Here is a 115,343-nt window from a genome sequence, read left to right on the forward strand (position 1 = left end):
GGCGATGGGTGCGAATTGCTTGGGCAGGCTGCTGCCCGATCGGACGCCGGTTCCGGCGGCGACGATCAGGGCGATGGTTGGACCGGTCTGCATGGCGCCCGCCTAGCGCAAGCCGTGCCGGCCCGCCAGCCTTGCCCTTGGGTGGCGGATGCGGTAAGGCATTGCCCAATTTTCAGGCACAATCCATGACCCTAGCTCCCATCCGCATCGGCGATGTCGTGATCGATACGCCGGTGATCCTCGCGCCGATGACCGGTGTCACAGACCTGCCATTCCGCAAGATGGTGCGGCGGCACGGATCGGGGCTGAACGTCACCGAGATGATCGCCAGCCAGGCCGCGATCCGCGAGACGCGCCAGTCCATCCAGAAAGCGATGTGGGACCCGGCCGAGGAGCCGGTGTCGATGCAACTCGTCGGCTGTACCCCCATCGAGATGGGGGAAGCTGCCAAGCTTGCCGAGGACAAGGGCGCGGCGATCATCGACATCAACATGGGCTGCCCGGTACGCAAGGTAACGAACGGCGATGCCGGTTCGGCACTGATGCGCGACCTGCCGCTCGCTGCCGACCTGATCGCGGCGGTGGTGAAGGCAGTCGACGTGCCGGTTACCGTGAAGATGCGGATGGGCTGGGACCATAGCAGCCTCAACGCCCCGGAACTGGCGCATATCGCCCAGGATCTGGGCGCGCAGATGGTGACGGTCCATGGCCGTACGCGCAATCAGATGTATCGCGACCATGCCGACTGGGCCTTCGTCCGCCGGGTGAAGGATGCGGTGAAGGTGCCGGTGATCGTCAACGGCGACATCTGTTCGGTCGACGATGCGCGCACCGCGCTCGACCAGTCTGGCGCGGACGGGGTGATGATCGGGCGCGGCGCCTATGGCCGGCCGTGGTTGCTGGCGCAGGTCATGGCCGCGCTTTCGGGCGGCACGGCTCCGACCGATCCGTCGGTCGAGGAACAATATCACCTGATCGTCGAGCATTATCACATGATGCTCGACCATTATGGCGAGGAAACCGGCATCAACATGATGCGCAAGCATATCGGTTGGTACACGAAGGGGCTGCACGGCTCGGCCGAGTTCCGAAACAAGGTGAACCAGCAGCCCGATTCCCGTACGGTGCTGGGCATGCTCGCCGATTTCTATGCGCCGTGGTGCACGCGCACGGCGGCGTGAGCGCGGTCGAGGGGCTGCCCTCGTTCGCCGAACTGTTCGCCGGCCTGCCGGTGGCGGCGCTGGTGCTGGACGATGCGGGGTGCATCGCCCACGCCAATGGCGCGGCGGAATTGCTGCTCAACCAGTCCGACCGGGCGATGCGTGGGCTGTCGCTCGAACAGGTCGTCTCGGTCCCGCCGGGCTATGGCGATCCGCGCGACGGGCGGGCGTTCGCCAGCTATGACTGCGAATTGCAGCTGCGGCGCGGCGGGCGGTTGCGCGTCGATTTCCACGACAGTCCGGCGGCGCACGGATCGGCATGGCGCGTCGTCATGCTCTACGGTATCCGCGATGCCCATAGCGCGTCGCGCGCGGCCGGCGCCCGTGCCGCGATCGGTGCCGCCGCGATGCTGGGGCATGAGATCAAGAACCCGCTGTCGGGCATTCGCGGCGCGGCGCAGCTGTTGGCGAGCGAGGTCGACGACCGCAGCGTCCTGACCGACCTTATCATCGCCGAGGTCGACCGGATCGCCGCGCTGATCGACCGGATGCAGGATTTCACCGATGACCGGCCGCGTGCGCTGCAGGCGCAGAATATCTACCCCGTTCTTGCCCATGCGGTGCAGCTGGCGTCCGCCGGCTTTGCCCGCGGGATCGTGATCGAGGAACGCTTCGACCCCTCGCTGCCGCCGGTGCGGATCGATCGCGATGCGTTCGTCCAGGTCATGGTCAACCTCCTGAAGAACGCTGCCGAGGCGCTCGAACAGGTCGAGCAGCCCCGCATCATTCTCGGTACCGCCTTTCGCCACGGCATGTCGCACGGCGTCGGCAACGGCGAACGGCGCGCGGTGCCGATCGAGCTGACCGTGACCGACAATGGCCCCGGCGCACCGGCCGACATCGCCGGCCACCTGTTCGAACCGTTCGTGTCGGGCAAGCGCGAGGGGCGCGGCTTTGGCCTGCCGATGGTCGAGAAGCTGGTGGGGGAGATGAATGGCTTCGTCCGCTACAGCCGCGAAGGATATCCGCCGATGACCGTGTTCCGCCTCCACCTGCCGCGCGCATGACCGGTTCGTCGCGCATCCTGCTGGTCGACGACGACGCGGCGATCCGCACCGTCGTGGCACAAGCGCTGCGCCGCGAGGGGCATGTGGTGCAGAGCGTCGGCACGCTGGGACAGCTACATGCCGAACTGCGCGCGGGGTTGCCGGACGTGCTGGTGACCGACGTCGTGCTGCCCGACGGTGACGGACTGGAGATGGCGGCGAAGCTCAATGCCGAATTCCCCGACCTGCCGATCATCGTGCTGTCGGCGCGCAACACGCTGACCACCGCCGTCCGCGCGACCGAAGCCGGGGCGTTCGACTATCTGCCCAAGCCGTTCGACCTCGATACGCTGGCGCTGGCCGTGCGCGGGGCGCTCGCGCGGCGCACGCGCGGGGCGGAGGAACAACCGGTCGAGGCGATCGATTCGTCGTTGCCGCTGATCGGTCGGTCGCCGGCGATGCAAGACGTGTACCGCGTCATCGCACGGGTGGTGGCGACCGACCTGACCGTGCTGGTCACGGGCGAATCAGGCACGGGCAAGGAACTGGTCGCCCGCGCGATCCACGACCTCGGCCGCCGCCGCCGCGCGCCGTTCATCGCGCTCAACATGGCCGCGATCCCGCGCGAGCTGATCGAGGCGGAGCTGTTCGGCCATGAACGCGGTGCCTTCACCGGCGCGGCGCAACGATCGGCCGGCAAGTTCGAACAGGCAGCGGGCGGCACGCTGTTCCTCGACGAGATCGGCGACATGCCGATGGAGGCGCAGACCCGGCTGCTGCGCGTGCTGCAATCGGGCGAGTTTACGAGCGTCGGCGGCGCGCGCGTCATCCGCGCCGACGTCCGCATCGTCGCCGCGACCAACAAGACACTGGCCGCGCAGGTCCAGTCCGGCCAGTTCCGCGAGGATCTGTTCTACCGGCTGAACGTCGTGCCGATTGCCCTGCCGCCCTTGCGCGAGCGGCGACAGGACGTGGCGCTGCTCGCCCGCCACTTTCTCGACCAGGCGGCACGCGACGGCCTGCCGCGCAAGACGCTGACCGCCGATGCGCAGGCGTTGCTGGAAGCGCATGACTGGCCCGGCAACGTCCGCGAGCTGGAAAACCTGATGCGCCGTGTCGCCGTCCTCGGCCGCGATACCGCGATCGAGGCGAGCGAGCTGCGCGGAACGCTGGGGGAGGCCGGCCCGCGACCGGCGGCACAGCCGGACGCCGATCTTGACGACGCGGTGCGCACATGGCTGCGCCGCATCGCACGCGAAGAGCCGGCGACGCTGGAAAACGGCACGCTGTACGATAGGCTGATTTCCGATGTCGAACGCCCGCTGATCGAAGCGATGCTCGATCGCCACGCTAACAACCAGCTGCGTGCTGCAAAAGCGATGGGGCTGAACCGCAATACCCTGCGCAAGCGGCTCGACGAACTGGGGATTGACCCTGCCGTGCGGGCCTATCATGCGGAGAAGGAACGCTAATCCGTCCCGGTTGCGATAATGTTGCGATTTGACGTGCTTTAGCGTGCGAATGTTGTAAAACGGCAACTATGGTTGCAGCGTTAACGGAACCGAGGCGCGCCACATCGATCCCGGCGCGGTGGTTCCCGGCGATCGAGGTCGCCGTATTGGCGGCGGTAATCGCCGTCGGTGTCGGCAGCTATCTGCTGTTCGATGGATCGCAAAGCGCACGGGGTCGGCTGCCGAGCCCGTCGCTGATGGCGCTGGTGCTGATCGCCAACCTCATCCCGGCAATGGCGCTGTTGGTGCTGGTCGGGCGGCGGATCGCGATGCGGCGTGCCGCGCGGTCGCAGATCGGCGGCACGGGCACGCTCCACGTCCGCCTGGTCGCGCTGTTCTCGATCCTCGCCAGCGTGCCGATGCTGCTGGTCACGATCGTCGCGTCGTTCCTGTTCCAATATGGCGTCGAATTCTGGTCCTCGCAGCGTGCGCGCGGCATCTTCGAAAACGCGCAGGTGCTGGCGCAGTCCTCCTATAACGAATTTCTCGACGCGGTGGACGGGCAGAATGTCGCGGTCGCCTCCGACATTCGCCGGATGCTGCTCAACAATCGCTATTCGATCGACAGCGACGAATTCCGTCTGCTGTACCAGAACAGCATCGTGTTCCGGTCGCTGAGCGATTCGGTGGTATTCGAGATACCGTCGGACGGTCGTCCGCGTTCGCTGGCGTCGGCCTCCATTTACGAAGGCCCGCTGCGCTGGAGCATCGATCCCAAATCGATCGCGGCATTACGCTCAGGCAAAACCAGTTATGTCAGTGTGCGCAACCGGCAGGTCCAGTCGGTGACCCGTGTCATCGACACGCCCTATTACGTCTACTCGGCGCGCGACCTCGACCTTGCCGATTATGCCGAACGCCTCACGCGCACACGTGCGATCCTGTCGGACTATGACGCGCTGCTCGTCCGGTCGCGCAGCGTCCAGCTCCAGCTGAACATCGCACTGTTCATCGTCTCGCTCATCATCGTCGGGCTGGCGGTATTCGTGGCACTGGCCGTTGCCGACCGTCTCGTCCGCCCGGTGGGCGCGCTGGTCGGTGCGGCCCGCCGCGTTGCCAGCGGCGATCTGTCCGCGCGTGTGCCCGAACCCAATGGCACGCGGCAGAAGGATGAAATCGGCACGCTCGCCAGCGCGTTCAACAGCATGACCGAGCGCTTGCAGGAACAGACCAGCGAACTCGTCGCCGCCAACGCCCAGATCGATAGCCGCCGCGCGCTGATCGAGGCGGTGATGTCGGGGGTCAGCGCGGGCGTCGTGTCGGTCGGGCGGGACCGCACGATCCAGCTCGCCAACAGCTCGGCAACCGCGCTGCTCAAGGCTGGCAGCACCCCGCTGGTCGGTCGCCCGCTCGCCGATGTCGCTCCTGAACTGGGCGACCTGCTGGGCGGCGAAACGCAGGACGCGATTATCCAGCTGGCCGCAGGCGGCGAGGCGAAGACGCTGGCCGTCCGCATCACCCGCGACGATGGCCAGCACATCCTGACCTTCGACGATATCACCCAGCAGCTGCTCGACCAGCGCCGCGCCGCGTGGTCCGACGTTGCTCGCCGCATCGCGCACGAGATCAAGAACCCGCTGACCCCGATCCAGCTGGCCGCCGAACGGCTCCAGCGCCGCTATGGCACCAAGCTGGTCGAGGATGACGGCACCTTTGCGCGGCTGACCGAAACGATCGTCCGGCAGGTCGGCGACTTGCGCCGCATGGTCGATGAATTCTCGTCGTTCGCGCGGATGCCCAAGCCCGTGTTCCGGCACGAATCGCTCGCCGAACTCGCGCGACAGAGCCTGTTCCTGCACGAAGTCGCGCACCCGGATATCGACTTTGCGCTGGATTCCGCCGGTGCCGCACCGCTCGTCTGTGACCGCCGCCAGCTGGGCCAGGCGCTGACCAACATCGTCAAGAACGCCACCGAAGCGGTTGCCGCCCGTCCCGAAGGCGCCCCGCGCGGCCGGATCGAGATGGACGTCCGCTACGACGCGCAGGGCCGGATGCATATCGACACCAGCGACAACGGCATCGGCCTGCCGGTCGAGCGCGACCGCATCGCCGAACCCTATATGACGACGCGCAAGGGCGGCACCGGCCTTGGCCTCGCCATCGTTCGCAAGATCGTCGAGGAACATTTCGGAACCATATCGTTCGCCGACCGTCCCGGAGGAGGGACGATCGTATCGATCATCTTCGACCCCGCGATCCTGGCCGCACTGGCCGGGACCGGCACGGCCGAAGAGGACGATCTACAGGAGGTTACAACGCGCCACCCCATGCTTACCCGGACCGGAACGCCCGCATGAAGCTCGACATTCTCGTCGTCGACGATGAAACTGACATCCGCGAACTCGTGGCCGGTGTGCTGGAGGACGAAGGGTATGAAACGCGCGGTGCGGCCGACAGCGACGCCGCGCTGGAAGCGGTGGCGACGCGCCGGCCGTCGCTGGTGCTGCTCGACGTCTGGTTGCAGGGATCGCGGCTCGACGGGCTGGAGTTGCTCGATGAGCTGAAGGCACGCGATCCGTCGCTGCCGGTGCTCGTAATTTCTGGTCACGGCAATATCGACACCGCCGTCGCCGCGATCCGGCGGGGTGCGGTCGATTTCATCGAAAAGCCGTTCGAGGCGGAACGGCTGCTGTTCCTGGTCCAGCGCGCAACCGAAACCGAACGCCTTCGCCGCGAAGTCGCTTCGTTGCGGGCCTCGGCCGGTCGCGAGGATGACCTGACCGGCAGCTCGACCGCGATCAACAGCGTCCGCGCGACACTGAAGCGCGTGGCCGGCACCGGCAGCCGCGTCCTCATCACCGGTGGGGCCGGGGTCGGCAAGGAAGTCGCCGCCCGGCTGCTCCATGGCTGGAGCCAGCGTGCTCAGGCACCGTTCGTCATCGTCAGTGCCGCGCGGATGACGCCCGAACGAGTGGACGAAGAGCTGTTCGGCGTGGAGGAGGGCGGGAACCTCGTCCGTCCCGGCCTGCTCGAACAGGCGCACGGCGGCACGCTGTTCCTCGACGAGATCGCCGATATGCCGATCGCAACCCAGGCCCGCATCCTGCGAGTGTTGACCGATCAGAGCTTCACCCGCGTCGGTGGTACGCGGGTGGTGAAGGTCGACGTCCGCGTCGTCTCGGCAACCGCTCGCGACCTCCAGCAAGAGATTATCGACGGCAATTTCCGTGAGGACCTTTATTATCGGCTGAACGTCGTCCCGGTGCAGATTCCGTCGCTAGCCGAACGGCGCGAGGATATCCCGCCGCTAGTCGAACATTTCGTCGCGCATTATGCCAACGAACGCCGGGTCCAAACGCCCGAGGTCGCGCCCGATGCGATGATCGCGCTGCAAAGCTATGAATGGCCGGGCAATGTCCGCCAGCTGCGCAACGTCGTCGAGCGCACCGTCATCTTGGCACCAGGTAACCGCATCGCGCGGATCGACATCGACCTGTTGCCGCCCGAAGTGTTGGGATCGGCGGGCGATGGGGCAGGGGGCGCGACCGCCAGTGCGATCATGGGGTCGCCGCTGCGCGAGGCACGCGAATCGTTCGAACGCGAATATCTGCGCGTCCAAATTCGGCGCTTTTCGGGCAATATCTCGCGTACGGCGACGTTCATCGGCATGGAACGCTCCGCGCTGCACCGCAAACTCAAGCTGCTCGGCATCACCGAAACCCGCGGCGACGAATAGCGCGCGGGGACCATTGCGGCGGCGCGGGGTCGGGCCTAAATTGGCGGCTCCGCGCCACAGGGGCGCGGCAACCGGGTGACGGTTAAAGACACTCAGCGGGAAATTCCCGCCAAGAACAAGGGCAAGTCATGGCCGAACGGCAGGGGTCGCTTCAGGACCTGTTTCTCAACTCGCTGCGCCGGTCGAAGACCCCGGTGACGATGTTTCTGGTCAAGGGCGTAAAGCTCCAGGGCATCGTGACGTGGTTCGACAATTTTTCGGTGTTGCTGCGCCGCGACGGACAGTCGCAGCTGATCTACAAGCATGCGATCTCGACCATCATGCCGGCGGGCCCGACCGACCTGTCGTCGGTGATCGAAGCTGCGTCGGAAAATACGTCGAAGCACGCGCCGTTGCAGGAAATCTTCCTGAACGCCGTGCGCAAGGCGCAGGAAAACGTCACCATGTTCCTGGTGAACGGCGTCATGCTGCAGGGCCAAATCGCGGCGTTCGACCTGTTCTGCATGCTGTTGCAGCGCGAGGGCATGTCGCAGCTGGTCTATAAGCACGCTGTGTCGACCATTCAGCCGGCGAACCCGCTGAATTTGGCCGAGGAACAGGCGTCGGGGGCGGACGAAGCTTGAGCACCGGTTTCGACCGCGACGCGCAGGAATTTACGCGCGGCGCTGCCGCCATCGTCGTCCTGCCCGATATGGGCGGATCGGCGCGTGACGCCGACGCCCGCTTGGAGGAGACTGCCGGGCTGGCGCTGGCGATTGGTGTCGACGTGCGCCACCGCGTGCCGTTCCGGGTACGCGCGCCCAAGCCGGCGACGCTGATCGGCAGCGGGCAGGTGGATCAACTGACACAGATGGTCCGCGATGAAGATTTGCAACTGGCGGTGTTCGATGCGGCGCTGACTCCGGTACAGCAGCGCAACCTGGAAACGGCGCTCGGGTGCAAGGTCATCGATCGAACCGGGCTGATCCTGGAAATCTTCGGTGAACGCGCCCGTACTGCCGAGGGGCGGTTGCAGGTGGAGCTGGCCCACCTTGATTATCAGGCCGGGCGGCTCGTGCGCAGCTGGACCCACCTGGAGCGCCAGCGCGGCGGCTTCGGCTTCCTCGGTGGTCCGGGTGAAACCCAGATCGAGGCGGATCGCCGCTTGATCCGCGATCGCATGGCGCGGTTGCGGCGCGAACTGGACGGCGTATCGCGCACCCGCACGCTGCACCGCGACCGTCGCCAGCGCGCGCCTTGGCCGGTCGTTGCGCTGGTCGGCTATACCAATGCCGGCAAATCGACGCTGTTCAACCGCCTGACCGGGGCGGAGGTGATGGCCGAAAATCTGCTGTTCGCCACGCTCGACCCCACGCTGCGGCAAGTTTCGCTGCCGGGTATCGACAAGGCGATCCTGTCCGACACGGTGGGGTTCGTCTCCGACCTGCCGACCCAGTTGGTCGCGGCGTTCAAGGCGACGTTGGAAGAGGTGGTGTCGGCCGACCTGCTGATCCACGTCCGCGACGTGGCCCATCCCGATACCGCGGCGCAAGCGTCGGACGTGGAAGCGGTGCTGAAGGAAATCGGCGTCGACGATACGACACCCCGGATCGAGGCGTGGAACAAGCTCGATCTGCTCAGCGAAGACGATCGGATCGAGATGCTGGGGGAGGCGGCGCACCGCGAGGATATCGTCGCCTTGTCCGCGTTGACGGGGGAGGGCGTCGATCGGCTGATCCGCACCGTCGGCGATCGCCTGACTGAGGGGCATCGCCGCTATCGCATTGCGCTTGCACCCGAGGATGGTGCCAGTGCGGCGTGGCTCCACGCGCATGGGGAGGTCACCGATCACTGGATCGACGATGACCATGCCGTGTATGACGTCCGCATGGCGCCCGCCGATTACGACCGGTTCCTGACACGCTAACCGGGCATTCCGCCGGGTGAGGGGACGCGTTCGCGATGTCTCGATTCATCCGCTGGAAAGGGCAGGAGTCCGCCAGAGTCCGGAAACGGCCGCCTGGAGTCGTTTGGATACTTCCCGATGCTAGCTATCGGCGGGTGCCCAAGCGACTCCATGGGCAGCTTTCGGGCATTTTTCGAAAAACGTCAGGGAAGGGGGCTCTTTTTCGCGCGAGCCCAGGCGGATTCCTGTTCGGTCAGCGACCGTTCCGCGAAGTTTGCATCTTCGGATTCCATGGCGGCGAACCGGCGTTCGAATTTCGCGTTGGCGTCCCGCAACGCCGCTTCAGCATCGATGCCCAGATGCCGCGCCCAGTTGACGACGGAAAACAACAGGTCGCCGACCTCCTCGTGCCGCTCGGCATCGCTCGCCGCCTCGACCTCGCGCAGTTCTTCGTCGATCTTGGCCCGCGGCCCCGTTGCGTCCGGCCAATCGAACCCGACGCGCGCCGCCCGCTTCTGCAATTTCTCCGCCCGGGCCAGTGCCGGCATCCCCAGCGCGACCCCGGCCAGCGCACCCGTCTGCCCCGGTTTGCGGCTGCGCTCGGTCGCCTTGACCTGCTCCCACAGATGATGGCCACCGACCACCGCGTCACCAAAGATATGCGGGTGGCGCCGTTCCATCTTGTCGCTGATCGCGTCGACGACGTCGCGCAGGTCGAACAGTCCGGCTTCTTCGGCGATCCGGCTATGGAACACCACCTGTAGCAACAGGTCGCCCAGTTCGTCCTTCAGGTCGGCCATGTCACCGCGGGCGATGGCGTCGGCTACCTCATAGGCTTCCTCGATCGTGTAGGGCGCGATCGTCGCAAAGGTCTGGACCCGATCCCATTCGCAGCCATGCTCCGGATCGCGCAACCGCGCCATGATCGCAACGATCCGACCGACGGTGTCGTTGGAGGGCGGCGCAACCGCGTCCGGCCGATCCGTCACAGGTTCGTTGGCAAGATCGCCAGTTTCCCCCCGAACAACGCCCATCGTTCAAACTCCGATAATAAACATTATGTAAAATCAACGTGGCTTTGGAGCGTCGAGGATCAGCGTCCCACCTTCCACACGCCAGCTTCCGAGCCGCGACAGGAAGTTCATGCCGACCACATCCATCTCCCCGAATGCAGGTGAAATCACCACCTGCAGATCGCGTGTCTCCAGCGATCCGATCTGTACCGTGTCGATCCGGCCGCGTGCTGCCTCGATCGTGCCGTTAGCCGTGGTCAGCAACACCGGCGGAACGCGCCGCGGCGTGACGCTGATCGCCTTGGCCGTCGCTTCGGATATTGCGGTCGACGTGGCGCCGCTGTCGATGAGCATCCGCCGTTCGACGCCGTTCAACCGCGCCACCGCCCAGAAATGCCCGTCGACCGACTGGCGGATGCGTACCGTGTCGCCCTCGACGCTCTGCTCGGCCAGGCCCAGCCGTTCTCCCAATGTTCCCATTGCATCGGAAATTCGGTTTCGGTTGATGAAGCCGACGTACAACACACCGACGATGACCGCCCAACCGATCAGCGCCCGTACCACGCTGCCGGCTGATGGACGCCTGGCGATGAGCGACGATAGCGGCAGGACCAGCATCAGCAGCCCGAGCAGCACATAGATCGCCCGGTCGTCGGTCACAAATGCAGTTCCAGCCCGTCATATCCCGGTTCGACGCCGGTCGGCAGGCTGTCGCGCAGCGTGGCATAGTCCATCGAGTGATCCATGTGGATCAGGACGGTTCGACCCGCCCGACAGTTCCGCGCGAACGCGATCGCTTCGTCGAGCGACGGATGGGTCGGATGCGGCGCGACGCGCAGTGCGTCGACAACCAGAATGTCGACGTCGCGGTAGAGGTCGAGCATAGCCGGCGTCACCGCGCTGAAATCGGTTGCGTAGCCGATCGAGCCGCGATCGGTATCGAACCGCAATCCAGCGGACTCGATCGATCCATGCGGCTGATCGTTGCAGCGGATCGTGATCGCGCCGAGTGTCATCTCGTCGGGCAACAGGTTGCCGGAAACGGTCGCGCGATACCCTGCTCGCCCGGCAAAGACATAATCGAAGCGTGATTGCAGGCTCGTAAGCGTCGCACTCCGCGCAAATCCTGCGACCGGCGTCCGGGCATTATGGAACAGCTGGCGCAAATCGTCGATGCCGTGGCAATGGTCGGCATGGTCGTGGGTCCACAATACGGCATCGACCGTTGCCACATCGGCCGCCAGCAATTGTTCGCGCATGTCGGGACCGGTATCGATCAGGATGCGGGTGCCGTCACATTCGATCAGCGCAGAGACGCGCGTCCGCCGATTGCGGGGCTCGGTCGGATCGCACGCTCCCCAATCATTCCCGATCCGCGGCACACCGGAAGACGTACCCGAGCCGAGGATGCGGATTTTCATGCCAGCGTCTTGCTGAACAGGCGATGGAAATTCTCGCGCGTGGCATCGGCCAACGCCTCGGGGGCCTCGCCACGCAACTGCGCCAGGAAGCGGCAGGTGTCGGCGACGAACGCGGGTTCGCCCGGCTTGCCGCGATGTGGAACGGGCGCAAGGAACGGCGCATCGGTTTCGATCAATAGCCGATCCAGCGGCAGGTCGCGCGCCACCGCCTGCAGATCCTGCGCGCTCTTGAAGGTCACGATTCCCGAAATCGAGATATAGAAACCCAGATCCAGTGCGATCCGCGCCAGCGCCGCCGAGCCGGTGAAGCAGTGCAGGACGCCAGGAAAGGCCCCCTTCCCCAGTTCGTCACGCAGGATCGCGGCGGTATCGTCCTCCGCGTCGCGGGTATGGACCACGATCGGCAAGCCGGTGTCGCGACACGCGGCAAGGTGCGCCCGGAAACTGCGCTGCTGGGCGCCGCGGTCGCTATGGTCGTAATAGTAATCGAGGCCACTTTCGCCGATGCCGACCACGCGCGGGTGCGCGGCGGCGGCGATCAGGCGGGCGGTGTCGACATGCGGATGGTCGTCCGCTTCGTGCGGATGGATGCCGACCGTGGCCCACACATCGGCCTCGCGCTCGGCGGTGCCGACCACCGCATCCCACTCGCTTTCGCGGGTCGAGATGTTGAGCATCGCGACGACCCCGGTCGACCGCGCGCGCGCCAGGATGTCGGGCGACGCCTCGGCAACGCCCTTGTAGTTCAGGTGACAGTGACTGTCGGCCAGCTTCATGCCGGTTCGACCTCGGCAATGGCCAGGCGCGGGAAGATCGGCGTGGGCGGCGCGATGCGGAAGCCCGCTGCACGCTGTCCGGCATACCAGCCATGATCGCCAAGCGCATCATGCCCCCGCCCCGACTGCCCCAGTTGCGCCAGCAGCGTAGCCGCAGAAGCCGGAACGACCGGTTCGATGGCGATGGCAAGGTCGCGGATCGCGCGGACCAGCGTGCCGAGCACCGCGTGCATCCGGTCGGGATCGGTTTTGCGCAACGCCCAGGGCGCCTGCACGTCGATATACTGGTTGCAGGCAAACACGCCGCGCATCCACGCCTCCAGCGCCTGTCCCAGCGCAAGGTCGGCAAAGGCCGTGCGATAGCCTTCGATCGCTTCGCCCACCGCGGTCAGGAGCGCCGCGTCCGCCGGATCGCTGCGGCCGTCATCGGGCAGCGCCCCGTCGAGGTTCTTTGCGATGAACGACAACGTGCGCTGTGCAAGATTGCCGAAGCTGTTGGCCAGATCGCTGTTGGCGCGGGTGACGATCGCTTCGTCCGAAAACGTCCCGTCCTGCCCGAAGCTGATGTCGCGCAGCAGGAAATAGCGCAGCGCATCGACGCCATAGAGTTCGGCGAGCTTGATCGGGTCGACCACATTGCCGGTCGACTTCGACATCTTTTCCCCGCGATTGAGCAGGAAGCCATGGCCGAACACCTTCTGCGGCAGCGGCAGCTTGGCCGACATCAGGAAGGCGGGCCAGTAGACGGCGTGGAACCGGACGATATCCTTGCCGATCAGGTGCAGCGCCGCCGGCCAATAGTGGTTGGGGGCATCGGGGTACCCTGCCCCGGTCAGATAGTTGGTCAGTGCATCGACCCAGACATACATGACGTGACCGGGGCTGTCGGGCACCGGCACGCCCCAGTCGAAGCTGGTGCGCGACACCGACAGGTCGGTCAGCCCGCCCTCGACGAAGCGCAGCACTTCGTTGCGACGGCTTTCAGGCTGGATGAAGTCCGGGTGGGCGGCGTAGAAATCGAGCAGCGGCTGCTGATATTTCGACAGGCGGAAGAACCACGTCTCTTCGGCGGTCCATTCGACCGGCGTGCCCTGCGGCGAAAGACGCACCCCGCCCTCGCCTTCGGTCAGTTCCTTTTCCTCGTAAAACGCTTCGTCGCGAACCGAATACCAGCCTTCATAGCGGTCAAGATACAGGTCGCCGGCATCGCGCATCGCGGTCCAGATCGCCTGCGACGCGGCATAATGCTGCGGTTCGACCGTGCGGATGAAGCGATCGCACGAAATGTTGAGAATGCCGGCCATGTCGCGGAAATATCCGGACATTTCGTCAGCCAGATCGCGCACCTCGACACCCCGGTCGCGTGCGGTCTTGACCATTTTCAGGCCGTGTTCGTCGGTGCCGGTCTGAAAGAACACGTCGCGCCCGGCCTGCCGCTGGAAACGGGCAATGGCGTCGGCGGCGATCATTTCATAGGCATGGCCGATATGCGGCCGACCGTTGGGGTAATGGATCGCGGTGGTGATGTAGAATGGATCGGACATGGCCCGAGCCTCTAGGCGATCCCGCGCGCGGGCGCCAGTCGCGCGACAAGGCCCGCCATCTCGAATACGGTCGTTTCCGCGACCAGTGACAGGGCCGGCGCCATCGCCGCCAATGCCCGCGCCTTATCATAGGCATCCAGCGCATCGCGCAACGGCGACCCGGTGCGCGTCCGCGCCGCCGCCGCGATCAGCGCCGGTGCTCGGTCGAGGAATACGGCATAACGCGGTTGCGCGGTCTTGCCCGCCAGCGCCTTGGCCAAGCGCGACCGGATGCGGTTGTCGGCATCGCCCGTCTCGGCGATCGTCGCCAGATCGCGGTCGAGCGCGGCGACCGACAGACCGGCATAGGCCAGCGCCCGACCCGGCGATCCATCCGCCGCCGCGACCAGCGCGTCGATCTCCGCGCCGTCGATCTCCGGCGAGGTATTGCGCAGCACCTGCGCGACTTCGCCGTCGCGAAGCGGATCGAAGCGCAGCTGCCGACAGCGCGAGCGGATGGTCGGCAGCAACCGGCCGGGCGAATGGCTGACCAGCAGGAAGATCGTACCGACCGGCGGTTCTTCCAGATTTTTCAGCAGGGCATTGGCACCGGGCCGCTCCAGATCGTCGATCGCATCGATCACCACGACGCGGCGCGATGACAGCGCCGGTTTCGTCGCGAACATCGGCTGCAACGTGCGGACCTGATCGATCTTGATGCTGCGGGCGATGTCCTGGTCGGGCTTGTCCGGGTCCTTGGGCAGGCGCACCAGCGCGCGATAATCGGGATGGGCGCCCGCCGCCATCAACTGCGTGACGCGGTGGTCGTCCGTAATTTCGCCGCGCATCCGGCTGCGCCCGTCGAGCGCTGTCGCCAGCAGGCGCAGCGCCATTTCCCGTGCAAAGCCGCCCTTGCCGACCCCCTCCGGTCCGGTCAGCAGCCATGCGTGATGCAGCGCGGTACTCTCGGCCGCCGCAACAAAGGCTTCCCGCGCGGCGTCGTTGCCGATCAGGGTCACGGCAGCAGGTCGGCGATCGCGTCGATCAGCCGCGCCGTGACGTCCTCGACCGCACCTGCTGCGTCGATCCGGCGTACGCGATCGGGTTCGGCTGCCGCAATCCGCGCGAAGGTCGCGCCGACCGAGCGATGGAAAGCATCGTCGCGCGCCGCGAAGCGATCCGCCGCCGCGCCGTCACGTGCCTGCGCCCGCGCATCACCCTCGCCATCGGGCAGGGTCAGCAGCAGCGTCCGGTCGGGCAAAAGCCCACGCGATCCAAACCCATGCAGCGCAAGGATCGCGGCGTCATCGATCCCCTGTGCCCCCTGATAGGCGCGGGTGCTGTCGAGGAAGCGATCGCAGATCACCCAGCTGCCGGCATCGACCATCGGCCGGATCAGCTTTTCGACATGATCCGCGCGCGCAGCGGCAAAGAGCAACGCTTCGGCATGCGCACTCCAGCGGCGGACGTCACCCTGCATCAGCAGGGCACGGATCGCCTCCGCGCCCTCACTTCCGCCCGGCTCGCGCGTAAGCACCGCATGGATGCCACGCGCTTCGAGCGCCGCGACGAGGGCGCGGGCCTGGGTCGATTTGCCGACCCCTTCCCCGCCCTCCAGCGTCAGGAACCGGCCCGCGCTCAAGCGAACAGCGAGGTCAGGCTTGCCCAGACGCGACCGAAGAAACCGGCCTCTGCCACGTCCTTTTCCGCGACCAGCGGCATACGCTGTTCACCGGTGTCGGGCGAAGCGATCACCAGGTCGGCGATGTGCTGACCCTTGGCGATCGGCGCCTTGATCGGGCCGGTATAGACGACCTTTGCCGTGATCGGGCTGTTGGTGCCCGCCGGCATGGTCACGGTCAGCGCGCGCGGCGCAACCAGCCCGACCGTCGCCGAATCACCCAGTTGCACCTCAGCGGTCTCGACACGCTTGCCGGCCGCCACGATCGGGCGGGCACGCCATGCGCCGAAGCCCCAGTTCATGAACTTTACCGACTCGGCGATCCGCTGGTTCGCGCTGGTCAGCCCGGCGACGACCATCACCAAGCGGCGACCATCCTGTTCGGCCGAACCGGTGAAGCCATAGCCGGCCTCCTCGGTATGGCCGGTCTTCAGGCCGTCGGCCCCGCGCACGCGGCCGAGCAGCGGATCGCGGTTCGCCTGGGTGATCGCAGCCCCTTCGCCCAGCGTCTTGCCCCAGGTGAAATCGGTCTTCGAATAGAATTTCTTGTATAGCTGCGGATGGTTCTGGATCGTCGCGGTGGCGAGCTTCGCCAGGTCGCGTGCGGTCACATAGGTGCGACCCTCGTCCGGCCAACCGTTCGACGTGCCGAAATGGCTGTTGCTGAGGCCCAGTTCCTTGGCCCGCTGGTTCATCAGGTTGGTGAACGCTTCCTCGGAACCGGCAATCTTTTCGGCCAGCACGACGCAGGCGTCGTTTCCGGACAGAACGATAATGCCGTACAGCAGGTTCTCGACGCTGACATTCTCGTTCACCGACAGGAACATCGTCGAACCCGCCTGGGGCCCGTGCCACTTCTTCCACGTTTCCGGCGCGACGGTCGCGGTGTCGCTGAGCTTCAGCTCGCCCTTCTTGATCAGGTCGAACGCGACATAGGCGGTCATCATCTTCGCCATCGACGCCGGCGGCATCCGGCGGTCGGCATCCTTTGCGTACAGCGTCGCACCCGACGACAGGTCGGTCATGAACGCGACTGGTGCCGGCGTATCGAACGGCGGCGCGGCGGCGATGCCGGGGGTGGCAATGGCGATGGCGGCGATGCTCGAAAAGGCGATTTTACGCATGGGGCACGAGTTTCCGTTCAGTCCTGGGCGATGGTTCGAGCGTCGCCGAACCCGCGACGGGCGATCGACGCACGGGCGGTTTCGGCAGCGGCTCGGGTGGCGAATGGGCCTGCCTGCACCCGGTACAACCTGCCCGCCGAACGCACAACGCCGTCGACCGATTTTGCGAGCGTGGCGGCGCGGGCGGCGTCGGACAGGGTGGCGACCTGTACGAACCAGCGGCCGCTGGCGACGACAGGCGCGGGTTTTTTGGGGCGCTGCGGCTGTCGTGCTGGTGGGCTTGGGACGGGATTCGGGGCCGGTGCCGCGATCGGGGCGGGTGCCGGAGCCACCTGCGGAACCGGTGCTGGCTGGGGCAGTCTGCGACGCAGCGCGGCGAGGAGCGGTGCCGGTGTATCGAGGCGGTTGACCGCCGTGCCGCTCCGCACCGCCGCCTGTTCCGCCGGCGACGGCACCGCCGGGCGGATGCGGACGTTCGCCGTCGCGCCTGTGCCCAGACCCAGCGCACGGGCGGTGCCTGCCGACAGGCGGCCGATCGCATCCCCTGTCGACCCGTTATCCGCCTCGACCAGCGCGATGACCGTGCGCCCGCTGTTCAGGTCGGTGACCTCTGCAAAGCTCCCGGCGGACAGGCCCCGATGCACTATGGTCAGCTTCGCCGCGTCGCCGCCGATCGACACCGGCCCGACGTCGTCCAGCCGCTGCTCGTGGATGACCGGCGGCGGTGTCTCCGCCCCGGCCTGCCCCAAGCTCGCCAGCAACGACACGGCCGCACCGACGCTCATCGGGCGATGGCATCGGCCAGCAGGCCAACCGACAGCGCATAATAGTTCGAACAGTTATAATCGAGGATCACCCGATAATTGCCGGTCAGCAGATAGGCGGTTTCCCCCGGCCCATCCGGTTCGATCAGCGTCGCCTGGATCGTCGGGTCGACCTGCCGCCCGTCGTTCGGCACCACGCCCTGCGCCTGCCATTCGGCGAGCGTCCGCCACTGGCTATGCCGTTCGAACACGCGCGGGCAGCGCGGCGACAGCGACTTGGGCGTCAGGATCGACCGGTCGAACCCGGCCGGCACGCGCACCGCAAAGCCCCAGGGCTGACCCGGCCGCCAGCCGGCATCGACGAAATAATTGGCGATCGATGCCAGCGTATCCTCCGGATTGGACCAGATGTTGGCGATCCCGTCGCCGTCACCATCGCGCGCCACCCGCAGATAGATCGACGGCAGGAATTGCGGATAGCCGAATGCGCCGGCCCAGCTTCCCTTCAACCGGTCGCGCGGGACGCCGCGGTCGATCATCTTCAGCGTCGCGATGAACTCCGGCTCGAACAGCGACCGCCGCCGCCCTTCATAGGCCAGCGTCGCCAGGCTACGCGGCAGATCGAAATCGCCGGTATAGCTGCCGTAGTTGGTTTCATGGCCCCAGATCGCGACCATGATCTCTTCGGGCACACCGGTCTGCCGCTCGATCGATGCCAATTTCGGGCGCTGCGCGGCATAGGCGGCACGACCCCGGCTGATCCGCGCCGCATCGACATGGCGGATGCGATAGGGGGCGAAGCGTGATACGGTGGTGGTGTTCGACGATCCCGGCTGTTGCTGGTCGAGCTCGACGACGCGCGGATTGTAGGTCAGCGTCGGCAGCACGGCATCCAGCGTCGATTGCTGCACACCCTGCGCCCGTGCGCGCACCGCGACCTCGCGCAAATAGGCCTGAAACCCCTCCGCATCCTGCGCCGACGCCGAAGCCCCCGCCATCAGGCTGAGCATGACCGCCAACCCCGCCTTCGCCAAACGCATACACCGGCCTCCCGCTACCCGGCGGTATTGGCACAGCGTGCCAGCCGGATGAACCCCCCGCGCGACAAAGGCTTGCACAAAGCCGCTCACCCGCTCTAGGCGCAGCCGCAGCAAAGGAAGAGTGTCCGAGTGGTTTAAGGAACCGGTCTTGAAAACCGGCGAGCGGGCAACCGTTCCGTGGGTTCGAATCCCACCTCTTCCGCCAGAGCTGCTTTTGCCGACGTTCTCGGTCGCTCGCCTGCTTCCTCCTATGTTACGAAAATATCTGGCCTATTACTGCGCCTGCATTGCCCAGTGCGCGCGACGGTTCGTCGAAATGCGCCTGATAATAGCGGCAAATAGCCATGAAACAGGTGGTGTTTTGCGGCTCGAAGCGGTTCGGGAAAAGGCCAGCAGGTCAGGCAAGACCTTTAACGATCACATACGCGATGGACTGCCTGACGAAGTAATCGGTTGACCGGCAGTTAGCGCAATTCGGAGAACGTCGGCGAAGCTTTCGGCGTGTAGTTTGGCCATGATATGCGCCCGATGCGCCTCGACGGTACGTGCAGAAATTCCAAGTGACCGGGCGATCGCCTTGTTTGCCAATCCATCCACCAGCGCGACAAGGACTTGGCGCTCCCGCTCGCTGAGGCTGTCGAGCAGTTGTGTCGCGCGCCGTGCATCGTTTGTTCTGTCGAACTTTCGGAATGCCGACTCGACTGCTTCTATCAGGCGAGCGCCATAGAAAGGCTTTTCGACGAAATCGACCGCGCCGTTTTGCATCGCCTCCACCGCGATCCGCACGTCGCCGTGACCGGTCAAGAAGATGACGGGCCAATCGAACGATTCGTCCACGAGACGACGCTGCATCTCCAGCCCGTCCATCTCCGGCATCCGAATGTCCAGCATCAGGCAACCTGGTGCCGCATTCATCCTGGTGGCCAGGAATGTCGCACCGGATGGGTAGGACACGACATCGATGTCGTAGGTCGACAGGAGGAGGGCCACCGATTGACGGACAGCCTCGTCGTCGTCGATCAGATGGATCGTGCGTTGCTTCGTCACGATTTGCCTACCGGTGGGGCCGTGGGCAAGGTGAAGTGGAAGGCGCTGCCCGCTATCGCACCAGGCTCTGCCCAAATGCGACCGCCATGCGCCTCCACGATCGTGCGGGATATGGACAGGCCAAGTCCAAGGCCATCGGGCTTGGTGGTTTCGAAGGCTTCGAACAGACGCGGTATCTGATCGGATCGCAGGCCCGACCCGGTGTCGATGACCGAAATTCGGATCATCTCCCCGTCCAGCCGGGTAGCAATGGTCAAGTCGGTGATCGCCGCCCCGCCCATCGCATCGACGGCATTTCGGATCAAATTGACCAGAACCTGCTGCACCTGCACCCGATCGGCGAAGATTTGATCGGCAGCGGGGTCGAACCTATAAAATGTGCGAACACCGCATTCGCGCGTACCGGTCAGTGCGAGGCGGCTGGCATCCTCGATCAAGGGCACCAGTGGTTCGACATGCCGTTCGTTTTCGCCACGCGCGACGAACGTGCGCAGCCGGCGGACGATATCCCCTGCCCGCACCGCTTCCCGGCCGGCGGCATCCATCGCCTCCCCCACCCGCGCGCCATCGCGGGCCTGTTCAGGAATGAGGCGATATGCCGCGGCGAGATAGGCTGCGATGGCCGTGAGCGGCTGGTTCAGTTCATGGGCCAGCGTGGATGCCATGGTGCCCATCGCGCTCAGCCGCGATACATGGATCAGTTCGTCCTGCAATTCACGGACGCGGAGTTCTGCCCGCTGCTTGTCGGACAGGTCGCGGATAAACCCAGTAAAAATCCGCCCGTTTCCGCTTTTCGCCTCACCGACAGACAGCTCCATGGGAAATTCGCTGCCGTCCTTGCGCCGTGCGACGACGATGCGACCATTGCCGATAACCCGTTGCTGGCCGGTCCTGAGATAGCGGGAGATATAGGCGTCGTGTCGCGCACGGTGATCCAGCGGCATCAGGATATTGACGTTGCTGCCAACGACCTCACGCTCACAATAACCGAACAGCCGCTCCGCCGCGGCGCTGAACGATTGGATCCGGCCGCGGGCGTCGATGACGACCATGGCGTCGGGTACGGTAGCGAGGACCGAACGCATATGCGCCTCGCTTTCCGCGAGCTTGCGTTCGGCCGCCTTACGGTCGCTGATGTCGAAGATGCTGTAGCCAAAGCCTTTCGGTCGACGATCCACACCGGGGATTGGCGTGATGGTCACATCGGCATCGAACATTCCGTGATCGATCCGCCGGCAGCACGTTTCAAACCGAACCGTCGCGAACTGCATTGCGCGCTCATCATGCTGGCGCGGCTGCCCCGCGTCGCCGCGCAGCAGGGTCGCAATATCGCGACCTACAAGGTCTTGCGGATCGTATCTGAACAGGCGCTCCGCACCATTGTTGGAGAACAATATCTTGCCATCCAGGTCGGTCAGCAGCACCGCTCGATCCGCGACATTGGCCGCAAACAACGCCAAAGCCTCGCGTGTGTCGGGATCGGCCGACAACATGCCCATGGGAGGTTTGGCGGGGGCGAACATCGCCGTCGGCTGGGCAAGGAACGCCATCAACCCTGCATCCTGCAAAGAAGATCATGCGGAACCCGCAGCGCGACGTCGTGATTGCGCGACACCATCGATACCCCGCCTCTCCCCTGCAAACCGGTCGTGTTTGCCACGATCCCTCCTCCGCATAACAATCGATATCATCTCCGTGATGCCGTCGCTATTCGTATAATCCCGACGACGTTAGTCAAAAGGACCTTCGATCCGATTAACGGTCATTGCGCGCTGGTCCGGACCAGGCGGTAGGGCGGATTTCCCTCTGCTTCGACCATCAGCGTAGCGGTCCACCGCTCGCCGGCCTGCAGTCGCACGCGGGAGATGATCTGGCGTTCGCCATACAGCGTCGCCGAACCGGCGTGACGGGTGTAGGATTGACCCTCGACGACCAGCGAATAGCGGACCCGCTTCAGTTCGGGCGCGCTGCCCGCGACGATCAGCGTGGTCGTTGGCCCATCGCCGATGACGTCCAGAACCAAGGGGCGTGTCGTGATGTGCATCCCGTCCTTCTCCTCCCCAACAGGGCCTATGCAGATCAGTCCGATCAGCAGCGCGAAGAGACCGTTCATGGTCGCCCCCCGTCCGGTTCGCCATCGCCTGGGGTCGGTGCCGGCGGCGGAGCGGGTGGCGCGGTGTGTCCGTCGAACAGGCGTTCCGCGCCGGGCGAGGTCGCCAGGAACCGCGCCAGCGCTTCGGGGCCGATTTCCTTCGCGACAAGTTCCGGCGTCGGTTGTTGCCCCCGCTGTCGCAGCGACTGCCATGTCCGCAGCACTTCTGCCTGCAGGGCGCGGTCGGGATCGATCGGCGCTGCTTCCAGCTCGGCTTCGGGCGCGGCTTCGTTCGGGCCGATTTCGAGCAGCGGCGGCAATTGGCTGACCGCTGTCGACCTGCGCTCGACCCCGATCGCGCCCACCCGTGTATCGGCGGTGGGCCGCGCAATCTGCACCATGCCGGTTCGTTCGCTGCCACCTTGCCGCTCACCGATCTGCCCGGCGGCTTCCGTCTGCCGCTGTGCCGCGCGGTGGACCGCCTGCGCACAGGCGGTTGCCGCGATCGCGGAGGACAGCAGCACCATCGGCATGATCCTGGCCCGCGCGTTCATTGGGTCTGCGTCACGCTGATCTGCGCGCCGCCCATCTGATCGATCGCGATACCCAGCAGATTGCCGATCTGCGTTACGATCGCGTCGTTGCCGACGCCTCGTTGCGATATGCTCGCCTGGTTCGCGTCGCCGATCTGGGTCAGGCTGACGCTGCTGGCGCTGCCATCCTGCCACAGCAGCGCGACATTGGCTGCGCCCTGCTGCTGTATGGTCGCATTATGCCCGATCCCGTCGGCCATCTGGTGCAGGGTCGCTTCGTTGCTGCTGCCCTGCATCGTCACCAGCGCGGTATTGCCGTCGGACACCGCACCGCCCTGGTCGACCGTCAGCCGGTTGTCGACGCCGTTCAGCCGGGCATCGAGCGACGCCAAATCGCGTTGCCGCGCAATCAACCGCTGTTCAGCACCGTCCATCGCGATGTCGATCGTGCCAGCGGCTTCGGCCTGATCGACGCGGGCTTCGTTGCTCGTGCCGCCCTGTCGGATGGTCGTGGCCGATTGCGCGCCAGCCGTCGCGGGCAGCAACAGGATGGCGATCAAGCCGAGGCAGAGGTGGTTCCGCATGTCATTGCTCCCAAACAGAGAAACCCGGCCCGGACGACAGGGGGATGGCATTCCGGGCCGGGCCCCGCTCACTGCACCACGGTCGCCAGGTTCGACGATCCGCTTTGCAGGACGGTGGACATGTCGTTGTTCGACGTCTGGGTCACGAAGGCGGCGTTGCCGGTGCCGCTCTGGTTGACGCTCGACGCGTTGCCCGAACCCGACTGGATCACCAGCGCATATTGGCCGGTGCCGGCCTGGGTGACGTCGGAATCATTGTCGTCGCCATATTGGGCAACGCCGGCATAGCTGTGCGATCCGGTCTGCAGGATCGACGAGTCATTGTCGTCGCCGCTCTGGACGTTGACCGCGACATGGTTGTCGCCGTCCTGATCGATCGACGACATGCCATCGTCGCCGCTCTGATAGATCGCTGCCGAATAATTCTCGGTCGGCGGGCTGTCTTCGCGCTGGATGATATTGGCCGTGTTGCGATTGCCGGTCTGCAAGGCAAGGGCGTCGCTATCCTCGCCACGCTGCTCGATCGTCGCGTCGTTGTTGTTGCCCGACAACTGCCAAACATAGGCGACCGAACGGTTGCCATAGTTGCGGACCAGCGCGTCGCCGTTGTTGCCGCTCTGCAGCACTTCGGCATAGCCCGAATTGGCGCGCTGATAGACTTCCGAGTTGTTGTTGTTGCCCGCCTGGCTGACATAGGCTGCCGAATCGATCGGCCGGACGCCGCCCGGAGCGGTCTGATTGACCAGCGACGTGTTGCCATCGCCCGACTGACGCACGGTGGCCAACACGTCGGTGCCGGCCTGGATCACGTCCGACATATTGCCGTCGCCCGACTGTGCCACGTCGGCGACGTCGGTCGTGCCGCTCTGCAGAACGGTCGAACCGTTCTGCACGCCGGACTGTGCAACGATGGCGGTATCGGTATCGCCCAGCTGCGCAACCGTGCTGTCATTCTGCCGGCCGGGCTGGGTCACGGTCGCGCTGTGGTTGCCGGCGCCCGCCTGTGTGATGCTGCTCGCATTGCCCCAGCTCGAATCGCTGAGCGCGGCGGTAGCATCCCCCTGCGCCACGTTGGCGTCGTTGTTGCTGCTCGTCTGGTCGATGGTCGAGCTGTTCTCGTCATCGACCTGGGTGACATAGGCAGTGTTCGCGTTGCCGAGCTGGTTGATGGTCGACGCGTTCGGATTGTAGCTGAGCGTCGTGATCTGCGTCACGCCAGCCACATTGTCGCTGCCGGACTGGGTGATCGTTGAGTCGCTGGCGGGCGGGATCGATCCGGTGGAGAAGTTCGAACCGTCGTCGCGTTGCGTCACTCCGGCGGTGTTGCGCGCACCCGACTGATTGACGACGGACGCGGCACCGGCACCCGATCCCAGCTGATCGACATTCGCGGTATTGCTGACGTTGGTCTGCGTCACACTGCTGGTCGACTGCGCAAACGCACCCGACGAGATGGTGAGAGCAAGCGCCGAAGCGGCGCCGAGCAGGATGGTTTTCACGTCTTCTCTCCCGTTTTTGCGGGCGTCGATGATCGCCGCCCTGTTCTGTGCCGGATGAATGAACCATCACGCCTCCGGCATGGCGCGACCGACGGGACATCGCGGGGAAACAGGCGTGGCGAACCGCATGACGGGGCTTGCAGCCAAAGGGGCAAGCGCGCATGGTGTCCGGGTGAGCCTGGTCTCACGCCAGCTCGGTTCCCGTAACCGAACTGATCCGGACCCGCCGGTGTCGAGACGCCAATCCTTAGCGCCGACGGGTCCGTCGATTTCTTTCGTATCCTGGCCGATAAGCTACATATCCTTGGCCGTCCTCGCCGCCGGCTCGGCGTTGCCACTGGGATGGAAAGGTGCCGGCGGCGAAGATCGTTGTGGCGGTAATGTCATCGGGCGGGGTACCGCGTTGGCGGCGAGGCGTGCCGCCGCCGTGCGCTGCGCGACAAGCTGCGTGCTGGTGCAGGAGCCGTCGACCGGCACGCCCCTCGGCCCGGTAGGCAGCACGACCTTATCCGCCGGGATATTGTCGCGTCCGGCATAATAGCGGCGCAGCACCCCCTGGGCATAATCGGGCGTCGTGTTCAGGCACCACAGGTTCATCGTGGCGCCCTCGACGATCAGGCCGTAGACCGCCGTCTCGATCGCCGATTGCAGCGCCAGTGCATCGGGCTCGTTATAAGCGATCCCCGCCTCCAGCTCGAGCAGGTCCTTGAATGCGACATAGCGAAAGGCATTGGCGTTGATGCCGACCGACGCGATCGATTTGCGCACACTGATATTGGTCAGCACCTCGCCCGTCCGCACGCTGATCGCACGCAGATAGATGGTGACGGTATCTTCGCGGTACTGCGTACTGCCGCCGATGCCGAGGAACCGCGCGCCGGAGCCGCCCGACTTGGTGTTGCTGTCATAGCCGATGATCCCACCCTCCAGCAGCACGCCCGCGAACAGCAGGGGCGGCAACGCCTGGGGATTGACCTTCTTCTCACCCAGATAGGCCGCGCGCATTTCGCGGATCACCGCCCGTTCGCGCAGCAGGTTGTCGAGCTTCTCGCGCTCGATCACCGTAAACCAGCTGTTGTTGCCGGCCTCCTGCAGTGCTTTGATGAGGATCGAGGTCGATCCCTGCGTCACGGCGCGCGACAGCGTCTGGACATTATCGCTCGTCTTGAACTGTCCGGTCTGGTCGACGAAGTTGTAGACCGCGACCGACACCCGCTCGCCCGCCGGGGGGAGGAGACCCAGCTGCTTCGTCGCCGGTGTCGGCCGGGTCGCCTGGGCCGGCTCCCACACCGCCTGGTTGTGCACGGCGCAACCGCCGGTCGACCAGGCCAGCGCCGCCAGCGCCAGACCCCGCATCCCGTTGCCCCGGCGCATCAGAAACCACCATCGGTCAGCAACGGCACGACAATCTCGGTCACACTGCCGTCCGACAGGTTGGTGATCGTGAGCGTCACCGAGTCGAGCCCTCGGACGAACGAAATCTCCTGGTCGCCGAATTTGATGAGGCCGCTATCTTTCGCGTTCTCGCCAAATATCAGATTCGTGATCTGCGTGGAGAGCGAGGACAGCAGCCGACTTTGCAGCGTCCGGACGAACTGGTCCGCCGGACTATTTTTGGAATCAGTTGCCGGGTCTTTGTACTTGTTTTGCGCGGATGCGATACCGAGCAAGTGGGCGGAGTTGAACGGACTTCCCCCAAAGGACGGATTGATCGGCGTGTAAACGATGTCCGAAGCGAGCGCCGGCGCAATTGCAAAAAAACTGCACGCAAAGGATATCGAGATTTTCAGCCTAGTCATACAGCCTCCCCTCGCTGAAACCTTCGTACATCAACGAAAATTTCACCAATCGATCTAATTTTTATGGGCAGGATCTCCTGCGGATCTTGATCGTTATTTACCCATAATTAACGATTCGTCATATGCGTAGGATTACGTAGCAGCTGATTGGTGTCTCACCTTGGCACGGGATGCGAGGCTCAGGATTCACTGATTGATCCAGAAGATGACGGTGGCATCGAAGACGATGGCGGACATTATGGTGCGGGGGCACCGGTCATGGCTGGTGCGGATGCGTCGCCGGTCCTTGAGGCATCCGAACATGGTGTCGATCCTGTGGCGACGCCGGTAAAGGGCGGCGGCAAGGGGAATCGGCACCTTGCGGCACTTGCTTGACGGCATGCAGGGGCGGTGTCGCGCTCGGCGAGCAGTACTAAAGCGGGCGGCATCGCCTCGACTATGAAGGCTGCCCCCATGTAGTCTTTGACCCGTCCGTCCCCGGAGCGACATGACGTGGGGGCGTCCAAGATTTTCGCAGATGGCGTGCAGCCAGGAGTTCAGGGCGCCCCCGGGTGCGTCCGATACATCGGGGAAGACGCCAGTCCAGAGCAGGCTGGCTGCCGTAGGGTGCGCCTTCAGATGCGTGTCCCGGTAGGCCGCGCTCTCACCAAGTTGACCCAGAAGCCAACGCCTAGTGACCGTTGTCCGCTTCCCAGCTTCCGCCATTCGTTCATCGCGCCGAATGCTGGGTATATGCTTGGGATCGCGTCATAAGCGTCGACGGAAGGGGGCCGGTATCCGCCCGTCCGAACACCGACCATCTATTCTGGTGAACAGACAACATACTCTGCGGCCTAAAACGGGTAGTTTTTCGCAGCTGGCCTTATTCGGTACCCGTGATTGCCAGCAACGCAAAGCTGGCGAGCCAGTGTTCGCCCATATAGTCTCCGGCCACTTGATCGAGCGCGACGGCAAGGTGATCGTCGGCAGCAGTCGCCAGCACCTGACCCGCCGCGCCGCCCACCGCCGGCGCGATGGCCCGCATCGCCCAGGCGCGACTGAGGTTCAGCCCGTCGAGATGCGCGATCCGCCCGTCGCTGCGGTCGCTTACCCACGCAGGGGTCAGCAGTGAGGACGGCTCGCCGTCGGATAGCCGGGGAAGGAAATCCGCGAACCAGGCAGCGAAGGCGTCCGCGGGTAGCAGGCGTTGCATCGCCATCGCCTCCATCAGCACCGGCGACAGGAAATCTTCGCCGCCCGGCTCCCACGCCTGTGCGCCGCGATCGGCGCCGAACCAGTGCTCCGCCCGTTCCGCCATACCCTGCCGCAAGGCGGCGTCGCCGATGACCCGTGCGTACCGCTCGGCCAGCACCAGTGCGAAGGCGGTGTTGGCATGGGTGCCGGCCCGCACCGGATAGGTCATTAGCGGCAGATGCGACCGCCATCGATCCGCAAAGGCGTTGGCCAGCGGGCGCAGCGTCGCCCCGTGCGGGCTCTTCGCGACGACCAGCTCGCTGTGCAGCATCAGCAGCCATGCCCAGCCATAGGGCCGTTCGAACCCCCGCGACGTCGGCTGGTCGAGATAGGCGCATTCCGCCGCCACCTTGTCCACGGTAAAGGCATCGGCGAACAGCGCGTCTATCGCCGCGACCTCCGCCAGATCGGGGTATAACCGCTGAATACGCGTGAGCAGCCAATAGCCATGCACGCAACTGTGCCAGTCGAAGCTGCCAAAGAAGATCGGATGCACCCGGCGGGGCAGATACGCATCGTCATCGCCGTTCATCACATGATCCGCCTTGTGCGGATATTCGCGGGTCACATGGCCGAGCGCAATCCGGGCAAGCGCTGCTGCGTCATTGGGGGTCATGGAACCAGTCCTCCAGGAAAAGCACACAAGGTGAGCACCGCGATGTTGAATGCCAGCAGGATGAGCGCGGTCGGCCACTGCACGCGGATGACGCCGAACCGGTCGCGCAGTTCGAGTACGGCGGCCGGCACCATGTTGAAGTTGGCCGCCATCGGCGTCATCAGCGTACCACAGAACCCCGACAACATGCCGAGCGCCGCGACGATCGCCGGATCACCGCCAAACTGCCGGATGACGATCGGCAGGCCGATCCCCGCGGTCATGATCGGAAAGGCGGCAAAGGCATTGCCCATCACCATCGTGAACAGCGCCATGCCGACACAGTAGGCGATGGTGGCGACGAGCGGCGTGTCGAGCGCGATGATGCTCACAACACCGTCCGCCACCACCCTGCCCACGCCGGCCAGCGCGAAGACGCCGCCTAGCGCGGCCAGCATCTGCGGCAGCACCATCGCCCATCCGATCGCATCGACCAGCCGCCGCGCCTCTGCCACCGGCGCGGAACGCGGCGGTCGGGTGAGGTATATGGCGAGCAGCAGCGCGACGACCGCACCGGCGGTCAGCGCGACCAGCGTCACCTGCTTCGGGTCGATCGCGGCAAACCCTGCGATGCGTCCGTCGCCGATCGACAGCGTCCCGGCCAGCGTCACCGCCGGTATTGCCAACGCCGGCACGAACAGCCAGTTGCCGAGGCGCGATCCCTGCCCGGCCTGTGCTGCCGCATCGCTGCCGGCGGGCGGCAAAGGGCGCAGTCCCCGGGTTGCCAGCCCGACCATGACGAGAACGAGGCAACCGTTCAGCAGGTCCGGCAACCATGGCCCGCCCCCGAGCAGGACGGCGAATAAACCCCAGAAGCCGGTGTTGCGCCACCGCGTCGGCTCGGTTCGATCGAGCGCATGATGGGCCGCGACCGCCGCCGGGAGGGTCGCCGCGGCGATGCCGAGGGCGTCCAGCCCAATCATGCGCGGCGCTTCAGGCGGCGGTCGAGCAACAGCAGCCGCACACCATGGACGAAGAACGCGGCGATCGTGGTCGGGATCGCCCAGACCGCCACGTCGAGCGGCGCGACCGTCACCCCGTCCTGTTCGAGGATCGCGCGGATCAGCAGGATCGATCCGATTGCGATGAACACGTCCTCGCCGAAGAACACGCCGATATTGTCGACGGCGGCGGCGTGCGCGCGAATGTGATCGCGCGTGTCGGGATCGAGCGGACGATGCTCGTCGCGCTCCTCCGCCCCCTCGGCCATCGGTGCGACGATCGGGCGCACCATCTGCACGTGACCGCCAAGGGAGATCAGGCCCAGCGCGGCCGTGATCTGGCGCAGCGCGAGATAGCCGAGCAGCACCCGCCCCGTCGTCGCCCGCCGCAACCCCTGGACGATCACACGCGCCCTGCCCCGCAGCCCGGCCCGTTCAAGCAACCCGATCGTCGGCAGCGCGAGGAACGGGATCGCAAGGAAACGCGCGTCGACGAACGCCTTGCCGATCATCGCGACGACCTCGACCGGACCATGGCCCGCTGCCGCCGCACTGGCCAACGCGGCGACGGTGACGACGAGCAGCGGGTTCACGCCCAGCGCGAAGCCGATGATGATGATCGCGATCCCCGACAGGACCAGCATGCCCTCTCCTCCTACAAGGTCGCGGCGGCGCGGGCCGCCTGGTTATACTGGCCCGACAGGCGGCGCAGCAGGTCCGCGGCTTCGGACAGATGCGGGTCGGCAGGTCCGTCGGCGACGACGGCGCTGGCAAGCACCCGCTCCCGAATGTCGCGATACCGCGCGCAGAACTCGCGCCCGGCATCGGTCGCAGCCACGAGTTTTTCTTTGCCCGCGCGGTGGGTCGCGACCAGTCCGCCGCGCGCCAGCTTGCGGATGGCGTAGGTGACGAGGTGCGTATCCTCTATATCGAGGACGAGGGTAATATCCGCGATCCGCTTCGCCCGGTCGCGATGGCGAACGGTGTGCAGGATTAGCACTTCCAGCGGCGACAGCGCATGTCCCGCCGCTGCCGCACAGCGCGTGATCCACCGCTGATAGGCCGCCGCGGCGAGCGTCAGGCTGAATTCCAGCTCTGACAGCGCCGGTGCCGATCCATCGGCCAGATGCGCCGATGATACGATGGCGCGCTTATCCCCTGCCATGTCGACGTCCCCCTGTTGTCGGCGGAGGGTTGCGCCAGTGCGTAAATCTGTCAATCCAGTACGATCATTCGTTGATAATTTATCGACGATTCGTCGTTCAGGAGCGGTGCACGTGGCAGGATGGTCTTTCTGGATCGATCGGGGCGGCACCTTTACCGATGTCGTCGCCCGCGCGCCTGACGGATCGCTGCAAACCGCCAAGCTGTTGAGCGAGAACCCCGAACGCTATGCCGATGCGGCGATTGCGGGCATCCGCATGATTCTGGAGCTTGGCGACGACGCGCCGCTGCCGGTGGAGCGCATCGACGCGGTGAAGATGGGGACGACCGTCGCGACGAATGCCCTGCTGGAGCGCAAGGGCGCGCGTACGCTGCTGGTAGTCGATCGCGGTTTTGCCGACCTGCTGGTGATCGGTGACCAGACCCGGCCACGGTTGTTCGACCTGGCCATTCATCGCCCCGCGCCGCTGTACGACGATGTTATCGAGATCGGCGGACGGGTCGATCGCGACGGTGTGGTGGTGACGCCGCTCGACGAAGCCGAAACACGCGCCGTGCTTGCCGCCAAGCGTGCGGAAGGCTTCGAGGCGGTGGCGATCGTGCTTACCCATGGCTGGGCGCATTCGGCGATCGAGGCGCGGGTTGCCGACCTCGCCCGCCAGGCGGGCTTTGCGCAGGTGTCGGTGAGCCACGCGGTCAGCCCGCTGATCGGGCTGGTGGCACGCGGGCGGACGACGGTGGTCGATGCCTATCTGTCGCCGGTGCTGCGGCGCTATGTCGACCTGGTTGCAGGCGCGCTCGGCCCGGTCCCGCTGCAATTCATGCAGTCGAGCGGCGGACTGGCCGATGCGCAGGCGTTTCAGGGCAAGGATGCGATCCTGTCCGGTCCCGCCGGTGGCGTCGTGGCGGCGGCCCGGACCGCCGAGGCCGCCGGGTTCGACCGGGTGATCGGGTTCGACATGGGCGGCACCTCCACCGACGTTGTGCTGTATGCCGGTCGGTTCGAACGGCAGCTCGACGCCGAGGTCGCCGGGGTCGAGATGCGCGTGCCGATGATGGCGATCGAAACGATCGCCGCCGGCGGCGGCTCGATCCTCCACTATGACGGGGCGCGGTTCCGCGTCGGCCCCGACAGCGCGGGTGCCTGCCCTGGCCCTGCCTGCTACCGGCGGGGCGGGCCGCTGACCGTGACCGACGCCAACATATTGGTCGGCAAGGTTCAGCCTGCCTATTTTCCCGCCGTGTTCGGGCCAAACGGCGACGCACCGCTCGATAGCGAGGCGGCGCGGCTCGGCTTTGCCGCGCTGGCCGCCACGATCGGCGTGGAAGATCCGCGCAGCGTCGCGGAGGGATTTTTGGAGGTTGCGGTCGCGCAGATGGCCGCCGCGATCAAGCGCGTTGCGCTGGAACGCGGTGAGGACGTCACCACATTCGCGCTGCAATGTTTCGGCGGTGCGGGCGGGCAACATGCCTGTCGCGTCGCCGAGGTCCTTGGGATGCGCACGGTCCTGATCCATCCCTTTGCCGGCGTGCTGTCGGCCTATGGCATGGGGCTGGCCGACAAGGTCGCGATCCGCCAGCGTTCGGTCGAGCTTCCGCTGGGCGCGCCGCTGGATGATCTTGTCGCCATGCTTGGCGCGGAGGCGGAGCAGGAAGTCGGCCCGGGGGCCCGGCAGGTGGCGACCGTGTACCTGCGCTATGCCGGCACCGATACTGCGCTGGCCGTCGACCGGGCCGAGGTCGATGCGATGCGCACGGCGTTCGAAGCTGCCCATCGCGCCCGGTTCGGCTTTATCAGCCCGGATCGCGCCATCGTCATCGAAAGCGTGGTGGTCGAGGCGGTCGTCGCGGGCGAACTGGTTACGCCCCCGCCCCTGCCCCCGCGGGACGGCGGACTGTCCGCGCCGCTCGATCATGTCACCGTCTGGACCGCTGGGGCCGAGCATCGCACGCCGGTACATGACCGCGCCAGCCTGCGTCCCGGTGACCGGATTATCGGCCCGGCACTGATCCGGGAAGCGATCGCGACGACGATGGTCGAGCCGGGCTGGACGGTCACGGTGGGCGATGGCGGCGAACTGCTGATGCGGCACCACGGCGCGGCGGCGCAGGAGGCGATCGACCCTGTCGCCGTCGATCCGGTCCAGCTCGAACTGTTCAACACCCGCTTCATGGGGATCGCCGAACGGATGGGCGTCGTGCTGCGCAATACGGCGAGCAGCGTGAACATGAAGGAGCGGCTCGATTTCTCCTGCGCGCTGTTCGACGCGGAGGGGCGGTTGATCGCCAATGCGCCGCATGTCCCGGTGCATCTGGGCGCGATGGGCGAGAGCGTGCGCACCATCCTTGCCAGCCGCGGCGCGACGCTGAAGCCCGGCGACGTCGTCGCGCTTAACAACCCGTTCAACGGCGGCACCCATCTGCCCGACGTAACCGTCATCGCCCCGGTGTTCGACGAAACCGGCCGCGACATCCGCTTCTTCGTCGCCAATCGCGGCCACCATGCCGATATCGGCGGTCTGACCCCCGGATCGACCCCGCCCAATTCGCGTAGGCTGGAAGAGGAAGGCGTGGTGATCGACGACTTCCTGCTGGTCGATGCCGGCGTTTTGCAGGAAGAGGCGTTCCGCGCCCTGCTGTCGCAGGCCCGCTACCCGGCCCGCAGCCCCGACACGAACCTCGCCGATATCAAGGCGCAGCTCGCGGCCAATGCGACCGGCATTGCCGAACTGACCGCGCTGGTCGCCGCCAGCGGCTGGCCGGTGGTGCGGGCCTATATGGGGCATGTCATGACCCATGCCGAGCAAAGCATCCGCCGCGTCCTCACCCGGCTTTCGGACGGGGCGTTCGATTATGTCATGGACGACGGCACGCCGCTCCGGGTCCGCGTTACGATCGACCGCGGGGCGCGTGCCGCAACGATCGATTTCACCGGAACCGGCGCGGCGAGCACCGGCAACTTCAACGCGCCGCCCGCCGTCACCCGCGCGGTCGTCCTCTACGCCTTTCGCTGTCTGGTGGGCGAAGACCTGCCGCTCAACGAAGGCTGTCTCCTGCCCCTGACCATCGTCATCGAGGACGGTTCCTTCCTATCGCCTCCGCCCGGGAGTGCGGTGGTGGCGGGCAATACCGAAGTGAGCCAGGCCGTGTGCAACGCGCTCCTGGGAGCATTGGGAGCATCGGCGGCAACGCAGGGAACGATGAACAACTTCCTGTTCGGCAACGACCGGTACCAATATTACGAGACGATCTGCGGCGGCACGGGCGCCGGCCCCGACTTCGCAGGCACGTCCGCCGTGCACAGCCACATGACCAATACGCGGATCACCGACCCCGAGATTCTCGAGCATCGCTATCCCGTGCGGCTCGACCGGTTTGCGATCCGTCGCGGTTCGGGCGGGGGCGGCGCTCGACCGGGTGGTGACGGCGTGATCCGCGCGATCACCGCGCTGGAGCCGATGACGGCCACCATCGTCGCCTCCCGCCGTACGATCGCCCCGTTCGGCTTGGCCGGCGGGGCCGACGGCGCGGTCGGCACGCAACGTGTCGAGCGACGGGATGGCAGCATCCGGCACCTGACGGGGGTGGAGCAGGTCGAACTCGCGCCTGGTGATTGCTTCGTCATCGAAACGCCGGGCGGCGGCGGCTACGGCGTGCCCTGAGGGCCGTGCATATCGGTCGGGGCCGGGGTCAGTTGTGGACCGATTCGACCAGCGCTTCGACGGCCGCTGCGGTGGTCGTCGTCACGTTGAAACGCATTCGCGATTCCACCGCCTTCGATTCGCGAAAATGCGATCCCGGCGCAGTCAGATAGCCCTTGGCCAGCATCCGTTCCGCCACAGCGGTGACGTTGACGCCGCTGCCAAGGTCGACCCACAGGAACATGCCGCCAACCGCCATCGCCGGCTGAAAGGGTGTGGATGAAAACAACTGCCGGACGACGGCGGCCTCTTCGGCGAGGCGGAGGCGGATGCGGTCGCAGCGGCGGCGAAACAGGCCTTCGTGCAGGAAGCTGTAGAGGACCCGTTCCTGGATCAGCATGTTGCCCATGCCCTGCAGCGGGCGGTACAGGCGCAGCATCGGCATGTAGCGCTCGCTCGCCACGATATAGCCGGTGCCAAGCTCCGGCGCGAGAATGTGTGACGAACCACCGACATGGATCACCCGGTCGACCTGATCCAGCACGATCAGCGGCACGGTCGGCGGACCAGCGGTCGACGGTTTCAGATCGGCATAGCTCGCATCGTCGACCAGGGTGATGTCGAACTCCGCCGCAAGTTCGATCAGCTTGCGGGCCTTGGACAGCGACAAGCTGCCGCCGGTCGGGTTGTGCAGCAGCGACATGAGGAGGAACATCCGGGGCCGATACCGTTCGCACAACAGGCGCAGCACATCGAGGTCCGGGCCATCGGGTTCACGCGGAACCCGCAATATCGCCGCGCCTTGCGCCAGCAGGGCCGAGACATGGGCAAAGGACGCCGGGTCTTCGACCACGACGAAATCCCCGTGCCGCACGAACGACCGGATGATTAGGCTCAGCCCCGCGACGCAGCCAGGCACAGTCATGATCATGCTGACCGTCGTATCGACGCCCTCGATCTGCAGCTTTTTCTGCAGCTCCTCCCGCAGCGGTAGATACCCCGACGGGTCACCATAGCTTCCGAGACGCTGGCGGCTGCCTGCCACCCGTTTCAGGACCCGGCCGATTTCCTCGACCGAAGAATCGTCGTGTCGCAGGACGCCGCTGCCCGGGCAACGATCCGGCGGCAGGCCGGGATGGATCAGCTGGAACGGTGCCAGATCGACCTGCGGCGGTGCGATGGGGTCGGCCCGCGACGGGGCCGGCGCGGATACGTAAAATCCAGCACCGCGTCGCACGTGAACATGACCGCCTGCCACCAGCTTGTCATATGCCCGCTGTACGGTGTCTCGGCTGACCCCATGGTCGGCGGCGGTCGTGCGTACCGATGGCAGCCGCTGATCGGGGGTCAGCCGACCGGCGACGATCGCTTCCGCGATGGCACGTATGATGCGGTCGACCTGACTACCGTGCCTGCCGGTGGCATTGCCGGCGTCAGCGTAACTGTCCTTGTCATTCGTGTAGGACAGGCTGGTCATATTTTGTTGTTTTGGCCTGAAGCCACGACGCGCGCAATTGCTAATGTCGCGTCATGGCACACCGCTTCCCGTATGTTGCGCTAGCAACCCTCGCCTTGTTGGGAACTGTCGCTGCGCGCGCACAGGACCGGACGCCCGCACCCGTCCAGCACGTCGGAACGGCGTCGAAGTCCGGCCTTCGCCCGGCGATCAGCGACCCCGTTGCCCGCTTTACCCTGCCCAACGGGCTGAAGGTCGTCGTCCAGACCAGCCGGCGGGTGCCACTGATCACCGCCACGCTGGTCTATAACGTCGGGTCGAAGGATGAGCAGCCGGGCCAGCACGGCTATGCGCACCTGTTCGAGCATCTGATGCTCGACGGCAGTGAGCACTGGAACCAGAGCGCGTTTGTGTCGCTGCGCGATCTGGGGGCGACCAACGTCAACGCCGCCACCAATCAGGACACCACGACCCTGTACGAAACCTTCCCGAGCGCGGCGCTGGAACGGGTGCTGTTCCTCGAAGCCGACCGGATGGGCTATATCGGCGGTGCGTTGACCCCGGAGCGGATCAAGCGCGAAGTCGGCGTGGTGCTGAGCGAGAAGCGGCTGCGCGGGGGCCGGCCGGATGGTACCGACGACGCAATTACCTTTGGCGACATGTATCCCGCCGATCATCCCTATCATCACAGCGTCATCGGCGAGGAAGCCGATCTGAACGGAGTCACGGTCGATGGCGCGCGGCAATGGTTCGGCCGATATTATGGTCCGTCGAATGCAACCCTGATCCTTGCCGGAGACGTAAGCGCGGAGGATGCGCACCGATTGGTCGGGAAGTATTTCGGTGGCCTTGCACCGCGCCTGCCGGTCGACCGCCTGGTGACGCGGGTCGTGCCACTCCCCGGTCCGATCCGGCGGGAAGTGTTCCGCGCCGTGCCGCTGGGTCGCATCTACGCGACCTATATCGCGCCGGCCAAGGGATCCCCGGCGATCGCAGCGCTCGACCTGACGGCGCACATGCTGGCGGCCGGCGTACGATCGCGGCTGAACCGCCGCCTGATCGAGGAACTGGGCATCGCCAAGACGGCCTATGTCACCTTCGACGAAGGTAGCCTGTCGAGCCGGATGGGCTTTGCCGTCGATGGCATCGCGCCCGACCGGATGGCGCAGGCCGAGGCGGAGATCGATGCGGTCATCGCGGAGTATGTGGCAAAGGGGCCGGCACCCGACGAACTGGAACGCGCACGAGCGGCGCGGATCCAATATGTCTTCGGGCTGCAGACGAGCACATCGGGCAAGGCGTTCCTCCTTGCCCGCGGGGTCGGTCAGCCTGACGACGTCGAATATGCCGAAGCTTATCTTGGCCAGTTGCGGGCAGCCTCGGTCGAGAGCGTTCGGCGCGTGGCTGAATCGGTTTATGGCAGGCCCGGCTATCGTCTGATCGCGCGGCCCAAGCCCGCATTGCAGACTGCCCCGAGCGGCTATGACCTTGCCAAGGGGCCGCCGCCGATGGGGGCAATGGCACCGATCGCGTTTCCCGTGGCGGAGCGTGGGCAACTGTCGAACGGGTTGAAGGTCGTGCTGGTGCCGCGTCCGGGTAGCATGACCGACACCATGCTGCTGCGCCTTGACCATGCCGGTTCCGCCGGCGCCGACCAGGTCATGGCCCCGATCGCGACCGGGCTGCTCGCCAATCGCGGCACGACGCCGGCCCAGCGCCTGCGCGCCGAACGGGCGGAGGCGCTGGGGGGATGGATCAACAGCGCAAGCGACGCCGACCACGCCGATCTGTCCATGGGCTGGAGCGTGCAGCAGCGCGCGGCGGGAATGGCGCTGTTCGGCGAAGTGCTCACACAGCCCGACCTGACGCCGGCCACCGTCGACAGCCTGAAAAAGGCGGCAATGGACGCGCTGACCGCGCTGCGCGGCAATGGCCACCGCATGGCCGACCGGGCGCTGGCTAATGCCAGCTATGGCGCTGGCCACCCCTATGCCCCGGCGCTCACGACGACAGCAGAGAGCGCAGCGGTCCAGGCGATCGACCCGCCGGCGATCCGTGAATGGCTTCGCGGCCATGTCCGGCCGGACGAGGCGACGCTGTATGTCGCAGCCGATACGACCATGGCGACGCTCCGGCCGCAGTTGGAAAAGGCGCTGGCCGGCTGGCGGGCGCAGGGCGCCCCGAGACCGGCCGCGGTCATCCCGCCGGCCCGCGCACAGACATCGCCCTCGCTGACCGTGTACGACACGCCGGGCGCCGCGCAGACCTATGTCATGGCCGGGCGTGCCGTACCGGCCACGGCGCGACCGGGGACGGCCGATGCGACCGCGATCTGGGCGGCGAACGAAATCTTTGGCGGCAATTCGACCGCGCGGATCGGCAGCAACCTGCGCACCGACAAGGGCTGGACCTATGGCATCGGCTCGGGGCTGTACGACACGCGCAGCGATCGGCGCTGGGTGTTGGCCGGCACGGTCAATCGCGACCATAGCGGCGATTCGGTGGCCGAGCTGATCAAGGAGATGCGCGGCCTGAGCGGCGAGCATGGTCCGGAAACCAGCGAGCTGGCCCGGCTGGCCACGACCGCCGCGAACCAGAGCGCGGCCAAGCTCGAAGGGGACGGAGACCTGCTGACGGCGATGGCGGATGCGCAGTCGGATGGCCTGCCGGTCGACGACATCGTGCGGCAGCCGGTGCGCCTGCAGGCGCTGACGCCCGATCAGGTGCGTCGCGCGGCGGCGGCGCTGGTCGATCCAGACAAGGTGCACTGGGTATTGGTCGGCGATTGGCAGGCCATTCGCGACCAGTTCGCAACGCTGAAGCTCGGCACACCGACGGTGGTCAGGCTGGAGCGCTGAAATTCATTCGTGCCGGATCGTCAACGGGCGACCGGGCAGGGCACGAATATCAAAAAGGGGAAGGGAAAAACATGCGTACACGTCACGTTGTCGCCGCCAGCATGCTGGTGCTTGCCGCCGCCTCCGTGCCCGGAATGGCGCTGGCCCAGGCACGGAGCCTGTCGCAGCCGGCATTGCCGCTCAGCGAAGCCTTGCAGCGTATCGCCGCCGAATGGGGCAAGCCGGTCAACATCGATCCCGATGCGGTGCGCGGCATCACCTCGCGTCCGGTGAAGGACGCCACGTCGGAACGCGATGCCGTTGCGCAGGCTACCCGCGGCCTGCCCGTCGCGGTCATGGTGGATGATGCGGGGGTCATCACCATCGCCAACGACATCATCGTGACGGCGCGGCCGAACGAGGCGGAACTGAACGTGCTGGTCCGTGGCAGCACCAGCTCGTCGCGGCTTGGGCAGTCGCTGCGCGACCAGGCGCGCAATACGCAGGTGATCTCTGCCAAGCTGTTGCAGCAGCAACAGGCGCAGTCGATGACCGAGGCGCTGGCCAACGCGGGCGGCGTGGTGGTCAACACCGCGACCGTGCAGGGCGGCGTCGGCTATACGGTGCGCGGATTTTCGGCGCAGGGCGCGGTCAACGGGTTACCGTCGGCCTCCAATTCGACTTTCGCGGCGGGCACGACCCAGTCGCTCGCCAACATCGAACGGATCGAGGTGCTGAAGGGCCCCGACGCGATCCTGCTGGGCGGCGACAACCTGGGCGGTACGATCAACATCGTCACTAAGAAGCCAAATGCACAGGAGCGGCTATACGCATCGTTCGACACCGGATCGTTCGGGCTGATCCGCGGCACGCTTGACGCCAATCGTGCGATTTCCAGCGATGACCGCTTGAGCGCCCGCATCATCGCGACGGTCGCCGATGCCGATCGTAACTTCGGCGGCTATCGCGGCGACGAGGATTATCTGTTCGCGCCATCGGTCCGGTACAAGAACGCGGTGACCGACGTTATCGTGTCGGCGTCGATCGGCAACCAGCTGTTCGGCATGGTGCCCTACACGCTTCTCAACACCGCGACGGGGAAGGCGTTCGACTTGCCCGGTGGGCGCCGGCTGGTGGGCGGCCCGGACCAGGGCGTGCAGATCGGCACCACCCAGTTCAACGGCGAAATCACGCAGAAGGTTACCGACTGGCTGACCGTCGTCGCTCGCGTCCAGCATCAGAACGTCAGCTTCGCGCTGCGCCAGTATTCGCCTTTCGCCGTGCTCAACAATAGCGGCCTGCTGCTGCTGTCGCGCAGCGGCACGCGACAGACGTCGAAGAGCGATGCGATCGACAGCTTCGCCCGCATCGCGTTCGAAACCGGCAGTGTCACCCACAAGCTGGTCGCCGGCTTTACCCGGACCGACACGGACGTGAAGGCCCTCTATGCCGATGACGGGGGCATGTTCCCGTACAATTTCCTGACGACTCCCCCGCAGGAGCTACCGGCGCTGGCGATCAAGTTCGGCAACGAAACGGGGACGATCGGCACGCTGCAAACCGGCTTCTACGGCCAGTATCTCGTCGGCCTCGGTCCCATCCATCTGTCCGCCGGCCTGCGCCGCAACGAAATCAAGACGAGCAGCGTCATCACCGGCCGCCGGCCCAGCTCGTCCTCAACCAATCTTGCGGCGACGACGCCGAATTACGGCGCGGTCGTCGACATCAGCGACAATTTTTCGGTCTTCGGCACGCTTGCCTACGGGTACCGGCCGACATTCACGTTCGACCGGCTCGGCAATCGTCTGCCCGATATCGAAAGCCGGAACACCGAAACCGGCGTGAAATGGGATCTGTTCAACAAGCGGGTGCTCATCAACGCGTCCTGGTTCAGCATCCGTCAGAACATCTCGTTGGAACGCGACCCGGTAAGCCCATCGTTCCAGCGGGCTATCCCCGGCATGTTGGGCCGTGGCGTCGACCTGAACATCAGCGGCGAACCGCTGCGCGGGCTGACGGTATCCGGGGCGTTCACCCGCACCGAATATCGCCTGCTTCAGCCGTCGGCGAGCGTTGGGTTCGTGACCGCCGGTGAACCGCGCGACGTCTATAATCTCTATGCATCGTACGAGCATCGGTTCGGAGGAACGACGAAGGCCGGGCTGGGTGCCGGCGTCACCGGGCGGTCGAGCTCGTTCATCGACACGCGTGGCCTCTACACCCTGCCGGCTGCGGTTCAGGCAAACCTGAACGGGTTCCTGTCCATCGGTCGGCTCGACCTGAACGTCGGCGTGCGCAACCTGTTCGACCGCGAAAATTTCAACCCGACCCGCGCCACCAGCTATGTTCCGCTTGGCGAACCGCGTACCTGGCGGCTTACCGTCGGCTATCGCTTCTTCTGATCGAGGATCTTTAGCCCATGATGCCACAGCCGACGCAGAGTGGGGAGGTCCGTCGCGAGACGGGCCTCGCCCAACCCCAGGCCGCTACCGCCAGGTGGCGCGACGCGTGGCGGCTGGTCAGCAGCTACTGGACGTCGCCGGACTGGAAATTCGCGTGGTTCGCCCTGATCATGCTGCTGTTCTTCCAATTCGGCACGGCCTTCATCCTGCTGCGCGCCAATCGTTGGCAGCAGCAGTTCTTCGACGTGATCGAGCAGCGCGATCAGGCGCAGCTGGTTCCGCTGATGCTCGTCTTCCTCGGGATCATGGCGATGCAGATCGTCATGATCCTGACGGAGAACCTGATCGACGGACTGTTATCGATCCGCTGGCGAACCTACCTGACGCGCGACTATCTCGATCGATGGATGAGCCGGAACCGCTATGCCGAGATCGAACGGCTGCGGATCATCGACAATCCCGACCAGCGGATCTCCGACGACCTGAACAACATCACCGCCGCGGTCGGCATGAATATCGGCGCGCTGCATATCGTTCTGCGGCTGATCGGATCGATCGTGACCGCCGTGACCTTTGCCATGGTGCTTCTGGAAACCGCGCCGCCGATCACCTTCTCGCTCGGCGGTACGGCCGTTTCGATCCCCGGCAGTACGGTGTGGTATGCCGTCGCCTATGCGATCGTCGGTTCGTGGCTGATGACCAGGATCGGCCAGCCCTTCATCCGCGCGATGATGCGCCAGCAACATCGCGAGGCGGATTTCCGCGCCGGGTTGATCCATGTCCGCCGCAACGCCGCCCAGATCGGTCTGGCCGGTGCGGTCGCGACCGAGCGTCAGGCGGTGGAGCGGTCGTTCGACGCGGTACGACTGAACTTCCGTTCGGTCATCTACAGCTCGCTCGGCATCACTGCCGCGAGCAGCATCTACGATCGGATGGGCACGGTGCTGCCACTGTTCATCATGGTGCCGGGCTATTTCGCGGGTGGGATGACATTCGGCCAGCTGATGGCAGGGCGCGATGCCTTTTCGCAGCTCGGCATGCAGCTCGGCTATTTCGTGCGCAGCTATCAGCTGATCGGTCAGCAGGTCAGCTATTTCAACCGTATCAAGGGGCTGGACGACGCGATCGATGATGCGCGGCCGGCCGGTATCGCGGTCGGGGCCGGGACGCCCGCCGGAATCGTGCTCGCGATGCAGGGGCTGGCGCTGCACCGCCCGCATGGGGGTGCCCTGGTCACGATCGGTGACTGGACCGTCGGCACGGGCGAACGCTGGGCGTTGCGTGGCGCGTCGGGCACCGGCAAGTCGACGCTGGTGCGTGCGCTCGCCGGCCTCTGGCCCGATGGCGCGGGCAGCGTAGCATTGGCCGAGGACAGCCGCGCGATGTTCGTCCCGCAGCGCCTGTACCTGCCGCTCGGTACGCTGAAGGCGGCGGTGTGCTTCCCCGACCAGCCCGAGGATCATCACGACGCGCATATCGCCGCGCTGCTCGACCGGGTGCGGCTGGGCCATCTGGCCGGGGAACTGCACGGCGTGCGGTTGTGGCAGGAGGAATTGTCTCCCGGCGAGCAGCAGCGCATCGCGCTGGCGCGGGTGCTGCTGCACCGCCCCACGCTGCTGGTGCTGGACGAGGCGACGAGCGCGCTGGACGCCGGCAACGCCCGGAATTTCTACGACAGCCTCGCCACCTATCTCCCAGAGGCGACGATCATCAGCGTCGTCCATGACGAAACGCTGCTGGCGCATCACACCCACACCCTCACCTTCGCCGATGGTCAGGCGCATGCCGCCGCCATCGAGGATTCACCCCCACGCGACTGACATCGCGTCCCGGATAGCGCGCCCCCGCGCCGCGCAAGGAAGATAGATGGCTGCCAGAATTACCGACATTACCGGCATGGATTTCGCGACCGCCACGGCGGACGGGGCGGAAATGATCCTGCTCGACCTGTGGTCGCCGACTTGCGCGCCGTGCAAGGCGCTAGCGCCGATCCTCGACGACCTGGCCACCGATTTCGCCGGCGAGGTGCAGGTGTACAAAGCCGATGTCAGCCGTGACCAGGCGCTGGCCGAACGCTTCGCTGCCCGCTCGCTGCCTACGCTGGCGCTGTGCCGGGACGGCGTGGAGATCGACCGGATCGTCGGCCTGCGGTCGCGCGCGCAGCTGACCCAGTGGCTCGAGAGCCATTTGTGAGCGGAGCGTTCAGGGGGGACGCGGCGGTCAAGGCGGCGCTGCTGGCGCGGCTCGAACGCCATGCCGCCGAAGGATCGCTGCGCTTCGGGGCGACGCAATGGGACGAACAGGGCGGTTCGCCGCTGGGCGTGTCGACGAAGGGGGGTAGCAGCGCCGATTATGCGGAGCAGTTTGGTTATCCTATCGCGCTGGCCGGCCTGCTCGATCCGCTGACCGGTTGGGCCAGCGAATATGATCGCGCCGACGTGGCGCTGCACTGGGTACGCGATGTCGCGGTCGGTGCCGACCTGTTGTTCGTGCCGGAGCGGATCGCCGCGCATTTCCTGATCGCGATGGAAGCCGATCGCCTGGCGACGCCCTTTTACGACGATCTGCGCAGCCTATACCGTGCCGAGGACGAGGATGCCCCTCCGGCGCGGCGCACCTGGTCCGCGCTGCGCGAGCGCATGGAGCAGGCGGCGGAGGGCGAAGCGCCAAGCAGCGACGTGCGTGCCGCGCTGAAGGCCTGCGCCACTGCCTGCTGGCCGCTGCGGACCAGCACATCGGTGCTCACGACCCTGATCGCCGCCTGGATCCAGGACGTGAACCGCACGCCCGACCCGGAATATGGCGAAGAGGAGCGCGCCAGCGCTCTTGCCATGCTCGGTGAGATTTTCAGCGAGACCGAACCGTTACGCGAAGCGGGCGAACCGGTCGACATCCCGGCCCTTTTCCGGGCGCGCAGTCCGGAAATGGCCTGGGCGTTCGAGGCGCAGCTGGCGCGGGCCAATGATCGCCACACCGTCCGCGCCCGATCGGTTCCCGCCATCGTGCTGTGGCACCTCGCCGCGACGACCCTTTGATTTCCGATACCCTGCAGGATTTCCGATGACCCACCCCCTTGCCGACGCCACCACCCTGCCGCCCTTCCCGGCGATCACGCCTGAAGCGATCGGCCCCGCCGTCGCCGCGCTACTGGCCGAGCAGGAGGCGACCGTCGCGCATCTGATCGCAACCGCGCCGACCAGCTTTGCCGAGGCCTGGCTGCCGATGGAGCGCGGCAGCGTCGCGATCGACGCGCTATGGTCGGCGGTGACCCAGCTGCAGGCGGTAGCCGACACCCCCGCACTGCGCGAGGCCCATGCCGCCGCCCAGGCGCAGCTGGTCGCGGCGGGAATGCGCATCCAGCAGGATCGCGACCTGCACGACCTGCACGTCAAGCTGGCGGCATCGCCCGATTTCGCCACCCTGCCGTTGGCCGACCGGGTGGCGGTCGAACATGCGATCCGCGACGCCACCCTGTCGGGCGTCGCGCTGCCACCCGAGGCGCGGGCGCGCTTTGCCGAGATTTCGATAGAGATTTCGGCACTCGGCAATGGCTTTGCCAGCGCAGTGCTCGATGCGACCGATGCGTGGAGCGAACAGGTTACCGACGAAGCGCTGCTCGCCGGGGTGTCGCCGCGCGACAAGGCGATGTTTGCCGCCGCTGCCCGGACACGCGGGCTGGACGGCTGGCTGGTGACGTTGCAGCAGCCCAGCGTCGGCGCGATCCTCACCTTTGCTGAGAACCGGGCTTTACGCGAACGGGTCTATCACGCCTTCAACACGCGGGCGTCGGACCAGGGACCGCATGCCGGACAGTTCGACAATAACGAGCGGATCGCCCGGATCGTCGCGCTCCGGCGCGAAGGCGCCGCGCTGCTGGGCTTCGCCGATCCGGTCGAATGGTCGTTGTCGAGCAAGATGGCACCGAATGCCGGCGAGGTGCTGGCGTTCCTGCGCGATCTCGCCGCTCGCGCTCGTCCGTTCGCCGAACGCGAGATGGCGATATTGCGCGATTTCGCCGCCATGGAACTGGAGATCGACGACCTCCAGCCATGGGATGTCGGCTTCGCATCGGACCGGCTGCGGTCGCAGCGTCACGCCATCGACGAGGCGGAGGTACGCGCCTATTTCCCGGTCGACCGTGTCATCGCCGGCTGGCATGGTCTGGTCGAGCGGCTGTACGGCATCCGCTTCGTCGCGCGCGACGACGTGGCGCTGCCGCACTCCGATGGCTGTTATTACGATGCGGTGGATGCGGAGGGCACGGTGTTTGCGGGCCTCTATGTCGACCTTCATGCGCGGCCAGGCAAGCGGGGCGGCGCGTGGATGGCGGGCGCGCGATCGCGGCTGAACGACGGCAATGTCCGCCAGGTGCCGGTCGCCTATCTGACCTGCAATTTCGCGCCCAACGGTTCCGACACTCCGGCGCTGCTGTCCCACCGCGAGGTCGTGACGCTGCTGCACGAAACCGGCCATTGCCTCCATCTTCTGTGCACCGAGGTCGACCGGCCGAGCATCGCCGGCACCTCCGGGGTTGAATGGGACGCGATCGAACTGCCGAGCCAGTTGATGGAAGATTTCGCGTGGGACCGCGACATGCTGACCGGCATGTCAGGCCATTACCAGACCGGCGAGCCTTTGCCGAACGCACTGTTCAACCGGATGCTTGGCGCGCGTCATTTCCAGGCGGGGATGTTCCTCGTGCGGCAGATCGAATTCGCGCTGTTCGACTTGCTGCTTCATCTCGGCACGCTGGGCGACGATCCGATCGCGGTGATGGAGGCCGTGCGTGCGGAAGTGGCGGTGGTGCACCCGCCGGCATGGCATCGTTTCCCCCATGCCTTCCTGCACATCTTCGCGTCCGGATATGCGTCGGGCTATTACAGCTATCTATGGGCTGAAGTGCTTGCGGCCGACGGTTTCCAGCACTTTGTTGAAGGAGGGCGGATCGACCGTTCCGTCGCCGCGAAATTTCGCAAAGAGGTCCTGGCACGCGGGGCCAGTCGCCCGGCCGCCGACAGTTTCCGCGCGTTTCGCGGGCGCGATGCCGACCCGGCCGCCATGCTGGTCCGCCATGGACTGACCGCCGATGCCCGCTGATCCGAACGGCGACGGCGTCCGGTCATGGCGTAGCGAAGCGATCCGCCGGATCGAGGCCGACTATAACCGATCGGCGGACACACACCTGATACGGCTGGACCTGCCGCGCTATCCGGGCATCACCCTGTATCTGAAGGACGAGAGCAGCCATCCGACCGGCAGCCTGAAGCATCGCCTCGCGCGGTCGCTGTTCCTTTACGCGCTGTACAATGGCTGGATCGGGCCGGACACCTGCATCATCGAAGCCTCGTCGGGATCGACCGCCGTCAGCGAAGCGTATTTCGCGCGGATGCTGGGGCTGCGCTTCATTGCGGTGGTGCCGGCGGCCACGGCCGCACCCAAGCTCGACGCGATCCGTTTCCACGGTGGCGAAATTCATGCGGTCGACGATCCGCGGACCGTCTACGACGTCGCCCACCGGCTCGCCGCCGAGACGCGGGGGCATTATCTCGACCAGTTCACCTACGCAGAGCGCGCCACCGACTGGCGCGGCAACAACAACATCGCCGAGAGCATTTTTGCGCAGATGGCGGCGGAGGAGCATCCCATTCCTGCCTGGGTTGTCTGCGGTGCCGGAACCGGGGGCACGTCGGCCACGATCGGCCGGTATATCGGCTACCAGCGCTATGCGACCCGCCTCTGCGTTGCCGATCCGGTTAATTCGGTATTCCATCGCCATTTCAACGATCGCTCGGTGACAGCGCTGCCGGATGGCTGTGCGAGCCGGATCGAGGGGATCGGCCGGCCGCGGGTCGAGCCCAGCTTCATACCCTCCGTTATCGATCGCATGATCGCGGTCGAGGACGGCGATAGCATCGGTGCCATGCGCGCGATCTCCGACCGCTTGGGACGCCGCGTGGGCGGGTCGACCGGCACGAACCTTGTCGCCTGTGCGCGGATCGTTGCCGAGATGCACGCGGCAGGCGAACAGGGTTCGATCGTCACCATCCTGTGCGACGGCGGCGAACGCTATTCGTGCACCTACCATGACGATACTTGGCTGGAAGACCGCGGTATCGAATGGCGGGCAGCCGAAGCAGCGATTCGGGCGATGACGTCGCGATCAAGGCCATACGGGACCGATTGGTAGCGCTGGACTATCTCGACGCGCGTCATGCCGACGGACTTGTCGGACGCAGTCGATCCACGACACTGGACGCGGTGGAAGCCTTTCAGTGCGCTAATTGGCTGAAGGCCGATCGCGATTTCGGCGGGCCCAATAGCGAGACCCGTCGAAAAATAGCTCAGCCCATCAAGCGGTCCCATTGTTGCTGACGGCGTGCCAGCCGGGCTCCAGCGGCCCGCTCGTCTCTGTCGAGGGCACCGGTGATGCACCGGTGGTCAAGGGCGGCGGACCTTCAGCGATGCTGTGATCGGGTGCAGTGACGGTCGCGTTGTCGGGGCGGTGGGCCAGCGAAGGCGAACAGGCTCTCAACATGCGCTATACCAATCATGACCGGCATCGACCTCGCCGGTACGCGCAGTGACAATGACACGCTCGCCACGCTTATCAGCGAGGATTCGCCAAGGAGCGCGCCGACGCCGGGCAAACCCTGACCGCCGCCATGCCCCTGTTGCCGCGGTGTGACCCAGAATCGGCAGCTAGTTCATTTTTCCCCGGCCCTCCAACCAAGGCCCGGCCGGGGAAGACCGGCAACCCGAAAGGTCGTATGCGCCTCGGCGTTCGAACTTGCGCCGACCCAGAGATCGAACGTGCCGGGATCGACCACCCAACCCTTGGTGGCACTGCTCCAATATTGCAGGCTGCGTTCGTCGAGTTCGAAGCGGACCGTTCGCTGCTCGCCGGGGCGCAGCGACACGCGTTCGAACCCTTTCAGCTCGCGAACTGGGCGCGACGCTCTGCCCGATTGCTGGTGGATGTAAAGCTGCACCACCTCGTCCCCGGCGCGGGTGCCGCGGTTGGTTACCGGTACCGACACGACGACCCGCCCGCCGGGGGCCATGGTCGCGCTGTCGAGCACCGGCGCGCCGATCTCGAAGGTCGTGTAGCTTAGCCCGTAGCCGAACGGAAATTGCGGCGTCGATGGAATATCCCAATAACGCTTGCCCTGATCCTTCGGCGCATGGGTCGTGTTGTGCGCGTAATAGATCGGCACCTGCCCGACGGTGCGCGGCCATGTCACCGGCAGTTTTCCGCCGGGATTGACGTCGCCGAACAACGTACGCGCGATCGCGGTGCCGCCGCGGGTGCCGCCATACCAGGCGTGGAGGATCGCCGGCGCGCGCTCCAGCACCACGCCCAGTTCGAGCGGACGGCCGCTCATCGTTACCACCCGCACCGGCTTGCCGGTCGCCAGCACCGCCTCGAACAGGCGCAGCTGGTCGCCCGGCAGCTTGAGGTCGGAGCGCGACGCCCCCTCGCCGCTCATATCCTCCGCCTCGCCCAGCGTCAGGACGATCAGGTCGGACCGCCTGGCAAGCGCCACCGCACGGTCGAACTCGTTCGCGGTACGCGCCGCGTCCCAGCGCGGTTCGGGCTTGGCCACGCCGGGGATGGTGATCGCCTCGAACATCGACGGCACGTTGCGCTTGAGCTGCACGCCGGGCGCGGTCTCGACCGTTGCGGCCGACCCCAGCCGGTCGCGGACCCCCTCGAAAACCGTCACCGTTTCGGGCAGGTCGTACTGGAACGCCCATGGCCCCAGCATGTCGCGCTTCGAATTGGCCATCGCCCCGATCACCGCAACCCGCTTGTGCGCGCCCGCCACCAGCGGCAGCGCGCCGCCCTCGTTCTTCAGCAGGACGAACGAACGCTCGGCCGCCGCCTGCGCCTCGCGGCGATGGGCAGGGTCGGCCAGCGTCACCTTGGCCTGCGCCTCGTCGACATAGGGGTTCTCGAACAGCCCCATGCGGAATTTGGCCGTAAGGATGCGGCGAACCGCATGGTCGAGCACCGCTTCGGTCAATGTCCCGGCACGCACCGACGCCGCCAGCGTCTCCGCCGAGGCCGCGGGGCCGAACGACATTTCCATGTCGTTGCCGGCATCGATGCTGCGCACCGCGGCATCGGCCTCGTCGCGGGCGAAATGCTGGACGACCTGATTCTTGGTGCCGTTGGCATCGGACACGACCCAGCCGTCAAAGCCCATCTGGTCGCGCAGCACGTCGGTCAGCAGCCACTTGTTGCCGACCGCCGGCACGTCGTTCAGGTCCATATAGGCGCTCATGACGTTACCCGCGCCCGCCTGTACCGCCGCGGCAAAGGGCGGCAGGATGACGTTGTAGAGCTGCGATTCCGAGAGATAGACGCTGTCGTAATCGCGACCACCTTCTGCTGCGGCATAGCCGGCGAAATGCTTGGGGCCGGAGACGATATGGCCGGGCGCACCGATCGCCGGCCCCTGAAACCCCTTCACCTGCGCGCGCGCCATCGCCGATCCGAGAAACGGGTCCTCGCCCGCTCCCTCGACGATCCGGCCCCAGCGTGGGTCGCGCGCGATATCGACCATCGGCGCGAATGCCCAGTGGATGCCGACCGCGCGCGCTTCGGCCGCGGCGACCGCTTGCGCCCGCTCGACGCCCGCCGGGTCCCACGATGCGGCATTGGCGATCGGCACGGGAAAGATCGTGCGGAACCCGTGAATGACGTCATAGCCAAAGATCAGCGGCACCTTCAGCCGCGTCTCCTCGACCGCCACCCGTTGCAACCGGTTGATGACGGCGGGGTCGGTGACGAACAGCAGCGACCCGACCTTGCCCTGCTTCACCACCGGCGCGAACTGTTCGAACGCGCCGAACATGAACTGTTGCGACACCTGCCCGGCCTTTTCCTCCAGCGTCATCGCGCGCAGCAGCAGGTCGGCGCGCTGTTCGGCGCTCAGCCGGGCATTCATCCACGGTTGCGCCGCTGCCCTGGCCTGCCGCGCGGCAAGCGGCGTTCCGGCGGCAACCACCCCCGCCGCCAGTGCTACTGCACCGGCGGCCAGCATCATCCTGCGCATTCCGATCCTCCCCCCGTTCGTCATCTTACTTCTTGACCGGAATAGCAGCGAGATCGCGGTCGATCGTTGCGAGCAACGGGTCGGTGAACTGGTCGGGCAGATAGGTCTGCAGCCCGTACAGTGTCGTGCCGCGCGCCATGTCGAGCTGCGGGTTCTTGAGGAAGGCGGGGACATGCCGTTCGAGCACCGCGCGCGTCGCAGGATTGTCGAGCAGTTCGCCGATCGGCGTCGTCAGCGTCGTGTAGCGCCCCGATGCCTTGGCCGCCGCCAATGCCTGCGACAGCCGATCGATATCCGCGCCCCACGGATCGCGCGCGACCACGACCTTCCCGTCGGCGGCGAAGTCGGCGATCGTGTCGTTGGCGCGGGTATAGCGCGGCCAGTTGGGCAGCGTGCCGCCGCCGTTCGGATCGCCGCGCTTGGCAAAATTGGCGAGATAGCTGCTCATCGATTGGCCCACGCCCTCGTCCTTGGCGGTCGTCTGCGCGCCATACTTGATACGGGTGTTGTCGAAGAAATACGGGATGTCGGTGGCGTGCTGCGCCCCGCCCTGCCCGATGGAATCGGCGACGTAGGAGAAGCGATAGCTCCAGACCGGCACGCCCTTGTCGGCGATCATCGCCGATGCCTCGCGCCCGCCGGCAATCATGAAGCCGCTCTTGCCGCCGATATCGGCGCTGGTCGCCCCGATCATCATCGGCATCCGGGCGAACCGGTCCTGCTCATACGCCTTGCGCACATCGACCACGACCTTGCCGTCGACGAACGGTCCCGAATTGGTCGGCGGGGCGCCGTTGCGCCCGGACATCTGCGCCATGTTCAGCCCGTCGAGCACATCCTCCGCCGACAGCGCGCGCAACCGTTGCAGGGCGTCGGGGGCGGCAGGGTCGATGCCCTTGGTCCGGGCGAAGTTTCCGCCGATCTTTTCCACGTCCGCCAGCGTGTTGCCGGTGAATGCCTTCGCATCGCCGCCCGACATCACGACCGCCTTGTTGAACAGGCCCTTCGCCTCGGGCGAGGTGACGAGCGCATGGACCGAGATGCCGCCGGCGCTCTCGCCCGAAATGGTCACGTTCGCCGGATCGCCACCAAAGGATGCGATGTTGCGCTTCACCCATTGCAGCGCCGCGACCTGATCCATGATCCCGTAATTGCCCAGCCGCCCGCCATCGGCATTCGCCGCGGTCAGTTGCGGCAACGCGAAGGTGCCGAACCGGCCGACGCGGTAGTTGAAGCTGACGAATACGACGCCCTTCTTCGCCATGTTGGCACCGGCATAGGTCGGCGGCGACGCGCCACCGTTCACGAAGCCGCCGCCATAGATCCACACCAGCACCGGCAGCTTGCCCTTCGCCCCTGCCGGCCGCCAGACATTGGCGTACAGGCAGTCCTCGGCCGGGGTCGTGCCAAGCGGTGCGGCGTCGCTTGGGAACGGTTTCTGCATGCAGTCCGCGCTATATTGCGTGGCGTCGCGCACCCCGGTCCATTTCGCGGCCGGTTGCGGCGCACGCCAGCGCAGCGGGCCGACCGGCGGGGCGGCGAAGGGAATACCTTTCCAGCTTTCGACACCCTCGGCCAGTTGGCCGCGGACGGTACCGTTATCGGTACGGATCGTCGGGCCGGTCGACTGGGCGGCGGCGGGAATGGCGGTCAGCGCGGTGGCGACGATCAATGCTTTGGTGATGCGGTTCATCGGTAGGGATCCCTTCGAGTTGGGCGAGGTCAGGAAGCGGGGCAGAGCCGGGCGCCCTTCAGCGCGGCGGCGGGAAGGGTCAGATCGGCCTGGGCGGCGCGATCGGCGGATGATCCGCCCAGGGTGAAGCCGATGCGGCCGGTCGTCGGCCGCCAGCAGCTGCCGGCGACGTCATAGTCGGACACCGATCGCGGATCGACGGCGATGCTGACCGTGCGGCCCTGGCGGGGAGCCAGATCGACCTTGGCAAAGCCGGCGAGGCGGCGGGGTGCCTCCCAGCCCGGTGCCGCGGCGTAGAGCTGGGCCACCGCCTTGCCGGCAACGCGGCCGATGTTCGCAACCTTGAACCTAGCCTCGATCGTGCCGTTCTTCGCGGTCAGGGTCAGGTCGCTGTAGCGGAAGTCGGTGTAGGACAGGCCGTGACCGAAGGCGAAGGCCGGGGTCAGACCCTTCGCATCGAACCATTTATAGCCGACCGTCGCGCCTTCGGTATAACGGAACTCGCCCTTTGCCGGCGGCTGCGGATGGGGCAGCTGGTCGAGGGTGGCGGGGAACGTCATCGGCAGGTGGCCCGACGGATTGACCCGCCCGGTAAGCACGTCGGCGATCGCCTCCCCGCCCTCCGTCCCCGGATACCAGGCGGTCAGGATGCCGGCGACGCGCGGTGCCCATGGCGTCAGCACCGGCCCGCCATTTTCCAGCACGACGACGGTGCGACGATTGGCGCCGGCCACCGCATCGATCAACGCGTCCTGATTATCCGCCAGCGTCAACGACACATCGAACGCCTCCCCCGCCCATTGGGTCGCGAACACAATGGCGAGGTCGGCTTGTGCGGCAGCAGCGGCCGCTGCCGCGCGATCGGTGCCGTCGACGAAATCGATCGTCGCGCCGGGCAGGCGACGGCGCAGCGCTTCCAGCGGAGAGGACGGATAATACATGACCGGCCCCGGCCAGAAGGCGGGTTGCAGCCCCGGAACGGCATTGCCGCCCTTGGGATAGACCAGCGACGATCCGCCGCCCGCCAGCACGCCCTTGTCGGCATGGCCGCCAATCACGAGGATCCGCTTCGCGCTCGCCGCCAGCGGCAGGACGTTGCCACTGTTCTTCAGCAGCACGATCGCCTCGGCCGCATCGGCGCGGCTGACCGCACTGTTGCGCGCCAGCATGTCGGCGGGCAGGTCGAATGGCGCGGCGGTTACCGGATGGTCGAACAGGCCGTGGCGCAGCATTGCATAGAGGATGCGCCCGACCATCGCGTCGATCCGCGCGGGCGGCACCCGCCCCTCGGCAATGGCGCGGCGCATATCCTCGCCGAAGAACGGTTTCACGTCGAAGGGATAGCCCGATTGCTGGTCCAGCCCCGCCGCCGATGCCGCCTCGGTCGAATGGGTCGCGCCCCAGTCGGACATGACGAAACCCTTGAAGCCCCAGTCGCTTCGCAGCACCTTGGTCAGCAGCCACGGATTCTCGCACGAAAACGGGCCGTTGACACGGTTATAGGCGCACATCACCGCGCCCGGATCGCCGCGTTCCAGTGCGATTTCGAAGGCGAGCAGGTCGGACAGGTGCGCTGCCTTCGGGTCGATCACGACATTGCCGGCGTTGCGATCGGTTTCCTGATCGTTCAGCGCGAAATGCTTCATCGTCGATACGACATGCTGCGACTGGATGCCGGCGATCTGCGCGCCCGCCATGGTGCCTGCAAGCAGCGGGTCTTCCCCCGCATATTCGAAATTGCGCCCGTTGCGCGGCTCGCGCGTCAGGTTGACGCTGCCGCCGAGCAGGACGTTGAAGCCCGAGGCATAGGCTTCCGCCCCGATCATCGCCCCGCCGCGCCTGGCAAGGTCCGGGTTCCACGTCGCGGCGGTGGCGAGGCCGGAGGGAAGCGCAGTCCGCTCGCGCTTGCGCCTGGCCCCGCCCTGGCTGGCGACACCGATCCCGGCATCCGCCTGCCACTGCGCCGGAATGCCGAGCCGGGGGATGCCGGGAACATATCCCGCAGATCCTTCGCGCGCGCCGGCGGGGGCGGTGAACTGCTTGGGCGGAAAGTCGGTGGCAAACTGGCCAAAGATCAACGTCATCTTCTCCTCAGCCGTCATCACCCCCAACAACGCAGCAACGCGCGCCTCGGTCGGCTGGCGCTCGTCCATCCACGGGCCGGTCGCGACAGGAGCCGTCTGGGCAGCCGCAGGCATCGGCATCGACGCGGCGAGCGCGATACCCGCAACAATGGGCAGCAGGGGTTTCAAGCGATCTTCTCCCTCAATCTTTTGTTCTGGTTCGTGTCGGTCGTACGGCGGCAGGCGAAACTGTCGGCTCGTGCCGGGTCGCCGCCGATCTCGACGGCCCGCGCTGGATAGGGGCAGAGCGGGCGGGTGGTGTTCGCCGCCGGATCGGTTCGGCGGGCGATCAGCCGGTCGGGCGCGCGTCCCTGTTCGACCCATGCCTCGATCGCCTGCTGCGGATCGAAGCGCGTGAAGCCCGGACCACCACCGCAATGGCCCATGCCCGGGGCAAGGAACAGGCGATACCAATCGGCGGTCGGCATGCGAGCGGCGACGGCAGCATGATATTCAACGGAATCGAGCGGCGACACCACCGGATCGGCCAGGCCGTGATAATGGAGCAGCTTGCCTCCGGACGCGCGGAAGCGGGTTAGGTTCGGGTCGACCGCATCGATGACCGGCGACAGCGTGCGAACCGCGCGATCGAGGTCGCGGCCGAAATCGAACCGCCACCACGACCATGCCGGATCGGTAAAGGCCCAGACGCGCCAGAAACTGGTCCGCGCCGGCTGCGGTCGCCCACCGTCTGACAGATAGGCCGCCCAGCCCGCTTCGCTGCCCGGCAGCCACGGGTTGGTGACCCGCACGCCGCTGCGCGGGGCGACTGCGCCGCGATACATCTGGCGGGCGGCCGTGACCTGTTCGGCGGACAGGCACGGTTCGGCCCGGCCGGGTACGCACGCAAGGACGCCGGGATCGAAGCGGCAGGCGGCGGGATCGTTCAGCCAGTTGTCGCCGGCAAGCCCGCCAGCGGCAGAACCGTTATCGACCCGACAGGTCGTCAGCGCCCCTTGTTGCAGCAACGCCAGTTCGCGCGGGCCGAGGATCGCGCGGGCATCGTCGCCCGCATAATGGTTGGCGCGATATTGCCACAGGAATGCGGCATTCAGCCGGACCCGCGCCGCGCCCGGCGCGCCCGCGACGATCCCGTCGAAATCACCTGGAAAGCGCTGCGCCTCCATCAGCGCCTGTTGCCCGCCAGTCGAACATCCGTTGAAATAACGGTAGCGCGGCGCCCGGCCGTAATAGCGCGTGGAGACGCGAAGGGCGGCAACCGCGCTCAGATGCACCGCGCGCCAGCCCCAGTCGACGATCGCCTGCGGTCGGCCCAGCGCGAAATCAGGATCGTCACCGTCATGGCCGGTATCGGTCGCGACCACCGCCGCGCCCCGCGCCAGTTGCTCGGTCATCGCCGCCAGCGGCAGCCGCGACGAATAGCCGCCATTGCCGAGCATCACCATACGCCCACTCCACGCAGCGCGTGGGGGCAACCACAGCTGATACCCGATCCGCGACCCGGCGACCGGCCGCAGCACGCCACTCACCCGGCAGACGCCACCCACCTCGGGCACCGTCGTTTCCCGTCCCGCCAGCGCCGCACAGGATCGGGCGGTCGCATCGACCGATCCGACCAGCACTGCCGCGATCGCCGTGGCGATACCGGCAAGGCGGAAAGTGTCAGCGCAGGACATCGCTGGCCTCCGCTTCGGCGATGGTGCGGGCGGCATCATCGAGCAGCAACCACCCGTCGCGCACCTGCCGCTGTGCAGCGGCGCGGACCTGTGCGATGAAGCCTGCATGGTCGCGATAGCGTGCCGCCAGCGACGGACGCGGGTCGCCGCGCTGCCGCCGCTCCGCCTCGGTTCGGGCGAAGGGCACGAAGCCGCCGATGAAGCCACACGACCCGCCACGGCCATAGCCGGCGGTGCGGACGTTCCACCCGGTATAGGTACCGATCGGCACCGCCAGCGCGACCAGCGGGACACCGCCGATCTCGTTCCCGTCACTGTCGACGCGCGGCACGCGGGCCGGCAAAACGCGGCGGATGCGCGGTGGCTGGCGCGACGCCACGCCGCTTTCGTCGACATAGCGGAACCGGGGCCCCACGTCGTAATCGGGCATGAGGTTCAGCGCGGTCTGCGGCAACGGTACGCCCGGTATCGCCGGCCATCCCATCGCCGCTGCATCGGGCCGCACCAGCGTGCCGTCGGCGATCGTCGGATAGCGGCTGTCGGGCGGCGCGCGATCGTCGCGGACCCATTCGACCAGCCGGGCGAGCAGTGCCCGGCGTACATCGGTGGTCCGCACCGGGTTTAGCGGCAGCGCACAGGGCGGATAACCCGGCGGGGTTGCTTCGCCCGCCAGTGGAAAGCCGCCGCGCTGCGACCCGCCATGGGTGACCGATCCGAAATAATAGCGCCGCACATCGGCCGGTAGCGGCAGGTCGCGGCGGGCATCGGTGCCGACCAATCCCGGCGACAGGCGCAAGCCCCAGATTTCCGCCGAGCCGATCGTCTCGATGACCTTGGGACAGGTGTTGCTCGCGCGGCATCGGTCGAGCAGGCTGGAGGTACCGCGCCCGCGCGTGCGATCACGGTAGCGGCTCCACCACAGTGTGCCCTCGCTGCCCAGTTCGAACAGGTCGGCGGCACCACCCGGCACGGCGAAGCGGATGTTGAGCGGCACCTGCCGCGCGGCAATATCGGGGTTGGCGCCGTCGAATACCCGCCGCCCGGATTCATCGGCGTTAAAGCCCAGATGCAGGAAGCTCTTGACGAAATTGCCCGACTGCGATGTGCCGGTAACGATCGGCCAGCGGACGAGACCGGCGACCGGATTGGCGTTGCCATGATCGTCATACGATCCGTGCCGCAGGAACGCGACCAGATCGCGCACCGCCGCAAAGCCGATGCCCAGCACCTGCGGATCGCGCCCCGTATAGACCAGCGTATAGGCCCGGTCCGCGATAAAACCGCCCCGCACGCAGAGCTGTCGTGGGTCCGGCGTCCCTGGGAACGGGCGCGTGCGACAATCCGCGAAGGCCCAGTCGCCCGCCGCGATCGGGACCAGCGGCGCGGTGTCGGATGTCTGCGTCCGCAACCGCGCTGTGCGGGTGTCGAGCGATATCGGCAGCGGACGCGCGACCGGGCGGACGATGCCACCGACGATCGGCACGCTCGCGCTGCCGGCTGCGACGCCGACGAAGCGTTGCAGGACCGGCCCGGTCCGTCCGGCGGCGATGGGTACCGTCGCGGTCTGTACCCCCGGCTGCGGCGCGATATCGCCCTGCCAGCCGCTGACGACCCGGATGTGGCCGGCGGGGTCCGGTTCGATCCGGGCGTTGCCGCGATTGGGCACGTCGTAGAACAGCACGCCGCTGGCCCGCGCCGGATCGTTCGGCCGGACAATCGCGAAGGTAGCGCCATAGGCGACCGTCCCGCGGGGGGTGCGCGGCGCCGCCGACAGGTCGGTGATGATGCGGTTGTGCGAATCGCGGGGGTCGAGTTCGCCCTCATAACGGCCACGCAGCATTGTGAAGCCGTCGCCCGCCGGTTCGCTGCGTTCGACCACGATCCGCGTCACCCGCGCCTCGGCCACAATTGGCAAGGCGATCAGGGTCAGCGTCAGCCAGCCTGCGCCCCTCATGCGCCGTCCCCGATCTCTAGGGCAAGGAGGTGCGCGCCCAGCGTCTTGCCATGGGCGTCCAGTGCCAGCGAACGGGTGACGCCGCCGCTTAGCGCACCCTCCAGCACGAAATTGAGCGCGCCCAGCTGCGGCAGTTCGTAACGGCGGATCGCTCCGGCGGCCACACCCAGCACCGCACCGACCCGTGCCGTATCGAGCGCCCGCGCGATCCGCGGATAGTCCGCCGCACGATAGGCGATGACCGAGATTTGCGAGATGTCGCCTTTGTCGCCGGTGCGGACATGGGCCAGATCATGCAGCCGCATCGCCGACCTCCACGATGTGCACGCGGGGCGCGGTCGCGTCGCGCGGGATCAGGCAGGAGGCGATGGCGACCACCCGGCGGATGCCGCGGCTGACTCCGCCGCCGCCGAACGGCCCGTTGGTATAGAGCGCCTCGACCTCCACGCCGATCGCCTGCGCGCCCGTTGCACTCGGACTGCGCCCGACGATCCGCGCGCGAACCTCGCCGCCGCCGTCACCACAGTCGTCCGCCGCCTGCGTCACCGCGTCCAGACCGATGACGTCGCAGCGAATTTCGCGAACGTCCGCGTTGGTCAGCACCAGCCGTTCGCGCACGATGTCGAGTGCCAGCCGTGCGCGTGCGACCGCGCCCGGCCCGGCATAGGAAATCTGCCCTTCGCCGATAAAGCCGTCGTCGTAACCGATCGATACCTTCAGCGACGCCGGTTGTGTCCGCCCCGCCCCACCCGATACCGCGACCCGGTCGTGCGCGACCTGTTCGAAGCGCACCTGGCTGAAATCGGCGGTGACGTCGGCCTGGAGATAGGCGGCGGGGTCGAGAATTTCGTAAAGCAATTGTTCGGTGCAGGTCGCGACCGACAACAGCCCGCCGGACCCCGCAACCTTGCCGAGCAGCGCATCGCCGTTCGCATCGACATCGGCGAAGGGAAAGCCCAGCCTGGCGAGGTCGGGTACGTCCTTGCGCCCCGGATCGGCGAAGTATCCGCCGGTCAACTGCCCGGCACATTCGAGCAGGTGCCCGACCAGCGTGCCGCGCCCGATCCGGTCCCAGTCGCGGGGTGACCAACCGAAGCGGTGGATCATCGGCGCGAGGAACAGCGACGGATCGCCAACCCGCCCGGTGATGACGATATCGGCCCCGGCATCGAGCGCAGCGACGATGCCGTCCGCCCCCAGATACGCGTTGGCCGACACCATCCGGTCGCGCAGCGCGGCGACCGTCCCGGCCCCGTCGACCAGCGGCAGGTCGCTGTCCGCCAGCACGCTGAAAACGTCGTCGCCGGTGACCGCGCCGATCCGCAAGCCGGGCAGGCCCAGTTCGCGCGCGACGCGGGCGACGGCATGGGCGGCGGCGATCGGGTTCGCCGCGCCGCCATTGGTGATGATCCGCACCCCGCGCGCAGCGGCGGCGGGCAGGACGCGCCGCATCCGTTCGACCAGCATCGGGTCGAACCCGTCGGCCGGATCGGCCTGCAACCGTTCCTGCGCAAGGGCGATGGTGCGTTCGGCGAGGCATTCGAAGACGAGGAAGTCGAGCTCGCCCTGTTCGACCAGTTCGATGGCGGGTTCGATCCGGTCGCCGGCAAAGCCCGACCCGGCTCCGATCCGCACGAAATCCCGCTGGTGCCGCGCCGAATTCATAGTGGGATCACCCCGATCAGCAGGGCGGCGGCGGTCATCACCACGCTGGCGGCAAACAACCACGGGATCGCGAACCGCTGGTGCGCGCCGAGCTCGATCCCGCTCAACCCCGCCACCAGGAACGTCGCCGGCGTCAGCGGGCTGATCGGGAAGCCGGTCGTCATTTGCCCCAGCAGCGCGGCGCGGCCAATCTCCTCCGGTCGGATGCCGAAGCCGGCACCCATTTCCGCGATCACCGGCAGCACGCCGAAATAGAAGGAGTCGGGGTCAAAGACGAGGCTGAGCGGCATCGCCACCACGGCGAGGATCGCGGCGAGATGCCCGCCGACCGATGCCGGCAAATGCCCCGCCCCGGCCGCCGCCATCGCGCCGATCATGCCCGATCCGGTCATCACGCCGGTGAACACCCCCGCCGCCAGCAGGATGCTCGCCATCAGCAGGGCGGCATGGGCGTGCGCATCGATCCGCTCGCGCTGCGCCCTGGCACCGGGATAGTTGATCAACAGCGCCAGCGCGGTGCCGATCATGAAGACCACGACCGGTTCGACCAGCCCCGACACCATCGTGCCGACCACCGCCAACGTCAGGACGATGTTGACCGCGAAGCGCCAGCCATGGACCGGTACGGCTACCGGCGGGATCGGCGCACGTCCGGCGTCGCCAACAGCAAACGTCGTCGATCCGGCCAGCCGCACCCGCTCGCGCCGCCCCAGCCACCACGATGCCGCCCCGACGAACACCAGCCCGACCAGTTGCACCCCGATCATCGGCGTGAACAGTGTCGACGTCGGTACGCCGAGCGACGCGGAGGCGCGCAGCGTCGGCCCGGTCCATGGCAGGAAGTTGACGCCCGCCGCCATCGATGCGGTGCACGCCAGCACCCGGCGGTCCATCCCGATCCGGTCATACACCGGACGCAGCGCCGGGATGGTCACGAGGAAGCACACCGCCCCCGACCCGTCGAGATGGATCAGCAACGCCAGCATCGCGGTGCCCAGCGCAATCCGTTCGGGGCTGTCCCCGACCAGTCGCACGACCAGGGCGACCAAGGGTGCCAGCAGGCCGGCATCGGTCATCACCCCAAAGAACAGGATGGCGAAAATGAACATTCCCGCCACCGGCGCGATCTTGCCCAATCCGGACAGGATGAACGCCGGCACCTGATCGCCCATGCCGACCAGCAACGCTGCCCCGACCGGGATCAGGATCAGCGCGACCAGCGGCGATACGCGATTGGACAGGATCGCCGCGAGCAACGCCGCGATCGCCGCCAGTCCGGTTAGTGCCAACATCCCCCCGACCCCGTTTCTGGTTTGAACTGGTCGCATCGCATCGTGGAACCGAATGCGATGCGACCGCAAGCGATTAGAAATTCAGCGTAACCTGCATCGTCGCCGTACGTCCGAACGGGTTCGAATAGGCGCCGTTGAACGCGCCGTTCGATGTGATCGCGATCGGCGGATCGCGATCGAACAGGTTGAGGATGGTGATCGACGTCCGCAGCCCGCTGAACGGGGTGCCGGCATCCTTCAGGTCGGCGGCATAGCCGAGCGTCAGGTCGACCGTCGTCCACGCATCGACCTTTTGCGGCGGAATCGACTGGCCGATCGGGCCCAGCGCCAGATCGTTCAGATAGGAACCGATATAGTTGACGAAGGCGTTGGCGCTGACCCTGCGATAGAGGAACCCAAGCGAGCCGCGTCCGCGCCATTCGGTCGGCGAGTTGTAGAAGCCCAGCCGGTCAACGAACGGCACACCGGCAACGACCTGCTCCTCGTTGCTGATCGTCCAGCTGACTGCGGCCGATGCATTGACGGTCAGCGCATCGAACTTGTGCAGATAGTTGATCGACGCATCCAGCCCGTCCTGCCGGGTCGCGGCCAGATTGGCGTTGCGCCCGTCGATCAGCACGTTGACCGCACAGGGATTGGGCAGCGTACCATACAGTAGCGTGCGGCTGAGATAGGTGCGCAGCACTGGATCGAAGGTCGCCGGATCGGTGTTCACGCAGCCGCCAGGGTTCGCGATCGGCAGGATGAACTGGCTGTAGCCGTTATAGCCGGGATAGGCCCCCGCCTGGAACGCTGCGATCGAATTGGGCTGCTGGATGCGGCCGGTATAGCGGATATTATAATAGGTCGCCTCGGCAGTGAAGTCGCCGAGCTTCAGATTGCCGCCGACCGACCAGTTGGTCGCCTTTTCCGGCTGTAATTCCGGGTTCGATCCGACGACCACGCCGATGTTGGTGAAGCCCGGCCCTGCCCCGTTTACGACCCGCGGATCGTTGTTCGAGAAGGCGAAACCGCCGACCGCCGAATAGGAGAACAGGTTGACGTCCGGCAGCGACGGCGCGCGGAATGACGTGCCCCACGATCCGCGCAGGCTGAGAATGTCGTTGACTACCCATGTCCCGCCGATCTTGGGATTGGAGGTCGAACCGACGTCCGAATAATCGTCATATCGGATCGCGGCGTCGATCGTCAGGCTCTTGATGAGCGGGATGCCCATCTCCTCGCCGATCAGCGGGACATAGAGTTCGCCGAACGCCGACCAGATGGTGCGCGACAGGCGGCTGTTGTCGGCGGTGGTGTCGAGCAGGAACTGGTTGGTGGCGCTGCGGTTCGCGCCGTTGATGTTGAAGTTGTACTGCTTGTTACGCTCGCCGCCAAACGCCGCACGCACGCTGCCCGCCGGAACCGCGAACAACGGGCCGTCGAACTTGACGAGCGCATTGTCCAGCCCGTTGCCGCTGCGCTGGACATTGTCGCCGGCGATCGTGGTCAACTGCGCAGGCGTTAGCGCCAGCGCGCTCAGCGGATTGATCGTGCCCAGATTGATCTGATATTGCAGGGCGTTGGGATTGATGTTGGTCCCGCTCTGGCAGTAATTGCACGCCTCGTCGCGGCCATAGGTGTAGTAACCCTCCGCCCGCCAACTCCATGGCAGCTTCACCCGCGCGCCGGCAGTGATCGAATAGGTTTCGGAGCGGTTGTCGAAGTTGCTCGAACCGATATCCTTTAGCGCGCTATACTGCACGTTCAGCGGCGCGTTCGCCGCCACGCCGGGGATGCCCGCGATATAATAGGGATTGCGCGTCGCCGTCACCGCGCCGTTGGCGTCGAGCAGGAACGGCGACAGCGTCACATTCTGCACCGCTGATGCCGGCGACCGGGAAAAGGTGTGCCGGTTCGAATAGGTCCCCTGCACGAACGCCTCAATCGAGGGGCCGAATTCCTGGTTGGCGAACAGCGACACCTGATGCCGGTCGAGCCGCCCGGTATAGTCGTTATAATAGGCATTGTCGGTCAGGTTCGGCTGATTGACCAGCAGGTCACCCGGCGTCAGCCCGACATTCGCCCCCTGCGGCAGCCCGTAATAGGTGTAGAACCCGGCCCTGGGCAGCACCGGGTTCTGTGATCCGTCGGCATTCTGGACATAGATATTGGCCGGACCCGCCAGCGTGGCGGTGGTGCCGTTCAGTCGGTTGTCCGGTCCACCGAACGGCCGCAGATCATTGAACAGGAAGCGGTTCTTGGCGCGCAGGAACGGATCGCGGTGCGTATATTCGTAGCTGACCAGCACATTGCCCGCGCCAAGGCCGCCAAGGCCGCTCCACGTCGTGCCGGCGGTGATCGACGGCTGGATCTGGAACCCGCCCGACTGGTTGGTGACGCGGTTCGATGCCTCGATCCCGTCGAAATCCTTGCGCAGCACGAAATTGACCACGCCCGCTACCGCATCCGAACCATAGATGGCGGAGGCGCCGTCGGCGATCACCTCGATCCGGGCGACAGCAGCGATCGGCACCTGATTGGCTTCGGTGAAATTCGACGCGGCGCCGGTGCCGACCACGCGGTGGCCGTCGACCAATGTCAGCGTCGCCTGCGCACCCAGCCCGCGCAGATTGATCGCGGAACCCTGTTGCGAGTTGTACGAGCCCTGCGTCCCGCCTTCGCGGAAATCGCCGAGGTTGCGGACCTGCGGCAGCGTGTTGACCGCATCGGCGACCGAGGCGACGCCGCTGGCGATGATCGTCTCGCGCGTCAGCGTAACCGCCTCGCTGCCGACCGCCTTCACGCCCGAGATATTGGTGCCGGTGACGACGATATCCGCCCCCTCGCCGGTCCTGGCATCGTTCGACAGCGCGCCCTGCCGATCGACGTCGTCGCCCGCATCGCCGGCGACGCCGGTCGGGGCGTTGGCCGATCCCGCGACGCTCGCGCCAGCCGCAGGATCCTGCGCACTGGTCGTTTGTGCGGCATCTATCTCGGGCGCGGGCAGGCCGGCCGAGCCATCCTGTCCGACGATGGCCGATGTGCCGGCAATGGCAGGCGATGTGAGACCGAGCGCCAATGCGGTCAGGCTGGTGCGCGTGAAACGAGTCTTACGACCTTGCATGGAAACCTCCCCTGTGAGGACGGCCGACTGGACATCGGCTCTTGTCGGGCGATCCAGCTGTTGGCGCCGGTTTCGTCCGCTCGACGCGTTATCAATCGTTTGGTATGATTATAAAAATAGAATGTTGGCATCGATCAATCCGAAAAGCTGATCGATGGAGGAGAGGACCGGATGAGCCGCACCCCCAATCTGGCAACGCTGCGTCTGTTCATGGCGGTGGCCCGCACCTGCAGTTTCAGCGAGGCCGCCCGGTCGGCGAACCTGTCGCAACCGGCGCTCAGCCGGACGATCCGGTTGATGGAGGAGGACATGGGCGTCCGCCTGTTCGACCGCAGTTCACGCCATGTCGAGCTGACGAGCGCCGGCGCGATGTTGCTGCCGACGGTCGAGCGGCTGGTCGCCGATTTCGATTATGCGTTCGCTAAGTTGTCCAAGGACCTGACGGGCATGCGCGGGCGGATCGTGATCGGTGCGCTGCCGTCTTTCGCCGCCGCCTCGCTGCCGCATGTCATCCGCAGCTACGTTGCAGGCAGTCCCTCGGTGGAAATCGTGATCCGCGACGATATTGCCGGCACGCTTTACCGCCAGCTTCGCGATGGCCAGATCGATCTGGCGTTCGTTACCGAAATGAACGAACCCGATTACCTGTTCGAACCGCTGTTCGCCGATCGCTGCGTCCTCGCCTTCCAGTCGGGATCGCCATTCGACATTATGGGTGAGGCACCGTGGTCGACGCTGGCGGAGGCACCCTTTTTGGCGATGGCGACCAGCAGCAGTGTTCGCGCCATGTCCGATGCCGCGCTGCTGCGCGCCGGGATTACGGTCCGTCCTCTGTACGAAGTTTCGCAATTGGTGACGATGGGTGGCCTGCTTGCCGCCGGGCTGGGCGTGACCGTGTTGCCGCACTCCACGATCACAATGCTTGCGAACCCTGCAGTTGCTTGGCGTCCGCTGGAGAGGCCGGTCATCGAACGCAAGATCGGTATCGCGTATCTGAGGCACCGCTCGCTATCCCCGGCCGCCGCCGCCTTTCTGTCGCATTGCAGGTTGCTTCACCGCGACGGGCATCTCATTTCAGGCGAACGTTAAGATAAGGAACGGCTGGGCCGCGAGTTAGCGAGAATGAAAGCCGAGCGCGACATCCTGAAAAAGTGGCGGCCTACTTGGTCAGGTTGGTTGTTGGCTGCACGGCGTCGCGTTGTGGCCTCCGGAAATACTACCTGCTGTTTGGCTTAGCAAAACACAGTGCCGACGAGGAGCAGGCCGCCGATGGCCAGTAGCACGAGCGCCAGTGGCATTGTTCTTTTTGCAGCCTTTACCGGACCAGCACGCTTCCGCCGTTGGGGGAGAGGGTCTGGCCGGTCATCTATCCCGCGCGGTCGGATAACAGCCATTCGACGCAAGACGCGATATCGTCGGTTTCGCTTACGCGCTTGACCAGCGTCTGCGCAGCTGGTGTCTTCGCGTCAGAACAGGCCCACCGCTGCGACAGTCCGTCCTCTATCCACCGTCAGCTCGTCGCCGGTAATGAAGCTTGCTTCGTCGGACAGCGGGAAGGCGCCGGCCTTTGACCTCCCCTGCATCGCCGATCCGTCCAAACGGTACTTTCTTGCGCAGCGCCCGCGCACCAATTTTGCCGACCACCTCGCGGATCATCGACGTTTCGATAGGCCCCGGCACGACCAAATTGACGCGAATGGCATCGGAGATGCGTTCGGCCGCGGCGGTTCACCGCGAAGGCGTCTGCCACTGTACGACAAGGCGGGCGATCTTGCGCAGCACCGCTTCCTGGTCCGCCAATTCCGATCCCGGCGCGGCGTAATAGACGCTGAGCAGGAGGGGTGCCGCAGCGGGCCGCCGGGCGAAGGCGAAGTCGTTGCAAATCCCGTCACCCGTGCCGCTTCAGTCGCCCGAGACCCAGTCGGCCGGGAAACCGGCACGCAACCGCGTACGACCGACGACGTTCCCGGCCATCCACCCTTCCCACTGCCGCTGTGCAAAGGTCGGGAGGACCGAGCCGAGCATGATCTGCCGAACCGCCTTGGTCACCGCGCGCGGCGACGTGCTATCCGCTGGCAGGGGGTGCCCGGTCAAATCCCCCTCGTAATGGTCGATGCGCGAGACGGTGTCGCCGATGCTGCGCAGAAAAGCGGTGAGCCGGGCAGGGCCGCCGGAACGGCGCAGGAGCAAATTGGCCGCGGTGTTGTCGCTGCGATGCATGATCGCCTCGCACAACGCGCCGACGCTCATCATCCCACGGGCGACATTGGCCTGCGTCACCGGTGATACGGGCATCAGGTCCGATGGCAGATAGTGAACCGGGGCATCCAGACTGTCCCGCCCCTTTGCCACGTCCGACAGTATCAGCGCCGACAGCAGCCCCTTGAAGCTGCTCATCAATTTGAAGCGCTCGTCGGCCCGGTATGCAAGCGAGCGTCCGGTCTGCGTATCGAGGGCAAAGATGCCCAATCGTCCACCATGCAACTGTTCCACATTCGCAAACGACGTCACGGGGTCGTGGGATTGGGCATGCCCCTGACCGGCTAGCGTCAATGAGGCGCTGCCAACCATGAACGCCCGGCGATTGACCGTCATACGCGTGTTAACCTCCACAACTCTCATTGCTGCCCTTTGCCCGAGGTAACGCCGCGACGCTACCGCACCCCCGCATTCACTATCCTTCTGCTGCTGGTGTACTTGGAGAAGCGCTGTTTCACTGCGGATTTTCCCGCGCGGCCAGCACGCTGCGTCTCTCCCCGATATCGATCAGACCGACAGCGAGGTGACGAGCGCTGCTGGTGCCGGATCGATCGACGCCGGATCGGCTAAATCCAGCCAGTCCCTGACGACGGAGAGCAGTGCCTTCTCTAAAACCCGCACGGCTGCGGTGGGTCGGCTTTCGCCATGGATCAGACACAGTGGAGCGGCTGGAGGTCCAGGAAGCTCATATTGGCAGCGTCGAGCGCCATCAGGTTTGCCGGGAGGCCGATTCTGGTCCGCACCGTGATCTCGCGTCCGGCAGCGGCCGCCGCCCACAGGCTGGAAAGACTAGGCCTCGCAGGCAAAACCCTAAAGTCATGGGCGTCCTGTAGCTCACTCGCGCGGTGCTGCCGGGGATGCTGGCCCGATTTAGCCGGGAAGCACGGAAGGCAACGTATGAGGTTCAGCGTACCCTTGCCGCGCGACATAGTGCGTCAAATCGGTCAGCAGACGTAATCGTTCGTCCGGCGCGAGGAAGGCAGCCTCGATCCCATTGCGGACGAGATCAATAAGATCCTCGACCGACAGGTCGAGAGCCTCGCGGCACGCCAGCAAATTCTCGGTCACATAGCCGCCGAAATATGGCGGATCGTCGGAGTTGATGGTCACATGCAGTCCCGCCGCCATCATTGCCTTGAGCGGATGCTGCTTCAGGTCCGTCACGACCTTCAGCCGCAAATTGGATAGCGGACAAACGGTGAGCGGAATGCGACTATCGGCCAGATCGGCAACCAGATCGGGATCGTCGAGGCAGGCGTTTCCGTGGTCGATGCGATCCACCGCCAGCACTTCCACCGCCTCACGGACATAGGCGGCTGGCCCTTCTTCCCCAGCGTGCACACAGGTGCGGAAGCCGCGCTCCCGAGCCATGCGATAGAAGTTGGCGAAACGCGATGGCGGATTGCCGCGTTCCGCCCCGCCCATGCCGACGCCGACAACCTGGTCCCGCCACGGCATGATCTGGTCGAGGATAGCGATGGCGTCGGCCTCGCTGCGGTGACGGTGGACACTGATGAGCAGGCTCGCACTGATACCATGGGCTGCCTGTGCATCCGTGATCGCATCCAGCACACCGTTCATCAAAGCCTTGATCGGCACGCCTCGTTCGGTGAAGCTCTGGGGGCCGATAAACATTTCGGCATGGACCACGCCATCGGCATGGGCGCGATGGAGGTACGCCCGCGTCACGTCATGGAAATCGGCCTGCGTGACCAGCACGCGACACCCCTCGAAATACAGGTCGAGGAAAGACTGCAAGTCCTCGAACCGGTAGGCCGCACGGAGCGCATCGGCGGTATCCCAGCGAAGCGGGACGCAGTTGCGCCGAGCGAGCGTCATCATCAGCTCAGGCTCGATGCTGCCTTCCAGGTGCATGTGCAGGTCGGTCTTGGGCAGGCCGTGCACGAATGTCTCGATATCCATCGGCGAGGTATAGCAAGTCGATGCGGGATCGATAATGGCGCAGGTCACTTTCGAACGCAGGTCGATCGATCAGGAAAATTGCCCGTTTCCCCGTTTCTCGATCCCAATTGGGAAATAGGCTGCCGGGGCGGCGTGCCGCTATGGTAGCGTAGCCGCATGACGATCTTTCCCAAGCCCGTTCTGGAATACTGGCATGAAGCGTTTGCCGGCGACGGCAGCTCGACATGGACGGTTAGCGAGAGGCTGAACCCAAAACGCTCGGCGATGATGCTGGAGGGGATGGACGGATCGGTGCGAACCGTATTGCGCCCCGAGCTGATCGACCGGATTGGTCCCCATGCGGCCGGTGCTACGTCGATCGCCGGCATTCAGGGCCAGTTGGCACGCGGTGGCGTCAGCCTGCACGATCCGGATTATCTGTTATACTTTCCTGCCGACAGCTGCATCGCGCCGGATCGATCAATGGCTGCACGTCGCCTCACGATCGAGGATCGCACTGCGTTCGAGGCGTTCCAAGCCGATGCATCAGAGCAGGATCGCGACGATGCGTTCGTCGAGATCGATCACTGGGCGGTGTTCGGTTGCTTTGACGGCGAGCGATTGGTCAGCGCCGCCAGCGCATGTCCTTGGGACGGCGCTCCGGTCGCGGACCTGGGCGTGCTGACGCTTCCCGATGTTCGGGGAAGAGGGTTCGCACGCGCGGTCGTCCTGGCGATCAGCGACTTTTCGCGGCGACAGGGATACGAGCCGCAATATCGTTGCCAGCTAGACAAATTCGCATCCGTCGCCCTCGCCAAATCGTGCAGCTTTGCGCTGTTCGGCAAGTGGATCGTGGCATCCGACATGCCCGATCACACTACGGCTTGATGCTGGATCCCGACGGGAATGCCCCGGCCGTCTCGCCAGCGGTTCCTTTGCTGGAACGATGGGTAAGAGGATAAGGAGGCCCCCATGGGCGCGCTGCGACTTCTTGCGCTCCCCTGTACCTGTTGGCGTTGAGAGTAGCGTATCGACATGAGCGATCAAAAACACGGCGTCGCGGTCCAAAGCCGCCTAATCCCCTTTCCAGCATCTATCAGTCCCGAGGCGCGCGCCAGCCTTGTACGGCAGGTGAACGACAACGGCGTCCCGTTGAACGCGCTCTATGCGATGCCGCTTCCCGGCGATTATGCCGGGTGGATGACGGTGAAGGCAGCGGCGGACGGGCACTATGCGGCCGCGGTCAAGGCACTCGCTGGCACCTTACGGGCAACCGTACAGACGATCCGGACCGATACCGCCACGATCCACATCGCGACGCCCGAAACCACGCGGCAACCGGGTTGCGCCTATCTTGATTTCCATGGCGGCGCGCTGGTGGTGGGCGGCGGTGAGGCTTGCCGGGCACAGGCACGGATGCAGGCCGACCAGCATGGGGCGGTTTGCTACGGCGTCGATTACCGGATGCCGCCCGAGCATCCCTATCCGGCTGCGCTGGATGATGCATTGGCGGCCTATCGCTATGTGCTGGAACGCCATTTGCCGTCACGCATCATCGTGGGCGGACGATCGGCAGGCGGTAATATCGCGGCGGCAATGCTGCTGCGCGGTCGGGACGAAGGGCTGCCCATGCCCGCCGGGTTGATCCTCCTGTCGCCAGAGGTGGATTTGACCGAATCCGGTGACAGCTTCGAAGTGAACCAGATGGTCGATGTCGTGCTGCCTGGTTCGCTGATGCGGAACAACCAGCTGTATGCCGGCAGCGCCGATCTGTCACATCCGTATCTATCCCCGCTGTTTGGCGATCTCACCGGCTTTCCTCCGACCTTCCTCCAGTCGGGAACGCGGGACCTTTTCCTGTCCAACGCGGTACGGATGCACCGTGCACTGCGCCGGGCGGACGTAAAGGCCGAACTGCACGTCTTTGAGGCGATGCCCCATGGTGGGTTTCAAGGAAACACGCCCGAGGATCGAGAGCTGGCGAGCGAGGTGTCGCGGTTCGCCGAAGCTATTTGGCGCTGAGGCCTTTGGCGGCGGGGGCGGCTTTTGGGTTCAGTTGGCCGGGCCGTCGTAACGGCGTCGTGCGGATTCGACCTCGGCGACATGATCCTGTGTCCAGCTATCCAGCGCCTGGAACAGTGGGCCGAGCGTCCGGCCCAGTGGCGTAATCGCATATTCGACGGCGATCACCGCATCGGTTGTTACCGTCCGGTGCAGCAACCCGTTACGCTCCAGTCGCCGCAGCGTCTTGGTCAGCGAGGTCTGGGTAATACCGTCCAGCGACCGGCGCAGCGCGTTGAAGCGAAGCGGCCCCGGGCATAGCGCGCCGAGGATCAATGCGGTCCATTTATCGGCGATCTGGTCGAGCAGCACGCGACTGGTGAAGGGCGACGATGACATTTCGCTCGGCATAGGTTCACCCAAGGATACCTGGTCGCTTGATAGTGCCTGATTGATACCAGGTACGCAATCGCTACCTGTGTCGCATCAGGAGATGATGCATGACCTATTCCGATTTCGCGACATTGCGGGTGACGCCATCCAGCGGCGTGGCGCACGTCGTGATCGACAACCCGCCGCTCAACCTGCTCGACGCGCGGCTGATGATCGACCTCGACACATTCGCGGCGCGCGTCAGGGGTGACGATGCGATTCGGGTAATCGTGTTCGCCAGCGCCGACCCGGTTTTCTTCGTTCCCCATGGCGACATGGCGTTCGTCGATGACCCGTCGGCCTTTGCCGACCTCACGATCGGCGCGGATCAGGACGCTCGTCTGAACCCGATGCAGCGGCTGTTCGAACGGCTGCGCAAGCTGCCGCAGGTCACCATCGGCAAGCTGGCAGGAAAGGCGCGCGGGGGCGGTGCGGAATTACTGCAGGCACTCGACATGCGCTTCGCCAGTCTGGAGCGCGGCGCGCTGGCGCAGATGGAGGCGCCGACCGGGATCATTCCTGGCGCGGGCGGCACCGTGTATCTGCCGCGCCTGGTCGGGCGGGCACGCGCGCTCGAAATCATCCTCGGCGCCGACCTGATCGATGCCGCAATCGCCGAGCGTTACGGCTGGATCAACCGCGCGGTGCCCGACACAGAACTCGACTCTTTCGTCGACCGGTTGGCGCAGGATATCGCGACACTTTCCGATGGCGTGATCGCGGCAGCGAAGGCGGCGGTCGATGCGAACTTCGTCGATCCGCTCGACGCGCTGCTGGTTCAGAACACGCTGTTGGGTGAGACCTTTGCACGACCGGCTGCCGCCAAGTTGACGCGTCGGGCACTGGCGAACGGCGCGCAGACACGCGACGGTGAACGCAACCTGGAGGCGATCCTGCACCCGCGCCGCTGACGGTCGGCCCGCCGCTTCAGGCGGTCGCTCCCGCATCCTGCTCATCGGCTTCGAGGTTCCCGATCAGGCGGTGCAGCAGGGCGACGAGGATATCGGTCTCCAGCGCGCTGAACCCGCGCAGCGCGCGCGCATTCTTGCCCAGCAGCACTTCGCGCCCGATCGCGGCGATCGCCTGTCCGCGGTCGGTCAGTGCGATCATCGCAGACCGGCGGTCGCTTTCGTGCGGCGTGCGGGCGATCAGATCCATCGTTTCGAGCCGCCCCAGCAGCGCGACCATCGCCGGTTGCTTCACCGCCGACGCACACACCAGGTCGCGCTGCGCCATCGGACCTTTCCACGACAGCAGCATGACCGGCCCGATCAACGCCAGCGTCACGCCGTGTGGCCGCAGCGCCGCATCGACCACGCGGTTGAACACCGTCGCAGCATGATTGGCGAGATAGCCTGGCGCGGCGATCGCCTCGGGATGGATGTCGGTTCGGTCGGTCATGGCACACCGTAGGGCGGTGACGGCAGCGAGATCAATGCGTCACGATGGAACATCATACGTGATATATATGTTCAAGCACCATTCCCGTTGGAGGTTGTTGGACATGGAAGACAGGGTTCTGGTCACCGGCGCGAGCGTCGCCGGGGTCACGGCGGCGTGGTGGCTGGCGCGACAGGGCATTGCGGTCGATCTGGTCGAGCGGGCGGCGTCGTTTCGGACAGGCGGACAGAATGTCGATGTCCGCGGCGCGGGCCGCGCGGTGTTGCGGCGCATGGCACTGGAACAGGCCGCGCTCGATCTCAGCACCGGCGAATATGGCACCGACCTGGTCGACAGCGACAACCAGCTGGTCGCACGCTTCGGCGTGGATGGGGACGGCGACCGGGGTCCTACCGCCGAACTGGAAATCCGCCGCGGCGACATCGCCCGGCTGATTTTGGACGATCTGGGCGACGGCGTGGCCACGCGGTTCGGCGACCATGTCGCGGGCATCGTGCAGGACGATACCGGCGTCGACGTCACCTTCGCCAGCGGCCGCACCGGGCGCTATGCAACGGTAATCGTCGCTGAGGGGGTTGGGTCGTCGACGCGCGAACTCGTCTTTCCCGGCGAGAACGATCCGCGCTCGATGGACATGACCGTCGCCTATTTCTCCGTCCCCCGCCGCGATCACGACGGCGACTATGCCCGGCTATACAACACGACCGAGGGACGCAGCGCGATCCTGAAGCCCGATCGGGAGGCGACGACGCTGGGCGCCTATATCGGCATGCAGGGCAAGGCCGACGGGACCGAACACTGGGATATTGATCGCCAGAAACGCCATGTCCGCGAACGCTTCGCCGATGTCGGATGGGAATTGCCGCGCCTGCTCGACGCGATGGAGGCGACCGACGATTTCTATTACGACGTGATGCGACAGGTGCGGATGGAGCGGTGGTCGAACGGCCGCGTGTTCCTGACCGGCGATGCGGCATGGTGTCCGACCGGCATGTCGGGGATCGGCACGACGCTGGCGATTGTCGGCAGCTATGTCCTGGTGGGCGAATTGCGTCGGCATGCCGATCCGAGGGCAGCCGCACTCGGCTATGACACGGTGATGCGACCCTATGTCGACGAGGGTCAGGGCCTGCCCAGGATTGTACCCCGGCTGCTGTGGCCGCACAGCCGGATCGGCGTCGGCGCGCTGCGCACCGCCGCCCGTGTCGTCAGCGCCGCACCGCTGCAAAAGCTGGTGGCGGGCAACTTTGCGCGCGATGCCGAGAAGGTCGACCTGCCCGAATATTCGCTCGGGACTGCGCGGGTCAGGTGACGAGCGCCGGTCCCGGTAGCGCCGGGACCGGCCCCCGCGATCAGGCGGCCTGATAGAGTTCGATCAACATGCCTTCATTGTCGCGGATGAAGACCCAGCGGTCGCCGCTGCCATCGGGCACGTCGCTGACCGGATAGGCCTGCTCGACCCCGTTCGCCAGCAGTTCGGCCAGCGTCGCGTCGATATCGTCGACCAGGATCGCGAAATGGTTGATCCCGCCGATCCGCAAGTTGCTGAGCGCCTCCTTGCGCTCTGGTGCCATCGGGGCGGCGCCGTCGATCTGGAACAGTTCCAGCTTCACCGCGCCGCGCCCGATGAACGCGACCCGCGCACCGGGAAACCCGAAGGTCGACAGGACCGCAAATCCGAGATGGCGTTCATACCACGCGATCGTCGCATCGAGGTCCTGCACGATGACGCCGATATGGTGGAGTGATTGCAGGCGCGCGGACATGGCCGATATTCCTTCTGTTGAGGGCCGGATCGCCCGCGCATCAATATCATTATCGATATAATATTATGCAAGACGCTCGTGGCGAACCGTACCGCACGTCACTTTGCCGGCCCGATTGGTGCGTCAGTCGCTGGGCGATGCGGAGCGTCCGACGGTGCGCTCAGGCGGGTTGTTAGCCACCATGTGAAGGCGTCGAACCACCGGTCGCTCGGGGTCCGTTGCGGGCGGAGGTCGAAGCCATGCCCGCCGCGCTCATACAGGTGCAGTTCCGCCGCTGCCCCCGCCTTCCGCCATGCCTGATAGAGCCGGACCGGATCGTTCGGCTGATATTCGTCGTCGGCTGCTCCCGCGATGAATGCAGGCGGAGCATCGGCAGGTACCGGCGTGCGCAGGCCGCCATAGATCAGACCGACGAAGTCCGGACGCGACGCCACCTCGCCGATCGCCAGATCGGCTGCGAGGTAAGCCCCGGCCGAGAAGCCGAGGACACCAACACGGCGGGGATCGACGCCCCATTCGGACGCGCGCTGCCGGACGATCGCCACTGCCCGCACGCCGTCCTCGACCGCCTGCGGCTCGCCGGCGAAGCGCGGCATCTCGACCGGCGTACCGGTCTTCGCGCGCGACATAACGACGCCCATCTCTTTCATATGGACGTCGGGCATCCGCATCGGCCCGTCGCCGCTGCGGATCGTGCGGTATTTCAACACGAACGCGGTGACGCCGCGCGCTGCCAGCGCTCGCGCCACGTCCGTCCCGCCAAAGGTATAGCCGAGCGCCACGAACCCGCCCCCCGGCGCAACGATCACCGCCGTGCCGTTGGCGCGACCGGGTGCGGGGCGATACAGTTCCAGCGTTGGTTCGCTTACGTCGTAGATCACCGTCTCGCCGTTCGGCAGTCGATCCCGCTGTTCGGGCACGCCGAGCGATGGCACGCTGCCTTTGGGGTACAGCGGGATGATCGTCCCGTCGGTCGCCGGCATCTGCGCGCTCGCGATCGTCGCCAACGGCACGGCCGCTAGCGCGACCCAACGGCATACGAGGCGCACCACGCTCATATCCGCACCTTCAGCGTGACATAGGCCGATCGGGGCTGGTTGGGCGCGACGACCGGATAGCCGAGATAGGAATAGGGATCGAAGGCCCGCCGGTTGCCGAGGTTGACCACCGACGCGCCCAGCGTGAACCGCCCGATGTCGTAGGACGCCTGCGCGTCGATCGCGGCGTAGCCCGGCACCGCGATCGTGTTCGGCAGCGTCAGCTCGCGCGCGGTGAAGGCACTGATGCCGGCACCTATGCCCAAGCCCTTCGCCGGACCATGCAGCACCCGGTAGCGGGCCGCGACACGCCCGCTGCTCCTGGGCACGCGGATCAGCCGGTCGCCAGGTGCCACGCCGTCGTCGCGGGTGTCGGTGTAGGCGTAGTTGGCGAGCAGCGAGAGGGCGGGCGTCGGTTCCCACACCATGTCCACCTCGACGCCGCGGGCGCGTTGCCGTCCGCTCTGGACGTAGAAGCCGACGTTGGCGGGATCGGCGGTGACGACGTTGTCGTGGGTCTGGCGGAACACGGCGATCGTGCCGGACAGGCCGGTGCCGGCCAGCGCCAGCTTCACGCCGCCCTCGATGTTGCTCGACGTCTCCGGCACCGGCGACACCGTGCCGATGAAGCCGAACGGCGCGCGGAAGGCGGTCGCGTAGCCCACGAACAGCGCGACGCCCTTCCCCACGTCGAGGGTCGCGCCGATCCGGGGCGAGAGGTGCGTGTAGGTCCTGTCGTTGGCCACGCCGATGTTGCTGTTCTCGACGAACTTGAGCGAGGTAAGGCGCAAGCCCCCGGTCAGGTGGAGCGGGCCGTAGGTCGCCTGATCCTGGATGTAGCCGGCGAACGTCGTGAAGCGGTCGTCGGTGTAGGAGTTGACCGGCAGCTGCGGGGTGTAGCGCAGGTCATAGCTGGGATTGGACAGGTCGATCGTGCCCGAGGGGCTGTCGCTGACGAACAGTCCCATCGCGCTGTAGAAGCTGGTCCAGTCGTAATTGGCCCCGATGAGCAGCTTGTGCGTCCCGCCCAGCAGATCGGCATCGTAGGCCAGATTGGCATCGACCGTCGCCTCTTTCGTGCGGTTGCGCATGGTGATCGGGAACACGTCGTAGAGCGGCGCGACGGTGCCCGTAGGGAAGAGGCCAGGATAGACGAAGCTGCCCTGTTCATCGATCACGCTCGAATAATAGCGCCCGCTCACCGTCAGCTTCAGCCGGTTCGAGAAGGCGTGGCGGAGCGTCGCCTGCCCCATGCGGATGTCGTTGGTCGTCAGCGGCTGATCAATCGGTGAGCCGGGGAAGGCATCACGGTCGATCGTGCCGGCCAGCGCCGCATCGGCGGGCAGGCCGGAATATTCGAGATTGCTGCGACGGCCGAGCTGCCCCTGGAGCAGCAGATCGGTTGCCGTGTCGATCCGGACCGAAAGGCTGGGCTGCACCGACCAGCGGTTGCCATGCACCTGGTCGATCCAGCTGTCGTTGCTCTGATACTCGCCCGTGATCCGCGCAGCGATCCCGTCTGCCAGCGGCACATTGATGTCGCCATAGGGATTCCAGGTCGAGAAGCTGCCAGCGCGCATCGCCAGATAGCCGCCCGGTTTGTCGTTCGGCCGGACACTTTCGAGGTTGATGACCCCGCCCAGCGGCGTGCCGATGCCGCCTCCGTAAAGCGTGGCGGTCGGGCCTTTCAGAACATCGATCCGCTCGATGCCGACGAGGCTGTTGGGATCATAGGCCTGCTGGTTGCCCGCGAAAACCGATAGCCCATCCAGATACACTTCAGCGGAGAAGCCCCGGACGATCGGCGGGATAAACAGCACCTCATCCGAACGCGTCGGGGTGACGCCCGAGACGTTCACCAGCGCGTCGCCGAGCGTGCGGCGATCCTGCTCCTCGATCAGCGTGCGGGTCAGCACCTGGACCGACTGCGGCACCTGGATCAGCGGCGTGTCGGTGCGGGTCGCCGCGCTTGTCTCGGGAGCCGCATAGCCGTCACGGGTGCCCGTGACGATGATCTCGCCGGTCCAGTTTTGCGATGTGGCGACATCGGTTGAGGGAGGGAGGTCCTGGGTCTGTGCGGCAGCCGGCACCGCCAGCAGCAGGCAGGGCGCAGCGGCACCCGCCAGAAGGTGTATTCGAGACATGGAAGATACCTTTGACCAGCCCGATGCCTGATGGCGCGGGCCGCAATGCGTGGTCGCGCCGGATGAATCGGCGCGAAATGACGGGTCAGAGGTAGGCCGGGGGTCCGCGTAACGGTGGACGCAGATAAGCCGGGCGTGAGGGTGCCGACGGGCTGGTCGCGACGAGCCCAAGGGCCAGGATGAAGACGATCAGCGCAGCGAGCTGGACGGGATCGATCGCCCCCAGCATCGCGGCCGACAGCCCCGAGAAGGCGCAGGGCATCTCCGCCTTGCCATGATCCTTTGACTTGCCGTGATCGGGCATGTCGCCATGCATCCCCGGCATTTCCATCGTCATTGCACGCGGAGCGGTGCCGGAGCAGATGGTGATGGCAAAATGCCCGGACGCGTTGTTGATCATGTACCCGGTCGGCACCAGCAGCTTCAGCAGCAGCGTGGCCGCGCAGATCAGCACGGCCAGATGGCGTTGCGCCAAAAGGTGCCTGATCGCCTGCACGCGCGCTAACTACCTGTATCGATTGCTAGTGTCACTGCGACAATCCGCCCTACCAAAGACGTACGCCGTAGCCGTCATCTGGAGGGATGCGGCGACCCGCGCGGCCAAAGGCCGAACCGACCGTTCCCAGGGCAAGCATCATCTCCCCGGCCGTAATGCTCGGGAAAGAAACAGGACCCCCTTTTCGCTTTGACGCGGGGGCAATCGGGGGCCGGTGCGATGCGAGGTTGCCTCGAACCGCACCGGCGACGCGTATCACCACTTCTTCGACAGGTTGATCGCGATAATCCGTCCCAACGCGCTGGAATAGGTCGGATCGTACCCGTTCGTCAGGTCGGCGTAAGGCGGGTCGCGATCGAACAGGTTACGCACGTTGACCCCCAGTCGCAGGTCGCGGGAGAAGCTGTGCGGGTCACCGTCAAAGCTGTAGCCGATATCGAGGTCGATGGTGTCGTAGGCTCCGATCCGACCGACCAGCGAACTGTTGATATTGCGGTACGGGCCGACATGGTTCCAGTTGACGGTGGCCGCTGCGCCGCCGCTGCGCCAGCCCAGGCTGCCGCGCATCTGGAATTCGACGGGAAAGCCCAGCTGGTTCTTGCTCTCAAGCAAGGCGCCACCGGTTTCCCCCGTCTTGTAGGTCAGGAAATAGGTGCCGTTCGCCCCAAGGGTGAAGGTACCGGCATTCGCGGTCTCCAGCGACCAGGTTGCCTGTAGATCGATCCCCTCGGCCTGCACCACCCCGACGTTGGTCCGGCGAGCATCGATCAGCGCGAGCGTGGGGTCCGCGAAATTGAGCGCCGGCGACGCGCTGAAACCGCTGTTCGCGAAGGTCTGTCGCAGGGTGTTGAAGGCGGGGGTACCGGCCAGCCCGACAAAGCCGGCATAGCGCGTCGGATTGTTCAGGTAGAGGAACAGCCGACCGAAGCCGTCGACGATCTGGTTGGTATAATCGATGTTGAAATAGGTGCTGCTGATCTTCAGTCCCGGTATGCCCCGCGGGGCAACGTCGACCCCGGCGCTCCAGGTGGTTGCCGTCTCGGGCCGCAAATTGGGATTGCCGCCAGCCAGCAGCGCGGCATAGACGAAGGTGCCGTTGGCAAGGGGCGCGGGGAACTGATAGATGCCCGCCCCGCTCGACAGCGCATCGTTTTCCGACAGGCCGGGCGCGCGGAACGACGTGCCATAGTTGCCCCGGATCGTCAGCCCTTCGATCGGGCTCCAGTTGGCGCCGAACTTGGGATTGGTCGTCGAGCCGAAGTCGCTATATTCTTCCCAGCGCAGCGCCCCGGTGAGATCAAGCCGGTGAAATCCCGGCACGGCATTGCCGCTGCCGAACACCGGGACGACCAGTTCGCCATAGACCGCCTTGACGCTGCGGCTGTTGCTGGAACCCGATGTGCCGGGCTGACCATTGACCGGGCTGCTGCTGATGAAGGTGCCATCCAGACGCTCGTCGCGATATTCGCCGCCGACCGCGATGCGAACCGCGCCACCGGGCAACGTGAACAGCGCGCCGTCAACCGTCCCTTCCAGCGTCTTGAGCGTGCTTTGCCCGGTCACGTTGAAACGGCCGCTGGTCACGAGTGCAATCGTCGCAGCATTGTTGCCGGCAGCACCGGTGAACAGGTTGAGCGCGGTCGCCGGATTGGTGTCGAGCAGCGACTGGTTCAGGAAGAAATTGTTGACCTGCGTGCGATCGGTATTGTCGCGGCCCCGGCCATAGGACCCTGACAGCTGTAGCCGGAAACCGCCCAGTCGCGCCTCCGCGCCCACGATCCCCTGATAGGTTTCGGTTTCGATCCTGGTGCGGCCGGACGGAAACGCCTGCAACAGCCCGGAGAACAGCACCGGCGTGCCCGCCGCCACCCCGGTCGGGCGGAACGGGTTGCCGGTCGGTACCGTGACGGCATTGAGGCTAAGCGCTTCGAACTGTTCGGAATTGCGGGCGCTGTAGAAGCCTTGCGAGAAGATCTTGATCCGGTCGGCCACTTCCTGCTCGGCATAGCCGAACAGGCTGGTCCGCTCGGTTTCGGGGATCAGATAGGCCAGCTTGGCGCTGTCGCAGCTGTTTTGCCCTGCGGCCAGATTGCCGAGCGACAGCCCGGTGCCGCTGCCTGCGGGCACGCGATATGCCGTGCCGCCGATCGTCAGCGTTCCGGGCACACCGCAATTGGTGGTCAGGCCGTTCGCGCCGCCGAACCGGCGGCGGTCGCTGGATACGAAATCCCGGTCGCTGCCGCGCAGCGCCGAGTTCCAGATGCGGTCCACCGCGAACATCGCATGGCCGCTGCCCCAGCCACCGCCGACCACCCCGCCCGTCTGATAGTCCCAATACCCATCGGCAGAGCCAACACGGAAGCTGACCTCCGCCCCGTCCAGATTCTTGCGCGGGATCAGGTTGATGACACCGGCCACGGCATCCGAGCCGTAGATGGCGGACGCACCGTCGGCGATGACTTCGACCCGTTCCAGCGCCAGCGGCGGAATGAATGACGGGTCGACCAGCTGACCCTGCGTTCCCTGTGTCGGTACGCGGTGGCCATCGATGATGGTCAACGTCGCCGTCGGGCCGATGCCGCGGAGATTGGGGGCGCTGGCCCGGCTGATGTTCGACGGTGCGGCCGCGCCCGACGACCCTTCGGCATTGATGCCGATCGCCGCGATCTGCGGCACCTGGCGCAGTACGTCCGCCGTGGTGGTGGCGCCCGCCGCCTGTATCTCGTCGCGACCAAGCGCGACCACGCTGGACCCGACCGGTGCCGTTCCACGGATGCGCGATCCGGTAACGACGATATCCTCCAGCGCCGCGTCCTCGGCGGCCTGGGTATCGCTCGCGTTCGGGGCGACCGGTTCGGCCACCTGCGCGATGGCCGGAAAAGCGAGGGCGAGCGACAGCGCGCTGCCGGCCACGCGAACGGCAAGCACGGCTTTAGGTTTCGGCATCCGATGGATCACGACAATTCTCCCATGTTGCGCCTGCGCGTCTGTCGCGCGCTGGCAATTTGACGATCGGTTGGTGTCAGGTGGCCCGGGCCGCACTGCGTCGCGCTTGCCACCGGGGGGCGAGTGACAGCAGCACGATGGCGGCGATCAACAGGCCGGCACCCGCGAGTTCCGCGCCGCTGGGCGCCCGCATCCCCCATCCGGCGGCGAGGATCAGCGCGGCGACGACGCCCGCGACCAGGCTCGATGCCCGTTCCAGCGGGACGCAATAGGCGTTTTCGCGGGGATCGAGCAGGATGATGACCGAGAAGATCGATACGATCGTCAGCGTGACCGCGATGAAGATCAGCCACGGCAGCGACGCATCGAACCAGATATCAACGAAACCGAAGCGCAGTTCGTTCGCCTGGTCGCCCAGCCCTGCCGCCGAAAGCCCGGCGAGGATCACGATCGACATCGGCAGGGCGAAGATCTTTTCCTCGACGAAATAGCGGCGGACATCGGCCGGATCGCCGGTCTTGCCGACCGCCGTCATCACCGACAGCCGAATGAAATAGCCGAGCGTGTAGAGAATGACCGTCACGATCGCGAGCGGCGGCATGGCGAACCCGCCCCGGCTGTAGAGCGTCGTCAGCAGTGCGATGCCGACGATACCGATCGCCGCCCAGCTCCACCAGCGCACCCGCCGCCCGAACATCAGGTCGATGATCGGCGCGATCAGCAGGACGTCGCCCCGCATCAGCAACTGGATGAAGGGGATGCTGACCCCCTCGAACGTGTAGGACAGCGGCACCGTGAAGATGATGCACGCGGTCCCTACCCCCGACAGCAGCGTGAACCGGGTCGGCACGGGCACGCGGAGGCCCAGGATGCGAACGCCGTGCGCGTCGCGGTGCCAGCCCGACACCCAGATAAAGGCATAGGTCAGGGCGAGGTTCAGGATCAGCGTCGCCGGCAGCGTCTCCAGCCCGGTAAGCGGGCGCCCCAGTCCGGGATGCGGCACCCGCGTCAGCACGGCCGTCACCAGGATGTTGGGGAGATAGGCGAGAAAATACAGCAGGATATAGCCCTCGATCGGGATCCTGCGGCGCGGCGCGGTCATGCCGCCTGCTCGAACCGGATCGGCGCGCTCAGCGCCCCGATTTCCGGGAAGCGGGTCGGCATCGGCTCGCCGGCCAGCACGAAGCCCGGCGCGGCCGACAGCAGTTCGTCAAGCGCGACGATCAGCTCGAGACGACCCAGCCCCGCGCCGACGCACATATGCGGGCCGCGACCGAAGGCCAGCGACGCCGTCATGTTGGGCCGGTCGAGCCGGAAGCTGTCGGGATCCTCGAAGACGTCTTCGTCACGATTGGCCGAAGCATAGACGAGCGCGATCGGCTCGCCCGCCGGGATGGTCCGCCCGCGGATGCATACGTCGCGCTCGGCCGTCCGCGCGAACCCGCGATAGGGCGTATAGAGCCGAAGGAATTCATCGACCGCCGCCGGCAGCAGCGTGCGGTCATCGCGCAGCTTCGTCTGCAACGCAGGGTCACGGGCCAGATGTACCGCCATTGCGCCGATCACGACGCTGGGCGCGATCAGGCCGACGACGAGAACTTGGCGAATAGTGCCGACAATCAGCTCGTCGGGCAGCGGCGCGCCATCGACGCGAACCGCCAGCAACGCGCTGGTGGCGTCGGTCTCGACCGCCAGCGGACTGGCCCGGCGCGCAGCGACGACATTCTGCGCAACCTCGTACAGCGCGGCGCTGGCGATCCGCGTCTGTTCGATATCGTTGGATTGTACCGCGATATTATACCGCTGCCCGACCTGTGCGAGCTGATCGACTGCAAGTTCGGACAGGTTCATCCAATGGCCGAACACCGCGACGGGCATGTGCGACGAAAAGTCGGCGCAGACGTCGCCGCCACCGCGCGCGACCATGGCCGCCAGCAGATCGCGGCAGATGCGACGCATCACCGGCTCGAGTGCGGCGACCCGGCGATCCGACAGAAGCGGGGCGAGCGCGCGGCGGTAGGGCGTGTGTTCGGGTGGATCGAGGTGCAGCGGCGGACGGCGGCCGGTAAAGGCGACCTTCGGCACGACATTCTGCTGCGACGTGAGATAGGTCTGCCAGTCCGCCGCCACCGCCGCGACATCGGCGTGCTTCATCAGCGCCCAGAAGCCGCCCCACGCATCGCTGTGTGCCACGGGGCATGTTGCGCGCAACCGCCGATAATCCTCATGTGGGCTATCGAACGTTTCTGGCGCAAGGGGATCGAAATCATGGGACATGCTGCTATGCTAATGTTTATGAAAACGCTTGCAAGACATAATTTCATGCATGACCGACCCTGCCATGCAGAGTAAGCTGCCAAAAATCGGAGAAGTCGCGAAGATTGCTGGTGTTTCTCCGGCAACAATCTCCCGATTTTTCAACAATCCCTCCGTCGTCGCCGATGAAACGGCAATCAGGATTCGGGCGGCGGTGGCGGAGGTCGGTTACGTTCCGAACCGCAATGCCGGGTCTTTGGCATCGAGTCGGTCGCGCATCATCGCCGTGCTGGTTCCCGACATCGCCCAGTCGATCTTCAACGACACGGTGGAAGCGATGATTGAGGAGCTTTCGAACGACGGTAACAGCGTCATGATCTCGCTGACCGGATCGGCCAACGAGATGCTCGACCGCCAGATCGACGCCGCCCTGTCCCGCCGGGTCGATGCGATCCTGCTGACCGGCGTGGTGACCGACGCCGCGATCCGCCAGCGGCTACGAAATCATCCGACCACTGTCATCGAAACCTGGGCGCTGCCCGACGATCCGATCCAGATTGCGATCGGCTTTTCCCATTTCGCGGTCGGGCAAGCGACGGCGCAATTCATTCGCGACCGGGGATATCGCCGCCCGTATCTCGTCGTTCCACAGTCGTCGCGCGCGATTGAGCGCGCGGAGGGTTTTCGATCCGCCTGGCGCGACCTGGGCGGCGAGGAACCGAAATTGCAGCCGGTTTCCAGCCCCAGCCATTTCGGTCAGGGGCGCGTCGCCTTTCGCGGTCTGGTTGGGCTCGATCCACAACCCGACGTCGCGATCTGCGGATCGGACTGGATCGCGCAGGGGCTGATCATTGAGGCACATGCGGCGGGCATTCGCGTGCCCGACTCGCTGGCGGTCATGGGGTTTGGCGACCTTCGCCTGGCTGGCGACATGCGCCCGACGATCACGTCGATCGACATCGACGGGCACGAAATCGCGCGGGAGACGATCCGCGTGCTGCAACGGCTGGCCGCCGGCGAGCCCGTTCCCGCCCGGTTGCCGGTCGGATTCAGGATTATCGCCCGCGAGAGCGCCTGATCGATCAATGAAAACGCTTGCAGAGCCGTCTGAACGCTGGCAATCCCTTCCCGTCCCTGGAGAGGAATAGCCATGAAGAAGCTTCTTTCGGCCGTGATCGCGATCGTGGCGTTGCCCGCGGCAGCACAGACGCCGCCCGCCGGCGCGCCAGCGTCTCCCGCCGAGACCGCCGATGCGTTCAACAAGGTGCCCGATACCCGCGGCACCGGCGCCTATCCCGCGATGAAGCTGGAAGATCCGGCATTTCTCGGCCATACCGTCTATCGTCCCGCCAATCTGAAGGCGTTGGGAAAGCGCAAGCTTCCGGTACTGCTATGGGGCAATGGTGGCTGTTCGAACGACGGAGCCTCGGCCCGGTTGTTCCTGTCCGAAATCGCATCACACGGCTATATCGTGGTCGCGGCCGGAACCATTCGCAGCGGCCCCGGAACGGTGTATCGGCCCGAACCACCGGTTGCTCCGCCGCCGGGAAAGGTCATCCCGCCTGTGAAAACGCTCGCACGCGACGTGACGGCCGGGCTGGATATGGCGATCAAGGCGAATGCCGACAAACGAAGCGCGCTGTATGGCCGGATCGATACCCAGCGGGTGGCGGTATCGGGGCATAGCTGTGGCGGGTTGCAGGCGCTGCAGGTCGGCGGCGACCCGCGCGTGCGGACGGTGATCGTCCACAATAGCGGGATTTTCGCCAATGGCGCGCAACCGATCGCGGGCATGGAAGTCGACAAGAGCCTGTTGAAGGCGCTGCACGGTCCGGTGCTGTACGTCATGGGCGGACCACAGGACGTCGCCTACCCCAACGGCACCGACGACTTTGCCCGCCTCGATACGGTACCGGCCGTGCTGGTCGACCTGCCGGTCGGCCATGGCGGCACGTTCATGCAGCCCAATGGCGGCAGGGGCGCACGCATCACCGTCGCATGGCTCGACTGGCAATTGAAAGGGGATCAGCGCGCAGCAGCGATGTTCACGGGGCCGGCCTGCGATTTGTGCCGCGAAGGCGACGTCAAGATCGAGCGCAAGCGCCTTGGTTAAGCTGCTCGCCCCCGCACTGTCCTGCATCGCCCTGGTCGTCGCGGCCAGCGCGCAGGCGCAGGTCGCTCCAATCGTCCAGCGGCTGTACGACGGTCCTGCGCCCGGTTCGGAACGCTGGCAATTGCCCGAACGCGCCGCGACGAGCGCGGACGGGACGATCGTATCGAACGTCCGCGACCCGGAGTTGCTGGTCTATCTGCCCGATGCGGCCAAGGCGACCGGTGATGCGGTCATCCTCCTGCCCGGCGGAGGGTTGCGCGTGCTCGGCATCGACCAGAAGTTGCTGGAGGTGGTCAAGCGGCTGAACGATACCGGCATGGCCGCATTCATCCTGAAATACCGCGTGCTGCAAACCCGGAACGCGCCGCAACCGCCGACCAATCCGGCCGCGGAACCGGCACGCTGGCCGGAATATCCGCCGCTCGCTATTCGGAACGCGAACGCCAATCCATCCCCGAACGATCCGGACCTTCAGGCGGTGTTGCGTTTTGCGGTCGCCGATACGCGCCGCGCCTTCGACCTGATCCGTAGTCAGCGCCGTCAATGGCGGGTCGATCCATCCCGGATCGGCCTGATGGGGACGTCGGCCGGCGGCGGAGTGGCGATCGGAACGCTGCTTGCTGCCGACCCACAGGCCCGCCCGCGCTTCATTGCCTCAATCTTCGGCCCCGCGCTGCAGGATGTGGCGGTTCCCGCCAATGCCCCGCCCCTGTTCCTGGTGACGGAGACAGGACACGGCCCGGTTACCGACGGACTTCAAGCCCTGACCACCCTTTGGCGCACCGCGCGACGACCGGTCGAGCTCCATATCTTCGACGTGCCCCCCGGCAAGCTGCGCAACGGACTATGGCTTGACCGCTTCTTCGACTGGTTGCGGGAACAAAAGCTCGATTAGGGTCAGGACTCGTTGATCAAAGCCAGAAGATGACGGCTGGGCAGCGATCATCTGCCAGCAGCGTGGCCGCGCCGGTGTAGTCACTAAGCTCGCCGGCGGTCATGAAGAAGCGCAAGGGGCGGCCGTTCTCATCGGCGACGACATGCAGCTTGCAGTTCATGCCGCCCTTGGCACGGCCGATCAGGCAGCCGGATACCCCTTTTCAACCTGCAGGCTGGATGCCGTGCGGTGCGCGTTCAAGTAGGTTGTGTCGATCATGACCAGCCGCGGCTCCGCGCCAGCTACAGCCGATCCTTCCAGCATCCGCGTGAACACACCCGCCGGTCATCCACTCTCGGCTTGCCATGGCTCGTGGGAAAGAATGGCCGCAGCCGCTACCCCCGCTCCCACGCGGCTTCCTGTTTGAGGGACAGTCGGTCGCGCCCGGCAGTCAGCAACGCCTGCTCGCGGCCATCCTCGCGGAAATGGACCGCGACATCCTGCGCATCGACGTCCCCATCGACTACCCGGTCGTCCGTCGTTGCGACATGGCCGACATAGCGCAGGCTCAGGTCGTAATGCCCCGACCAGAAGAACGGCACGTCGGAATAGTCGCCCCGCGCCTGTCCCAGCAGATGGCGCGCCAGCCATTGCCCCATCCGCTGCGCAACGACCCAATGCTCGACACGGATCGGATGGCCGAGGCGCGGGTCGGGAACGCTGGCGATATCGCCGATCGCATGGATCGCAGGATCGGAGGTCCGCAGCGTGCCGTCCACCCTGACGCCGCCGCCTGCGTCCTTGTCGGCGAGTGTCAGCCCGGCGGCCCGTGCGAGGTCGAGGCGGGGTTCGGCACCGATACCGGCCACGATCAGGTCGCCGGGCAGCCTGGTGCCGTCGTCGAGCGTCGCTGCGGTGCCGTCCCATCGGACAACTCGGCGTTCGGCGTGGAAGATCACCCCCTTCGACTGGTGCAGATCGCGGACCATCGCGCCGACCTCTGGCCCGGCGGTATGCTCGATCGGCAGTGCGGTGTCGGATACGACAGCCACCTTCACCCCGCGCGCGATCAGCGACGCGGCGACTTCCATTCCGATATAGCTCGATCCGACCACGATCGCTTGCTCGGCTTGGGCAGCACCGGCGATCAGCCGGTCGGCATCGTCCAGCGTCCGCACGACATGGGCGTCGGCCCGGTCGGCGCCGTAAAAATCAGGCTTCATCGCCTCGGCACCGGTGGCAAGGATCAACGTGTCGTAGCCAAGCGTTGCCCCATCGCCCATGCGGAGCGCCTTTGCCGTGCGGTCGATCGCCGACACACGTTCGCCACGGCGCAGGGTTACCCCCGGCAGCGGCGGCAACGCGCTGTCGTTGCGCTCAGCCTTGCCCGCCAGATATTGTTTGGAACAGAAGGTCCGGTCATAGGGTGCTTCGTCTTCCTGCTCGATCAGCGTGACGCACCCGCCTGCGCCGTGGCGCGCCAGCATTTCGGCACAGGCATGTCCTGCACCGCCGCCACCGACAATGACGATCCGACCGAGATCGGGCGTCGCACGATCCGACGCGGTCTCGACCTTCGACGCAGGACCGTCGATCCGGATGCGGCCATCGGCTTCGATCACCTCGAACCGGTCGAGCGGGGCGAATGCCGGCGCGCCAACCGCCTCGCCGGTCGTCACGTCGAAGGATGCATGATGCCATGGACAGCGGATCGTGCCGTCAACGACGATCCCGTCCGCCAGCGGCGCCTTGAGGTGGGTGCAGGTCCCCGACAATGCGCAGATGCGCCCGCCATGACGGACGACGACGACATCCCTGCCGTCCAATGCCCCCGCAATGACGGCACCCTCCGCCAATTCGGATGCATCGATCCCGGCGGTCAGGTCACGCTTGGCCATGGGCCGATCCTCTTCATTCAGACGCCTGCCAAGCACGGGCACGACCGAAGCGAAGCGTTCGTGACGGCCGGCGGTTCCGCCCATGAAGTGGCGAGAACGGCGGGAACCAATCTGCCCTACGATGTTGATCCGAATTAATTTTCAGTCGCTGCAGATGGTTGGGAACGCGAACGGCGCTGCGTCGTCCAGCAGGAGACTCCGCTGGATGAGGCCACATGACGCAACCGACCTTGGTATTTCTGCACGCATTGGGCGCAAGCGGCCGGGAATGGGATATGGTGCGCCGGCATCTGCCCGACCATCCGTCCCTCGCGCTCGACCTTGGCGGGTTCGGCGACCGCGCCGATTGCGGCTATGCCGATGTCGGAGCGATGGCCGACACCCTGGCGGATGCGATCCGCGCGCATGGCCTGACCGCCTGTATCCTGGTGGGGCACAGCATGGGCGGGAAGATCGCCACGCTGGTCGCCGCAAGGGCGGCGGCGGGTGAGGAAGGGCTTGCCGGTATCGTCGGCGTGGTGCTGGTCGCAGCATCGCCGCCCGCGCCCGAACCAATCGAGGACGACCGCCGGGCGCAGATGGTTGGCTGGGTCGCCGATGGTCAGGTTGCGCGCGGCGATGCCGAAACCTTTGTCGATGCCAATTGCGCCGCCCCGCTGCCCGATCCATTGCGCGAACAGGCGATCGCCGATGTCGAGCGGTCGAGCCGCGAGGCATGGCTGGGCTGGCTGGAGCGTGGCAGCCGCGAGGATTGGTCGTCGCGCGTCGGCACGGTCGCGATCCCCGCGCTGATCCTCGCCGGCGCCGAGGATGGCGATCTGGGCGAGGCGGCGCAGCGGGCGCTGAACCTGCCGCATTACCCGCACGGCACGGTCACGAAGATCGACGGCGCGGCGCACCTGATCCCCTATGAACAGCCCGAAGCGCTGGCAAAGGCGATTGCAGGGCATAGCGCCGCCATTGCGGACGCCGTTCTGCCGGCGGGGTTCGTCCGGCTGCTCGGGTCGGGTCGGGTCAGCCGTCGGACGCGCGCCGCAATGCTCGCGCGAACCCGCCCGGTGACTCGCGACGCGGCGTGCTGGTCGGACAGCGAACTGCTGCTGGTCGCCGCGCTGATCGCGCAAGTCTTGCCCGATCGCGGCGCCGATCGCGATCTGGCGCGGCGGGTCGGCGTGGCGGTGCATGGGTCAGGCGATGGCTGGCGCTTTGCCGAGCTGCCAGCCGACCCGGTGGCCTGGGCACGCGGCCTGGCGACGCTCGACCGGATCGCCAGCGGTTTCGCAGGATTGCCAGGCGATGTGCAGCGCGACTGGCTGCAGCGGATCGACGGGGGAGAGGCGGGCATTGCCGATGATCCCGATTATCTGTCACCCACGCAGATGTCGCTGTGGTTCGCCGATGTTCGGGCAGAGATCGTACGCCAGTGGATGGCAACCCCCGCCGCGATGGCCGCGATCGGCTATGACGGCTTTGCGGTGGGCGGCGATGGTCCGCGCAAGCAGGGCTATACCCGTACCGCCGCCGATGACATCGAACAATGGCAGCAGGCCACGGAGACGACCGCATGAGCCGCGCCCCCTTTGCCACCAGCGAAATCGTGGATGCCGTGGTCATCGGCACCGGTGCCGGTGGCGCGCCGCTCCTGTCGCGGCTTGCGAAGGCCGGACTGTCGGTCGTCGCGCTGGAGGCGGGCCGCGCCTTTCGACCGCATGAGCATGTCGCCGACGAACTGGCAGCCGACATCTATTGGATGGAGGAACGGCTGAGCGGCGGCGCGGACCCGACCGCGTTCGGTTCGAACAATTCGGGCATGGGCGTCGGCGGATCGACGTTGCACTGGGGCGCATTCTGCCCCCGGCCTGATTCACGCGACCTTCAGCTCCGGTCGTTGACGGGGACGGGCGCGGACTGGCCGATCGATCATGCCGAACTGACCGGCTATATCGAACAGGTGGAGGATTTTACCGGTGTATCGGGGCCGGCGCGTTATCCATGGGATGACGGCCGCCGCTATGCCTATCCGCCCGTACCGCGCAACGCATCGGCCGATGCGATGGCGCGGGGGTGTGCGGCGGTCGGCATCACCGCGACCGATGCACCCGCCGCGCTGGTATCGCGCGACCGCGATCAGCCCGACTGGGGGCAGCGGCAGGCATGCGTCAATTGCGGTACCTGCCACCAGGGGTGTCGCAACGCCGCCAAGACCAGCATGGATACCACCTACCTGCCCCACGCGATAGCACACGGCGCTGAGGTGCGGGCCGAGGCGCGGGTGCTGTCGTTTGAATTCGACCCCGCCGGGCGGATCAGTGGTGTCGTTTATCGCCAACAAGGTACGGACCACCGCCAGCGCTGCCGTGCGGTCTTCCTGTGCGCCGGCGGCGTGGAGACGCCGCGCCTGCTGCTCAACCTCGGCATCGCTAATTCAAGCGGGCAGGTCGGTCGCAACTTCATGGCGCATGTCGCGACACAGGTCTGGGGCAGTTTCGATGCCGAAATGCGGATGAACCGTGGCTACCCGTCGTCGCTCATCACCGAAGACCTGATGCGGCCGGATGATGCCGATTTCGTTGGCGGCTATCTGATCCAGAGTCTGGGCGTCCTGCCGGTAAATCTTGCAAGCGGCCTGGTGCGGGGGGCCGGGCTGTGGGGCGAACGGCTGACGGCGCTGCTGCACAACTATAACCGGATGGCGGGGATCGGGATCAACGGCGACTGCCTGCCGCACCCCGACAACCGCCTGATCCTGTCGGACGAGACCGATGCGTTCGGCCAGCGCAAGGCGCGGATCGATTTCAGCTATCAGCGCAACGAGCGCGCGATCGACCGACATGCCCGCCGTACGATGACCACAATCTGGGAAGCGGTGGGCGCAAGCGACATCTTTGCGGTCGGTCGGTCGGCGCATACCATCGGCACGGCTCGCATGGGGACGAATGGGGACGAAGCGGTAGTCGACGCCGACGGGCGCAGCTTCGACATTCCCAACCTCCTGATCTGCGACAATTCGGTCTTCCCGAGCGCGCTCGCCGCCAATCCGGCGCTGACGATCATGGCGTTGTCGCTACGCACGGCGGATCGTTTCCTTTCCGCAGGGCGGTAACGGGATTTTGTCAGGCGTAATGGGCAAGGGTGATGACGATACCGACCGGAGAACGCATGGTCCCCAAACGCGCTACCTGTCCGCCACACCGGCAATGAGCGATTGCAGCAGGTCGCCGGTCGGCCCGCCGGTTTCCCAGGCATAGACCGCCAGCGATAAAGGCGCTTCGGCGGAAAACAGGTCGCTGGTGCGGACGGCATGATGCCCGATCGTGCCGACCGGCAGGACCGACACGCCCAGCCCCGCCTCGATCGCGGACAGGACGCTGCCAAGGCTGTTGCCGGTAAAGGCGATGTACCAGCGGCGCCCTTCCCGTTCGATCCGGTCGATCATCAGGTCACGGTAGAGGCCGCCGGGGGGAAAGGTGACGAGCGGCAGCGGGTCCTGCCACGCGGCACTGTCGTTCGCCTCCACCCAGGCTAGGGGCTCGGGAAACGTCGCCCGCGCATCGCCATCGGTCACCGCTTCCTTGACCACTACCAGATCGAGCTCCCCTCCCCGAAACCGCCGTTTCAAATCCCGGCTGAGACCGGTCGTCACATCGAGGCGCATTTCGCGATAGCGCCTGGCGAATTGCGCGAGGAGCCGGCCGAATGCGGGGGTGACGATATCGTCGGGCACGCCGATCCGCAGCGCGCTCGTTCCCGACGGGTCGGCCAGCAACGCTTGCGCCTCAGCCTGTAGCACCAGCATCCGTCGTGCGTGGCCCAGCATTCGTTCGCCTGCGGGAGTTGGCGCGACCGGGCGGGCGGATCGATCGATCAGGCCGTGCCCCACCGCCGCTTCGAGGCGTGCAAGATGCTGGCTGACCGTCGACTGGGTGGAATGCAGCCGATCGGCGGCAAGGGTGAAGCTGCCGCAATCGACGACCGTGACGAACGTGCGCAGCAATCTGGGATCGAGCATGCACCATTCTGATAGCGAATAATCATTATCACAACATATCATTCGTAAATGCAGCTGTGCGTTTCCATGTCGTCGTTCGATCGACTGGAGGATTGCCGCCTTGACCGAAACGACGAAACCTTGCGTATTCCGCAATGCCCATATGCCGGATGGTCGGCGGATCGACCTCGCGGTGCGGGATGGCCGGTTCGTGAACCCATCGGCTGTCGGCGAGGACGCCGAAGTGATCGACCCTGACGGGCTGCTGGTCCTGCCGGCCTTCGTCGACGGGCATATCCATCTCGACAAGAGCTTCGTCGGTGATCGCTGGCATCCGCACCAGCCGGCCGATACCCTTGCCGATCGGCTGAAGATCGAAAAGCGGCTGCTGGCACAGGCGCTGCCCGTCACGACACGGGCGAACGCGCTGCTGGCGCAGGCGCACGCCCATGGGACGGTCGCGATGCGCAGCCATGTCGATATCGACGCGACGCTCGGTCTGGCCAACCTTCATGCGGTACAGACGGCGTGCGAGGCATGGCGCGGACGGGTCGATGTCGAGATCGTCGCTTTTCCACAGGCCGGTATCCTGGCGTCGCCGGGTACCGCCGATCTGCTCGACGCCGCCGTCCGCGAAGGTGCCGGCGTCGTCGGCGGGCTCGACCCTTCCACCTTCGATGGCGACGCCGATGCGCATCTCGACATCGTATTCGGCATCGCCGAACGGCGCGGCGCAAAGGTCGACATCCACCTCCACGAGCCCGGCCGACAGGGCATCGAACAATTGCGGCGGATCGCGGGGCGCACGCGTGCCGCCGGTCTGCAGGGCAAGGTCGCGGTCAGCCATGCCTATGCCCTTGGCGATGTTTCGCGCGATGATGCGTCGCGCACCGCCGATCTGCTGGCGGAGACGGGCGTGGCGATCATGACCAACGCGCCGGGCGATCGCGCCTTCCCACCGATCAAGCTGCTACGCTGGGCGGGCGTCTGGGTGTTCGCTGGCAACGACAATATCCGGGATGCGTGGTGGCCGTATGGCGATGCCGACATGCTCGGCCGGGCATCGATGATCGGATACCGATCCGGATTTTTCACCGATGCCGATCTCGCGGTTGCGCTGGACCTCGCCACGACAGACGCCGCGACGGTCATCGGACGGGAACGGCACGGCTTGGCTATCGGCGACGAAGCGACGTTCGTGATCGTCGATGCCGACAATGCTGCGGCGGCGGTCGCTGCACCGCCCGCGAACCGCCGCCTCGTCCAGCGTGGCGTGATGGTCACCCCTGCCCTGTCGCGGCTCGACACCCGCTTTCCCCACTCCACCATCCGACAAGGATCTTGATGATGAAGACGATCGCGCTCGCCCTGCTGGGCGCAGTATTGGCGACGCCCGCTGCGGCGGCGGACATTTCGACCCATGTCCTCGACCTCGCCCGCGGGGTTGGCGGCACGGGCATCCCGGTCATTCTGTTCAAGCGCGACGGCAACGGCGGGTGGCAGCAGGTGGGCACCGCCACCACCGATGCCAACGGGCGCGTCCGCACATTCGGCGAAGCGAAGGCGTTCGGGCCGGGCAATTACCAGCTACGGTTCGACATGTCGCGCTACCCCGATGCCGCGGCATCGCCATTCTTTCCGGAAATCACGCTGACGTTCCGCGTTACCGACCGCGACGGCCATTATCACGTTCCCGTGGTCGTCAGTCCCTATGGCTATTCGACCTATCGAGGAAATTGAACATGGCTGCCCTGCCCCACCATGGTCGCTATACCTACAGCCCGATCGTCGGACGTCCGGACTATAGCTGGCCGGAGGGGCGGCGGCTTGCCCTCTATCTCGGCGTCAACCACGAGGTCTTTGCCTTCGGCGACGGCCTGGGCGCCGAACTGGCGCCGGCCAAGACCGACCCCGACGTCATGAACTTCGCGTGGCGCGACTATGGCAACCGGGTCGGCGCATGGCGCTTCATGGAGATGTTCGATCGCCTCGAACTCCAGACGACCGCGTTGTTGAACAGCGCGGTCATCGAACAATGTCCGGGCCTTGCCGAAGCCTGTCGCGACCGTGGTGACGAGATTGCCGCCCATGGCCGGACCAACGCGCAGGCCGAGGGCGAGCAGAGCGAGCAGGAGGAACACGACCTGATCGTGCGGACGCTGGAGGAGTTTGCCGCAATCGGCGTGCGTCCGCGCGGGTGGCTGGGGCCGTGGATTTCCGAAAGCCATCGCACCCCCGATCTGCTGGAGGAGGCCGGGTTCGACTATGTCCTCGACTGGGCGCATGACGATCAGCCGACACGGTTGCGCACGCGCAGCGGCAAGGGGATCTGGTCGGTGCCCTATTCGCAGGAGGTCAACGACATCCCCTCGATCATCGCCCGTCATCAGGAGGCATCGACCTTTGCCGACATGATCGCGGACAGTGTCGAACAGCTGCTAAGCGAATGCGAGCGCCGCCCGCTGGCGCTGGGTATCGCGCTGCACCCCTATATCATGGGCCAGCCCCACCGCGCACTGCATCTCGATCGGGTGCTGACCCGGCTGCGCGAAGCCGATGACTCCCGCATCTGGTGGACGACGGCGGGCGCCATCGCGCGGCATGTCACGGAAAATGCACCGGAGTTGCCGGATTAGCGTTCCCGTCGGACCTGAACGGCCAAGCCAGTTTTGCCCGACCCCGATCGCCGGCACGCGTCGATATACGATGCCGTGATGACAAATACCTGCCGCGTCGACATTTCACTCGACCCCACGACGGCAGGCGTGCGGATTGTCTACGACGGCCGGGTCATCGCTGCCGACCTTGCCGCCGAAGCATGGGAGGCCGGCCCGGACCCGCTCACCGCCTGTGAACGCGATGCCCTGCGTCTGGCGGAGGAGGGGCTGCCGAACCGGGAGATCGGGCTGCGCCTGTCGCTGTCGCCGGGCACCGTGCGCAACTATCCTTCCGAAGCGGCGGCGAAGCTGGGGGCTGCCAACCGGATCGAAGCCGGGCGTATCGCGCGAAAGAAAGAATGGCTGCGACCAACCCATTGTTGTCTGTTCAGGCGCGGCCAAGTCCCGGCGATCTCACAAACGCGTACGCAGGGTGATGCCATAGGTCCTTGGGTCTCCCAGGGTGCCCGTGATCGCGCCGGTATTGGCCGCTGCGCGCGACAGGAAATACGTCTCGTCGGTCACGTTGCGGCCCCAGAGCTGCACGTCGAACAACCCGTCGTCCGTGCGAAAGCCGAGCCGCAGGTTCAACAGGCCATAGGCCGGGATGACCGAATAGCGGCTCAGGCTGGCGGTAGTGTTGGTGCTCGATCGATAGCTGTAATCGCTGCCGAAATAGACCTCGCCCGAACGACCGGCCATGTTGGCGATCTGCGCACGGAGTTCGCCGCCCGCCGATGCGGCCCATTTCGATACGCCGGGCAGGCGCTGTCCCGACAGGTCGCACAGCGTCCGGCCGGTGACCTCGATCGGGCACGGCGCATTGGCGTAGGAGATATAGCGCGCGTCGTCATAGGTGCCCGATCCGTACAGCGTCAGCCACCGCGTCGGCGTCGCCCGGAGATCGCCTTCGAACCCGCGGGTGCGGACCTTGGCCGCGTTGGTGAAGAAGCTGACCCCATTGCGTTCGATGTCGATGATCGTCGTCTGGTAATCCTTCACATCGGTCCAGAAGGCGGCGGCATTGGCGGTCAGGCGCCCCCCGAACCACGTTGTCTTCACCCCCGCCTCATAGCTGTCGATCGTCTCGGGCGCGATCACCGGGTTGGCGGCGAACTGCCCGGTGGTGGTGATATTGGCGAGGTTCAGACCGCCGAACTTGTTGCCCCGCGCATAAGTGACATAGCCGAGCACCGGGGCCGCCACCTTCCACGATAGCGTCGCCTGCCCCGACAGCCGACCCGCCTCGGTCGCCGCATCATAGCGGTTGGCGATGCCATAGCGCGACCGGATCGTCTGCGCCGCCGCCTGCTGCGCCGCCGTCAGCCCGGCCAACGACCGTCCGGTCGCGACCTGATCGAAATAGCCGCGCTTGGTTTCATAGGTATAGCGCAACCCCGTCGTCAGATCGACGCCCGGCACGACATGCCATGTCGTCTGGGCAAAGGCGGCATAGCTGTCGGTGACGGGGCGCGAATGGCTGACCACGTTGTAATCGTTGAGCGCGGCGGCCCCGACTGCGGCATTGGTCGTCGGCGGCAGGAACCAGTCGGCGGCACGGCTGCCATAGCGATTTACCGCCTCCGCGCGGATCGATTGATAGAGATAATAGACGCCCGCGACATAATCGACCGGGCGGTCGCCATTCGACGCGATGCGCAGTTCCTGGCTGACCTGTCGCTGTTCGTTGCTCTGGTGGAAATCGGCACCGGCATCGATGCTGGTGCTGTCGCCGTCATTATGCGGATACCAGTTCCACGCCCGATAGGCACTGACCGAGGTCAGCGTCGCCGCGCCCAGATCGAGGTCGGCAGTGACGTTGATACCGTGCTGGTTCATCGCATAGCGCGGATTGGCGTCGACATCGGTCAGGCGGAATGCGGGATCGGCCGGGACCGGCGTGTAGCCGAGCCGTGCGGCGCGGTCGTAATAGTTGTTCGCGAAATTGGTGCCGTTGTCATAAGCACGGATCGCACCGAGCAGGATCGTCCCGGCGGTAAACGAACGCTGCCGCCCCCAGTCGCCGATCACCCGGAGCGTCAGCGTGTCGGTCGGCTTGTAGAGCAATTGCCCCCGGACATTCAGGTCGTGGAAATTCTGTCCGAAGCGCCCGTCGAAGCGGTTGCGGGTAAAGCCGTCGCGGTCGGTCTTGGACACGAACAGTCGCGCGGCAAGGCTGTCGGTGATCGGCCCGGACACATAAGCGTGAAGCTGACGAAACCCGAAATTGCCAAGCGACACATCGCCGCCGCCCTCGACATCGAAGGTCGGCGCCTTGGTCGTCACCACCACCGCACCGGCCGACGTATTTTTTCCGAACAGCGTTCCCTGCGGGCCGCGCAGCACCTCGATCCGCTCGAGGTCCGCAAGGTCGAACACGCTCTGGCCGGGCCGTGCCAGATACACGCCGTCGACATAGACGCCGACCGCAGGCTCCAAGCCGTCATTATACACTGCGACGTTGTTTCCCAGGCCGCGGATGTTGATGCTGGTGTTGCGCGGATTGGTGTTGGTGACGACCAGACTGGGGGTCAGTTGTTGCAGGTCGCGCAGGTTGTAGGTGCGGGTCGATTCGATCTGCGCCGCACCGAATGCGTTGATCGCGATCGGCACGTCCTGGCTGCGCTCGGCACGGCGGCGCGCGGTGACGACGATATCCTCGCCACCCGCCGCATCTTTTGGCGCATCGGTGACAGTTTCGTCGGCCGACGGCACCGGATCGGCCATCGCCGGCGTAGCGGACAGGGCCACCCCGGCCAACAGGAGCAAGCGGCAGGCACGGGCTGGCGAAATCGGCATCGATGGTCCCTCGGTCACGAATGATGGCGGCGCGTTCGCCGGGCGGCGCATGGCTAGGATAGGGACGCCAACGAAACGAACGCACTAAATCCTACTTGATTGGTAGATTATCTTTATTGTTGCTGCCCGCCGGGGCGTTATGCCCGTGCGTGACCCCTTCGCCTTCTTCGGAGACCCCATGCCGGCCAAGTCCCTGATCGCCGCTGCCCTGCCCGCGCTGCTCGTCGCGCTACCCGCTGTCGCCGCACCGGAAACACCTCCGGCGCCAGCGCCAGCGCCAGCACCGGCGGCACGCGCCGTCGCCGCCAAGGATGCGCCCAACTTCCTCGTGATCGTCGCCGACGATCTCGGCTGGTCGGATCTGGGTGCGTTTGGCGGGGAGATCGCCACCCCGAACCTCGACGCGCTCGCGCTGTCGGGGGTGCGCTTCACCGGCTTTCACACCGCGCCGACCTGCTCGCCGACCCGCTCGATGCTGATGAGCGGCGTTGACAATCATCAGGCGGGCCTGGGCACCATGGCCGAGCTGCTCAGCGACGCAACGCGCGGTCAGCCGGGCTATGAAGGCTATCTCAACGACCGGGTCGCCTCGATCGCCGAGCTGCTGCGCGCGGGCGGCTATACGACGCTGATGGCGGGCAAATGGCATCTCGGCCTGACCCCCGATCGTGAGCCGGCGGCACGCGGCTTCGAACACAGCTTCGCGCTCTTGCAGGGCCTGTCGAACCATTTCGGCGCGGATCAGAATGCTGCGTGGCAGAATGCCGGCCTCGCTCCCAGCTACCGCGACGACGGCAAGCCCGCGTCGCTTCCGGCGGGGCGCTATTCGACCGATTACCTGGCCGACCGGCTGATCGGCTATCTCGACCAGGCCAAGCGTGCCGGTGACGACCGGCCGTTCTTCGCCTATCTTCCCTTCACCGCACCGCATTGGCCGCTACAGGCCCCGGCAGAGACGATCGCGAAATACAAGGGCCGCTATGACGCCGGCTACGAGGCGTTGCGCGACGCACGACTGGCGCGTCAAAAGCAACTCGGCCTTGTCCCCGCTGACGCCATCGCCCACCCGACCGAACAGGTCCGCCCCTGGGCGTCGCTGACAGCCGAAGAGCGTGCGATCGAAGCGCGAAAGATGGAGGTCTATGCGGCGATGGTCGATCGGCTCGACCAGAATGTCGGGCGCGTGATCGCCACGCTGAAGGCGCAGGGCCGCTATGACAACACCGTTATCCTGTTCCTGTCGGACAATGGCCCCGAAGGGAATGTCATCGAAGCGCCCTCGCCCCGCTTCAAGATCGCCGATCCGAAGGCACCGCCCGCCAATCCCGACGCGCCGACACCGGTCGACCCGTCGCTCGGCATCGACAACCGCCTCGCCAATATCGGCGCGGCGACCAGCTATGTCGGCTATGGTCCGGGCTGGGCGCAGGCGAACTCGACCCCATCCTGGCTGGTAAAGGGCTATCCCACCGAAGGCGGCATCCGCGTCAGCGCCTTTGCCGCGGGCAAGGGCGTTGCCGGCGGCGGGCGGATCGCCAGCGCCAATCTCGACGTGCGCGACATCGCGCCGACGCTGCTCGACTATGCCGGGCTGAAGCAGCCGGCGACCTTTGCCGGACGGGCGATCCTGCCGCAGCAGGGGCATAGCCTGCGCCCGGTCCTGACCGCTGCCGCGCCGGCGGTGCGGACGGCGGATGAACCGGTCGGCTACGAACTTTTCTATCGCCGGGCCCTGCGCAAGGGCGACTGGAAGGTCGTGTACCTCGCCGCCGGCACCAATCGCTACACCCGCAAGGGGGTCAGCACCGGGCGCTGGCAGCTGTTCGACGTCGCGCGCGATCCGGGCGAGACGCGCGATCTGGCGGCGGCCGAACCCGCCCACCTCGCCGAACTGGTCGCGGCATATACCGCCTATGCCAAGGAGAAGGGCGTGGTGCCGCTACCCGTCGCCGAGGTTCCTGCCGCCGGGATCGCCAAGCCGTGAGGCGGGCGACGACGCTGTTGCTGGCGACAGCGGGGCTGGCATCGATGGGAGCGCACGCACCCGCCGCGCGATGCGACGCGACCGATCGCTGTGTCGCCATTCCTGCGGGCATCGTGCTGCTGGGCGAGGACGGTGCGGGACGACCGGGCGTTTCGACCCCGGTAGCTGCGTTTCGCATCGACGCGCATGAAGTCACCAACCGCCAGTTCGCCGCCTTCGTCGCCGCCACCGGTTATCGCACGCGCGCCGAACGTGAAAGTGGCTCGGCGGTGTTCGTCGCGCCGACCGAGCCGGTCCCGCTCGACAACGCCGCCCGCTGGTGGCGGTTCGTGAAGGGGGCGGACTGGCGCCATCCGCAGGGACCGGGCAGCGCCCTGGACCGGCATTGGCAAGATCCCGTCGTCCATGTCGACCGCGCCGACGCCGCTGCCTATGCCACCTGGGCCGGCGGCGTCCTGCCGACCACCGAGCAATGGGAGCGCGCCGCACGAGGGGGACAGACGACCCCGCGCGACCCGACCACATGGGCATTCGACCACGGCAAGGCCCGCGCCAATGTCTGGGAAGGAATCTTCCCGATCGCCGATACCGGCGCAGACGGCTATGCCGGGATAGCCCCGGTCGCGCGCTTCCCGGCCAATGGCTTCGGCCTCTACGATATGGTCGGCAATGTGTGGGAATGGGTGTCCGGCGACGGTTCGGTCGGACTGGTCAAGGGCGGCAGTTTCCTGTGTGCGACCAATTACTGCGCGAACTTCCGCCCCGCCGCGTTCCAGGCGCAGGAGCAGGACTTCCCCACCTCGCACATCGGGTTCCGCGTCGCTTATCGCGTGCGGTGATCTACGGCCTCGACAGGCCGACGGCGTGGGCGTGGGCGTGGGCGTGGGCGTGGGCGTGCCGTCTACATTACCGGCACGCCCGTACAGTCACATATCCGCGGCGGTCGGGCGAACGATGACCTCGTTGATGTCGACACCCTCGGGCTGCTCCAGCGCATAGCGGATCGCCCGCGCGATCGCGTCCGGCGTTAGCGCCTTCTTCCGCCAGCCCGTCAGCGCGGTTGCGACGGCGGGGTCGGTAATGTCGTGCCCCAGCTCGGTGGCGACGACGCCCGGCGAGATCAGCGTCGATCGGATCTCGTCATGCTCCTGCCGCAACCCCTCGGTGATGGCGCGTACGGCATGTTTGGTGGCGCAATAGACGGCAGCGGTCGGCATCATCATGTGCGCCGCGACCGAGGCGACATTGACGACATGCCCGCTGTGCTGCGCCACAAACCGGGGCAGCACGGCGGCGATACCGTTGAGGACGCCGTGGATGTTGACGTCGACCATCCGCTTCCATTCGTCGCGTTTGAGCGCGGCCAGTGGCGACAGCGGCATCACGCCGGCGTTGTTGACCAGCACGTCGACGCGCCCGAACCGCGCTTCGGCGGCTGCGACGAAGGCGTCGAAGTCGGTGGCGTCGGTCACGTCGAGTTCACGCCAGCCAACGCGCTCGCCCAATTCCTCCGCCAGTGCCTTCAGGCGCTCTCCGCGACGCGCGCCGAGGTACAGCTGGCCGCCGGCCTTGGCCAGTTCGCGTGCCGTCGCCTCTCCAATCCCGCTCGATGCGCCGGTGATCAGGATAACCTTGTCGATGCTTCCTGCCATGATGCAGTCCTTTCGTTGCAGTGATGACAGACAGATGGTGCGAAGCCCCCGCCGGACGGTAGATTGATCGTCCGAATGGCTTGCACGATCCTCCAGGGTTGAGGGTTCGGCACTTGCCCGTGTTGCTCTGCTGGGGGAAAAAGGCCGGCATGGATCGGATCAATGAACTGGCCGCCGGGATCGATCGGCACGTTGCAGGCAACGGCATTTGCACGACGACGATGCCGCACCTCTCGCTGATCCGTTCGGACGCGCCCAGCGGCCCCACCCCTGCTGTCTACGAAGCCTCGCTTTGCCTGATCGCCCAAGGGTCGAAGCGGGTCTCGATCGGCGAGCACAGCGTCGTCTATGACGCCGCCCATTACCTCCTCGTCTCCGTCGACCTGCCACTCGTCGGCCACGTGATCGACGCCAGCCCCGAGCGGCCCTATCTCTGTTGCAAGATCGATCTCGATCCCGCCATGCTGGCCGATCTCATGATCAGCGAGCGCGAGGCAGTACCGGGCGTCGACCTGCCCGTGCTTGGCGTCTACCCAACCGATCCCGACCTGATCGACGCGGCATGCCGGCTGGTCGGATTGCTCGACCGGCCCGAGACGATCCGCGCGCTGGCACCGCTGATCGAGCGCGAAATCCTCTACCGTCTGCTCACAGGCCCCCACGGGACCATGCTGCGCCGCGTGGCGACCGCTGGCAGTAATCTTCATCAGGTCAGCCGGGCAATCGCCGCGATCCGGCGGTCGTTCGACGGGCCGATCCGCATCGATGACGTCGCGGCCGAAGCCGGCATGAGCCCCTCGTCGCCTCACGCCCATTTCAAGGCGATCACCCGCATGACGCCACTCGAATACCAGAAGCAACTGCGCCTGCAGGAAGCGAGACGGCTGATGCTGGTGGGGGGCATCACGGCGAGCACGGCGGGCTTCGCCGTCGGCTACGAAAGCCCGTCGCAGTTCAGCCGCGAATATAAACGACTGTTTGGCGCGCCGCCTCGCACCGACATCGAACGTCTGCACGCCGTACCCGTGGCGGCGATGCCGCTCTGAGAACGGATGGTCTTGGCAACTAGGCGCGGTGTTGGCTGCGGCAAGCACCCCCAATCCGGAAGTCGTGCGTACACGCCGGCCGACTGTCGCGGTCTCGCGCACCTCTCCCTGCTCGGTTTTCAATGCGCCGGCCACGGTGTACCAATGAAGCCATGCATGCATTCGATCGCGTTCGCCGTGTCGTCGTCCTGGGGGGCGGAACCGCTGGGTGGATGACGGCCGCCGCGCTGTCGAAGAGCTTTGGCGATACGGTTGCGATCACGTTGCTGGAATCCGATGCGATCGGGACGGTCGGGGTCGGTGAGGCCACGATCCCCACCATCCATTGGTTCAACGAACTGGTCGGCATCGACGAGGCGGAATTCCTGCGGGCGACGAAAGCGACGTTCAAGCTCGGCATCGAGTTCGTGGACTGGACCGCGCCGGGCCATCGCTATTTCCATCCGTTCGGTCAGTTTGGCGCGACCCTGCCCGGCGTTGCTTTCCACCATCGCTGGCTGAAGGCGCAGGCGGAAGGGATGGATGTTCCGCTGCCCGCGCTGTCGCTCGCGGCGCAACTAGCGGCGCAGGGACGGTTCGCCAAGCCGGCAGGGGACGCGCGATCGATCCTGTCGACGCTGGGATATGCCTATCATTTCGATGCGGGGCTGTACGCTGCTTATCTGCGGAAGCTCAGCGAAGCAGCCGGGGTGATCCGTGTCGAAGGGACGCTACATCAGGTCGAACGCGATGGAGAGACGGGCTTCGTCACCGCGCTGAAGACCGATCGTGGCGACCGGATCGAGGGGGATTTGTTCATCGATTGCTCGGGCTTTCGCGCGCTGTTGATCGCCGGCGAAATGGGCGAGCGGTATGAGGACTGGTCGCACTGGCTGCCGTGCGACCGGGCGGTTGCCGTGCCCTGCGCCCGCATCGCGGCGACTACGCGTTTTACCCGTTCCACCGCGCGGTCAGCGGGCTGGCAATGGCGCATCCCGCTGCAGCATCGCACCGGCAACGGCTATGTCTATGCGAGCCACTATCTGTCGGATGACGAGGCAGCGGCGACCTTGCTCGCCAACCTCGATGGAGAGGCACTGGCCGAGCCGCGGCTTCTGCGGTTCACCGCCGGCACCCGACGCCGGCCATGGCGCGGCAATGTCGTGGCGATCGGGTTGTCGTCTGGTTTCCTTGAACCATTGGAATCGACCAGCATCCACCTGATCCAGAGCGGCATCACCAAGCTGTTGACGCTGTTTCCGACCCGCGATTGCGATCCGGCGCTGGCGGATCGGTTCAACCATGTATTCGCCCGCGACATGGACGGGATCAAGGACTTCCTGATCCTGCACTATCACGCCACCAGCGGCCGGGACGATCCGCTATGGCGGCATTGCCGGACGATGGCGCTGCCCGAAACGCTGCGCGCCCGCATGGAACAATATCGCCGGTCTGGTCGGATCATCCTCGATCCCGACGAGCTGTTCCGCGAGGCGAGCTGGCTGGCGGTGCTGAACGGCCAGGAGATCGTGGCACAGGGCTATAATCCGCTGGCCGACGCGATCGACGGCGCGACCAATCGTGCCCAGGTCCGGCAGATCGCCGACGTCATCGCCCGCGCCGCGCCGACCCTGCCGCTGCACGACGCCGCGTTGGCCGCACTGATCGGTACGGCGTGACGATGCCCGACATCGTTGCCAGGCAGATCGGGACAGAGCGACAGCCCATCGCGATCGTCGACCATTTCCATCCCGATCCCGACGGACTGCGCGCCTTTGCCGCCGCCGCCCGCTTCGAACCGGCGCGGCGGCAATATCCCGGCATGCGAGCCGCCTTACCGGACGATTATTTCGACGCGGTTCGCCCGGCGATGTTGCAGGTGCTGGTGCACGTGTTCGGCCATCGCGGCGGAATCGCCCTGCTCGACGCCAGTTTTTCGGTGGTGACCACGCCGCCCGAGCGCCTGTCGATCGAACAGCGATTGCCGCATTTCGATGCCGTCGATCCAAACCGCATCGCGCTGGTCCATTATCTGGGCGCGGACGACAGCGGCGGAACCGCCTTCTACCGGCACCGCGCTACGGGCTTCGAGACGATCGATGTGCAGCGGGCGCCGGCCTATCTCGACACGCTCAACGCCGAAGTCCGCACCGCGCCCCCGCCCCCCGCCTATATCGTCGGGTCGACCGCACAATTCGAACAGGTTTCCGCCGTCGACGGACGCTGCAACCGGGCGGTAATCTATCGCAGTGCGTTGCTGCACAGCGGCGCCATCCCGGCCGACGCCGTACTCAGCGACGATCCGGCGCGGGGACGATTGACGGTTACCGCTTTCCTGTCGCTGACCTGACGCGGCCGGGCGGCTGGACCGCCAGATACACCGTACTCCACAATTGCGCGGCGTTGGATTCGTCGACGTCCTGCTTGCCCGCACCGAACGCGACGACGTGATATCGGCCCCCGGTATACGCCCATGACCACAGCTCCGAACTCTGCGTCGCGCGGGTGGCGTTGATCGCACGCCACAGCGTCGCCTGCGCGCGGGTCAGCACCGCGCGCGTGGCAGGCGGCAGGTCGCGGCGGGCGAGCTGGCGTTCGAGGCCGGCGGCGAACAGCGCCTGCTGCCACGACCACACGACCGCACCGTGATAGGCCGCCGGCGTAAAGCGGGCCTGTACGGCGGCGTCCGTCTGCGCGGCATTGGCGACCAGCATCCCGATATCGGTCATTAACCCCGCCGGAAACGGTCGCATCGCAGCCGTGACATAGGTTTCGAGGTCGGCGGGCGACGGTTCGGCGAACATCAGCGCGAAGCCTTCGTCGGAATTGACGATCGGGATCGGGCGTCCGCTGTCGTCGAGGGCGATCGCGTGAAAGACGAGCGGGTCGGCACCGATCGCGGCCAGCGCCGGCGCGGCGGGAATGCCCAGGCTGCGGGCATACCCCTCGATCCGGGGTTTCGCCTGCGCCGCTGGCAGCGACACGCGGAACATGCCCGGGGCGCGCTGCCGCCACACGGTTGCCATCGCCTCGGCCCGAGCCAAGGCCGCGCGATCCTCCGCCGTCAGATAGGGGTCGAGCAGCCCGGCACGCAGCATCCGCGCGGCCGATTCCAGTGCCGCCGGCACGAATACCGCATTGACGTCATAGGCATAGCGCCCGCGCCCCAGCCCCTCTTCGCTGTCGCGCCATTGCCCGGTCAGCCGCCCCTTCCCGATCGCTACCAGTCGGGCAAAGCCCGGATCGTCGGCGAAGGGGCGCGCGGTATCGAGGACAAAGCGCAGGTTCCGCACCAGCGCCTTACCCGCCGGTGCCGTGGTGCCGGGCACGCCTTCACTGACCAACGGTCGGTCGAGGAACGCGCGCGCCGAGGCAGCATTGCCATGGTCGAGCAGATAGGCCGCCGCGACCGGGGCCAGCATATAGTCGTCGTCGACCATCGCATAATCCAGCGCCGCCGCGTCGCCGCTGCCACCATGCTGGCGCCGATCGACGACGGCGAATTCGCCAATGCCTTCTTCATGCGCGACATCGCCGCGTTGATCGAGCCGCGCCAGCACCGATCCCAGCCCGGCCTCGATCGCCTGCGGCTGCAACACCGGCATCAGCAGGCGCACCGACATCAGCGTGTCGCGCCCGAAATAGGTCTGGAACCGCCACGACCCGGCAAGGAACTTCTCGCGATAGCTCAGGAACCGCAGCGCGTTGCGCGCGCCGGGATCATTGGCGGCGCGGGCATTCAGCAACTCGTTGGGGGCAAGGCCGGTGAGCGGCACTTCCCCGCTCGACGCGGTGATCTCCATGCGGAGCGGCCGTCCGGCATCGGCGACCAGCGCGCCACCCCGGATGCGGCCGGACAGTAACCGGACCTGCAGCAGATAGCCGGGCTTCCCGTCGAGCCGCGCACGGCTCCAGCGGATGGTGCTGCCGGTGATGACCGGTTCGACCGCGACTTCGGGCGGGAAACGACCGACCGACTGATAGTCGCGCAGGAACCGAATGCTCGACAACACCGCCTGCCTGATACGCAGCTGCGGCGCTTCGATACTGGCGATGGTGACGATCGCGGGCTGCGGGCCGGCGATGCCAGGTGCAGTGGTCGGGCGCGGTGGCTGTTCCAGCCGCCACGTCGCGGCACGCGCCAGCGGTTCGAACCACAGGCCGACGCCGCTGTTGCCCGCCGGAAAGGCGACGAGGATGCGCGGGTCGGTGCCGTTGCGCAGCAACATATGCGCGGCGACCGGCCCCTCGCGGACGAAGGCATTGAGGTTCTGCCCTTCGTTCAGTTGATAGGCCAGCTCGGGCGCCTTGGCCGGGCGCTGCGCCACCGCCAATCCCGCCCCTGCCAGCATCACACCGGCCAGCATCCACCGCGCTACGGTCTTCATCCGCCACCTCATCCGTAAAGACTGGGGGTGCCGTGCCGTGGACACGGCACCCCGGACGTTCAGAACCGGAACGTCAACGATCCGCCATAGGTCGGGCCAACGATGCCGCGGGCATAGAAAAACCCATCGGTGATCGCCTGTGTCTGCCCCTGGCGCGGGTTGCCTTCGGTCAGGCCCACGACGTCGAACACATTGTCGGCATTCAGGTTCAGCTGCACCCGCTCGGTGAGGTTCAGGTTCACGCCGATCCCGGTCACGCCGTAGCTGGGCAGCGCGATGCCATTGCCGTTATCGGCGAAGATCTTGCCGACATACTTATAGCGGGCATAGACCTCACCCCGGCCATCGGGCAGCGTGAGCGTCGGCATGACCGTGAACAGCCGTGCGGGCGTGCGCTCGGGCCGGTTGCCTTCGAATGCCGCCCCCTGATCGACGCCGTCCAGTTCGAGGTTGAGCAGCTGCGGGTCCTGGAACACCCCCTGGAAATCGACCGAGAACCAGTTCGTCGGCCGCACCACGAAATCGATCTCGATACCCTTGGTGCGCAGGTCGGCGTTCAGGTTCTGCTGCTGGGAGGGGTTGTTAGGATTGGCGAAATTATAGTTCTGATTGTCGAAATTGGTGCGGAAGACAGTCGCCGACCCGGAGAATATCCGCCCATATTCGTACCGGACGCCGGCTTCGTACAGCTCGATCGTGGTGATCGGGTCGACATTGTTCGTCTGGAACCCGTTGGCATAGCGGGCATAGACCGAGAAGTTCGGCGTGATGAGATAGTTCGCGCCGACGGTGTACGATGCCTTGCGCCGCGTCTGCTGCCGGGTCGAAAAGGTGCCGTCGAAGCCGGACCCGACGGTGCGGACGACGCCGCCGACGCCCGGCTGTACCGCCTGGTTCACCGCCAGCTGATTACCGTCGAGCGCGGTCGCATCGTCGCTTTCCCAACGAACGCCGCCGTCGAGGCGCAGGTCTCCGAACGCCACTTCGTCGTTCACGTACAGCGAAACGGCCGAATCGCGCCGCTCGCGAATGCCGGCACCCCAGTCGCCATAGGAGACGAGGCCGTTGTCCGACAGCGTGCCGATGACCTGATTGTTACCGTCCAGTGCAACGATGTCGTACACGTCGCTGTTGGTCTTCACATCGTTGACCAGGCTGGCCGTCGCCGACTGGTCCTGCTTGCGGATCACGTTGTAATACATGACGCCCGCGGTCAGCGAGTTCTTGAACCGGTCGTTCTCATATTCCCAGCGGCCACCGACATTCGCGCCGAAATCGCGACCGTCGATATAATCGTGGTTGAGCGTGGTGCGCTGGAGGAAGCCATTGCCCGCCAGCGCGGCCAGCTGTGCGGCCTGGTTCGACCCCAGCACGACGCCGGTTCGCAGGTTCTTGATCCCGAAACGCGTCGCCGCCGGATAGGCGGCACGGCCGAGCGTCAGCAGGTCGTTGATCGGCGAGGTCGCGCCCGGCGTCAGATAGTTCTGCGCACTGGTCAGACCCGCATTACCCGTGCCCGATCCAGGGAACAGGCCGTTGAAATCATAGGAGTATTTCAGGTAGCGGACATGGGCGAACAGGTCGACCGTCTCCCCCACCGGCTTTTCGATGTCGAAGCGGACCTGTGCGGTCTTTGCCTTGATCCCGTCGCGGTAGCGGAATTCGCGGAAGCCGCTGGGATGGGCGAAGGTCGATACCGGCACCGCGATATTGGCAAAGGCATCGCCGCCGACATTGCCATCCTGCGTGTCCAGCCCCGGAATACCGCGCACCTTGCCCCCGTCGAGGCGGTACGGCATCGTCGCGTAATAGGCGTTTTCGACATCGCCGCCCTTTGCCGACAAGCGCGCATAGCCGCCGCCGTCGAAGCGATATTCCAGCATCCCCTTCAACCGCCAGCCGGCATAGTCGAACGGGTTCTCACGCACGCCGGGGCTCGACTGGACATAGCCGCCGACGTTGAACGCCAGCTTTTCGCTAAGCGGCTGCGAATAATAGAAATCGCCGCGCTTCATACCGTAGTTATAGGCGGTGACGCGTGCCGCCGCTTCGGCTTCCTTGAAGTTCGGGCGTTTCGAGATGAAGTTGATCGTCGCACCCGCCCCATTGACGGTCAGCACGCCCGACGAACCGCCCTTCACCGCTTCCAGCCGGTCGATGGTCAGGTCCTGGTCGAAGAAGAAGTCGGCACCGCCGCCGCCGTAGAGGATCGGCATCCCGTCCTCTTCCAGCTGGACGAAGCGCTGGCCGCCGCCCTGCAGGCCGCGCACCGAATAGTTGTTCGAAACCTGTCCCGCCGTCGCCTCGACGAAGATGCCGGGGACCAGTTCGAGCATGTCGGCGGTCGATCGCGGCGCGCGCCGGTCGATGTCCGCACGGTCGGCCAGCGTGATGTCGGCAGAAGCGGTGATGAGCGGACGATCGCGCGAAGTCGTGCCGGTGACGACGATGACGTCCTGTTCGTCATCCGCCGTGGCGGCTCCGGCCGGTGCCGTGGCCGGATCGGCTGGCGGCGTCTGCGCCCAGGCGGCAGTCGGCAGCAGTGCCGCACTTGCCAGCAGCGCCGCACGCGCGGCGTTGCGATTGAATGTCAGCATGATCCTCTCCCACCTGTGGAATTCGTTGGTCCCGCCATCTTTGGGACCGGTTACATCTAGACCTCCGACCGAAAGGCGGCAATCATGGTATAACAAACACGATGTAATAGGATCGCGCTGTGGCGGTTGCGCAACAATGGACCGAGCGGGTCCGGCCAAGTCGCCGGGACGTGTTGCGAACGTCGCTGCTGACCGCTGCCGCCGTGCTGATATCCCGACCGGCACGCGCCGCCTCGCCGCGGATCGAGGCGCTGATCCGGCAGATGACCCTGGACGAAAAGGCCGGTCAGCTCAGCTGTTTCAGCGACGAGGTCCGTCCGGTCGGTTCCGTCTTCAATCCCGTTGTCGATCCGCGCGGCGCGGCGGCGATGCTGGCCGATATACGCGCCGGGCGGGTCGGCATGTTGTTCAACGGCTATGGCACGGCCGGGGCCAGGCGCGCGCAGGAGGCAGCACTGGCCAGCCGGCTGCGCATCCCCCTCGCCTTCGCCGCTGACGTGCTCCACGGGTGTCGCACGATCTTTCCGATCCCGCTGGCGGAGGCGGCGGCGTTCGATCCCGCCCTGTCGCGGCGCGCGGCTCGGGCGGTCGCGCGCGAGACGACGGCCGGCGGCATCCACTGGACCTTTGCACCGATGGTCGATGTCGCCCGCGACCAGCGCTGGGGCCGGGTGGCGGAGGGCGCCGGCGAGGATGTGATGCTCAATTGCATCCTGGCCAAGGCACGGGTCGAGGGATTTCAGGGGCCCGACCTGACGCGGCCCGATGCCTTGCTGGCCACCCCGAAGCATTTCGTCGGCTATGGCGCGGTACGGGGCGGCATGGAATATGCCGCGGTCGACATGAGCATGGCCGAACTGCGCGAGACGTTCGTGCCGCCGTTCGCCGCCGCCTTTGCCGCCGGAGCCGGCGCGACGATGGCGTCGTTCACCGATTTCGGCGGGGTGCCGGTCAGCGCCAACCGGGGGCTGCTGACCGACCTGTTGCGCGACGACCTGCGCTTCGACGGGGTATGCGTGTCTGACTACGATGCCGACCGCGAATTGATCGCGCACGGCGTCGCCGCAGACGAGGCCGATGCAGCGCGGCTCGCCATGCTCGCCGGGATCGACATTTCGATGCAGAGCGGGCTGTACGTCCGACACCTGCCGACGCTGGTCGAACGCGGCCAGGTGCCGGTCGAGGCAGTCGATCAGGCGGTGCGGCGGGTACTGACGCTGAAGGAACGGCTGGGGCTGTTCGACAATCCGTTCCGGTCGATCGATGCGCGGGCCGAACGGCGCGAAACCGGGAGCAAGGCGATCCGCGCGATTGCGCGTGAGGTCGCGAGCAAATCGATCGTGTTGCTCCGCAACGATGGCGACCTGCTGCCGCTGCCCCGCCATGGCAAGCGACTGGCGCTGATCGGCCCGTTCGGCTCGGATCGCGCCAACCTGAACGGGCCATGGTCGTTCGCGGGCAAGGCGGGGGACGGTATCGACTTGGCGACCGGATTGCGGGCGATGATGGACGATCCGGCATTGCTGGTCGTCGAACCGGGCAGCGGCATCAGCGAGGCGCTGCCGGGCGGGATCGCGCGCGCGGTGGCCGCCGCGCGGGCCGCCGATATCGTCCTGCTCGCAATCGGCGAAGGTGCCGACATGTCGGGCGAAGGCAACAGCCGGGTCGATATCACCATCCCGGCCGCACAACAGGCATCGGCAGAGGCGCTGGCGACCACCGGCAAGCCGATCGTCGTGCTGCTGCGTCACGGCCGGGCGCTGGCGCTCACCGGCGCGGTTCGCGACGCACCGGCGTTGCTGGCGACCTGGTTTCTGGGCGAACAGACCGGGCCGGCGGTCGCCGACATCCTGTTCGGCGTGCTCGAACCCACCGGGCGGCTGCCAGTCAGCTTCCCATTGGCCCCGGGCCAACAACCCTGGTCTTACGACCGTCGCAGTACCGGTCGGCCGGCGCCCGAACGTGATCCGATGGCCGCGGGACGCAGCCACTGGCGCGATGCGCCCGACCGGGCGCTGTACCCGTTCGGAGCGGGCATGGGCTATACGCGCTTCGCCTTGTCGGCGCTGCTACTGCCACCAACGGTCGCGGCCGGTGAAGCGGTCCCGGTATCGGTGCTGGTGTGCAATGTCGGCACGCGGGGCGGAACCGCGCTGGTCCGTGTCGACGTCCATGATCGCGTGGCGAGCAGGACGCGGCCGATACGGCAAATGAAGGCCTTTGCGCGGATCACCCTGCCGGCCGGTGCCGAGGCACGCGTGACCCTGACGATCGCCGGCGATGCACTTGCTTTGATCGCGAGTGACGGGACGTGGCAGATCGAACCCGGCGCGTTCGACTGCTGGGTCAGCGCAGGGAACGAAACCGAGATCGCCGGCAGTTTCGAAGTCCACTGAAGCCTCCGGCCCTGCCCTTCAAGTCCGTCCCCGATCCGCCCATCAAAAGCCCTGCTTCACGGTGAAATGCAGCCGATCGAGCGTACCGGTCGCGCCATTGATGAGCTCACGGTGCGACAGGCGGGCCTCGATCCCGATGTCGAGGCGTGGCAGCGGCGATACGAACAGGTTGATCGCGGTGTCCCACACCTGTCGTGTCGACAGCGCCGATGCGGATGCCGGGCTCCAGATCCTCTGGAACGACCCCATCCAAGTGCTACGTAACGTGCCGGTCCAGTAATGGCGCACACCGACGAACCCGGCGAGAAGCGATACCGGCAACAGACGGTCCTCCGCCGGATCGTAGATCGCATCCGGGGCGACGTTCGCGCCGACATAGCGTCCGATCCCGTGCCCCCCAGTCATCATGAAACGGACATCATCACCCTTGCCGGTGGGCAGCGGCGCGATACCGGCCAGCGACACGCCATATCCGCGCGCAGTGGCCGCCGAGCGACCGTTCGCCGGATCGACCCGCATCGAGCGCAACAGTCCAGCCAGGGACAGGCTGGCCCCCTTTGCCGACCACAGCAATTGTCCGGTCAGGTCGGGGAGACTGTCGTCGTCATTGTCCGACAACGCGGGGGCACCGGCCACCGCCGAGACGGTCTCCGGATTTTCGATCGAGGCCGATACGGTCCAACCGCTGCCGATCGGGCGGCTGTAGCGCAGCAGCATCTGGCGGACCAATACGGTGCCGTCGGTGACGCCGACGAAATCGGCGGTCTCCGGCAATGCGGCGACATATTGGAAGTTGCTCCAGTCTTGGCCGACGGCGAACCCGCCATAGCCTGCGACCGCGCGGCGCAGCCCGAAGGTATAGGGGTTAAGCGCACGCTCGCCGCCGGATACAGCCGGAGCGACCTGGAAATCGGCCTCGATCAGCGTCGTCAGCGTGGTGTTGCCGACCGGCGTCGCCGTCTGGAACGCGATCCGCGACTGTTTGGCCGACGCATCGGCGAGAATGCCCGATCGCCGTCCGCCGACCGGTATCGATTGCGGCAGCGACAATTCGCGGCCCAACGGATTGGTTGCGGTATCGCCGTCGCCATAGCGGCTGAAGATCAGATCGCCCTTGATGAAGCCGCTGATGCGAAAGCTGGTTTCGCCGATGCGGAAGCCATAGCCCGCCGGCAACGTCGATGGTCCTCCCTGTGCAGTAACCGGGGGGGCGCCTGCCGGACGGGGCAGTGGGTCATGTGCCGCCTGCGGTGCCGGTGCGGCGGCGGTTGGGGCCGACGCGGTGGCCACCATGACCGGTGGCGTCGCCGCCAGCGCGCGCTGCACCGTGTCGAGCTGGCGCTGCAATTCGTCCACTTTGTTGCGCAGCGCCTGATAATCTGCGGCGGTCTGCGCAGCGGCGGGCGTCGTGCCCGCCAGCATCAGCCCCGAAAGCAAGACGGCACGGGTCGTCCGCTGCCTGAAATGCGGCATCCTGTATCCCCTATCCTGATGGTCCGGCATCCGCGCCGGTGCGGTCCGCGTCAGCGCGCGATGATGGTCGAATCGATGTCTGCGATCGTCCGCACGCCGGTCAGCGCCATCGCCACCCGCATCTCCCGGTCGAACAGTTCGAGGAGGTTGGCGACCCCCGCCTGCCCGTCGGCGGCCAACGCATAGATGAAGGCGCGGCCGAGCATCGCGGCGTCTGCGCCAAGCGCCAGCATCCGCACAACGTCCAGCCCCGAACGGACACCGGAGTCGGCGAGGATCGTCACCTGCCCCTTCACGGCGTCGGCGATGGTCGGGAGCGCGCGTGCCGATGACAGCACGCCATCCAACTGCCGCCCGCCATGGTTCGAAACGACGATGCCCTGCGCGCCGAAGCGCACCGCCTCGCGCGCATCCTCGACATCGAGAATGCCTTTGATGACGATCGATCCCTTCCAGAAATCGCGAATCCATTGCAGGTCGCGCCAGCTGATCCCCGGATCGAAATTCGCGCCCAACCACCCGATATAGTCGGCAAGCCCGGTGGCGGCCCCGCGATAGGCCGAGATGTTGCCCAGGTCGTGCGGCCGCCCGTGGATGCCGACATCCCATGCCCAGCGCGGATGGGTGACCGCCTGCAGCATCCGCCGCCACGCGGCATGGGGGCCGGACATGCCCGAATGTGCATCGCGATACCGTGCGCCCGGCACCGGCATGTCGACCGTAAACACGAGTGTCTCGACACCTGCAGCCTGCGCACGCTCCAGCGCGTCGCGCATGAAGCCGCGATCCTTCAGCACATACAGCTGGAACCAGATCGGCGCGCTCGACTGGCGTTGCACTTCGTCGATCGCACAGACCGAGACGGTGGACAGGGTGAAGGGCACCTGCTTGGCGGCCGCCGCGCGTGCCGCCTGCACCTCGCCGCGCCTGGCATACATGCCGGTCAGCCCGACCGGGGCCAGCACGACGGGCATGCCGAGCGACTGGCCGAACAGCGTGGTCGACAGATCGATATCGGCAACGTCGCACAGCACCCGCTGGCGCAGCGCCACGTCGGACAGGTCCGACACGTTGCGGCGAAGCGTATGCTCGGCATAGGCCCCGCCGTCTATGTAGTGGAACAGGAACGGCGGCAGGCGACGCCGCGCCGCTTCGCGATAGTCGGTGGTGGCGGAGATAATCATCGGATCGTTCCCGGATCTAAAGCGAGGGATCGGCGCTGCGTGCGGCGGCGGCGCGTTCGGTGCGAGCCAGGTCGTCCTCGACCTGACGGACCGTTGTGCGTACGAATTCGAGATGGACGTCGGCCGCATCGCGCGCGCCGTCGGCATCGCCGGCAACGATCCGCTCCATGATCGCGCGGTGCTGCGCCGACAGCGCCTCGAACGTGCGCGGCACCGCATAGATCTTTTCACGGCTCTGCGAAATGCTGGTGTGCAGCAGCCCGAACAGGCTCGACATGACATGGGTCAGCACCGCGTTGCGCGAGGCATGGGCGATGGCGAGGTGAAAGGCGGCGTCGGCATGCGCCTCGGCGACGACATCGCCGGCGGCGTGCAGCTTCTCCATCGCATCGAACCGGCGACGGATGCGGTCCTTGTCGACCGCGTCCGCCCGGCGTGCGGCGTGATAGGCAGCGGTGCCGTCCAACGATTCACGCACTTCGAAGATGTCATGGCCGTAGCCCGAATTACCCTCGACCAGCGGGGCGAGCGGTTCGGCGATCATCGCCTGCGTCCACTGCGCCGACGGTTCGGCGAGGATCGCGCCGGCGCGCGGGCGGATGATGATCCGCCCCTGCGATACCAATCGGCTCATCGCCTCGCGCAGAATGTTGCGCGATACGCCCAGCGTTTCGGCCAGCGCCCGTTCGGACGGAAGCCGCGCGCCCGGCAACAGTTTACGTTCGGCAATCAACGCCTCGATCGCTGCCTCGGCCCGGCCCGACACGCTGGGCGCTGCGTTCACGACCGCGCTCACGGGATCATCCACGGGACGAGATAGGCCTGGATCGTGGTGATGATCCCGACCAGTGCGCACAGCGGCAGGCTGTGGCGCACGGTGAAGCGGAACAGGTCCGACTCCTTGCCCACCAGCCCGACCGCGGCGCAGGCGATCGCGATCGATTGTGGCGAGATCATCTTGCCGGTGACGCCGCCGGTGGTGTTGACCGCGACCAGCAGTACCTCGCTGACCCCGATCTGGTGTGCGGTATTGGCCTGGAGTGCCGCGAACAGCGCGTTTGCCGAGGTATCCGAGCCGGTCAGGAACACACCCAGCCACCCGAGGAACGGCGAGAAGAAGGTGAACGCCGATCCGGTATGTGCCAGCGCCAGCGCCAGCGTCGCCGACAGTCCCGAATAATTGGCGAGGAAGGCAAAGGCGAGGACCATGCCGATCGAATAGATCGGGATCATGAGGCTTTTAAGCGTTTCGACGAAGGTGCGCGCCGCATCGGCCGGTTTCATCCGCAGGAAAGCGATGGTGACGATCGCCGCCAGCATGATCGCGGTGCCGGTCGCCGAAAGCCAGTCGAATTTGTAGACCGCTTCGTACGGCGTGACCTGCTTCACGATCGGCGGCACCTTGGCCACCAGCTTGTCGAGGAACGGCACGTGCAGTTTGAAGACGAGGTGCGCGAGCGGGCCGTCGGCGGCGAACAATGCCTTGACCGGTGCAATGCTCCACAGCGTGACGAGCACCGTCAGGATCAGGAACGGCGACCATGCCCATGCGATCTTTGCCGGCGTGTGACGCACGGTTTGCGCCGTCACTGGTGCGACCGGTACCGCGCCGTCGGCGGCGACCTCGGCCGCGTCGAAGCGGAAGATGCGCTTGGGCTGCCAGAAGCGAAGGAACACCGGCAGCGCGATCAGCGTGGCGAGCGCGGCGGTGATGTCGGGCAATTCGGGGCCGATGAACTGTGCGGTCAAGAACTGGACGATCGCGAACGAACCGCCCGCAACCACGATCGCAGGCCACGTCTCCCGCACGCCGCGCGGGCCGTCCATGATGAGGATCAGCCAGAACGGGACGATGACCGACAACAGCGGGAGCTGGCGCCCCGCCATCTGTCCGATCAGGAACGGATCGATGCCGGTTACCTGGCCGGCGACGATGATCGGGATACCCATCGCACCGAACGCCACCGGCGCGGTATTCGCGATCAGGCACAGCCCGGCGGCGTAGAGCGGCCGAAAACCCAGTCCAACCAGCAACGCCGAGGTGATGGCAACCGGGGCACCGAACCCCGCCGCCCCTTCCAGAAACGCGCCAAAGGCAAAGCCGACCAGCAGCAGTTGCAGCCGCTGGTCCTCGGTCACGGTCAGGATCGATTGGCGGATGATATCGAAGGCGCCCGTGGCGACCGCGATCTTATACAGGAACACCGCGCCAAGGATGATCCACGCAATCGGCCACAGTCCGTAGAAAAACCCGAACACGCCAGCGGCCAGCGCGCTGTTGACCGGCATGCCGTACAGCCCGATCGCGACCGCCAAGGTCAATGCAACGGTGATGGTACCGGCGACATATCCTTTCAGTCGGAAGACCGTCAGCGCCAGAAAGAAGAAAATGATCGGAATAGCGGCGACCAGACTGGACAACCAGATATTGCCCAGAGGGTCGTAATTCTGCGCCCAAACTGCCACGGCACCTCTCCCTAGATTCTGGTAGTACCAGATATATATCCTCAGGGCCAAAATCTGCGCATTCTAGTGGGTGGTCAACTATCGGTTACGTGGATGCGTGTTTTCTGGTATGACCAGATATGCGCATGGACCCGCTACTCTGGATGGCGCAGGCGTTCCAAGGAGGCGAGCAAAATA

88 protein-coding genes, 1 tRNA gene and 4 pseudogenes (1 of these 93 only partly in view) are annotated in these 115,343 nt (G+C 66.1%); 36 read left to right on the forward strand and 57 right to left on the reverse strand.

Annotated features, from left to right (window positions below):
• Positions 1-93, reverse strand: partial view of a bifunctional 2-C-methyl-D-erythritol 4-phosphate cytidylyltransferase/2-C-methyl-D-erythritol 2,4-cyclodiphosphate synthase gene (locus tag ASE67_RS03060; protein ID WP_055756632.1) — the 5' portion only. It extends 1,050 nt beyond the left edge of the window; 93 of the gene's 1,143 nt are visible here — the first part of the coding sequence; it begins with the start codon at positions 91-93; the stop codon falls past the left edge of the window.
• Between the two features lie 92 nt (positions 94-185).
• Here ASE67_RS03060 and dusB point away from each other — a divergent pair, with 92 nt between their 5' ends.
• From dusB to hflX, 7 genes and pseudogenes are all read left to right on the forward strand, one after another.
• Positions 186-1,181 (forward strand): tRNA dihydrouridine synthase DusB, encoded by a 996-nt coding sequence (gene dusB / locus ASE67_RS03065; protein ID WP_055756634.1) that lies wholly within the window; start codon positions 186-188, stop codon positions 1,179-1,181.
• A complete protein-coding gene (locus ASE67_RS03070) occupies positions 1,157-2,227 on the forward strand; it encodes a two-component system sensor histidine kinase NtrB (protein ID WP_055756636.1) in 1,071 nt (356 codons plus the stop codon). Before dusB ends, ASE67_RS03070 begins: the two co-directional genes overlap by 25 nt.
• Positions 2,224-3,678 (forward strand): nitrogen regulation protein NR(I), encoded by a 1,455-nt coding sequence (gene ntrC / locus ASE67_RS03075; protein ID WP_055756637.1) that lies wholly within the window; start codon positions 2,224-2,226, stop codon positions 3,676-3,678. Before ASE67_RS03070 ends, ntrC begins: the two co-directional genes overlap by 4 nt.
• Before the next feature lie 68 nt (positions 3,679-3,746).
• Positions 3,747-6,014, forward strand: a complete 2,268-nt coding sequence (locus tag ASE67_RS03080; protein WP_055756640.1) for a sensor histidine kinase NtrY-like — start codon at positions 3,747-3,749, stop codon at positions 6,012-6,014.
• On the forward strand, positions 6,011-7,393 hold the full coding sequence (gene ntrX, locus ASE67_RS03085) for a nitrogen assimilation response regulator NtrX (RefSeq protein WP_055756642.1): 1,383 nt from the start codon (positions 6,011-6,013) through the stop codon (positions 7,391-7,393). Before ASE67_RS03080 ends, ntrX begins: the two co-directional genes overlap by 4 nt.
• A 116-nt stretch (positions 7,394-7,509) precedes the next feature.
• Positions 7,510-8,016 (forward strand): annotated as a pseudogene (gene hfq / locus ASE67_RS03090) (RNA chaperone Hfq); the annotation flags it as partial.
• Positions 8,013-9,299: a GTPase HflX gene (gene hflX, locus ASE67_RS03095; protein ID WP_055756646.1), complete on the forward strand. Its 1,287-nt coding sequence runs from the start codon at positions 8,013-8,015 to the stop codon at positions 9,297-9,299. The pseudogene hfq and the gene hflX, both read left to right, overlap by 4 nt.
• Positions 9,300-9,481: 182 nt before the next feature.
• On the opposite strand, the gene mazG is transcribed toward hflX, so the two are convergent.
• The 10 genes from mazG to ASE67_RS03145 form a co-directional block, all read right to left on the reverse strand.
• Positions 9,482-10,201, reverse strand: coding sequence for a nucleoside triphosphate pyrophosphohydrolase (mazG, locus tag ASE67_RS03100; protein WP_055756947.1), 720 nt, complete (start codon positions 10,199-10,201; stop codon positions 9,482-9,484).
• Between the two features lie 144 nt (positions 10,202-10,345).
• Positions 10,346-10,951, reverse strand: a complete 606-nt coding sequence (locus ASE67_RS03105) for a retropepsin-like aspartic protease family protein (protein WP_235511761.1) — start codon at positions 10,949-10,951, stop codon at positions 10,346-10,348.
• Complete coding sequence (locus ASE67_RS03110) at positions 10,948-11,712, reverse strand: MBL fold metallo-hydrolase (protein ID WP_055756648.1); 765 nt, start codon at positions 11,710-11,712, stop codon at positions 10,948-10,950. The genes ASE67_RS03105 and ASE67_RS03110 overlap by 4 nt, the downstream gene beginning before the upstream one ends.
• A complete protein-coding gene (locus ASE67_RS03115; protein ID WP_055756650.1) occupies positions 11,709-12,488 on the reverse strand; it encodes a TatD family hydrolase in 780 nt (259 codons plus the stop codon). Before ASE67_RS03115 ends, ASE67_RS03110 begins: the two co-directional genes overlap by 4 nt.
• On the reverse strand, positions 12,485-14,032 hold the full coding sequence (gene metG, locus ASE67_RS03120) for a methionine--tRNA ligase (RefSeq protein ID WP_055756652.1): 1,548 nt from the start codon (positions 14,030-14,032) through the stop codon (positions 12,485-12,487). The genes ASE67_RS03115 and metG overlap by 4 nt, the downstream gene beginning before the upstream one ends.
• 11 nt (positions 14,033-14,043) lie before the next feature.
• Positions 14,044-15,030, reverse strand: coding sequence for a DNA polymerase (locus tag ASE67_RS03125; protein ID WP_055756653.1), 987 nt, complete (start codon positions 15,028-15,030; stop codon positions 14,044-14,046).
• Positions 15,027-15,653 carry a dTMP kinase gene (gene tmk, locus ASE67_RS03130; RefSeq protein WP_055756655.1) on the reverse strand — a complete coding sequence of 209 codons (627 nt, stop codon included), beginning with the start codon at positions 15,651-15,653 and terminating at the stop codon, positions 15,027-15,029. The genes ASE67_RS03125 and tmk overlap by 4 nt, the downstream gene beginning before the upstream one ends.
• Positions 15,650-16,816, reverse strand: a complete 1,167-nt coding sequence (locus ASE67_RS03135; protein ID WP_055756657.1) for a D-alanyl-D-alanine carboxypeptidase family protein — start codon at positions 16,814-16,816, stop codon at positions 15,650-15,652. The genes tmk and ASE67_RS03135 overlap by 4 nt, the downstream gene beginning before the upstream one ends.
• 17 nt (positions 16,817-16,833) lie before the next feature.
• Positions 16,834-17,601 carry an SPOR domain-containing protein gene (locus ASE67_RS03140; RefSeq protein ID WP_055756659.1) on the reverse strand — a complete coding sequence of 256 codons (768 nt, stop codon included), beginning with the start codon at positions 17,599-17,601 and terminating at the stop codon, positions 16,834-16,836.
• Positions 17,598-18,620, reverse strand: coding sequence for a lytic murein transglycosylase (locus ASE67_RS03145; RefSeq protein ID WP_055756661.1), 1,023 nt, complete (start codon positions 18,618-18,620; stop codon positions 17,598-17,600). The genes ASE67_RS03140 and ASE67_RS03145 overlap by 4 nt, the downstream gene beginning before the upstream one ends.
• Positions 18,621-18,735: 115 nt before the next feature.
• On the opposite strand from ASE67_RS03145, the gene ASE67_RS03150 reads away from it, so the two are divergent.
• Positions 18,736-18,825, forward strand: a tRNA-Ser gene (locus tag ASE67_RS03150).
• 212 nt (positions 18,826-19,037) lie between these two features.
• Here the strand turns inward: ASE67_RS03150 and ASE67_RS03155 are convergent.
• The 13 genes from ASE67_RS03155 to ASE67_RS03215 form a co-directional block, all read right to left on the reverse strand.
• The gene (locus ASE67_RS03155; protein WP_055756663.1) at positions 19,038-19,667 is read right to left on the reverse strand and encodes a response regulator transcription factor; all 630 of its coding nucleotides are present in this window, start codon (positions 19,665-19,667) and stop codon (positions 19,038-19,040) included.
• Positions 19,664-21,217 carry a PAS domain-containing sensor histidine kinase gene (locus ASE67_RS03160; protein ID WP_235511762.1) on the reverse strand — a complete coding sequence of 518 codons (1,554 nt, stop codon included), beginning with the start codon at positions 21,215-21,217 and terminating at the stop codon, positions 19,664-19,666. The genes ASE67_RS03155 and ASE67_RS03160 overlap by 4 nt, the downstream gene beginning before the upstream one ends.
• 212 nt (positions 21,218-21,429) lie before the next feature.
• Complete coding sequence (locus tag ASE67_RS03165; RefSeq protein ID WP_055756665.1) at positions 21,430-21,780, reverse strand: hypothetical protein; 351 nt, start codon at positions 21,778-21,780, stop codon at positions 21,430-21,432.
• Positions 21,777-22,286: a hypothetical protein gene (locus ASE67_RS03170; RefSeq protein ID WP_156348493.1), complete on the reverse strand. Its 510-nt coding sequence runs from the start codon at positions 22,284-22,286 to the stop codon at positions 21,777-21,779. The genes ASE67_RS03165 and ASE67_RS03170 overlap by 4 nt, the downstream gene beginning before the upstream one ends.
• 23 nt (positions 22,287-22,309) lie before the next feature.
• The gene (locus ASE67_RS03175) at positions 22,310-22,876 is read right to left on the reverse strand and encodes a hypothetical protein (protein WP_055756670.1); all 567 of its coding nucleotides are present in this window, start codon (positions 22,874-22,876) and stop codon (positions 22,310-22,312) included.
• A 68-nt stretch (positions 22,877-22,944) separates the two neighbouring features.
• Positions 22,945-24,375 carry a hypothetical protein gene (locus ASE67_RS03180; protein ID WP_055756672.1) on the reverse strand — a complete coding sequence of 477 codons (1,431 nt, stop codon included), beginning with the start codon at positions 24,373-24,375 and terminating at the stop codon, positions 22,945-22,947.
• Positions 24,376-24,669: 294 nt separating this feature from the next.
• Positions 24,670-25,749, reverse strand: coding sequence for a CsgG/HfaB family protein (locus ASE67_RS03185; RefSeq protein ID WP_055756674.1), 1,080 nt, complete (start codon positions 25,747-25,749; stop codon positions 24,670-24,672).
• Entirely contained in the window at positions 25,749-26,174 is a 426-nt protein-coding gene (locus ASE67_RS03190) for a curli assembly protein CsgF (RefSeq protein WP_055756676.1), read from the reverse strand. Before ASE67_RS03190 ends, ASE67_RS03185 begins: the two co-directional genes overlap by 1 nt.
• A 186-nt stretch (positions 26,175-26,360) precedes the next feature.
• Complete coding sequence (locus tag ASE67_RS03195; protein WP_082456911.1) at positions 26,361-26,555, reverse strand: hypothetical protein; 195 nt, start codon at positions 26,553-26,555, stop codon at positions 26,361-26,363.
• Between the two features lie 481 nt (positions 26,556-27,036).
• A complete protein-coding gene (locus tag ASE67_RS03200; protein WP_055756677.1) occupies positions 27,037-28,023 on the reverse strand; it encodes a DUF2891 domain-containing protein in 987 nt (328 codons plus the stop codon).
• On the reverse strand, positions 28,020-28,985 hold the full coding sequence (locus tag ASE67_RS03205; RefSeq protein WP_055756679.1) for a DUF979 domain-containing protein: 966 nt from the start codon (positions 28,983-28,985) through the stop codon (positions 28,020-28,022). Before ASE67_RS03205 ends, ASE67_RS03200 begins: the two co-directional genes overlap by 4 nt.
• On the reverse strand, positions 28,982-29,647 hold the full coding sequence (locus ASE67_RS03210) for a DUF969 domain-containing protein (protein WP_055756682.1): 666 nt from the start codon (positions 29,645-29,647) through the stop codon (positions 28,982-28,984). Before ASE67_RS03210 ends, ASE67_RS03205 begins: the two co-directional genes overlap by 4 nt.
• Before the next feature lie 11 nt (positions 29,648-29,658).
• Complete coding sequence (locus ASE67_RS03215; protein WP_055756684.1) at positions 29,659-30,168, reverse strand: winged helix DNA-binding protein; 510 nt, start codon at positions 30,166-30,168, stop codon at positions 29,659-29,661.
• Between the two features lie 112 nt (positions 30,169-30,280).
• On the opposite strand from ASE67_RS03215, the gene ASE67_RS03220 reads away from it, so the two are divergent.
• Complete coding sequence (locus tag ASE67_RS03220) at positions 30,281-33,829, forward strand: hydantoinase B/oxoprolinase family protein (RefSeq protein WP_235511763.1); 3,549 nt, start codon at positions 30,281-30,283, stop codon at positions 33,827-33,829.
• 28 nt (positions 33,830-33,857) lie between these two features.
• Here the strand turns inward: ASE67_RS03220 and ASE67_RS03225 are convergent, their stop codons facing one another.
• On the reverse strand, positions 33,858-35,285 hold the full coding sequence (locus ASE67_RS03225) for an aminotransferase-like domain-containing protein (RefSeq protein ID WP_055756686.1): 1,428 nt from the start codon (positions 35,283-35,285) through the stop codon (positions 33,858-33,860).
• A gap of 53 nt (positions 35,286-35,338) precedes the next feature.
• On the opposite strand from ASE67_RS03225, the gene ASE67_RS03230 reads away from it, so the two are divergent.
• The 7 genes from ASE67_RS03230 to ASE67_RS03260 all read left to right on the forward strand — a co-directional run bounded on the left by ASE67_RS03230 (position 35,339) and on the right by ASE67_RS03260 (position 46,690).
• Positions 35,339-38,122 (forward strand): M16 family metallopeptidase, encoded by a 2,784-nt coding sequence (locus tag ASE67_RS03230; protein ID WP_055756688.1) that lies wholly within the window; start codon positions 35,339-35,341, stop codon positions 38,120-38,122.
• A 71-nt stretch (positions 38,123-38,193) separates the two neighbouring features.
• Positions 38,194-40,503 (forward strand): TonB-dependent siderophore receptor, encoded by a 2,310-nt coding sequence (locus tag ASE67_RS03235; protein WP_082456913.1) that lies wholly within the window; start codon positions 38,194-38,196, stop codon positions 40,501-40,503.
• Between the two features lie 17 nt (positions 40,504-40,520).
• Positions 40,521-42,323 carry an ABC transporter ATP-binding protein/permease gene (locus ASE67_RS03240; RefSeq protein ID WP_235511764.1) on the forward strand — a complete coding sequence of 601 codons (1,803 nt, stop codon included), beginning with the start codon at positions 40,521-40,523 and terminating at the stop codon, positions 42,321-42,323.
• Between the two features lie 46 nt (positions 42,324-42,369).
• Entirely contained in the window at positions 42,370-42,696 is a 327-nt protein-coding gene (locus ASE67_RS03245; protein ID WP_082456914.1) for a thioredoxin family protein, read from the forward strand.
• Positions 42,693-43,538, forward strand: coding sequence for a hypothetical protein (locus tag ASE67_RS03250; RefSeq protein ID WP_055756694.1), 846 nt, complete (start codon positions 42,693-42,695; stop codon positions 43,536-43,538). Before ASE67_RS03245 ends, ASE67_RS03250 begins: the two co-directional genes overlap by 4 nt.
• A gap of 25 nt (positions 43,539-43,563) precedes the next feature.
• Entirely contained in the window at positions 43,564-45,600 is a 2,037-nt protein-coding gene (locus ASE67_RS03255) for a M3 family metallopeptidase (RefSeq protein WP_055756696.1), read from the forward strand.
• Complete coding sequence (locus tag ASE67_RS03260) at positions 45,590-46,690, forward strand: PLP-dependent cysteine synthase family protein (protein ID WP_055756697.1); 1,101 nt, start codon at positions 45,590-45,592, stop codon at positions 46,688-46,690. Before ASE67_RS03255 ends, ASE67_RS03260 begins: the two co-directional genes overlap by 11 nt.
• A 517-nt stretch (positions 46,691-47,207) precedes the next feature.
• Here the strand turns inward: ASE67_RS03260 and bglX are convergent.
• From bglX to ASE67_RS03305, 9 genes are all read right to left on the reverse strand, one after another.
• Positions 47,208-49,562, reverse strand: a complete 2,355-nt coding sequence (gene bglX, locus ASE67_RS03265; RefSeq protein WP_200922145.1) for a beta-glucosidase BglX — start codon at positions 49,560-49,562, stop codon at positions 47,208-47,210.
• Positions 49,563-49,587: 25 nt separating this feature from the next.
• Positions 49,588-51,255, reverse strand: a complete 1,668-nt coding sequence (locus ASE67_RS03270) for a carboxylesterase/lipase family protein (RefSeq protein ID WP_055756699.1) — start codon at positions 51,253-51,255, stop codon at positions 49,588-49,590.
• Positions 51,256-51,284: 29 nt separating this feature from the next.
• Positions 51,285-53,507, reverse strand: coding sequence for a glycoside hydrolase family 3 C-terminal domain-containing protein (locus ASE67_RS03275; protein WP_327196656.1), 2,223 nt, complete (start codon positions 53,505-53,507; stop codon positions 51,285-51,287).
• Positions 53,504-55,015, reverse strand: coding sequence for a tannase/feruloyl esterase family alpha/beta hydrolase (locus tag ASE67_RS03280; protein WP_055756701.1), 1,512 nt, complete (start codon positions 55,013-55,015; stop codon positions 53,504-53,506). The genes ASE67_RS03275 and ASE67_RS03280 overlap by 4 nt, the downstream gene beginning before the upstream one ends.
• Positions 55,002-56,969 (reverse strand): alpha/beta hydrolase domain-containing protein, encoded by a 1,968-nt coding sequence (locus ASE67_RS18355; protein ID WP_055756702.1) that lies wholly within the window; start codon positions 56,967-56,969, stop codon positions 55,002-55,004. Before ASE67_RS18355 ends, ASE67_RS03280 begins: the two co-directional genes overlap by 14 nt.
• Positions 56,966-57,274: an AtuA-related protein gene (locus tag ASE67_RS03290; protein ID WP_055756704.1), complete on the reverse strand. Its 309-nt coding sequence runs from the start codon at positions 57,272-57,274 to the stop codon at positions 56,966-56,968. The genes ASE67_RS18355 and ASE67_RS03290 overlap by 4 nt, the downstream gene beginning before the upstream one ends.
• Positions 57,261-58,604, reverse strand: coding sequence for an acyclic terpene utilization AtuA family protein (locus ASE67_RS03295; RefSeq protein WP_200922146.1), 1,344 nt, complete (start codon positions 58,602-58,604; stop codon positions 57,261-57,263). Before ASE67_RS03295 ends, ASE67_RS03290 begins: the two co-directional genes overlap by 14 nt.
• 26 nt (positions 58,605-58,630) lie before the next feature.
• Entirely contained in the window at positions 58,631-59,926 is a 1,296-nt protein-coding gene (locus ASE67_RS03300) for a CitMHS family transporter (protein WP_055756708.1), read from the reverse strand.
• Between the two features lie 73 nt (positions 59,927-59,999).
• Entirely contained in the window at positions 60,000-63,032 is a 3,033-nt protein-coding gene (locus tag ASE67_RS03305; RefSeq protein ID WP_055756711.1) for a TonB-dependent receptor plug domain-containing protein, read from the reverse strand.
• A 171-nt stretch (positions 63,033-63,203) separates the two neighbouring features.
• Between ASE67_RS03305 and ASE67_RS03310 the strand changes: the two genes are divergently transcribed.
• Positions 63,204-64,121 (forward strand): LysR family transcriptional regulator, encoded by a 918-nt coding sequence (locus ASE67_RS03310; protein WP_055756713.1) that lies wholly within the window; start codon positions 63,204-63,206, stop codon positions 64,119-64,121.
• Positions 64,122-64,532: 411 nt separating this feature from the next.
• Here the strand turns inward: ASE67_RS03310 and ASE67_RS18835 are convergent.
• The 3 genes and pseudogenes from ASE67_RS18835 to ASE67_RS03320 all read right to left on the reverse strand — a co-directional run.
• Positions 64,533-64,745 (reverse strand): annotated as a pseudogene (locus ASE67_RS18835) (hypothetical protein); the annotation flags it as partial.
• Between the two features lie 189 nt (positions 64,746-64,934).
• Positions 64,935-65,627 (reverse strand): class A beta-lactamase, encoded by a 693-nt coding sequence (gene bla, locus ASE67_RS03315; RefSeq protein ID WP_235511765.1) that lies wholly within the window; start codon positions 65,625-65,627, stop codon positions 64,935-64,937.
• A gap of 534 nt (positions 65,628-66,161) precedes the next feature.
• Entirely contained in the window at positions 66,162-67,214 is a 1,053-nt protein-coding gene (locus ASE67_RS03320; RefSeq protein WP_055756715.1) for an adenosine deaminase, read from the reverse strand.
• Between the two features lie 156 nt (positions 67,215-67,370).
• On the opposite strand from ASE67_RS03320, the gene ASE67_RS03325 reads away from it, so the two are divergent.
• On the forward strand, positions 67,371-68,081 hold the full coding sequence (locus ASE67_RS03325) for a GNAT family N-acetyltransferase (RefSeq protein ID WP_200922147.1): 711 nt from the start codon (positions 67,371-67,373) through the stop codon (positions 68,079-68,081).
• 243 nt (positions 68,082-68,324) lie between these two features.
• A complete protein-coding gene (locus ASE67_RS03330; protein WP_235511766.1) occupies positions 68,325-69,215 on the forward strand; it encodes an alpha/beta hydrolase in 891 nt (296 codons plus the stop codon).
• Between the two features lie 30 nt (positions 69,216-69,245).
• Here ASE67_RS03330 and ASE67_RS03335 read toward each other — a convergent pair whose 3' ends face one another.
• Positions 69,246-69,593: a winged helix-turn-helix transcriptional regulator gene (locus ASE67_RS03335; RefSeq protein WP_235511767.1), complete on the reverse strand. Its 348-nt coding sequence runs from the start codon at positions 69,591-69,593 to the stop codon at positions 69,246-69,248.
• 101 nt (positions 69,594-69,694) lie between these two features.
• Here ASE67_RS03335 and ASE67_RS03340 point away from each other — a divergent pair, with 101 nt between their 5' ends.
• Positions 69,695-70,537, forward strand: a complete 843-nt coding sequence (locus ASE67_RS03340) for an enoyl-CoA hydratase/isomerase family protein (protein WP_055756720.1) — start codon at positions 69,695-69,697, stop codon at positions 70,535-70,537.
• Between the two features lie 16 nt (positions 70,538-70,553).
• Here the strand turns inward: ASE67_RS03340 and ASE67_RS03345 are convergent, their stop codons facing one another.
• Positions 70,554-71,027, reverse strand: coding sequence for a MarR family winged helix-turn-helix transcriptional regulator (locus ASE67_RS03345; protein ID WP_055756723.1), 474 nt, complete (start codon positions 71,025-71,027; stop codon positions 70,554-70,556).
• A 103-nt stretch (positions 71,028-71,130) separates the two neighbouring features.
• Between ASE67_RS03345 and ASE67_RS03350 the strand changes: the two genes are divergently transcribed.
• Positions 71,131-72,339, forward strand: coding sequence for an FAD-dependent monooxygenase (locus ASE67_RS03350; protein WP_055756725.1), 1,209 nt, complete (start codon positions 71,131-71,133; stop codon positions 72,337-72,339).
• A 40-nt stretch (positions 72,340-72,379) separates the two neighbouring features.
• On the opposite strand, the gene ASE67_RS03355 is transcribed toward ASE67_RS03350, so the two are convergent.
• The 7 genes from ASE67_RS03355 to ASE67_RS03385 all read right to left on the reverse strand — a co-directional run bounded on the left by ASE67_RS03355 (position 72,380) and on the right by ASE67_RS03385 (position 81,609).
• Positions 72,380-72,793, reverse strand: a complete 414-nt coding sequence (locus tag ASE67_RS03355) for a VOC family protein (protein ID WP_055756726.1) — start codon at positions 72,791-72,793, stop codon at positions 72,380-72,382.
• Between the two features lie 98 nt (positions 72,794-72,891).
• Positions 72,892-73,851: an alpha/beta hydrolase gene (locus tag ASE67_RS03360; RefSeq protein WP_082456916.1), complete on the reverse strand. Its 960-nt coding sequence runs from the start codon at positions 73,849-73,851 to the stop codon at positions 72,892-72,894.
• Positions 73,848-75,974 carry a TonB-dependent siderophore receptor gene (locus ASE67_RS03365; protein WP_055756729.1) on the reverse strand — a complete coding sequence of 709 codons (2,127 nt, stop codon included), beginning with the start codon at positions 75,972-75,974 and terminating at the stop codon, positions 73,848-73,850. The genes ASE67_RS03360 and ASE67_RS03365 overlap by 4 nt, the downstream gene beginning before the upstream one ends.
• Before the next feature lie 85 nt (positions 75,975-76,059).
• Entirely contained in the window at positions 76,060-76,470 is a 411-nt protein-coding gene (locus ASE67_RS03370; RefSeq protein WP_055756731.1) for a DUF2946 family protein, read from the reverse strand.
• A 255-nt stretch (positions 76,471-76,725) separates the two neighbouring features.
• Positions 76,726-79,428 (reverse strand): TonB-dependent receptor plug domain-containing protein, encoded by a 2,703-nt coding sequence (locus ASE67_RS03375; protein ID WP_162236329.1) that lies wholly within the window; start codon positions 79,426-79,428, stop codon positions 76,726-76,728.
• 64 nt (positions 79,429-79,492) lie between these two features.
• On the reverse strand, positions 79,493-80,518 hold the full coding sequence (locus tag ASE67_RS03380; RefSeq protein WP_055756735.1) for a hypothetical protein: 1,026 nt from the start codon (positions 80,516-80,518) through the stop codon (positions 79,493-79,495).
• A complete protein-coding gene (locus ASE67_RS03385; protein WP_235511768.1) occupies positions 80,515-81,609 on the reverse strand; it encodes a cytochrome P450 in 1,095 nt (364 codons plus the stop codon). Before ASE67_RS03385 ends, ASE67_RS03380 begins: the two co-directional genes overlap by 4 nt.
• Positions 81,610-81,757: 148 nt before the next feature.
• On the opposite strand from ASE67_RS03385, the gene ASE67_RS03390 reads away from it, so the two are divergent.
• The 3 genes from ASE67_RS03390 to ASE67_RS03400 all read left to right on the forward strand — a co-directional run bounded on the left by ASE67_RS03390 (position 81,758) and on the right by ASE67_RS03400 (position 84,680).
• Positions 81,758-82,750: a LacI family DNA-binding transcriptional regulator gene (locus ASE67_RS03390; RefSeq protein ID WP_055756962.1), complete on the forward strand. Its 993-nt coding sequence runs from the start codon at positions 81,758-81,760 to the stop codon at positions 82,748-82,750.
• Positions 82,751-82,822: 72 nt separating this feature from the next.
• Positions 82,823-83,785, forward strand: coding sequence for a hypothetical protein (locus ASE67_RS03395; protein ID WP_235511769.1), 963 nt, complete (start codon positions 82,823-82,825; stop codon positions 83,783-83,785).
• A 121-nt stretch (positions 83,786-83,906) separates the two neighbouring features.
• Positions 83,907-84,680, forward strand: coding sequence for an alpha/beta hydrolase (locus ASE67_RS03400; protein WP_156348497.1), 774 nt, complete (start codon positions 83,907-83,909; stop codon positions 84,678-84,680).
• Between the two features lie 55 nt (positions 84,681-84,735).
• Here the strand turns inward: ASE67_RS03400 and ASE67_RS17640 are convergent.
• Positions 84,736-85,051 (reverse strand): annotated as a pseudogene (locus ASE67_RS17640) (IS5 family transposase); the annotation flags it as partial.
• Positions 85,052-85,054: 3 nt separating this feature from the next.
• A complete protein-coding gene (locus tag ASE67_RS03410; protein WP_055756741.1) occupies positions 85,055-86,557 on the reverse strand; it encodes an FAD-dependent oxidoreductase in 1,503 nt (500 codons plus the stop codon).
• A gap of 215 nt (positions 86,558-86,772) precedes the next feature.
• Between ASE67_RS03410 and ASE67_RS03415 the strand changes: the two genes are divergently transcribed.
• Positions 86,773-88,125 (forward strand): alpha/beta fold hydrolase, encoded by a 1,353-nt coding sequence (locus ASE67_RS03415; protein ID WP_200922148.1) that lies wholly within the window; start codon positions 86,773-86,775, stop codon positions 88,123-88,125.
• Positions 88,122-89,660 carry a GMC family oxidoreductase gene (locus ASE67_RS03420; protein ID WP_055756743.1) on the forward strand — a complete coding sequence of 513 codons (1,539 nt, stop codon included), beginning with the start codon at positions 88,122-88,124 and terminating at the stop codon, positions 89,658-89,660. The genes ASE67_RS03415 and ASE67_RS03420 overlap by 4 nt, the downstream gene beginning before the upstream one ends.
• Positions 89,661-89,732: 72 nt before the next feature.
• Here ASE67_RS03420 and ASE67_RS03425 read toward each other — a convergent pair whose 3' ends face one another.
• Positions 89,733-90,566, reverse strand: a complete 834-nt coding sequence (locus tag ASE67_RS03425; RefSeq protein WP_055756745.1) for a LysR family transcriptional regulator — start codon at positions 90,564-90,566, stop codon at positions 89,733-89,735.
• A gap of 100 nt (positions 90,567-90,666) precedes the next feature.
• Here ASE67_RS03425 and ASE67_RS03430 point away from each other — a divergent pair, with 100 nt between their 5' ends.
• The 4 genes and pseudogenes from ASE67_RS03430 to ASE67_RS17645 all read left to right on the forward strand — a co-directional run.
• Positions 90,667-91,890, forward strand: coding sequence for an amidohydrolase family protein (locus ASE67_RS03430; protein ID WP_235511771.1), 1,224 nt, complete (start codon positions 90,667-90,669; stop codon positions 91,888-91,890).
• A 2-nt stretch (positions 91,891-91,892) separates the two neighbouring features.
• On the forward strand, positions 91,893-92,285 hold the full coding sequence (uraH, locus tag ASE67_RS03435) for a hydroxyisourate hydrolase (protein WP_055756968.1): 393 nt from the start codon (positions 91,893-91,895) through the stop codon (positions 92,283-92,285).
• 2 nt (positions 92,286-92,287) lie between these two features.
• On the forward strand, positions 92,288-93,181 hold the full coding sequence (locus ASE67_RS03440; RefSeq protein ID WP_055756749.1) for a polysaccharide deacetylase family protein: 894 nt from the start codon (positions 92,288-92,290) through the stop codon (positions 93,179-93,181).
• A 78-nt stretch (positions 93,182-93,259) separates the two neighbouring features.
• Positions 93,260-93,535, forward strand: a pseudogene (locus tag ASE67_RS17645) (helix-turn-helix domain-containing protein); the annotation flags it as partial.
• An 81-nt stretch (positions 93,536-93,616) separates the two neighbouring features.
• Here the strand turns inward: ASE67_RS17645 and ASE67_RS03445 are convergent.
• A complete protein-coding gene (locus ASE67_RS03445) occupies positions 93,617-96,001 on the reverse strand; it encodes a TonB-dependent receptor (protein ID WP_055756970.1) in 2,385 nt (794 codons plus the stop codon).
• A gap of 178 nt (positions 96,002-96,179) precedes the next feature.
• On the opposite strand from ASE67_RS03445, the gene ASE67_RS03450 reads away from it, so the two are divergent.
• A complete protein-coding gene (locus ASE67_RS03450) occupies positions 96,180-97,985 on the forward strand; it encodes an arylsulfatase (RefSeq protein WP_055756751.1) in 1,806 nt (601 codons plus the stop codon).
• Positions 97,982-98,824 (forward strand): SUMF1/EgtB/PvdO family nonheme iron enzyme, encoded by an 843-nt coding sequence (locus tag ASE67_RS03455; RefSeq protein WP_055756753.1) that lies wholly within the window; start codon positions 97,982-97,984, stop codon positions 98,822-98,824. The genes ASE67_RS03450 and ASE67_RS03455 overlap by 4 nt, the downstream gene beginning before the upstream one ends.
• Positions 98,825-98,911: 87 nt before the next feature.
• Here ASE67_RS03455 and ASE67_RS03460 read toward each other — a convergent pair whose 3' ends face one another.
• Positions 98,912-99,637 carry an SDR family oxidoreductase gene (locus ASE67_RS03460; protein ID WP_055756755.1) on the reverse strand — a complete coding sequence of 242 codons (726 nt, stop codon included), beginning with the start codon at positions 99,635-99,637 and terminating at the stop codon, positions 98,912-98,914.
• A gap of 149 nt (positions 99,638-99,786) precedes the next feature.
• On the opposite strand from ASE67_RS03460, the gene ASE67_RS03465 reads away from it, so the two are divergent.
• From ASE67_RS03465 to ASE67_RS03475, 3 genes are all read left to right on the forward strand, one after another.
• Positions 99,787-100,683 carry an AraC family transcriptional regulator gene (locus ASE67_RS03465; RefSeq protein ID WP_055756757.1) on the forward strand — a complete coding sequence of 299 codons (897 nt, stop codon included), beginning with the start codon at positions 99,787-99,789 and terminating at the stop codon, positions 100,681-100,683.
• A 152-nt stretch (positions 100,684-100,835) separates the two neighbouring features.
• Entirely contained in the window at positions 100,836-102,341 is a 1,506-nt protein-coding gene (locus ASE67_RS03470) for a tryptophan halogenase family protein (RefSeq protein WP_055756759.1), read from the forward strand.
• A 2-nt stretch (positions 102,342-102,343) separates the two neighbouring features.
• Positions 102,344-103,012, forward strand: coding sequence for a DUF6445 family protein (locus ASE67_RS03475; RefSeq protein ID WP_055756760.1), 669 nt, complete (start codon positions 102,344-102,346; stop codon positions 103,010-103,012).
• Here ASE67_RS03475 and ASE67_RS03480 read toward each other — a convergent pair.
• Together ASE67_RS03480 and ASE67_RS03485 are read right to left on the reverse strand one after the other, a co-directional pair.
• Complete coding sequence (locus ASE67_RS03480; protein ID WP_055756762.1) at positions 102,987-105,050, reverse strand: hypothetical protein; 2,064 nt, start codon at positions 105,048-105,050, stop codon at positions 102,987-102,989. The two genes, ASE67_RS03475 and ASE67_RS03480, sit on opposite strands and share 26 nt — an antisense overlap.
• Positions 105,051-105,109: 59 nt before the next feature.
• Complete coding sequence (locus tag ASE67_RS03485; protein ID WP_082456918.1) at positions 105,110-107,647, reverse strand: TonB-dependent receptor domain-containing protein; 2,538 nt, start codon at positions 107,645-107,647, stop codon at positions 105,110-105,112.
• A 203-nt stretch (positions 107,648-107,850) separates the two neighbouring features.
• Between ASE67_RS03485 and ASE67_RS03490 the strand changes: the two genes are divergently transcribed.
• A complete protein-coding gene (locus tag ASE67_RS03490) occupies positions 107,851-110,043 on the forward strand; it encodes a glycoside hydrolase family 3 N-terminal domain-containing protein (protein WP_235511773.1) in 2,193 nt (730 codons plus the stop codon).
• Positions 110,044-110,085: 42 nt separating this feature from the next.
• On the opposite strand, the gene ASE67_RS03495 is transcribed toward ASE67_RS03490, so the two are convergent.
• From ASE67_RS03495 to lldP, 4 genes are read right to left on the reverse strand one after another with little or no spacing between them, the layout of a single operon-like run.
• The gene (locus ASE67_RS03495) at positions 110,086-111,516 is read right to left on the reverse strand and encodes a DcaP family trimeric outer membrane transporter (RefSeq protein ID WP_235511774.1); all 1,431 of its coding nucleotides are present in this window, start codon (positions 111,514-111,516) and stop codon (positions 110,086-110,088) included.
• A 50-nt stretch (positions 111,517-111,566) separates the two neighbouring features.
• On the reverse strand, positions 111,567-112,700 hold the full coding sequence (lldD, locus tag ASE67_RS03500; RefSeq protein ID WP_055756766.1) for an FMN-dependent L-lactate dehydrogenase LldD: 1,134 nt from the start codon (positions 112,698-112,700) through the stop codon (positions 111,567-111,569).
• 16 nt (positions 112,701-112,716) lie between these two features.
• On the reverse strand, positions 112,717-113,496 hold the full coding sequence (locus tag ASE67_RS03505; RefSeq protein ID WP_235511775.1) for an FCD domain-containing protein: 780 nt from the start codon (positions 113,494-113,496) through the stop codon (positions 112,717-112,719).
• On the reverse strand, positions 113,493-115,166 hold the full coding sequence (gene lldP, locus ASE67_RS03510) for an L-lactate permease (protein WP_055756768.1): 1,674 nt from the start codon (positions 115,164-115,166) through the stop codon (positions 113,493-113,495). The genes ASE67_RS03505 and lldP overlap by 4 nt, the downstream gene beginning before the upstream one ends.
• Between the last annotated feature and the right edge of the window lie 177 nt (positions 115,167-115,343).

The organism is Sphingomonas sp. Leaf23, from assembly GCF_001421585.1.
In the GTDB taxonomy this organism is placed as follows: domain Bacteria; phylum Pseudomonadota; class Alphaproteobacteria; order Sphingomonadales; family Sphingomonadaceae; genus Sphingomonas.

Coding starts and splice junctions, on each gene's coding strand:
- dusB (WP_055756634.1), top strand. CDS start 186: ATGACCCTAGCTCCCATCCGCATCGGCGATGTCGTGATCGATACGCCG.
- ntrC (WP_055756637.1), top strand. CDS start 2,224: ATGACCGGTTCGTCGCGCATCCTGCTGGTCGACGACGACGCGGCGATC.
- ASE67_RS03080 (WP_055756640.1), top strand. CDS start 3,747: ATGGTTGCAGCGTTAACGGAACCGAGGCGCGCCACATCGATCCCGGCG.
- ntrX (WP_055756642.1), top strand. CDS start 6,011: ATGAAGCTCGACATTCTCGTCGTCGACGATGAAACTGACATCCGCGAA.
- mazG (WP_055756947.1), bottom strand. CDS start 10,201: ATGGCGCGGTTGCGCGATCCGGAGCATGGCTGCGAATGGGATCGGGTC.
- ASE67_RS03110 (WP_055756648.1), bottom strand. CDS start 11,712: ATGAAAATCCGCATCCTCGGCTCGGGTACGTCTTCCGGTGTGCCGCGG.
- ASE67_RS03115 (WP_055756650.1), bottom strand. CDS start 12,488: ATGAAGCTGGCCGACAGTCACTGTCACCTGAACTACAAGGGCGTTGCC.
- metG (WP_055756652.1), bottom strand. CDS start 14,032: ATGTCCGATCCATTCTACATCACCACCGCGATCCATTACCCCAACGGT.
- ASE67_RS03135 (WP_055756657.1), bottom strand. CDS start 16,816: ATGCGTAAAATCGCCTTTTCGAGCATCGCCGCCATCGCCATTGCCACC.
- ASE67_RS03140 (WP_055756659.1), bottom strand. CDS start 17,601: ATGAGCGTCGGTGCGGCCGTGTCGTTGCTGGCGAGCTTGGGGCAGGCC.
- ASE67_RS03145 (WP_055756661.1), bottom strand. CDS start 18,620: ATGCGTTTGGCGAAGGCGGGGTTGGCGGTCATGCTCAGCCTGATGGCG.
- ASE67_RS03160 (WP_235511762.1), bottom strand. CDS start 21,217: ATGGCGTTCCTTGCCCAGCCGACGGCGATGTTCGCCCCCGCCAAACCT.
- ASE67_RS03165 (WP_055756665.1), bottom strand. CDS start 21,780: ATGAACGGTCTCTTCGCGCTGCTGATCGGACTGATCTGCATAGGCCCT.
- ASE67_RS03170 (WP_156348493.1), bottom strand. CDS start 22,286: ATGGTGCTGCTGTCCTCCGCGATCGCGGCAACCGCCTGTGCGCAGGCG.
- ASE67_RS03175 (WP_055756670.1), bottom strand. CDS start 22,876: ATGCGGAACCACCTCTGCCTCGGCTTGATCGCCATCCTGTTGCTGCCC.
- ASE67_RS03185 (WP_055756674.1), bottom strand. CDS start 25,749: ATGCGCCGGGGCAACGGGATGCGGGGTCTGGCGCTGGCGGCGCTGGCC.
- ASE67_RS03190 (WP_055756676.1), bottom strand. CDS start 26,174: ATGACTAGGCTGAAAATCTCGATATCCTTTGCGTGCAGTTTTTTTGCA.
- ASE67_RS03195 (WP_082456911.1), bottom strand. CDS start 26,555: ATGCCGTCAAGCAAGTGCCGCAAGGTGCCGATTCCCCTTGCCGCCGCC.
- ASE67_RS03200 (WP_055756677.1), bottom strand. CDS start 28,023: ATGACCCCCAATGACGCAGCAGCGCTTGCCCGGATTGCGCTCGGCCAT.
- ASE67_RS03205 (WP_055756679.1), bottom strand. CDS start 28,985: ATGATTGGGCTGGACGCCCTCGGCATCGCCGCGGCGACCCTCCCGGCG.
- ASE67_RS03210 (WP_055756682.1), bottom strand. CDS start 29,647: ATGCTGGTCCTGTCGGGGATCGCGATCATCATCATCGGCTTCGCGCTG.
- ASE67_RS03215 (WP_055756684.1), bottom strand. CDS start 30,168: ATGGCAGGGGATAAGCGCGCCATCGTATCATCGGCGCATCTGGCCGAT.
- ASE67_RS03225 (WP_055756686.1), bottom strand. CDS start 35,285: ATGACCAGCCTGTCCTACACGAATGACAAGGACAGTTACGCTGACGCC.
- ASE67_RS03230 (WP_055756688.1), top strand. CDS start 35,339: ATGGCACACCGCTTCCCGTATGTTGCGCTAGCAACCCTCGCCTTGTTG.
- ASE67_RS03235 (WP_082456913.1), top strand. CDS start 38,194: ATGCGTACACGTCACGTTGTCGCCGCCAGCATGCTGGTGCTTGCCGCC.
- ASE67_RS03240 (WP_235511764.1), top strand. CDS start 40,521: ATGATGCCACAGCCGACGCAGAGTGGGGAGGTCCGTCGCGAGACGGGC.
- ASE67_RS03245 (WP_082456914.1), top strand. CDS start 42,370: ATGGCTGCCAGAATTACCGACATTACCGGCATGGATTTCGCGACCGCC.
- ASE67_RS03255 (WP_055756696.1), top strand. CDS start 43,564: ATGACCCACCCCCTTGCCGACGCCACCACCCTGCCGCCCTTCCCGGCG.
- ASE67_RS03260 (WP_055756697.1), top strand. CDS start 45,590: ATGCCCGCTGATCCGAACGGCGACGGCGTCCGGTCATGGCGTAGCGAA.
- bglX (WP_200922145.1), bottom strand. CDS start 49,562: ATGCGCAGGATGATGCTGGCCGCCGGTGCAGTAGCACTGGCGGCGGGG.
- ASE67_RS03270 (WP_055756699.1), bottom strand. CDS start 51,255: ATGAACCGCATCACCAAAGCATTGATCGTCGCCACCGCGCTGACCGCC.
- ASE67_RS03280 (WP_055756701.1), bottom strand. CDS start 55,015: ATGTCCTGCGCTGACACTTTCCGCCTTGCCGGTATCGCCACGGCGATC.
- ASE67_RS18355 (WP_055756702.1), bottom strand. CDS start 56,969: ATGAGGGGCGCAGGCTGGCTGACGCTGACCCTGATCGCCTTGCCAATT.
- ASE67_RS03290 (WP_055756704.1), bottom strand. CDS start 57,274: ATGCGGCTGCATGATCTGGCCCATGTCCGCACCGGCGACAAAGGCGAC.
- ASE67_RS03300 (WP_055756708.1), bottom strand. CDS start 59,926: ATGTTGGCACTAACCGGACTGGCGGCGATCGCGGCGTTGCTCGCGGCG.
- ASE67_RS03305 (WP_055756711.1), bottom strand. CDS start 63,032: ATGCAAGGTCGTAAGACTCGTTTCACGCGCACCAGCCTGACCGCATTG.
- ASE67_RS03310 (WP_055756713.1), top strand. CDS start 63,204: ATGAGCCGCACCCCCAATCTGGCAACGCTGCGTCTGTTCATGGCGGTG.
- bla (WP_235511765.1), bottom strand. CDS start 65,627: ATGACGGTCAATCGCCGGGCGTTCATGGTTGGCAGCGCCTCATTGACG.
- ASE67_RS03320 (WP_055756715.1), bottom strand. CDS start 67,214: ATGGATATCGAGACATTCGTGCACGGCCTGCCCAAGACCGACCTGCAC.
- ASE67_RS03325 (WP_200922147.1), top strand. CDS start 67,371: ATGACGATCTTTCCCAAGCCCGTTCTGGAATACTGGCATGAAGCGTTT.
- ASE67_RS03335 (WP_235511767.1), bottom strand. CDS start 69,593: ATGTCATCGTCGCCCTTCACCAGTCGCGTGCTGCTCGACCAGATCGCC.
- ASE67_RS03340 (WP_055756720.1), top strand. CDS start 69,695: ATGACCTATTCCGATTTCGCGACATTGCGGGTGACGCCATCCAGCGGC.
- ASE67_RS03345 (WP_055756723.1), bottom strand. CDS start 71,027: ATGACCGACCGAACCGACATCCATCCCGAGGCGATCGCCGCGCCAGGC.
- ASE67_RS03350 (WP_055756725.1), top strand. CDS start 71,131: ATGGAAGACAGGGTTCTGGTCACCGGCGCGAGCGTCGCCGGGGTCACG.
- ASE67_RS03355 (WP_055756726.1), bottom strand. CDS start 72,793: ATGTCCGCGCGCCTGCAATCACTCCACCATATCGGCGTCATCGTGCAG.
- ASE67_RS03360 (WP_082456916.1), bottom strand. CDS start 73,851: ATGAGCGTGGTGCGCCTCGTATGCCGTTGGGTCGCGCTAGCGGCCGTG.
- ASE67_RS03365 (WP_055756729.1), bottom strand. CDS start 75,974: ATGTCTCGAATACACCTTCTGGCGGGTGCCGCTGCGCCCTGCCTGCTG.
- ASE67_RS03380 (WP_055756735.1), bottom strand. CDS start 80,518: ATGACCGCGCCGCGCCGCAGGATCCCGATCGAGGGCTATATCCTGCTG.
- ASE67_RS03390 (WP_055756962.1), top strand. CDS start 81,758: ATGCAGAGTAAGCTGCCAAAAATCGGAGAAGTCGCGAAGATTGCTGGT.
- ASE67_RS03395 (WP_235511769.1), top strand. CDS start 82,823: ATGAAGAAGCTTCTTTCGGCCGTGATCGCGATCGTGGCGTTGCCCGCG.
- ASE67_RS03410 (WP_055756741.1), bottom strand. CDS start 86,557: ATGGCCAAGCGTGACCTGACCGCCGGGATCGATGCATCCGAATTGGCG.
- ASE67_RS03415 (WP_200922148.1), top strand. CDS start 86,773: ATGACGCAACCGACCTTGGTATTTCTGCACGCATTGGGCGCAAGCGGC.
- ASE67_RS03420 (WP_055756743.1), top strand. CDS start 88,122: ATGAGCCGCGCCCCCTTTGCCACCAGCGAAATCGTGGATGCCGTGGTC.
- ASE67_RS03425 (WP_055756745.1), bottom strand. CDS start 90,566: ATGCTCGATCCCAGATTGCTGCGCACGTTCGTCACGGTCGTCGATTGC.
- uraH (WP_055756968.1), top strand. CDS start 91,893: ATGAAGACGATCGCGCTCGCCCTGCTGGGCGCAGTATTGGCGACGCCC.
- ASE67_RS03440 (WP_055756749.1), top strand. CDS start 92,288: ATGGCTGCCCTGCCCCACCATGGTCGCTATACCTACAGCCCGATCGTC.
- ASE67_RS03445 (WP_055756970.1), bottom strand. CDS start 96,001: ATGCCGATTTCGCCAGCCCGTGCCTGCCGCTTGCTCCTGTTGGCCGGG.
- ASE67_RS03450 (WP_055756751.1), top strand. CDS start 96,180: ATGCCGGCCAAGTCCCTGATCGCCGCTGCCCTGCCCGCGCTGCTCGTC.
- ASE67_RS03460 (WP_055756755.1), bottom strand. CDS start 99,637: ATGGCAGGAAGCATCGACAAGGTTATCCTGATCACCGGCGCATCGAGC.
- ASE67_RS03465 (WP_055756757.1), top strand. CDS start 99,787: ATGGATCGGATCAATGAACTGGCCGCCGGGATCGATCGGCACGTTGCA.
- ASE67_RS03470 (WP_055756759.1), top strand. CDS start 100,836: ATGCATGCATTCGATCGCGTTCGCCGTGTCGTCGTCCTGGGGGGCGGA.
- ASE67_RS03475 (WP_055756760.1), top strand. CDS start 102,344: ATGCCCGACATCGTTGCCAGGCAGATCGGGACAGAGCGACAGCCCATC.
- ASE67_RS03480 (WP_055756762.1), bottom strand. CDS start 105,050: ATGAAGACCGTAGCGCGGTGGATGCTGGCCGGTGTGATGCTGGCAGGG.
- ASE67_RS03485 (WP_082456918.1), bottom strand. CDS start 107,647: ATGCTGACATTCAATCGCAACGCCGCGCGTGCGGCGCTGCTGGCAAGT.
- ASE67_RS03495 (WP_235511774.1), bottom strand. CDS start 111,516: ATGCCGCATTTCAGGCAGCGGACGACCCGTGCCGTCTTGCTTTCGGGG.
- lldD (WP_055756766.1), bottom strand. CDS start 112,700: ATGATTATCTCCGCCACCACCGACTATCGCGAAGCGGCGCGGCGTCGC.